Source organism: Streptomyces sp. NPDC058274 (assembly GCF_042881375.1).
In the GTDB taxonomy this organism is placed as follows: Bacteria; Actinomycetota; Actinomycetes; order Streptomycetales; family Streptomycetaceae; genus Streptomyces.
This window is the reverse complement of sequence record NZ_JBHVXW010000018.1, coordinates 1-111,438: the sequence shown is the minus strand read 5'-3', so window position 1 is coordinate 111,438 and position 111,438 is coordinate 1. Positions and strand designations below refer to the sequence as shown.

98 protein-coding genes and 9 pseudogenes (1 of these 107 only partly in view) are annotated in these 111,438 nt (G+C 69.1%); 48 read left to right on the top strand and 59 right to left on the bottom strand.

Translation table 11 applies throughout. The features are described from left to right. Positions 1-917, bottom strand: the 5' portion of a protein-coding gene (locus tag ACFVYF_RS29090; protein ID WP_389460070.1) for a helix-turn-helix domain-containing protein. The gene continues 19 nt to the left of window position 1, outside the view; the window shows 917 of its 936 coding nt (coding positions 1-917); it begins with the start codon at positions 915-917; its stop codon lies off the left edge, out of view. 127 nt (positions 918-1,044) lie between these two features. Between ACFVYF_RS29090 and ACFVYF_RS29085 the strand changes: the two genes are divergently transcribed. Next, a complete protein-coding gene (locus ACFVYF_RS29085; protein WP_389460068.1) occupies positions 1,045-2,088 on the top strand; it encodes a saccharopine dehydrogenase family protein in 1,044 nt (347 codons plus the stop codon). An 870-nt stretch (positions 2,089-2,958) separates the two neighbouring features. After that, positions 2,959-3,495, top strand: a complete 537-nt coding sequence (locus ACFVYF_RS29080; RefSeq protein ID WP_389460066.1) for a GNAT family N-acetyltransferase — start codon at positions 2,959-2,961, stop codon at positions 3,493-3,495. Positions 3,496-3,761: 266 nt separating this feature from the next. On the opposite strand, the gene ACFVYF_RS29075 is transcribed toward ACFVYF_RS29080, so the two are convergent. From ACFVYF_RS29075 to ACFVYF_RS29065, 3 genes are all read right to left on the bottom strand, one after another. Continuing rightward, positions 3,762-4,190, bottom strand: a complete 429-nt coding sequence (locus ACFVYF_RS29075; RefSeq protein ID WP_389460064.1) for a DUF4267 domain-containing protein — start codon at positions 4,188-4,190, stop codon at positions 3,762-3,764. Positions 4,191-4,425: 235 nt separating this feature from the next. Next, the gene (locus ACFVYF_RS29070; RefSeq protein ID WP_389460063.1) at positions 4,426-4,812 is read right to left on the bottom strand and encodes a VOC family protein; all 387 of its coding nucleotides are present in this window, start codon (positions 4,810-4,812) and stop codon (positions 4,426-4,428) included. A gap of 140 nt (positions 4,813-4,952) precedes the next feature. Then, positions 4,953-5,303: an antibiotic biosynthesis monooxygenase family protein gene (locus ACFVYF_RS29065; protein ID WP_389460061.1), complete on the bottom strand. Its 351-nt coding sequence runs from the start codon at positions 5,301-5,303 to the stop codon at positions 4,953-4,955. Positions 5,304-5,583: 280 nt separating this feature from the next. On the opposite strand from ACFVYF_RS29065, the gene ACFVYF_RS29060 reads away from it, so the two are divergent. Both ACFVYF_RS29060 and ACFVYF_RS29055 read left to right on the top strand, forming a co-directional pair. Then, positions 5,584-6,165, top strand: coding sequence for a TetR family transcriptional regulator (locus tag ACFVYF_RS29060; protein ID WP_389460059.1), 582 nt, complete (start codon positions 5,584-5,586; stop codon positions 6,163-6,165). A 734-nt stretch (positions 6,166-6,899) separates the two neighbouring features. Then, positions 6,900-7,637 carry an SAM-dependent methyltransferase gene (locus tag ACFVYF_RS29055; protein ID WP_389460057.1) on the top strand — a complete coding sequence of 246 codons (738 nt, stop codon included), beginning with the start codon at positions 6,900-6,902 and terminating at the stop codon, positions 7,635-7,637. A 93-nt stretch (positions 7,638-7,730) separates the two neighbouring features. Here the strand turns inward: ACFVYF_RS29055 and ACFVYF_RS29050 are convergent, their stop codons facing one another. The 3 genes from ACFVYF_RS29050 to ACFVYF_RS29040 form a co-directional block, all read right to left on the bottom strand. Then, positions 7,731-7,853: a hypothetical protein gene (locus tag ACFVYF_RS29050; RefSeq protein ID WP_389460056.1), complete on the bottom strand. Its 123-nt coding sequence runs from the start codon at positions 7,851-7,853 to the stop codon at positions 7,731-7,733. A gap of 328 nt (positions 7,854-8,181) precedes the next feature. Further along, positions 8,182-8,982, bottom strand: a complete 801-nt coding sequence (locus ACFVYF_RS29045) for a maleylpyruvate isomerase family mycothiol-dependent enzyme (RefSeq protein WP_389460054.1) — start codon at positions 8,980-8,982, stop codon at positions 8,182-8,184. Between the two features lie 130 nt (positions 8,983-9,112). Further along, a complete protein-coding gene (locus ACFVYF_RS29040) occupies positions 9,113-9,619 on the bottom strand; it encodes an NUDIX hydrolase (protein WP_389460052.1) in 507 nt (168 codons plus the stop codon). A 156-nt stretch (positions 9,620-9,775) separates the two neighbouring features. Between ACFVYF_RS29040 and ACFVYF_RS29035 the strand changes: the two genes are divergently transcribed. Continuing rightward, positions 9,776-10,345, top strand: coding sequence for a DinB family protein (locus ACFVYF_RS29035; RefSeq protein ID WP_389460050.1), 570 nt, complete (start codon positions 9,776-9,778; stop codon positions 10,343-10,345). Between the two features lie 147 nt (positions 10,346-10,492). Here ACFVYF_RS29035 and ACFVYF_RS29030 read toward each other — a convergent pair whose 3' ends face one another. From ACFVYF_RS29030 to ACFVYF_RS28995, 8 genes are all read right to left on the bottom strand, one after another. Then, positions 10,493-10,912 carry a response regulator transcription factor gene (locus tag ACFVYF_RS29030; protein WP_389460049.1) on the bottom strand — a complete coding sequence of 140 codons (420 nt, stop codon included), beginning with the start codon at positions 10,910-10,912 and terminating at the stop codon, positions 10,493-10,495. Beyond that, complete coding sequence (locus ACFVYF_RS29025; protein ID WP_389460047.1) at positions 10,906-12,054, bottom strand: PAS domain S-box protein; 1,149 nt, start codon at positions 12,052-12,054, stop codon at positions 10,906-10,908. Before ACFVYF_RS29025 ends, ACFVYF_RS29030 begins: the two co-directional genes overlap by 7 nt. After that, the gene (locus tag ACFVYF_RS29020; protein WP_389460046.1) at positions 12,051-12,707 is read right to left on the bottom strand and encodes a response regulator; all 657 of its coding nucleotides are present in this window, start codon (positions 12,705-12,707) and stop codon (positions 12,051-12,053) included. The genes ACFVYF_RS29025 and ACFVYF_RS29020 overlap by 4 nt, the downstream gene beginning before the upstream one ends. Before the next feature lie 83 nt (positions 12,708-12,790). After that, entirely contained in the window at positions 12,791-13,126 is a 336-nt protein-coding gene (locus ACFVYF_RS29015; protein ID WP_389460044.1) for an STAS domain-containing protein, read from the bottom strand. 220 nt (positions 13,127-13,346) lie between these two features. Next, a complete protein-coding gene (locus ACFVYF_RS29010) occupies positions 13,347-14,297 on the bottom strand; it encodes an anti-sigma factor RsbA family regulatory protein (protein ID WP_389460042.1) in 951 nt (316 codons plus the stop codon). A 544-nt stretch (positions 14,298-14,841) separates the two neighbouring features. Then, positions 14,842-15,639, bottom strand: a complete 798-nt coding sequence (locus ACFVYF_RS29005; RefSeq protein ID WP_389460040.1) for an SAM-dependent methyltransferase — start codon at positions 15,637-15,639, stop codon at positions 14,842-14,844. 156 nt (positions 15,640-15,795) lie between these two features. Further along, positions 15,796-17,247 (bottom strand): sensor histidine kinase, encoded by a 1,452-nt coding sequence (locus tag ACFVYF_RS29000; RefSeq protein WP_389460039.1) that lies wholly within the window; start codon positions 17,245-17,247, stop codon positions 15,796-15,798. Next, on the bottom strand, positions 17,244-17,933 hold the full coding sequence (locus ACFVYF_RS28995; RefSeq protein WP_389460037.1) for a response regulator transcription factor: 690 nt from the start codon (positions 17,931-17,933) through the stop codon (positions 17,244-17,246). The genes ACFVYF_RS29000 and ACFVYF_RS28995 overlap by 4 nt, the downstream gene beginning before the upstream one ends. 151 nt (positions 17,934-18,084) lie before the next feature. Here ACFVYF_RS28995 and ACFVYF_RS28990 point away from each other — a divergent pair, with 151 nt between their 5' ends. The 3 genes and pseudogenes from ACFVYF_RS28990 to ACFVYF_RS28980 form a co-directional block, all read left to right on the top strand. Then, a complete protein-coding gene (locus ACFVYF_RS28990; RefSeq protein ID WP_389460035.1) occupies positions 18,085-19,422 on the top strand; it encodes a ferric reductase-like transmembrane domain-containing protein in 1,338 nt (445 codons plus the stop codon). Positions 19,423-19,441: 19 nt separating this feature from the next. After that, positions 19,442-19,861, top strand: a complete 420-nt coding sequence (locus ACFVYF_RS28985; RefSeq protein WP_389460033.1) for an FMN-binding protein — start codon at positions 19,442-19,444, stop codon at positions 19,859-19,861. Position 19,862: 1 nt separating this feature from the next. Continuing rightward, positions 19,863-20,573, top strand: a pseudogene (locus ACFVYF_RS28980) (FAD:protein FMN transferase); the annotation flags it as partial. 233 nt (positions 20,574-20,806) lie between these two features. Here the strand turns inward: ACFVYF_RS28980 and ACFVYF_RS28975 are convergent. The 4 genes from ACFVYF_RS28975 to ACFVYF_RS28960 form a co-directional block, all read right to left on the bottom strand. Beyond that, positions 20,807-22,258, bottom strand: a complete 1,452-nt coding sequence (locus ACFVYF_RS28975; RefSeq protein ID WP_389460031.1) for an FAD-dependent monooxygenase — start codon at positions 22,256-22,258, stop codon at positions 20,807-20,809. Between the two features lie 198 nt (positions 22,259-22,456). Further along, on the bottom strand, positions 22,457-23,641 hold the full coding sequence (locus tag ACFVYF_RS28970) for an MAB_1171c family putative transporter (RefSeq protein WP_389460029.1): 1,185 nt from the start codon (positions 23,639-23,641) through the stop codon (positions 22,457-22,459). 2 nt (positions 23,642-23,643) lie between these two features. Then, positions 23,644-24,219, bottom strand: a complete 576-nt coding sequence (locus ACFVYF_RS28965; protein ID WP_389460193.1) for a toxin-antitoxin system, toxin component — start codon at positions 24,217-24,219, stop codon at positions 23,644-23,646. Positions 24,220-24,515: 296 nt separating this feature from the next. After that, the gene (locus ACFVYF_RS28960) at positions 24,516-25,925 is read right to left on the bottom strand and encodes an FAD-dependent oxidoreductase (protein WP_389460027.1); all 1,410 of its coding nucleotides are present in this window, start codon (positions 25,923-25,925) and stop codon (positions 24,516-24,518) included. A gap of 1,065 nt (positions 25,926-26,990) precedes the next feature. On the opposite strand from ACFVYF_RS28960, the gene ACFVYF_RS28955 reads away from it, so the two are divergent. The 3 genes from ACFVYF_RS28955 to ACFVYF_RS28945 all read left to right on the top strand — a co-directional run bounded on the left by ACFVYF_RS28955 (position 26,991) and on the right by ACFVYF_RS28945 (position 30,847). After that, positions 26,991-27,899 (top strand): hypothetical protein, encoded by a 909-nt coding sequence (locus ACFVYF_RS28955; protein WP_389460025.1) that lies wholly within the window; start codon positions 26,991-26,993, stop codon positions 27,897-27,899. Positions 27,900-27,968: 69 nt separating this feature from the next. Next, complete coding sequence (locus ACFVYF_RS28950) at positions 27,969-29,474, top strand: amino acid permease (protein WP_389460024.1); 1,506 nt, start codon at positions 27,969-27,971, stop codon at positions 29,472-29,474. Further along, entirely contained in the window at positions 29,474-30,847 is a 1,374-nt protein-coding gene (locus tag ACFVYF_RS28945; protein ID WP_389460022.1) for a glutamine synthetase family protein, read from the top strand. Before ACFVYF_RS28950 ends, ACFVYF_RS28945 begins: the two co-directional genes overlap by 1 nt. Positions 30,848-30,961: 114 nt before the next feature. Here the strand turns inward: ACFVYF_RS28945 and ACFVYF_RS28940 are convergent. The 7 genes and pseudogenes from ACFVYF_RS28940 to ACFVYF_RS28910 form a co-directional block, all read right to left on the bottom strand. Then, positions 30,962-31,271, bottom strand: a pseudogene (locus ACFVYF_RS28940) (hypothetical protein). 76 nt (positions 31,272-31,347) lie between these two features. Next, a complete protein-coding gene (locus ACFVYF_RS28935) occupies positions 31,348-32,163 on the bottom strand; it encodes a hypothetical protein (protein ID WP_389460020.1) in 816 nt (271 codons plus the stop codon). Between the two features lie 11 nt (positions 32,164-32,174). Beyond that, positions 32,175-32,711 carry an RNA polymerase sigma factor gene (locus tag ACFVYF_RS28930; protein ID WP_389460018.1) on the bottom strand — a complete coding sequence of 179 codons (537 nt, stop codon included), beginning with the start codon at positions 32,709-32,711 and terminating at the stop codon, positions 32,175-32,177. Positions 32,712-32,966: 255 nt separating this feature from the next. Next, positions 32,967-33,434 (bottom strand): SMI1/KNR4 family protein, encoded by a 468-nt coding sequence (locus ACFVYF_RS28925; RefSeq protein ID WP_389460016.1) that lies wholly within the window; start codon positions 33,432-33,434, stop codon positions 32,967-32,969. Between the two features lie 137 nt (positions 33,435-33,571). Next, a complete protein-coding gene (locus ACFVYF_RS28920; protein ID WP_383273534.1) occupies positions 33,572-33,829 on the bottom strand; it encodes a hypothetical protein in 258 nt (85 codons plus the stop codon). Then, positions 33,816-34,130 (bottom strand): DUF6400 family protein, encoded by a 315-nt coding sequence (locus ACFVYF_RS28915; protein ID WP_389460014.1) that lies wholly within the window; start codon positions 34,128-34,130, stop codon positions 33,816-33,818. The genes ACFVYF_RS28920 and ACFVYF_RS28915 overlap by 14 nt, the downstream gene beginning before the upstream one ends. 326 nt (positions 34,131-34,456) lie before the next feature. Continuing rightward, positions 34,457-35,395, bottom strand: a complete 939-nt coding sequence (locus ACFVYF_RS28910) for an SDR family oxidoreductase (protein ID WP_389460012.1) — start codon at positions 35,393-35,395, stop codon at positions 34,457-34,459. 136 nt (positions 35,396-35,531) lie between these two features. Between ACFVYF_RS28910 and ACFVYF_RS28905 the strand changes: the two genes are divergently transcribed. Further along, entirely contained in the window at positions 35,532-36,098 is a 567-nt protein-coding gene (locus ACFVYF_RS28905; protein WP_389460011.1) for a TetR family transcriptional regulator, read from the top strand. Between the two features lie 433 nt (positions 36,099-36,531). Here ACFVYF_RS28905 and ACFVYF_RS28900 read toward each other — a convergent pair whose 3' ends face one another. Then, the gene (locus tag ACFVYF_RS28900) at positions 36,532-37,263 is read right to left on the bottom strand and encodes an SDR family oxidoreductase (RefSeq protein WP_389460009.1); all 732 of its coding nucleotides are present in this window, start codon (positions 37,261-37,263) and stop codon (positions 36,532-36,534) included. A 158-nt stretch (positions 37,264-37,421) separates the two neighbouring features. Between ACFVYF_RS28900 and ACFVYF_RS28895 the strand changes: the two genes are divergently transcribed. Together ACFVYF_RS28895 and ACFVYF_RS28890 are read left to right on the top strand one after the other, a co-directional pair. After that, a complete protein-coding gene (locus ACFVYF_RS28895) occupies positions 37,422-37,898 on the top strand; it encodes an RrF2 family transcriptional regulator (protein WP_389460191.1) in 477 nt (158 codons plus the stop codon). A 344-nt stretch (positions 37,899-38,242) separates the two neighbouring features. Beyond that, positions 38,243-39,544, top strand: coding sequence for a hypothetical protein (locus tag ACFVYF_RS28890; RefSeq protein WP_389460008.1), 1,302 nt, complete (start codon positions 38,243-38,245; stop codon positions 39,542-39,544). 44 nt (positions 39,545-39,588) lie between these two features. Here the strand turns inward: ACFVYF_RS28890 and ACFVYF_RS28885 are convergent, their stop codons facing one another. The 10 genes and pseudogenes from ACFVYF_RS28885 to ACFVYF_RS28840 form a co-directional block, all read right to left on the bottom strand. Continuing rightward, positions 39,589-41,382, bottom strand: a complete 1,794-nt coding sequence (locus tag ACFVYF_RS28885; RefSeq protein WP_389460006.1) for a CocE/NonD family hydrolase — start codon at positions 41,380-41,382, stop codon at positions 39,589-39,591. Between the two features lie 32 nt (positions 41,383-41,414). Further along, positions 41,415-42,143 (bottom strand): acetate uptake transporter, encoded by a 729-nt coding sequence (locus ACFVYF_RS28880; protein WP_389460005.1) that lies wholly within the window; start codon positions 42,141-42,143, stop codon positions 41,415-41,417. 656 nt (positions 42,144-42,799) lie between these two features. Then, entirely contained in the window at positions 42,800-43,423 is a 624-nt protein-coding gene (locus ACFVYF_RS28875; RefSeq protein ID WP_389460003.1) for a TetR/AcrR family transcriptional regulator, read from the bottom strand. Between the two features lie 25 nt (positions 43,424-43,448). Continuing rightward, positions 43,449-44,795 carry a phenylacetate--CoA ligase PaaK gene (gene paaK, locus ACFVYF_RS28870; RefSeq protein WP_389460001.1) on the bottom strand — a complete coding sequence of 449 codons (1,347 nt, stop codon included), beginning with the start codon at positions 44,793-44,795 and terminating at the stop codon, positions 43,449-43,451. Between the two features lie 553 nt (positions 44,796-45,348). Further along, on the bottom strand, positions 45,349-46,035 hold the full coding sequence (locus ACFVYF_RS28865; RefSeq protein ID WP_389459999.1) for a TetR/AcrR family transcriptional regulator: 687 nt from the start codon (positions 46,033-46,035) through the stop codon (positions 45,349-45,351). A gap of 305 nt (positions 46,036-46,340) precedes the next feature. After that, positions 46,341-47,162: an SgcJ/EcaC family oxidoreductase gene (locus tag ACFVYF_RS28860; RefSeq protein WP_389459997.1), complete on the bottom strand. Its 822-nt coding sequence runs from the start codon at positions 47,160-47,162 to the stop codon at positions 46,341-46,343. A 5-nt stretch (positions 47,163-47,167) separates the two neighbouring features. Further along, a complete protein-coding gene (locus tag ACFVYF_RS28855; RefSeq protein ID WP_389459995.1) occupies positions 47,168-47,746 on the bottom strand; it encodes a hypothetical protein in 579 nt (192 codons plus the stop codon). 480 nt (positions 47,747-48,226) lie between these two features. Continuing rightward, positions 48,227-48,646 carry a molybdopterin-binding protein gene (locus ACFVYF_RS28850; RefSeq protein WP_389459993.1) on the bottom strand — a complete coding sequence of 140 codons (420 nt, stop codon included), beginning with the start codon at positions 48,644-48,646 and terminating at the stop codon, positions 48,227-48,229. Between the two features lie 206 nt (positions 48,647-48,852). After that, positions 48,853-49,281 (bottom strand): annotated as a pseudogene (gene eno, locus ACFVYF_RS28845) (phosphopyruvate hydratase); the annotation flags it as partial. A gap of 235 nt (positions 49,282-49,516) precedes the next feature. Further along, positions 49,517-50,218: an alpha/beta fold hydrolase gene (locus ACFVYF_RS28840; RefSeq protein ID WP_389459991.1), complete on the bottom strand. Its 702-nt coding sequence runs from the start codon at positions 50,216-50,218 to the stop codon at positions 49,517-49,519. 724 nt (positions 50,219-50,942) lie between these two features. Between ACFVYF_RS28840 and ACFVYF_RS28835 the strand changes: the two genes are divergently transcribed. Together ACFVYF_RS28835 and ACFVYF_RS28830 are read left to right on the top strand one after the other, a co-directional pair. After that, entirely contained in the window at positions 50,943-51,614 is a 672-nt protein-coding gene (locus ACFVYF_RS28835) for a DUF998 domain-containing protein (RefSeq protein WP_389459989.1), read from the top strand. Next, positions 51,611-52,264 (top strand): TetR/AcrR family transcriptional regulator, encoded by a 654-nt coding sequence (locus ACFVYF_RS28830; RefSeq protein WP_389459987.1) that lies wholly within the window; start codon positions 51,611-51,613, stop codon positions 52,262-52,264. The genes ACFVYF_RS28835 and ACFVYF_RS28830 overlap by 4 nt, the downstream gene beginning before the upstream one ends. A gap of 230 nt (positions 52,265-52,494) precedes the next feature. Here ACFVYF_RS28830 and ACFVYF_RS28825 read toward each other — a convergent pair whose 3' ends face one another. After that, positions 52,495-53,454, bottom strand: a complete 960-nt coding sequence (locus tag ACFVYF_RS28825) for an alpha/beta hydrolase family protein (protein WP_389459985.1) — start codon at positions 53,452-53,454, stop codon at positions 52,495-52,497. A 165-nt stretch (positions 53,455-53,619) separates the two neighbouring features. Here ACFVYF_RS28825 and ACFVYF_RS28820 point away from each other — a divergent pair, with 165 nt between their 5' ends. After that, complete coding sequence (locus tag ACFVYF_RS28820) at positions 53,620-54,219, top strand: TetR/AcrR family transcriptional regulator (protein WP_389459983.1); 600 nt, start codon at positions 53,620-53,622, stop codon at positions 54,217-54,219. A gap of 276 nt (positions 54,220-54,495) precedes the next feature. After that, a complete protein-coding gene (locus tag ACFVYF_RS28815; protein ID WP_389459981.1) occupies positions 54,496-55,794 on the top strand; it encodes an ABC transporter substrate-binding protein in 1,299 nt (432 codons plus the stop codon). A gap of 1,481 nt (positions 55,795-57,275) precedes the next feature. Here ACFVYF_RS28815 and ACFVYF_RS28810 read toward each other — a convergent pair. Then, positions 57,276-57,725, bottom strand: a complete 450-nt coding sequence (locus ACFVYF_RS28810) for a spore-associated protein (protein ID WP_389459980.1) — start codon at positions 57,723-57,725, stop codon at positions 57,276-57,278. Positions 57,726-58,170: 445 nt separating this feature from the next. Here ACFVYF_RS28810 and ACFVYF_RS28805 point away from each other — a divergent pair, with 445 nt between their 5' ends. Continuing rightward, a complete protein-coding gene (locus ACFVYF_RS28805) occupies positions 58,171-58,518 on the top strand; it encodes a DUF1330 domain-containing protein (protein WP_389459978.1) in 348 nt (115 codons plus the stop codon). Between the two features lie 139 nt (positions 58,519-58,657). Here the strand turns inward: ACFVYF_RS28805 and ACFVYF_RS28800 are convergent, their stop codons facing one another. Next, positions 58,658-59,833 carry a cytochrome P450 gene (locus ACFVYF_RS28800; RefSeq protein WP_389459976.1) on the bottom strand — a complete coding sequence of 392 codons (1,176 nt, stop codon included), beginning with the start codon at positions 59,831-59,833 and terminating at the stop codon, positions 58,658-58,660. 334 nt (positions 59,834-60,167) lie between these two features. On the opposite strand from ACFVYF_RS28800, the gene ACFVYF_RS28795 reads away from it, so the two are divergent. Next, on the top strand, positions 60,168-61,112 hold the full coding sequence (locus ACFVYF_RS28795) for an SMP-30/gluconolactonase/LRE family protein (protein WP_389459975.1): 945 nt from the start codon (positions 60,168-60,170) through the stop codon (positions 61,110-61,112). Between the two features lie 186 nt (positions 61,113-61,298). Here ACFVYF_RS28795 and ACFVYF_RS28790 read toward each other — a convergent pair whose 3' ends face one another. The 3 genes from ACFVYF_RS28790 to ACFVYF_RS28780 form a co-directional block, all read right to left on the bottom strand. Next, a complete protein-coding gene (locus ACFVYF_RS28790; RefSeq protein ID WP_389459973.1) occupies positions 61,299-62,213 on the bottom strand; it encodes an aminoglycoside phosphotransferase family protein in 915 nt (304 codons plus the stop codon). 751 nt (positions 62,214-62,964) lie between these two features. Next, entirely contained in the window at positions 62,965-64,326 is a 1,362-nt protein-coding gene (locus ACFVYF_RS28785; protein ID WP_389459971.1) for an NAD(P)/FAD-dependent oxidoreductase, read from the bottom strand. Positions 64,327-64,753: 427 nt separating this feature from the next. Continuing rightward, positions 64,754-66,640, bottom strand: a complete 1,887-nt coding sequence (locus ACFVYF_RS28780) for an ATP-binding cassette domain-containing protein (protein WP_389459970.1) — start codon at positions 66,638-66,640, stop codon at positions 64,754-64,756. Positions 66,641-67,098: 458 nt separating this feature from the next. Between ACFVYF_RS28780 and ACFVYF_RS28775 the strand changes: the two genes are divergently transcribed. Both ACFVYF_RS28775 and ACFVYF_RS28770 read left to right on the top strand, forming a co-directional pair. Next, a complete protein-coding gene (locus tag ACFVYF_RS28775) occupies positions 67,099-68,070 on the top strand; it encodes an ATP-binding cassette domain-containing protein (RefSeq protein ID WP_389459968.1) in 972 nt (323 codons plus the stop codon). Beyond that, positions 68,067-68,858 carry an ABC transporter permease gene (locus ACFVYF_RS28770; protein ID WP_389459966.1) on the top strand — a complete coding sequence of 264 codons (792 nt, stop codon included), beginning with the start codon at positions 68,067-68,069 and terminating at the stop codon, positions 68,856-68,858. The genes ACFVYF_RS28775 and ACFVYF_RS28770 overlap by 4 nt, the downstream gene beginning before the upstream one ends. On the opposite strand, the gene ACFVYF_RS28765 is transcribed toward ACFVYF_RS28770, so the two are convergent. Then, positions 68,839-71,973 carry an ATP-binding protein gene (locus ACFVYF_RS28765; RefSeq protein ID WP_389459964.1) on the bottom strand — a complete coding sequence of 1,045 codons (3,135 nt, stop codon included), beginning with the start codon at positions 71,971-71,973 and terminating at the stop codon, positions 68,839-68,841. The two genes, ACFVYF_RS28770 and ACFVYF_RS28765, sit on opposite strands and share 20 nt — an antisense overlap. 167 nt (positions 71,974-72,140) lie before the next feature. On the opposite strand from ACFVYF_RS28765, the gene ACFVYF_RS28760 reads away from it, so the two are divergent. Continuing rightward, positions 72,141-72,668, top strand: coding sequence for a DinB family protein (locus ACFVYF_RS28760; RefSeq protein ID WP_389459962.1), 528 nt, complete (start codon positions 72,141-72,143; stop codon positions 72,666-72,668). Between the two features lie 278 nt (positions 72,669-72,946). On the opposite strand, the gene ACFVYF_RS28755 is transcribed toward ACFVYF_RS28760, so the two are convergent. The 3 genes from ACFVYF_RS28755 to ACFVYF_RS28745 form a co-directional block, all read right to left on the bottom strand. Then, entirely contained in the window at positions 72,947-73,579 is a 633-nt protein-coding gene (locus ACFVYF_RS28755; RefSeq protein WP_389459961.1) for a glyoxalase, read from the bottom strand. 82 nt (positions 73,580-73,661) lie between these two features. After that, the gene (locus tag ACFVYF_RS28750) at positions 73,662-74,138 is read right to left on the bottom strand and encodes a hypothetical protein (RefSeq protein WP_389459959.1); all 477 of its coding nucleotides are present in this window, start codon (positions 74,136-74,138) and stop codon (positions 73,662-73,664) included. A gap of 131 nt (positions 74,139-74,269) precedes the next feature. Then, positions 74,270-75,151 (bottom strand): hypothetical protein, encoded by an 882-nt coding sequence (locus ACFVYF_RS28745; RefSeq protein WP_389459958.1) that lies wholly within the window; start codon positions 75,149-75,151, stop codon positions 74,270-74,272. Between the two features lie 416 nt (positions 75,152-75,567). Between ACFVYF_RS28745 and ACFVYF_RS28740 the strand changes: the two genes are divergently transcribed. Beyond that, positions 75,568-76,299 carry a dienelactone hydrolase family protein gene (locus tag ACFVYF_RS28740; protein WP_389459956.1) on the top strand — a complete coding sequence of 244 codons (732 nt, stop codon included), beginning with the start codon at positions 75,568-75,570 and terminating at the stop codon, positions 76,297-76,299. 161 nt (positions 76,300-76,460) lie between these two features. Here the strand turns inward: ACFVYF_RS28740 and ACFVYF_RS28735 are convergent, their stop codons facing one another. Then, the gene (locus ACFVYF_RS28735) at positions 76,461-77,570 is read right to left on the bottom strand and encodes a serine hydrolase domain-containing protein (protein ID WP_389460189.1); all 1,110 of its coding nucleotides are present in this window, start codon (positions 77,568-77,570) and stop codon (positions 76,461-76,463) included. 517 nt (positions 77,571-78,087) lie between these two features. Between ACFVYF_RS28735 and ACFVYF_RS28730 the strand changes: the two genes are divergently transcribed. Next, positions 78,088-79,971 carry an SMI1/KNR4 family protein gene (locus ACFVYF_RS28730; protein ID WP_389459954.1) on the top strand — a complete coding sequence of 628 codons (1,884 nt, stop codon included), beginning with the start codon at positions 78,088-78,090 and terminating at the stop codon, positions 79,969-79,971. Positions 79,972-80,262: 291 nt separating this feature from the next. Here the strand turns inward: ACFVYF_RS28730 and ACFVYF_RS28725 are convergent, their stop codons facing one another. The 4 genes and pseudogenes from ACFVYF_RS28725 to ACFVYF_RS28710 form a co-directional block, all read right to left on the bottom strand. Beyond that, positions 80,263-81,372 (bottom strand): hypothetical protein, encoded by a 1,110-nt coding sequence (locus ACFVYF_RS28725; RefSeq protein ID WP_389459953.1) that lies wholly within the window; start codon positions 81,370-81,372, stop codon positions 80,263-80,265. Continuing rightward, positions 81,369-81,842 (bottom strand): annotated as a pseudogene (locus ACFVYF_RS28720) (hypothetical protein); the annotation flags it as partial. The gene ACFVYF_RS28725 and the pseudogene ACFVYF_RS28720, both read right to left, overlap by 4 nt. Positions 81,843-82,039: 197 nt before the next feature. Next, positions 82,040-83,386: a jacalin-like lectin gene (locus tag ACFVYF_RS28715; protein ID WP_389459951.1), complete on the bottom strand. Its 1,347-nt coding sequence runs from the start codon at positions 83,384-83,386 to the stop codon at positions 82,040-82,042. 747 nt (positions 83,387-84,133) lie between these two features. Then, positions 84,134-85,108, bottom strand: a complete 975-nt coding sequence (locus tag ACFVYF_RS28710; RefSeq protein ID WP_389459949.1) for a GNAT family N-acetyltransferase — start codon at positions 85,106-85,108, stop codon at positions 84,134-84,136. Between the two features lie 404 nt (positions 85,109-85,512). Here ACFVYF_RS28710 and ACFVYF_RS28705 point away from each other — a divergent pair. The 4 genes and pseudogenes from ACFVYF_RS28705 to ACFVYF_RS28690 all read left to right on the top strand — a co-directional run. Further along, positions 85,513-86,001 (top strand): annotated as a pseudogene (locus ACFVYF_RS28705) (ISNCY family transposase); the annotation flags it as partial. Between the two features lie 82 nt (positions 86,002-86,083). Further along, positions 86,084-86,575: a DUF2975 domain-containing protein gene (locus tag ACFVYF_RS28700; RefSeq protein WP_389459947.1), complete on the top strand. Its 492-nt coding sequence runs from the start codon at positions 86,084-86,086 to the stop codon at positions 86,573-86,575. After that, entirely contained in the window at positions 86,575-86,796 is a 222-nt protein-coding gene (locus tag ACFVYF_RS28695; RefSeq protein ID WP_190212959.1) for a helix-turn-helix transcriptional regulator, read from the top strand. Before ACFVYF_RS28700 ends, ACFVYF_RS28695 begins: the two co-directional genes overlap by 1 nt. Positions 86,797-87,222: 426 nt before the next feature. Then, positions 87,223-88,161 (top strand): bacteriocin fulvocin C-related protein, encoded by a 939-nt coding sequence (locus ACFVYF_RS28690; RefSeq protein ID WP_389459945.1) that lies wholly within the window; start codon positions 87,223-87,225, stop codon positions 88,159-88,161. Positions 88,162-88,171: 10 nt separating this feature from the next. Here the strand turns inward: ACFVYF_RS28690 and ACFVYF_RS28685 are convergent. After that, positions 88,172-88,486, bottom strand: a pseudogene (locus ACFVYF_RS28685) (nitroreductase/quinone reductase family protein); the annotation flags it as partial. 628 nt (positions 88,487-89,114) lie between these two features. On the opposite strand from ACFVYF_RS28685, the gene ACFVYF_RS28680 reads away from it, so the two are divergent. Further along, positions 89,115-89,957: a PhzF family phenazine biosynthesis protein gene (locus ACFVYF_RS28680; protein ID WP_389459943.1), complete on the top strand. Its 843-nt coding sequence runs from the start codon at positions 89,115-89,117 to the stop codon at positions 89,955-89,957. A 94-nt stretch (positions 89,958-90,051) separates the two neighbouring features. Here the strand turns inward: ACFVYF_RS28680 and ACFVYF_RS28675 are convergent, their stop codons facing one another. Next, positions 90,052-90,495 (bottom strand): Lrp/AsnC family transcriptional regulator, encoded by a 444-nt coding sequence (locus tag ACFVYF_RS28675; RefSeq protein WP_389459942.1) that lies wholly within the window; start codon positions 90,493-90,495, stop codon positions 90,052-90,054. Between the two features lie 153 nt (positions 90,496-90,648). Here ACFVYF_RS28675 and ACFVYF_RS28670 point away from each other — a divergent pair, with 153 nt between their 5' ends. The 4 genes and pseudogenes from ACFVYF_RS28670 to ACFVYF_RS28655 all read left to right on the top strand — a co-directional run. Continuing rightward, a complete protein-coding gene (locus ACFVYF_RS28670) occupies positions 90,649-91,833 on the top strand; it encodes a trans-sulfuration enzyme family protein (protein WP_389459940.1) in 1,185 nt (394 codons plus the stop codon). Between the two features lie 334 nt (positions 91,834-92,167). Further along, positions 92,168-93,460, top strand: a complete 1,293-nt coding sequence (locus ACFVYF_RS28665) for an amidohydrolase family protein (protein WP_389459939.1) — start codon at positions 92,168-92,170, stop codon at positions 93,458-93,460. Between the two features lie 155 nt (positions 93,461-93,615). Further along, positions 93,616-94,533, top strand: coding sequence for an MBL fold metallo-hydrolase (locus tag ACFVYF_RS28660; protein ID WP_389459937.1), 918 nt, complete (start codon positions 93,616-93,618; stop codon positions 94,531-94,533). 191 nt (positions 94,534-94,724) lie between these two features. Next, positions 94,725-94,802 (top strand): annotated as a pseudogene (locus ACFVYF_RS28655) (IS5/IS1182 family transposase); the annotation flags it as partial. Positions 94,803-94,942: 140 nt separating this feature from the next. Here the strand turns inward: ACFVYF_RS28655 and ACFVYF_RS28650 are convergent. The 3 genes from ACFVYF_RS28650 to ACFVYF_RS28640 all read right to left on the bottom strand — a co-directional run bounded on the left by ACFVYF_RS28650 (position 94,943) and on the right by ACFVYF_RS28640 (position 97,025). Then, positions 94,943-95,524: a TetR/AcrR family transcriptional regulator gene (locus ACFVYF_RS28650; protein WP_389459935.1), complete on the bottom strand. Its 582-nt coding sequence runs from the start codon at positions 95,522-95,524 to the stop codon at positions 94,943-94,945. Continuing rightward, positions 95,521-96,117, bottom strand: coding sequence for a hypothetical protein (locus ACFVYF_RS28645; RefSeq protein WP_389459933.1), 597 nt, complete (start codon positions 96,115-96,117; stop codon positions 95,521-95,523). The genes ACFVYF_RS28650 and ACFVYF_RS28645 overlap by 4 nt, the downstream gene beginning before the upstream one ends. Before the next feature lie 557 nt (positions 96,118-96,674). Continuing rightward, the gene (locus ACFVYF_RS28640; protein WP_389459931.1) at positions 96,675-97,025 is read right to left on the bottom strand and encodes a DUF4333 domain-containing protein; all 351 of its coding nucleotides are present in this window, start codon (positions 97,023-97,025) and stop codon (positions 96,675-96,677) included. Positions 97,026-97,084: 59 nt separating this feature from the next. Here ACFVYF_RS28640 and ACFVYF_RS28635 point away from each other — a divergent pair. The 7 genes and pseudogenes from ACFVYF_RS28635 to ACFVYF_RS28605 form a co-directional block, all read left to right on the top strand. Beyond that, positions 97,085-97,311, top strand: a pseudogene (locus ACFVYF_RS28635) (IS256 family transposase); the annotation flags it as partial. A gap of 160 nt (positions 97,312-97,471) precedes the next feature. Further along, positions 97,472-98,056 carry a dihydrofolate reductase family protein gene (locus tag ACFVYF_RS28630; protein WP_389460188.1) on the top strand — a complete coding sequence of 195 codons (585 nt, stop codon included), beginning with the start codon at positions 97,472-97,474 and terminating at the stop codon, positions 98,054-98,056. Then, on the top strand, positions 98,053-98,466 hold the full coding sequence (locus ACFVYF_RS28625) for a VOC family protein (protein WP_389459930.1): 414 nt from the start codon (positions 98,053-98,055) through the stop codon (positions 98,464-98,466). The genes ACFVYF_RS28630 and ACFVYF_RS28625 overlap by 4 nt, the downstream gene beginning before the upstream one ends. Before the next feature lie 525 nt (positions 98,467-98,991). Further along, the gene (locus tag ACFVYF_RS28620) at positions 98,992-99,228 is read left to right on the top strand and encodes a DUF6355 family natural product biosynthesis protein (protein WP_389459928.1); all 237 of its coding nucleotides are present in this window, start codon (positions 98,992-98,994) and stop codon (positions 99,226-99,228) included. Between the two features lie 248 nt (positions 99,229-99,476). Further along, positions 99,477-100,004, top strand: a complete 528-nt coding sequence (locus ACFVYF_RS28615) for a hypothetical protein (protein WP_389459927.1) — start codon at positions 99,477-99,479, stop codon at positions 100,002-100,004. Positions 100,005-100,474: 470 nt separating this feature from the next. Then, positions 100,475-101,464 carry an ornithine cyclodeaminase family protein gene (locus tag ACFVYF_RS28610; RefSeq protein WP_389459925.1) on the top strand — a complete coding sequence of 330 codons (990 nt, stop codon included), beginning with the start codon at positions 100,475-100,477 and terminating at the stop codon, positions 101,462-101,464. A gap of 71 nt (positions 101,465-101,535) precedes the next feature. After that, positions 101,536-102,159, top strand: a complete 624-nt coding sequence (locus ACFVYF_RS28605; protein WP_389459924.1) for a hypothetical protein — start codon at positions 101,536-101,538, stop codon at positions 102,157-102,159. 311 nt (positions 102,160-102,470) lie between these two features. On the opposite strand, the gene ACFVYF_RS28600 is transcribed toward ACFVYF_RS28605, so the two are convergent. Next, positions 102,471-103,373 (bottom strand): LysR family transcriptional regulator, encoded by a 903-nt coding sequence (locus tag ACFVYF_RS28600; RefSeq protein ID WP_389459923.1) that lies wholly within the window; start codon positions 103,371-103,373, stop codon positions 102,471-102,473. A 167-nt stretch (positions 103,374-103,540) separates the two neighbouring features. On the opposite strand from ACFVYF_RS28600, the gene ACFVYF_RS28595 reads away from it, so the two are divergent. Next, on the top strand, positions 103,541-103,849 hold the full coding sequence (locus ACFVYF_RS28595) for an EthD family reductase (RefSeq protein ID WP_389459921.1): 309 nt from the start codon (positions 103,541-103,543) through the stop codon (positions 103,847-103,849). Beyond that, positions 103,782-104,828 (top strand): PhzF family phenazine biosynthesis protein, encoded by a 1,047-nt coding sequence (locus ACFVYF_RS28590; protein ID WP_389459919.1) that lies wholly within the window; start codon positions 103,782-103,784, stop codon positions 104,826-104,828. Before ACFVYF_RS28595 ends, ACFVYF_RS28590 begins: the two co-directional genes overlap by 68 nt. 52 nt (positions 104,829-104,880) lie before the next feature. Here the strand turns inward: ACFVYF_RS28590 and ACFVYF_RS28585 are convergent, their stop codons facing one another. After that, entirely contained in the window at positions 104,881-105,303 is a 423-nt protein-coding gene (locus ACFVYF_RS28585) for a MerR family transcriptional regulator (protein WP_383273640.1), read from the bottom strand. 54 nt (positions 105,304-105,357) lie between these two features. Here ACFVYF_RS28585 and ACFVYF_RS28580 point away from each other — a divergent pair, with 54 nt between their 5' ends. From ACFVYF_RS28580 to ACFVYF_RS28560, 5 genes and pseudogenes are all read left to right on the top strand, one after another. After that, entirely contained in the window at positions 105,358-106,329 is a 972-nt protein-coding gene (locus ACFVYF_RS28580) for an SDR family NAD(P)-dependent oxidoreductase (protein ID WP_389459917.1), read from the top strand. Next, positions 106,326-107,357 (top strand): annotated as a pseudogene (locus ACFVYF_RS28575) (IS481 family transposase); the annotation flags it as partial. The gene ACFVYF_RS28580 and the pseudogene ACFVYF_RS28575, both read left to right, overlap by 4 nt. A 732-nt stretch (positions 107,358-108,089) precedes the next feature. Continuing rightward, positions 108,090-108,305 carry a hypothetical protein gene (locus ACFVYF_RS28570; RefSeq protein ID WP_389459916.1) on the top strand — a complete coding sequence of 72 codons (216 nt, stop codon included), beginning with the start codon at positions 108,090-108,092 and terminating at the stop codon, positions 108,303-108,305. Positions 108,306-108,855: 550 nt separating this feature from the next. Next, positions 108,856-109,455 carry a DUF6461 domain-containing protein gene (locus tag ACFVYF_RS28565; protein WP_389459914.1) on the top strand — a complete coding sequence of 200 codons (600 nt, stop codon included), beginning with the start codon at positions 108,856-108,858 and terminating at the stop codon, positions 109,453-109,455. Positions 109,456-109,614: 159 nt separating this feature from the next. After that, positions 109,615-111,180 carry a hypothetical protein gene (locus ACFVYF_RS28560; RefSeq protein WP_389459912.1) on the top strand — a complete coding sequence of 522 codons (1,566 nt, stop codon included), beginning with the start codon at positions 109,615-109,617 and terminating at the stop codon, positions 111,178-111,180. The last annotated feature ends 258 nt before the right edge of the window (positions 111,181-111,438 follow it).

Here is a 111,438-nt window from a genome sequence, read left to right as displayed (position 1 = left end):
CGGTAGGTGTCGGGTGGGACGCCGACACTACGGTGGAAGTGGCGGCGCAGGGTGGTGGCGGTGCCCATGCCGGTGGCCGAGGCGATGGTGTCCACGGTGGCGTCGGTGGTCTCCAGCAGTTCCTGGGCGTGGCGAATGCGCTGGGTGTGGAGCCATTGCAGTGGCGTGGTGCCGGTGAGGTGCTTGAAGTGGCGGCCGAGGTGACGTGAGCTCATGCGGGCCTGGCGGGCCAGGTCCTCCACGGTCAGCGGCTGGTCCAGCCGCTCCAGCGCCCAGGGGAAGAGCTCGCGCAAGGGGTGGTTGCCCGGGGCGGGGAGGGGAGTGGCGATGAACTGGGCCTGGCCGCCGTCGCGGTGGGGTGGGATGACCAGGCGTCGGGCGATCTTGTTGGCGTTGGCCGAGCCGTGGTCGAGGCGGACCAGGTGCAGGCACAGGTCCATGGCGGCGGCTTTGCCCGCGGAGGTGAGGACGTCGCCATTGTCGACGTAGAGGACGTCCGGATCGACTGTGGCCGCCGGGTGGCGCCGGGCCAGTTCCCGCGTGTGGGCCCAGTGTGTGGTGGCGCGCCTCCCGTCGAGCAGTCCTGCCGCGCCCAGGATGAAGGCGCCCGTGCACAGCGAGGCCACGCGGGCACCGGCCGCGTGGGCCGCACGCACCGCCTCGACCAGCTCCGCGGGCGGGTCGCGGTCGGTGTCGGCCCAGCCGGGGACGATCACTGTGTCCGCGTGCGCGAGGTGGTCGAGTCCGTGGTCGGGGTCCAGGCGGAAGCGGCCGACGTGCACCGGCCCGCTCCCGCACAGGGAGAAGCCGTACCAGGGATCCACGAGGTGGGTCAGGTCGGCTCCGAAGACCTCGACGGCCACGGACAGTTCGTAGTGGAGCATGCCGTCGGTGACGGCCAGTGCAACAGCAGGCATGTCCGAAACTGTACGCGGCATGTCGTTTCCGACACTCGTGCGGGGCGCTGCCAGAGGGACAGGATGTGGATGTCAGGCCGCAGCGGATCAACCTCGCAGCGGGCGTTCGAGTACACGGGAGAGTCTCATGGGGTCAGGTCAGCTGGTGGCGGTGTTCGGCGCCTACGGTCACACCGGGCGGTTCGTGGTCGCGGAGCTGGTCGGGCGCGGGTTCGTCCCGGTGCTGTCCGGGCGCAACGCACAGACCTTGGAGGAGATGGCCCACGCACCCGGGCTGGAGGCCCGAGTGGCGTCGGTCGAGGACTCGGCTTCGCTGGACCGGGCGCTGGCGGGCACGGTGGCGGTCATCAACTGCGCCGGCCCCTTCGCATCAACCACCGGCCCCGTCATCGAGGCCGCGCTCCGCGCGAAGATCCCCTACCTGGACGTCGCCGCCGAGCTCGAGGCCAACCTCGACACATTCGCCCACTACCGCGAGCGGGCCCGGGACGCGCAAGCGGTGATCGTCCCGGCCATGGCCTTCTTCGGCGGTCTCGGCGACCTGCTGGCCACCGCGGCGATGGGCGACTGGACCGAAGCCGACGAGGCACACATCGCCTACGCGCTCAGCAACTGGCACCCCACTGCCGGCACCCGGCTCTCAGGCGCGGTCTCCCGCGAGCGACGCGGCGACCACCGCCTGCGCTACCGCGGCGGACAGTGGGAGCGCCGCACCGACGCCGCGCCCACAGTGGAGTGGACCTTCCCGGAACCGACGGGACCCCGGAAGGTGATCGGGGAGTTCACGATGGCGGACTCCGTCACCGTCCCCCAGCACCTCTCCATCCCCGATGTGACCACCTACATGAGCGCCGAGGCGGCCCGAGACGTCGCTGCCCCTCACACGTCGGCCCCGACCGCCGTGGACGAGAGCGGACGTTCGAACCAGACCTTCCTCGTCGACGTCGTCGTCCGCTCCGGCGGAACCGAGCGCCGGGCCACGGCCGGCGGCCAGGACATCTACGCCGTCACCGCGCCTCTTGTCACCGAGGCCCTCGAGCGCATCCTGACCGGCCGCACCAAGACCGTCGGCGTCGTCTCCGCCGGCGAGATCTTCGACGCCGCCGACTTCCTGCACGCGCTCGACGCGCACATCACACTCGAGTTGCACTCGCAGAAGCAGAACGCCTGACCCGAGCCATCCGCCCGGCCGTCGACCGCGTGCCCTCAGCGAGCCGCGGCGACGTGGGCGTCCACGGTCGATTCCCTCACCTGCAGGGGAGCGGCGCGAAGTCCTGAACAAGCGCTGCCCAAACTCGGGTTCTGGCACCGGTCGTGTGGTGTGGCCACGCTCGGTAATCAGCGGATGGCTGGGGCACTCCGGGGCGCTGAGTCAGAACGGCGGGTCTTCGCTGTATCCACCCACTCCCGCCGGCCGAGGTTGTCGTTGATGATGTCCGTGTGACTAACCGCATCAGTGCTCTGATCTCGGCCTTCGGAGTCCTTGCCAGCATGATTCTGCTCGTCGGTGCCGTTCGGGAGTACCGCTCTGGGGCATCAGCTCTCTGGATCGCGGCTGGAGTTGTGATCTTGCTCAGCGCCTTGTGCACCCTTGCCCGGGATGTGCGGCGACGCCGCACAGGGCAGGTGACCTGACCAGCGGACCGGTCGCGGCAGTGCCCTCCTGGCGTTGGCTCGGGTGTGGATTCAATTCATCGAGCTGGGGGCACAGGCGGACGCCGACGACGATCCGAACTGGGCCGTCTCGGCGGACTCCACCACCATGCGCCCGCACGAGCACTTCGACAGGGCCGCAGAAAAGGGGAGCACCTGTGGCAGGACTGGCAGTTCCACGGGGACCGGTCCGGGTCCGCCACCGTATGTCCTTTCGCGCGGTCACCGACAACGGCGCCACCTACCTGGCGACCGCCCCGCTGTCGCCGGCACATGCCCCCAGCCCCCCAGCCTCACGTTTCGCGTGGAGCCGCCAACGTCATGGCAAGTGACAACCAGGGGCTCCACCTTCGGATCACTCTCCAGGGGGTGCGGTAGTTTGCCCGCCATGACTGAGCTCGGACCCGTCGCCTGGCCACCGGCCCCGATCAGGACCGAGAGGCTCGTGCTCCGTGAGCCCGAGGCCCGGGACCGTGCGGCGGTCATCGAGCTGCTGGCCTCGCCAGAGGTGGGCACCTACCTCGGCGGCCCCCGGCCGCGTGACGAGCTCGAGCGCGCGATGCCCGGGGCGCCCAGCCGGCGCGCGGGCCTTTTCATAGTCGATCTCGACGGAGCGATGATCGGCCAGATCACGCTCACCAGAGCAACGGGCCATATTCGTCAGGCTGCCGGGGAGGCCGAGCTCGGCTACCTGTTCCTGCCGCAGGCGTGGGGATACGGGTACGCCGCCGAGGCGTGCGCGGCGGCGCTCGGCTGGTTCGCCGGCACCCTTCCCGGTGAACCAGTGTTACTCGCCACCCAGACCGCCAACGTCCGCTCGATGCGCCTCGCGACGAAGCTGGGGTTCATCGAGGTGGAGCGGTTTGAGGACTACGGCGCAGAACAGTGGTTCGGCGTGTGGTCCTCGGTCACGCAGCCTGGTTGAGAAGCGGTGCCATATCCCGTGATGGGTGGCGCTCCGTCAGGCGGGGGTGTCGTAGAGGGTTCAGGGTCTGTCTCGACGGTCACGGCCAGGGTGGCAGGTTGTGCAGTTGGGCTGGAGAGAAGCGGCTTTCCATGTACTGCTGTGGGCCGGCCCGTGTGCCCAAGTCACCGGAAGAAGATCGCCCGCCTGGCCCTTCCCGGCGCTCGCTGACAGATGAGGGGTGGCCCAGCCATGTGGCCGGGCCACCCCTTCGGGGCACGCAGCTGTCAGGCGGGCTGCGCGGCGGGCGCTGGGGCGACGGCCTTGTGGGCCTTGCTGGTCTCGCGGAGGATCAGCAGGCCAGTCATCGCGATCAGTGCCGAGGTCAGGCCGTGGATGCCCAACGCGGCAGCGATGGTGCCGTGGTGGGCCAAGACGTTGATCATGTCGCCGAACGGGGCGACGGCCTCCATGAGCAGGACCAAGCCCAGGGCGCGGCGGTGGCCCGTCACCAGCACGATGCCGATGACCAGGCCCATCGCGAATTCGCGGGTGCCCTTCATGATGAGGTAGCCGTCGCCGTTGCCGGCGGGCCAGTCGGGCAGGCCAACGCCTTGAGTGGACGTCTCCGGGGCCAGGATGAAGGACAGCCCGAGGTAGAGGGCGAACAGGGCGCATGCGGTGGCCAGGACGGTGTTGACGTTCTTGAGCGACACGGTGCTTCTCCTTCGATGTTCGGACTGGGGGTGGGGCAGGGTTCAGCGGCGGGCGTAGCTGGGGCGGTCGATGACGTGCCAGATGACGCGGACCTGTGCGGGTGGGTCGGGCGAGATCGCCTTACGCGGGGCATCTTTGACCGCGTCGGCCTGCCGGTTCGCTTTCGCCGACGCCGGTTTTGCCGCGATCCCGCCACCACCCGCGAAGCCGTGATCCGCTGGGCCGCCATCGGCCTCACGATCCGGTGTTGCCCGGGGTGAGGATTTCCATGAGATGTCCGTTGGGGTCGTGGAAGTAGGTGCCCCTGCGGCCCATGGCGCTCTTGCTGTGATAGATCTGACCGATTTCTTGGACTGCGGGGTCGCCGTAGTGGGTGATTCCGCCGTGCCGGATGCGGGCGAGGGCGGCGTCGAACTCCTGCTCGCTGACCATGAACGCGTAGTGGTGCGGCTCGAAATCGTCCGCCTGGTCGTAGTCCAGGCTGACCTGGTTCGCCAGCGTGACCGGCGTGAAGTGCGCCAGCGGCGGATCGACACTCAGGCCGAGGATGTCGGCCAGGAACTGTGCCGAGGCTTGCGGGTCACGGGCGGGGACGATGGTGTGATTCAGTTCCACGGTCATAGTGACTCCGTGTCAGGGACGGCGCTACGCGCGGTGGGTTGGTCGGTGGTCTTGGCGGCCCGGCACGGTGAATGGATGCGTGACCGCCCGGGGGAGGGCAGGGCTTCTCCGGCTGCCCTCCCCAGGCCGCAGCTGCTGTGTCATATGTCGATCTGCTCGAAGATGTGCGGGTACGACACGATGTCGTCGGGGAACTCGGCCGCCATGCGTTGGAACTCCGGGCTGCCGAACGCCATGGCGAGCGCCTCGGTCGACTCCCAGACCGCGACGTTCATCAGAAGCTGACTGTCCGCCGTTCCCTTGTGCATCTGCAGGGAGACGAACCCCGGCTGAGCCTTCATGAACTCCGCCTGCCTCCGAAAGAGGGTCAGGAACGCTTCAGTCCTCTCCTTCGGGACGACGAAGGTGTTGGCCAGGGCAATGGGCCCGGTCTCCTCCTTGAACTGGGCGAACATCGGCGTATTCGGGTCGAGGCTCTGCAGCTTGGCCATCTTCGGTACTTCCTCTCGCTGTCGGTTGTCCCACGGCACCGAGGCGGGTTATCGCCGTACTGGGTCCGGCGACGCTCACGACGCTCGCTGCCTGTGGCACGAGGAGATCTGACGGACGCTCAAGGGGCATCGCGGGTGACACCAGGGGGCCCCCAACGACTGCGACCTCGCCAACACTCGTTGGCCAACGTCTGTTGGTCAACGCTTGTTGGTCAACGCGTTGGTAAACGTAGAGCCGCAGACCTGGACTGTCAACACATGTTGGCCTACCTTTGTTGGCATGACCGGTACCACGGAGAACCAGCAGACCGCACGGCGTTCCGACGCCACCCGCGCCACGATCCTCGCCGCGGCCCGCGAACGGTTCGCGGCGGACGGCTACGAGAAGGCGACCATCCGGGCCATCGCGCGTGACGCGAAGATCGACCCGTCGATGGTGATGCGGTACTACGGCAACAAGGCGGGCCTGTTCGCGGCGGCCGTCGCGATCGATCCCGGGTTGCCGGGCCTGTCCCTCGAACCGCGCGAGGACATCGGTCGTACGCTGGTGCGCCACTTCCTCACCCTGTGGGAGGAGAACGGGGAGCTCACCGCGCTGATGCGGGTCGGCGCCACCGACCCGGCCGCCGCCGATCGCATGCAGAGCGTGCTGCGCGAGCAGATGATCCCGCTGGCCCTTCGGCTGGGCCACGAGCCGGAGCAGGCGCAGGCGCGGGCGGCACTGTGCGTCTCGACCGTGCTGGGGCTGGCGCTGACGCGCTACGTGCTGCGGTTCCCGGCGAGCGTGGCGCTCGGCCGTGAGGAGATCGTGGACTGGCTCGGACCCACGCTCCAGCGGTATCTCACCGCACCCACGCCCTGAAGAACGCGTCGAGGCATCCACCGCGCCTCGGTCACGGCGGAGTTGCCCTCAATGGGAAGACCGAAAGGATCGGCCCTGCTTCTGCGGCTTGCGGGACTTGTCGCCGAGCCGCCAGGGAACGCCGAAGTCGACGGCACGCTCCTCCAGGGCCGTGCCCAAGTGTCTGGTGCGGTGAACGACGGGGGGCTTGTCACGCGATACGGCCGAAGCAGAGGCAGGGATGAAGGGAATCACGTTTCCGGCCTGGCACGGAAAGCACTATGTGAACCTGGCTGAACTACTGGTCCGCCTCGGCAGCTTCGGCCGGGACCTGATGTGGCGCGTCGAATTCGACAAGAGCGTCGATCCTCGCTGTGTTGAGATCCAGAGACGGTCTACGGCGCCGGCATGGACACGTTGACGCTGTTGTCGCTCACGACCCCGTTCCTTCAGCTGATCGACGCCGAAGCACATGGGTTCGCCGAAGACAAAGCCGGCGGCTGTCCTGACCGAAGCAGACAGCTCGTTGTGGGACGTCAGGGGCCATCGACGAGCGCGTAATCAGCGAACTCCGTCGCCACTACCCGGGTGCAGTCGACCTCTGAGCGCGCTTCAATTCCGAGCACTTCTGCGCCTTCGTTCGGTGCCGTCGGGAGTAATTGTCAATACCTGTGGATCGGCGATTGCCTGACAGGCGTCCAGTCAGCAGAGGAAATCGAGGTGCGTGCGGTCTCCGGCGCTGTCAAGCTGCGCCGGTGAATCGTGAACAGATCTCCAGGCTCGCCCATGCCAATCACCCGATCAAGTCCCCGCTTGACGACGACTCGGTGCGGCAACTGCTGGATCGCGGCATCCCGCGCGGTGACGAGCGCATACTCGACTTCGGCTGCGGCGGCGGTGAGTGGCTCCTGCGCGCCCTGTCTGCGTACCCGGAACTGCACGCCGAAGGCGTCGACATCGACGAGGGCGCCTTGGGGGATGCCCGTGCGGCTGCGAACAAGCTCGGGGTCGAAGAACGCCTGGACCTCCATCATCTGTCGGCTGCCGACTTCGCCTCCCCGCACTCGTTCGACCTGGTGCTCAGCTTCGGGGCCACACATGCCTTCGGCGGCCTGCTCCCCACCCTCGTTGCGGCCCGCAAGCACCTGGCCCCCGGCGGACGCGTCCTGATCGGTGAAGGGTTCTGGGACCGCGAACCCTCCCAGGAGGCCGTCGACATGCTCGGGGACTTCACCGACCTGGCGACGACCCTGGACCGTGTCACCGCCGATGGCTGGACGCCCGTCCACGGCCACGTCAGCACGCGCCAGGAACTGGACGACTACGAATGGGCCTGCTGGGGCTCGTTGGCCACATGGGCCCTGGACCACCCAGCCGACCCGGACAGCTCGCAGGTACTGGAGACAGCCACGACCCGCCGCGCCGAATGGTTGCGCGTCTACCGAGACACGTGGGGCTTCGTCAGTCTGGTCCTGCGTCGAACATCCGACTGACCCTGGACAAATCCCGGCGCCCGGCCCCTCCGACAGATCGTGCAGTCGCTCCCGGTCCCGGGGCCCATCGGCCTCGTGATTCGCCGTCGGCCCTCACGCGGCCACCACCTCGGGGCGTTCGAGGAGGTGGCCGCGTTCGAAGCGGGCGCCGGCCCGGACCAGGGCGACGACTTTCTCAGCGAGTACGACGACACCGACACGGTCGGGCGGATCCATGCGGAAACAGCCTGGCCGCAGGAGGCCCGGAACACCTCACGGTGCTCGCGGGCACGCACACCGGCTGGATACGCCTGACCACCCAGCACTGCGCGGATGAACCACTCCTCCCGGACCAGGAGTGGGAGACCGTAGTGGACGTGAGCATCTGCAGCACGAGTGGCATCCTGCGGCTGTTCCGGTGGGGCGGTGATGTCGAGGGGAACCTTGCCGGAGATCGCGATCAGGTGGACCCCAGCCGCCGCGGTGTGGGGTCGCCGAGGCCCCTTCTGCAGCCCTTGGCCGGAGGCATGGCCTCGGGGAGGGCGAGCCGACGCGTCGTTACGGCCTAATCCTCGGGCTCCCAGGCGCGGAGCAGGTCGATCAGAGCTGCGTCTCCGTCGACTCGCACGGAGCCCGCCGGGATACGGCCGTGGATGAAGAGGACCAGCTCACTGGCCGTGCCGTGGACGGAGACGCCCGCTGCGTCCGGGCCCTCGTCGGCAGCGGTGGCGGGCAGCAGGCCCGGCGTGGGGAGGCGGGTGGAGCGTGCGCCGGTGCCGTCGACCGTGAGGCGCCAGGAGTGGCCCTCGGTGGCGTGGAAGTCGAAGGCAGTGGGCTTGTGCGGCCAGGGGCTCGTAGTTGCGCAGCAGGTGGACAGAAACTCCTCGACACCGTCGACTGCGGCCTCGTCCGGCAGCGGCTGCGGGGCACCCGCGGTGGCCTGGGCATCGTAGGTGTGGACCGCGATCTCCTGGAGCTGGTGCCGGGCGACGGCACCGCAGGTCTGCGGCGACTGCGACGTACCCCACCAGGTCCAGCAACCGCGATCCGGGCCGGCTTCTCGCAGAGCGTCCAGTAGTTCCTGTGTCGATGCGGCCGACCAGGCCAGCAGGGCCTCGCGTTCCCGAGGTGCAGCCGGGGCGCCTTCCGGTGCGGACTTGGCCACGGCGTCAGGACCTGCGGCGATGGTGGCGGCCCAGGAGCGGCGCCCCTCGCCCAGGTGCTGCGCCAGATCGAACAGCGTCCACTCGGGGCAGGTCGGCACCTGCGTGTCGAGGTGGGGCACGGAGGCGATCGCCGCCCGGAAGGCGCTCGATCGTTCGTCGATCAGCCGCAGCAGATCGGGGAACTCAAGAGTCTTTTGCACTGCGGTTGTCTATCACGGTGCCCCGGCAACCGGACACCGAATTTCGTAGTGGACGCGGCGGACGCGCGGCAGGGGCCACGCACCTTCGGATGACGCCGTTGCGCGGTGTCCGCACTGTGAAAACGGTCAGTCAGTGGTGCCAGGGGAGCCGGACCGGTTGAGCGGGGATGCGCCCGACCACCAGCTCAGCAACCAACTCGCCCAGACCTGACGGATGGACCGTGTCGTTGGTGGCAGCGAGCTCCGCCGGAGTCCACCAGTGGTGGCCCGCATGGTATTTGAGCTCGTCCGCTCCCTGCCCACTGATGTCGACCTGATGGGCCGTGACCCGGCAGTAGAAGAAGTTGTCCTGGAACACGCCCTCCGCCCAGCCGAGGTCGGCGTACCCGGATGACAGGGCGATGCTTGAGCCAAGTGCATCTGCGTCGAGCGACAGACCCGTTTCCTCGCGCAGTTCCCGGGCCGCCGCCTCGGCCAGCGTCTCGCCCTCCTCCACGCCCCCGCCCGGCGTGCACCAGCCGTGGCCTCTCCCGGGGTCCTCGGGGTCGATGTGGAACTTGAGCAACAGCACTCGGTCCGCCTCGTCGACCAGCACCACACGGGCGGACCGACGGCTGTAATTCTCTTGATCGGACATCCCGTCAGGCTAGCGGCGAGCCGGGAGCGTTCGGTACGACAGCCGGCCCGGAGGTGGCCGAGACCGTCACCGACGTGGTCGGGCCGGACCTGAATCCGCTGGAAACGCGACCTTCAATCGCGGCGCACTGGCGGGCCCAAGTCCTCACGCACGAACATGAACCGCATGAGTGACCAACCCGAACGATGGACCCGGGCAACCGTCTACCCCGACATGTGGGCCGACCCGGACGACGACCCTCGCGAGAGCGAAGGTGTGAGTCCGGACGGCGAGCTCGCGACGCTGCTCGACTACCTCACCAACTACCGCTTCACTCTGCGGATGAAGTGCGAGGGCCTGGATGCGGAGCAACTGGCCCGTCGGTCGGTTCCGCCCTCGACGATGTCGCTGCTCGGTCTCCTTCGCCACCTCGTCGAGGTGGAACGGGACTGGCGCAACTGGATCAGCGACGGCGAGCCGGCGCCGAAGGTGTACGGCGAGAGGGGCGCGGACTTCGATGGAGCTGTCGCCGAGCAGGCCGTGGTCGACGCCGCGTACTCCGACCTGGAGCGGGAGCAGGCCGCGACCGACGCCGCGCTGGCCGAACACCCGGATCTGGGCGTGCGACTTGGGAAGGACGGGATCGCGGTTCGGGAGCTGATGGTGCACCGGATCGAGGAGTACGCCCGCCACTGCGGGCACGCCGACCTGTTGCGCGAGTGCATCGACGGGAGGGTGGGCCAGTAGCGGAAGCCGGCGGTTACGTCTGCGGTCGGCGGGCGCATGCAGGGTCCGGTCCCAAGGCACCCGCCGTCGGGGCGTGTGAAGCGGGCACCAGGCGACAGCCGCACGCCGCAAGCACCGCCGCACGGCCATACGTCCGCACGGCCCCGGTCACGAGACCGTCGCCCCCGCTCCTCCCACTCGGCGCAGAGCCGCGAGGAGTTCCCGGTTGGGGGCACCTTTGAGTACGTACTCGGAAGCGCCGGCGCGCTGCATCTCCTCGATGGAGGTCTTGTCGTCGTATGCGGAGAACGCCACGATGCCGCTGTCCGGCGAGCACCGTGCGATCTCCCTGGCGAGGGTGTGGCCGCCGCCGGGGAAGCGGACGTCCAGCACGACCAGGTCCGGCTGATGACGGCGGACGAGGCGAATCGCCTGCTCGGCATTCACTGCGGTACCGACGACCTCCAGGTCGTGTTGCGCCTGCACGACATCACGCAAGGCGTCCAGGAGCATCGCATTGTCATCGCACAGAATCACGCCCAGCGGCGTGTCAGTGCTGTCGACGCCCGACGCCGGCGGGGTCACCACAGACCGTCCGGCGAGGGCGAGGGCGAGGGCGAGGTCGACGGGGAAGGCGAGGGCGAAGGAGATGAAGGCACCGCTTCCGGGTTCGGCACCCAGAACTCGACCGTCGTCCCCTTCCCGGGTTCGCTGCGCATGGACCACCAGCCTGCCGCTGTCTCGGCTCGCTCCCGCATCTCGATGACTCCGAAGTGATCGTGCAGGCCGTCCTTGGTCATCGGCTTGCCGGTGCCGTCGTCGACGACCTGCGTCAGGATGCCCCGGTCCACCGAGTGGACACGGAGGGCGACGGTGCTCCCGCGCGCGTGCTTGTGGACGTTCAGCAGCGCCTCTTGGACGATCCGGAAGATCGTGGTGGACGTCTCGGGCGTCGGCTCACGGTCCAGGTGGTGTTCGAACGAGTACGTCATCCCCCAGGGGCCCACCACATCCTCCAGATGGTTGGCGAGCGCATCGACCAGTCCGTGCCGGTCGATGCCCGGCGGATGAAGGCGGAACGTGAGGTTGCGGAGCCGGCCGATCGCCTCGCGCACAGTGGCGTCGAGGCTCTCCAGTTCCGCCGAGCACGATTCCGGCACTCGTTCCGCCAGCAGCTGGAGCCGCATTCCGACGGCGACCATGGCCTGGATGGAGTCGTCGTGGACATCCCACGCGATGCGGCGCCGTTCCGTTTCCTGTGCCTGGACCAGATGGTCGAAGAGCCGCCGTCGCTCGCTGAGCGCGTGCTGTGCGGCCCGTCGTTCGGACATGTCGCGGGTGACCTTGCCGAAACCGCGCAGCCGGCCCTCGTCGTCCCACAGGGCTGTGATGACGACGTTGGCCCAGAACCGGGAGCCGTCCTTGCGGATTCGCCAGCCCTCGTCCTCGAGTCTGCCGTCGGCCACGGCGGTTTCCAGCTCCCACTGCGGCTTGCCGGCCACCTTGTCCTCGGTGGGGTAGAAAACCGAGAAGTGCCGTCCGATGATCTCCGCGGCGCTGTATCCCTTGATCCGCTCCGCTCCCGCGTTCCAGCTGATCACGTTGCCCTGCGGATCGAGCATGAAGATGCCGTAGTCCAGCACACCCTGGACGAGGAGGGTGAAGGCCGCCTCGTCCAGGGGGGCCGTCTCGATCCGGGCGGGTTCCTCGGCCTCCGGATACTCGGTCACTTGATGAGTCCTTCGCGTCGGGCGATGGTCACGGCCTCCAGCTGGGATCGGGCCCCCATCTTCTCCAGAACCCGCTGGACATGGTTGCGGCCGGTGTTGAGGGCGACCCCGAGCCGGTCGCTGATTTCCGTGGTGGTCAAACCCTCGCCCAGCAGATCGAGAGTCTCCCGCTCCCGTGGTGTCAGCTTGGCACCGGGAACCTGCGTCCTGCCGGTCAGCTGGTCCAGTACGCCGCCCAGCAGACTCCGGCTGACCACCACCTCGCCCGCGGCCACCCGCCGTACGGCGTCCTCCAGCTCGTCCAGACCGCTGGCCTTGAGGATCAGGCCGGCTCCACCGGCCTCCGCCACGCGTGCTGCCACCGAGGCGCTGCCCTCACCGGCCAGGATGAGTACGCGCGCGTCCGGCGCGAGCGCCTCCACGGCGGCGATGGCAGAGATCCCGTCGCCGTCGGGCAGCCGCCGGTCCATCAGGACAACATCCGGTTTGTACCGTCCGGCGTCGGACAGTGCCGTGGCAACGGTGGCCGAGCGTCCCACGATCTCCAGCCCGGGTGATCGCTCCAGGGCCAGACAGATCGCTTCGGCCACCATGTCGTGGTCCTCGACCACCAGGACTCGGACCGGTCGACTGTGCGTGGTCGATGAAGGCATCGAAGCATCCTTGCTGGTGGCGGGCTGCACGATCATGCCAGAAGGGCTGCCCGGAGCGGAGGGCCCGCAAGGGCTGTTGTTCCTCATTCGCGGCGCGCCGGCACCGTGTCCGTCCCCACGTGTCCCTCGGTCAGGATGTCTGTGGCCCCGATGAGGTCGATCAACCGGGCCAACTGCGGTCCGATGCCTTCGACGACGAGCTCGACGCCCGCGTGAAGGACGGACATCCGTGCGGCGAGCAGGGCATTGAGGCCGGCGCAGTCGCAGAAGCCGACGCCGGTGAGGTCGAGGCACAGGCTCTTCGGCCGGTCCGCCAGGCAGCCGGCCATCGCCTTCTGCACGTAAGGGGCAGTGTCCACGTCGAGTTCCCCGGCGAGCGTCACCCGGGCGACGCCCGAGTGCACAACGGCGTGAGACACGAACGGTCGAACGGTCACGGTGCCGCGCACCTCCCCGCGAACACGTGCTCCGCACTGCAGCACACCTTCATTCCGCGAGCCTCCTGGGGACGGGCACCCTCTTGCGCACATCCCTGGAGATAGTGCGAGGGCACCAGGATTCGTCTAGTGAATCTGCACTAGACGTGGAAGTCAATCCTCACCAGTCGACGCGCCGACGGGGCCGCATGGATTTCGGCCGTCAGTCAGTTGCCACGTGCAGTCGCAGGGTCAGCCCCTCCTCGGCCGCACGGATTTCCACCAGGTCGCACAGCTGGTGCATCATCCACAGACCTCGGCCTCCGTTGGCCGACGCGGGATGCGGGCGAGACCGTCCGGCCAGCGGGTTCACGAGTTTTCCGCTGTCCCGGATCTCGGCGACGACGCCACGGTCATCCGAGGTCCACAGCCGCAGCGTGCCCCGGCCCCCGCCGTGCGCGATGGAGTTCGCGATCGCCTCGCCGACCGCGAGCACGAGGTCTCCTCGGCGGGCGGCGCTCAGCGGAGTGTCCCGTGCCCAGCTGTCCGTGAACTGCCGAGCGTTCGCGGTCTGGCCCGCTGAGAACACGAGGGCAGGCGTCGCCGCGGTGGGCTCGGGCAGCGGCAGGTCGCAGTCGGCGTACACGGAGAGCGGATCGGTGTAGGCACCGCTCACGGAGACCTCACCGTCGACGACCAGTCGGGCGTGTGTACGCCTGGCCTGCGTCAACACGGCGGAGGGCAGCGCATCGGCATCGTACGGACACAGCAGCGTCACCGACGAGTCGGCGAACGCGGTGTTCGTGAGCGCCTCGTGGCGGGTGGCTTCCACGATCTCGGCCGCTGAACGGCCGGCCCACATCGACTCCTGGACCACACGAATCGCGCGGCCCGCATGCCGTTCGGCGAAACTCAGCAGTGCGGCGAGAATGCGGCCCGGGTTACGGCCCAACTCCCTCATGTCCGCCCAGGAATCGTGCGGGAGGTCCCGTCCCAGGGTCTGCCGCAGGACGTCGAGGCGGGCACCCGGCACGGCGACGAACACCGGCTCGTCGTCCTTGAGCGCGGCGTGGACGAAACCGACGACCCCTGACACGTACTGGGCCGAGTTCCGGTAGAGGAAGGCGGAGTGGGCGAACTCCGCGGACCGCGTCGCAGCGCTGCTCCCGGTCATGCAGCGACCTGCGACACGCGGTGCTCCTAGGGACGTCAGGGGTCCAGAACCGACAAAATCATAACTCCGTCCTGTCTCGGCGCTTCCGGAGCTCGTCCGAGGCTCTGCCCGCCTCCGCCGGGGTTGCCCGCAACTCCTCCCTCCCCTTGCCCGTTTGGGCTCGCCCGGCCGGCGCCTCACCACGTCAGACCGCCCCAGGGTCCTGATACACCGCGTCGGGCGCGAGGTACGCGCCGCCGCGGGCCGCGGCGGCGGACCCAGCGCGGCATGCCGCACCTCGTACCCGCCGGCATTCGGTGCCATCACGCGTTCGCTCGCTCAGGACCTCCCGCACCGAGGCCGGCTCCTCGTCGACGCGACGGCGGACGACGCTTGAGATTGCCCACGGGGCTCGGACGGAGGATCGAGAAGGGAGGGGGCCGGAGCCGGAGCCAGTCGTTCACCGCGTCTCGCGGGCACGCAGGGATCGGTCCTTCACTGCGTCTCGCGGGCATGCAGGAACGGGTGCTTCACCGAACCTGAGGGCTACGCCGGAATCGGTGCTTCACCGAACCTTGCGGGCCACGCCTCCGTAGAAACCGATCTCGCCGGACCTCTCCGGCGGCGGGGTGTCCGGGCGCCAGAACGGGACCTGGGCCAGGCCGGGATCGACCAGTTCGAAGCCGTCGAAGAACCGCTCGACCGCGGCGCGGGAGCGCAGGTTGAGCGTGGCGGTGGCGTTGGTGTAGACGGCCTCGGCGGCACTGCGGTCGGCGAAGTCGTCCGTGGCGTGCGAGAGCACGAGGAAGCTGCCGGCCGGCAGGGCATCGCGCAGCGTGGCGACGACCTGTTCGGGCTTCTCCGCGTCGGTGAGGAAGTGGAGGACGGCGACCAGGAGCAGGGCCACGGGCTCGCCGAAGTCGATGACGCGGCGGACGTCGGGGTGATCCACGATGGCGCGTGGGTCGCGCACGTCACCCAGCACGATGCTGGTCGTGCCGGAGCGGCTGAGCAGCGCGTCGGCGTGCGTCTTCACGATCGGATCGTTGTCGACGTACGCGACGCGCACGTCGGGAGCCACTTCGTGCGCGGTCTCGTGCACGTTCGGGGAGGTCGGCAAGCCGGTGCCGATGTCGAGGATCTGGCGGACCCCGCCGCGGACGACGAAACGGACGGCGCGCTGCAGGAAGGCGCGGTTGGCCCGCACGCCGATCCGCACCTCGGGTGCCGCGGCGGCGAGTGCGTCGCCCGCCTGCTGGTCCACCTGGTAGTTGTCCTTGCCGCCCAGCAGGTAGTCGTAGATCCGCGCGGGGTGCGGCCTGCTCGTGTCTATCTCCTCGGCGCGGAAGCCGCCCTCGCTCACCCTGCACTCCTCTCGATGACCACCGGGGCCCCACTGCCCGCGACCGGCCGACGACAGCTTCCCATATCAACTGTTGTACTCATGTGGGCAGTTGCCGGAGCCGGCCGCCCCGCTGTCAGCCGGGGCACGCGCAGGGACGGGACATCGCGCTGTAGGTCAGATCGGACCGTAGGCCGCTTCCCGGCCGAAGGGCAGTGAGACGGTGAAGACCGTGGCGCCCGCTTCTCCGCTCAGCTCGATCGTGCCGCCGTGCGCGCGGGCCAGTGACCGGGCGACCGCGAGGCCTAGGCCGCTGCCGCCGCGATCGCGGCTGCGGGCCTTGTCGACGCGGTAGAAGCGGTCGAAGACCCGCTCCCGGTCGGCGGCCGGAATGCCCGGACCCGCGTCGGTGACCCGTATCAGCGCGCGGTCGTCGGCGACGGACACGGCCACCGACACGTCCGTGCCGGACGGGGTGTGGACGGCCGCGTTGGTCAGCAGGTTGTCTAGCACCTGCCGGACGCGCTGCGGGTCCAGCCGCAGTTCCAGTGTGTCCGGGCCGTCCGCGACCGTCAGCGGATGGTCGCGGTGGCTCACCCGGAACGCGTCGGCGGCCTCCTGGACCAGCTCGACCAGGTCCGCGTCCGCCGGCCGCAACGGCGTGTCCACCTCGGCCGCGTCCAGCCGGGCCAGCAACAGCAGGTCGTCGAGCAGGAAGCCCATCCGCGCGGCCTCGGCACGCAGCCGGGTGAGGTGCTTGTCCCGCTCCCCGGGGGCATTGGCGGCCGCGTACTGGAAGAGGTCCGCGTAGCCCCGTACCGACATCAACGGCGTACGCAGCTCGTGCGAGGCGTCCGCGACGAAGCGGCGCAGTCGCTGCTCGGCCTTCGCGCGGACGGCGAGGGAGTCGTCGATGTGCTCCAGCATGGTGTTGAACGCCGTGCGCAGTTCCGCCACTTCCGGGCCGCCGTCCCGGCCGTCGGCGCGCAGGGGCAGCCGGGCCGCGGACTCGGTCAGGTCGTGGGAGGCGATGCCGTGGGCGGTGAGTGCCATGTCGCTCAGCGGTTTCAGACCGCGCCGCAGCATCTTCCGGCCGAACACCACCAGCGCGAGCACCGCGAGAACGAAGGCGACGACCTGCACCGTGATCAGCTGCCGCATGATGGCGTCGATGTTCCCCATGGGAGCGGCGCTGACCAGGACGACACCCGGTTCGACCTCGCACGCCCGCAACTTGTACGTGCCTTTGCCGTCGATCGTCACGGTGCGCGTGATCTCGGTGGTCGAAGCCGCCATGGTCCGGGCGAGCGCGGTGAGCGCCTGGGTGTCGGCGGGTACTTCGGCGGGCGTGCGCAGGGCGGCCGAGCCGTCCGATACGTCGTACACCGCCGTGTACCAGCCGTAGTATGGCTGCCGCGTCACCGTGCCGTGCGCCTCCGCGTCCTTGGACTGCACGACCTGGACGAGCTTGAGCTGGTCGACCAGCTGGGTGTCCAGGTACCCGCGCATGTACATCGTCAGCGCCGCGCCGACGATGGCGAACACAGCCAGCGACAGCGCGCCGAGACCGAGGGCGAGCCGGGTGCCCAGGCGCAGCCGGCGGTATGTCTCCCGGAACCGGCGGATCATTCCGCGGCCTGCCGGACCACGTATCCGAAGCCCCGTACCGTGTGGATCAGGGGTGCGCCGGACTCGTCGAGCTTGCGGCGCAGCCGGCTGACGGCGAGTTCGACGACGTTGGAGCGGCCGCCGAAGCCGTACTCCCACACGTGGTCGAGGATCTGCGCCTTGGTCAGCACGGTGGGGGACTTGCGCATCAGGTAGCGCAGCACCTCGTACTCGGTCGGGGTGAGCGTCAGGAGCCGCTCGCCGCGGCGCACCTCATGGGTGTCCTCGTCCATCGTCAGGTCCGCCACCCGCAGCACGGAGCGCTGGAAGCCGGGCCCGGCGCTGCGCCGCAGCACGGTCCGCAGGCGGGCCATCAGCTCCTCGACCGCGAACGGTTTGACCAGGTAGTCGTCGCCGCCCCGGGTCAGCCCCGCCACCCGGTCGGCGACGGTGTCACGCGCGGTGAGGAACACCACGGGCACCATCGTTCCCGAGCGGCGCAGCCGGTCCAGGACACCGAAGCCGTCCACGTCGGGCAGCATCAGGTCGAGCACCACGATGTCCGGGTGGAACTCTGCGGCCAGCCGCAGCGCCTCCTCACCGGAGTTCGCGGCGGCGGCCTCCCAGCCCTCGTAGCGGGCGACGGTCGCGACGAGGTCGGCGATGGGCGGATCGTCGTCCACGACGAGGAGGCGTACTTTTTCCACCTGCTCATAGTGCTTCACGCGCCTGTCGAAGCCAGCCCCGGCTACCGGCCGCGACCTCATCGATAAGCACTTGAAAGATAAACGACAGCAATTCGACAGCTCCCGCCAGCGAAGCTCGGGTACCCAGGACCCGATCAAGGAGCTGCCGTCCGTGACGACCCTCCAATCGCCCCCCACGCCCCCCACGGCGATACGGCCCAGGGTGGTGGCCCGCACCGGGCTGTACGCCGTACCGGCCGTGAACGCGGCCGTGGTGGCCTTCTTCTTCGTCGAGGCCGGATTCGCGTCGAACACCCTCATCGTGATCGGCCGCCTCGCCGGCCTGTACGGAGCCCTCCTGATGGCCTTCCAGCTCCTGCTGGTGGCCCGGCTGCCGTGGCTGGACCGCCGCATCGGCATGGACCGGCTGACTTCCTGGCACCGCTGGACCGGCTTCGGTATCCTGTGGACGCTGCTCACCCACGCCGTCTTCATCACCTTCGGCTACGCCGAAGCCTCCTCGCTGGACCCGCTCAACCAGCTGGTGGACCTCGCCGAGACCGTCGAGGGCGTGCTCCGTGCGATCGCCGCGCTCGCCGTCATCATCGTCGTGGGCGCCGTCTCGGGCCGCTCCGCACGGCGCCGACTCGCCTACGAGACCTGGCACTTCATCCACCTCTACACCTACGTCGCCGTGGTGCTGGCGTTCACCCACCAGGTCGCGGCCGGTACGACCTTCACCTCGTCGGCCGCCGCCAAGACGTACTGGTACGCCGTATGGGGACTCGCGCTCGGCGCGGTGCTCGCCGGCCGGCTGGTGCTGCCGCTGTGGCGGAACTGGCGCCACCAGCTCCGTGTCACGGCCGTCGTCCCCGAGTCCGACGACGTCGTCTCGGTCTACATGACCGGGCGCGACCTCGACCGCCTGCCCGCGCGGGCCGGCCAGTTCTTCCTGTGGCGGTTCCTGACCCGGGACCGCTGGTGGCAGGCCAACCCGTTCTCGCTGTCGGCCGCGCCCGACGGCCGCACGCTGCGCCTCACCGCCAAGACGGCCGGCGACGGCACCGCGGCCCTGCGGCACGTCCAGGTCGGCACACGCGTCTTCGCCGAGGGCCCCTACGGCGCCTTCACCGCGATGCACCGCACCCGGCCCGAGGCCCTGCTCATCGCCGGCGGCGTGGGCGTCACGCCCATTCGCGCCCTGCTGGAGGAGCTGGACGGCCATGCGGTCGTCCTGTACCGGGTGGCCGCCGACCGGGATGCCGTCCTCTACGAGGAACTGCGCGACCTCGCCCACGCCAAGGGCGCCGAGCTGCATTTGGTCACCGGCCCGGTCAGCCCCGACAAGCTGGCACCGGGCGAGCTCGCCCGCCTCGTGCCGGACGTCGCCGACCGGGACGTCTTCCTGTGCGGGCCGCCGCCCATGATGAACGCGGTGCTGCGCAGCCTGCGCGAGCTGGACGTGCCCAAGCAGCAGATCCACTTCGAGCGCTTCAGCCTGGCCGGATGACGGAGACGAGGAAATCCCCGTGAAACGAGCACTGCCCATCCTGGTCCTGAGCGTCGCGGGTCTGATTCCGCTGTGGCGCTACGCACCGTCGAGCGACACGGCGTCCACAGCCCAGGTGGCCCCAAGTCCCACTCCGTCCTCGTCCTCCTCTTCGTCGTCCTCGTCGTCGGGAACCTCCGAGCAGGTCGTCGCCGGATCGACCGTGAAGACCGAAAAGGGCCCGGTACAGGTCGAGTTGACCTTCCAGGGTGACAAGATCAGCTCCGTCCGGATGCTTCAGCAGCCGAACCATCCGCAGACGACGGCCGCCGTGCCGAAGCTGGTCGCGGAGACGCTGGAGGCGCAGAGCGCGGACATCGACACGGTGTCCGGCGCGACGGTCACCAGCGACGGCTACAAGGAGTCCCTGCAGGCCGCCTTGGATGCGAAGGGCACCTGAAGTGCGGCGCGTTGAACACGTCATGGGGTTCCCGGTCTCCCTGCGCATCGATGACGAAGGGGACTTCGACGCGGCCGCCGGCTCCGTCTTCGCCTGGCTGCGTGAAGTCGACGCGCGATTCAGCCCCTTCAAGCCCGACAGTGAGGTGTCGCGGCTGGACCGAGGTGAGGTGGACGAGCTGAGCCCGGACCTCGCCGAGATCCTCGGCCTGTGCGAGCACTACCGGACGGCGACCGGCGGCGCCTTCGACGTACGGCTGCCGGGCCGGGGCCTCGACCCCTGCGCGGTGGTGAAGGGCTGGTCGGTGCAGCGGGCCGCGCAGCTGCTGACGGCGGCCGGGGTGCGGAGGTTCTGCCTGAACGCCGGCGGTGACGTGGTTGCCGGCGGCGGCCCCTGGCGCGTGGGCGTACGGCACCCCGAGCGCGTCGATCGGCTGTGCGCCGTACTGGACCTCACCGACGGCGCGGTCGCGACCTCCGCCCGCTACGAGCGCGGCGACCACATCATCGACGGCCGCACGGGCCGTCCGGCGACCGGACTGCTGAGCCTCACGGTCGTGGCACCGACGCTCACCGAAGCCGACTCCATCGCGACGGCGGCCTTCGCGATGGGCCCAGCGGGCGTCGAGTGGGCCGCCGGCCTGAAGGACCGCGAGGTCTTGGCGGTGGGCGCCGATCGAGGGGTGCTGCGTACGGCGGGGTTCCCTGTGGCGGGGGAGAGACCGGCGGCTCGACGGGGGAGGGGCGGCGTGAAGACCGCCCTGGACGCGTGCGGTACGGCTCCTCCCGCACCCGATCGACGGTGTGACGATGACGATGCCCCTGCCGGCACAGCCCAGTCGGCCATGCTCACCAGCGCATGGCGCGGTGACCGCGAAAGGGGCAGGCGCCGGCCCAGCCCGTCCGTTGACGGACGGGCCGCTGTGGTGAGGGCCGATTCCCGAGGTCACCAGGGGCTTTGGCTGTTGCGCTGGTCGGTCCCGGCTGTCGGAGGATCGACGAGTGCCTTTTCCTGTCGAGACAGCGGAGGACCGCTCAAAGGCGGGAGATGGGGGCCCATCGCGGCTGCCAGCAGCAGGCGCGGCCCCACCAGGTTCGTGAGGGGCGCTTGAAGTGAGGAGACGTCGGTGAACTCCTTTGTAGCCGTGAAGCTCCCCGTCGTTGTCCTGAGCAGACGATCGACGTACTTCGCCAGGATCCGGTCCGCGGCGTTCGGCGACCCTCCCTTCACGCCCGGGTAGAAGATGTCCTGCCCAACCGCCATGCTCCAGGCCACGTTGACGTGACGCGACACCGCCCGCTGGACTCGCCGGGCCAACTCGGGCTTGGTGAGGCCGTCGGCCGATGCCATGTCCCGCAGAGTGAGAGCCCCTTGCGCGGCGATCGACATGCCGTGTCCGTAGACGGGATTGAACGCCGCTACGGCGTCTCCGAGCACGACGAATCGTTCGGGCCACTGTCGGATCTTTTCGAAGTACCGGCGCCGGTTCCGCGTACTGCGGCTGAGAGAAACATCGCTGAGCGGGTCCAGGTGCGATATGAGCTCGCCGACGATGGGGTGGCGGAGCCCGCGGGTGAAGCGCTCGAAGTCCTGCGGCCGGTCGGTGGGTTCACCACCCTTCGTTCCGGCCGCAGTGACCAGCCACCTGTTGCCCTCGATCGGCATGACGGCGGCGCTCTGTCCGGGCCCCGCGGCCCGCGGGTCGGCCTGGATGTTGATGACGGGAAATTCCTCTGCGCCTTCCGGTGCCTGGAATACGCGGCTCGCATACACCAGACCTGAGTCGACCGTGCGCTGCGCACAGGTTCCGACGCCGAGTTCTTCCAAGTACTCCGGGGTCCGGGAGCCGCGGCCGCTCGCGTCGATGACGAAGTCCGTTTCGAGGGTCCACTCGCCGCCTTCGGCGTTCCGAACGCGTACGCCTGCTACCCGTTGCGCAGTTCCCGTCAGGCCTTCAGCGCGCGCTTGCACGACTTTTACGCCTGGCAGGGCGAGCACTTGCTGTCGGACGACGGAGTCCAGCAGGTCTCGGCTGCAGGCGATGAGGAAATGAGTTTCGCGACCCCATCGCCGGAACCAACCCTGGGGGCTCAGGCCGACCATGCCGTTCGGGATGGGGATACGTCGGGCGCCGGCCAGCAGCCAGCGATCGGTGAGTCCCGGCACGAGGGACTCGGCAGCCAGTGCTCCGCCGCTCCACATGAAGTGCACGTGACTCGCCTGCGGCAAACCCTTGCGTGGCGTCGGGCCGTCGGGAAGGTCGTCGGCCTCCACGACCCAGATCTCGTCGACCATGCCATGGAGGGCGGCGGCGGCCAGCATCCCCGCCAGGCTGCCGCCGATGATGACTGCTCGACGCCCCTCCGTGGGCGAAGGAACTCTCGTCCGGTCGGGCATGTGCCTGCTTTCTTCTGGGCCGCCTGCCGGCGGACGGACTGGCAGCAGAGATTTCGGCTGTGCGGCGACAATGGGCTCAGGTATCCATGATCACTCATGACGCGCGTGAGGCGGAGTCACTGCCCGATATCGCTCCCGGCAGCACGGAAGCAGCGCAGCCCGGAATGCCGGGAGCGACCGCCGACCGGTCCATATGCGTCACTCACCGAGACGCTCCCGGCCGATGGCTGCAAGGCGTTGGCCCGCGCCCGCGGGGGAGTGGCGGAGGGCCTTGGAAAGGGCGATGAGGCTGCGCGAGTCGACGCCGGTGAATTCCTGCAGGACGGGGGCGGAGGCGATAACGCGGTGTTCAGGGTCTGCCCGGACGGAATCGAGAGCGGCCAGGATCATGGCGGCGTCGGCTGTCGCATCCGCTTCGTGGGTGGCTGCGCCCGCCGCGACGGCTTGCGTGTGGGCCGAGGACCTGACGTCCATGTCGAAGTACGGGTTGAGGGTGAGCAGAGCGTCGTGGATGTCGCGTTCACGCTGGAGAAGCCGCATACCCGGTGAGGTCCACCAGGGCACGTCTGTCGCACGGCCGGCTTTCGTCAGTTCCTTGACGGAGTGCCACAGCGAACCCAGTTGACGGTGGCGGCGCCAGTCTTCAAAGGGCCCGCTCACGTGTTGAACGATCAGGGGCAGTCCGAAGCCGATGGCGATGAGCGGGGCAGCGGCCGCGGCAACCGGCCGGGCGATATCGGTACTGAGTGTGTCCCAGTCGAGACCGGCCCATCTGGCGCCGACGGCAGCGAACTTGCAGACGTCGTATCCCACGGTCAGGAGGTAGCCGGAGACCATGAGGAACAGGCCGGCTCGCATCTCGCCGCTGACTTCACGGGACCACCGCCAGCACAGAGCGGTCGTGACAATGGCCGAAACAGTGTGCCCAGACAGGTAGAGGACAATCATTTCGCGCATGTACGGCGTATTGGCGAAATAGGTGTCGAGATCCCTCAGCCGTTCAACGGTGGGACCGGCCATGAAGAACAGCGCGAACAAGGCCACGCAGATAGAGCCGTAGACGGCGATGCACAACCTGGTGGCCCTGCGCGTCCGCGCGGGCGGGCCGCCTCGCCAGATGATGGTCAGGACGAGGCATGCGCCGCTGAATGTCGTGAGGATGGAGTAGACGAGGGGGCCGCTGAAGTTGGGGATGCCGGTGAGGTCGTTGACCCGGGCGATGACGGGAATGGACGCGAAGAAGAAGACGCCGCATGCCGAAGCGAGGAGGACTGCCACAGACCACAGGAGTGGGTCGCGCGGGTTCCTGATCAGGCCAGGCAGTCTCATGAGGCAGGCCAGGCCGCCGAGAGCCGCAGGTATGAAGAAGCTGAGGTCCGACACGTTCAGCCTCGTGTGCCCCGGTGTCCGAGCGACGCTTCGATGCGGCCGGCTGCTGTCCGAAGGTCTGGAGTCCGCGTCTGTGCGCCGGGAAGGAGGTGCCGCACGGCGTGTGCGAGAGCGAGGCCGTACCGCTCGACCTCCTGTTCCTGCTGGGAAAGCCGGGCGGCCTCCGATTCACTTCCCCTGGTCAGCAGCGGACTGTGCCTGCCTGCCACCGCGAGGACGGACTCCACTACGTGCTCCAAATCGGCGTCGTGCCGCAGCAGTCGGGCCGCGGTCGGCGTTCCGGCCAGCTCCGTGTGACAGTGTCCCAGCTCCAGGTGGCGCAGTTCGTGGCCAGTGATGATCACCCGGTGGTCAGGCGCTGTGTTCTTTTCGACGACGACGAGGTCCCTGTTCCCGAGATCCAGGGCAAGGCCGCTTGCGGTGCCCGGCGGAAACGAGGAGGTGCGGAACTCGATGTCCCTGCCGCGTCGGGCACTCATGGCCGTGCACAGGGCGGCGCACAGCTCGTCGGGCGGGACGGGAGCGGTCAAGTGTCCGGTCCCGCGCACCAGTTGGTCGAGCGAATGACGCATCTTCCGCTGTCCGAACACCGTTCTCCCTGTCAACACGCGACGGGCTGCCTCCGCCGCACCAGTACTCCTCGCTGTGCTGCCCTGTGCACTCTCCGAACATAGTGCGGATGCTCGCCAGGGCTGGCTGGTATAGGACACACGGACGAAATTCCTGTGAGTGGAAAGCGGTGGAAGCGGTCTCCCGACGCCGGTCGTGCGGGGAGGATGCCGCTTGCGTGCGGGGAAGTCCGGCTGCACCAGGATGCCGCTTGCGTGCCGGAAAGTCCGGCTGCAGGGGCGCCGGCCGGGCCGGGCACTCAGGAGGCGGCGGCCTTGCGCTCCGCGTCGCTCAGCGGCGGGCCGTCGAGATACGCCGCCTTGGGGCCGAAGAGCATCGGGATGAGCATGTCGGGGGAGAACAGGCGGGTCGCGGGCTTTTCCAGACTCATGACGTCGAGCAGAGCGCCGAGAGCCCGAGGGTTGCGGGCGCCGGTGGCGACGGCACGGTCGACATACCGGGACAGGGCCTTCTCGACGACGGTGGGCGGTTTCGCTGCCGCGCCGGGGTAGAGGGCGTCCTGGCCGACTGCCAGGCTCCAGGAGCCGCTGACGGGCCGGGCCGCGGCGCGTTGGATCCGTCGGCCGACGCCAGGTGCGCCGACGCTGCTGGAATGCAGTACGTCGCGGAGTGCAATGGCGCTCTGCGCCGAGACAGTGAGGCCGTGTCCGTAGACGGGGTTGTAGCCGGCGATGGCGTCCCCAAGAACCGCGAAGGCCTCGGGAAAGCGCTCCATCTTCTCGTAGTATCGCCGCACGTTCGCGGTGCTTCGCGTGGTGGTGACTCCGCTCAGTGGGCGTGCGTCCTTGATCAGCTCCCCGATGACGGGGTCGCTCAAGCCGAGAGCGAAGGGCACGAAGTCGTCCGGCTCCTTTGTGGGTTCTCCGCCACGGGTACCGGACAGGGTGACGATCCACTTGTTGTCTTCCACGGGCAGGATGATGCCGCCCTGCCCCGCCGCACGGCTCGGGTCGGCCTGGATGCTGACGAGAGGGAAGTCGTTCTCCACGGTCGAGCCGGGGGCCTCGTAGAGCCTGGTGGCGTAGGTGACGCCGGCGTCGACTCTTCGTTCGGCGACCTCCGGCAGGCCGAGGCCCTTGAGCCAGTGCGGGGCGCGGGAGGCGCGGCCGGATGCGTCGACAACCAGGTCGGCGGTGAGCGTGGCCGATCTCTCGGCGGAGCGGACGCGCACACCGGTGACCCGGCTGGTGTCACCGGTCAGGCCCTCGACGGCATGGGCCTGGCGCAGAGTGATGTGCGGAAGGCGCAGGACCTGGTCGCGGAGCGCGGCGTCGAACAGGTCCCGCGAACACACCAGGTTGTAATGACGCGAGTTCCCCCATCGTCGGAACCAGACGCCGGAGGGCGCTTTGGAGACCATGCCGCTCATGATGGGCACGAGACGTGCTCCACGGTTGACCAGCTCGTCGACGAACCCCGGAAGCAGGTCGTTGAACGCCAGTACCCCTCCGCTCCACACGACGTGCGCGTGCCGGGACTGGGGCACTCCCTTACGAGGCCCGGAGCCCTCGGGCAGTGTGTCTCTCTCCACGATCGTCACGTCGGCGTACTGGGCCAGCACGGTCGCGGCGCAGAGGCCGGTAACGCTGCCACCTATGACGACCGCGGAGGGTCGCCGGGTGGAGGATGCGCCCTTGTCGTCAGACATGTGTCTCCATGCTTTCTGTGCTCACCCGTTGGCGTGACGGTGTCGACGAGGCGCGGGTGGATGAGGGCGCGGTCGTGGGACACGTCGGCCGTCGAAGGCGTTGAGGATTTCTGGCCGCTTCCATCCCTGCTCGTCGATGAGCACCTTGATGCGCGCGGGCCTCTCGGGGAGGGGAGTGGGCGGCTCCACTGAAGCGCTCCCGACGTGTGGTGCGACAGGTGGCTCTGTTCACGGCACTCTATGCGCCGCACGCGCGGCGGGTAACGATCGTTCTCGGACTCGGAACGATCGTTACCCGCCATGGAGAGCAGCGGTCCATGCCGGGCCTGCGTCCCTCAAGGGGCAGGGGATTGCTCAACTCGAGAGCAAGTCCCCAGCGGCGGCGCACGATTGTCATGCGCGGAATCGCACAGGAGCCCTAACGTGAGTCTCGTTCCAACTATGCTTGGTCATAACGGAGTTACCGTAAGTGATCATTCCTGCAAGGTGATCCGCACAGAGAGTCATACGTGCAGACCGGCCAGGTTTCAGGAACGCGTTGCAGAGGGCGGGCAGGCGTCGTCGGCCCCTCTGCGGCGGCCCGAGGGGGGAGGCATCGTGACACGCCGCGCACACCGGAGCGCGCACTCTGCTGTTCGCGCCCGGAAGCGGGCCGCTGCGGCTCTCGTGCCCGGCCCTGGGATCGGTGAGCCGGCACGCGAGGACACAAGGGCCATCTCGCTCGGCCTGAGCGTCACGCCGCCGAAGGTGTCGGCGTGACCCGGATCCCTGGGGCGGGTCCATGGCGCCCGCGACCGATACGCAGAGGTCTTCGCCCACCGAGCGGTTGACCCCGTCGTCCACAACCGTCGGTCACATCACGTCGGCCCGGAAGTCATCCACCCCCCACCGTTTTGAGGCGCCCCATGTCCCGCTCAGGAATCCACAACAGACGTGCCCCAGGCGCTGCGGCCTGCCTGCTCTCGCCATCACCGGGGCATACCGATGGCGAGAAGTGACATATCGCTGGTCGTTCACATAGCGGGGCGGGACGAAGGTCTCCGCTATGCCGTTGAAGACCTCCGCATGGACCGATGGCGTACCGCGCAGCAGCTTCTGCGCGACTCCTACGGCGACTGGTCGCTGCGTTCGTTCCGCAGCCAGGTCATGGGTGCGGTGGCAGCGCAGAGTGGGGCAGTCAACGCCTGGTGCTCCGAAACACCAGACGATCCGGACGCGTTGATGATGCAGGCGAGGGTCCTGACGGAGCGCGCGGTCGCTGCCGGGCGCCGCGGACTGTTCGGCGCGGACCTCATCGACGCGATCCGTGTCGCGCGGGTGGCGTGCCAGGCCGCCGCGCAACGGTGGCCCGCGGACCCCGTGCCGTGGGTGTGTCTGCTGACTCTTGCGCGGCTCGACATCGACCAGCACGCCCCGCACGACTCGTCCCACTGGGCCGCTGCCCCGGAACCGATGCTGCCTCCTGGACCGTGGCCCCTGCTGGACAGCGCGACCAAGCGGCACCCCCGCAATCGCGAGGCGCACATCCGTATGCTGCAGGTTCTGGAGGCCCGCGGCCGCGGAGGCATCGACTTCGCGCGGGCCGTCGCGGCCGCCGCCCCACCGGGGTCGCCGCTGCTGCTCCTGCCGCTCTACGCGTACGTCGAGTCGTACCGGCTCCAGCTCAGGAACCAGTCCGGCGGCGTGATCGCGTTCTGGAGCACCGCGGACAAGGCCCACTACGTCGAGACCGCCCTCTACGGCTGGTTCGCGCACCATCCAGATCCCTCCGAGACGTGCTCACCACTCGACCTCAACTACCTGGCCTACGTGCTGACCGTGACGGGCGTGGGGAAGGCCGCGGACGTGTTCGAGGCAATCGGCCCCTACGCCACTCCGGCGCCCTGGTCGCTCGTCAACCACGACCGCAACCACTGGCAGGACGACTTCCATGTGGCGCGCCGTCGCGCTCTGGGCAAGAGGAGCCGGAGATGAGCGAACGAGCGCCCCCGCCGGACGTGTTCCTTCCGCCCTCGCTCATCCACCTCGATCCAAGGACTTACGTTGTATAGCCAGACCGCTCCGCCTCTCGACGATGACGCTGCGCTGAGAGCGCACGGCTACAAGCCCGAACTCGCCCGCCGCATGGGCGGGTTCGGCAACTTCGCGATCAGCTTCAGTGTCATCTGCATTCTCGCCGGCGGGATGACGCTGTTCGGCTACGGCCTGAACGCGGGCGGCCCCGCCGTGATGATGTGGGGCTGGGTCGGCATCGGCTTCATGACCCTGATGCTCGGCATGTGCCTCGCGGAGGTCACCAGCGCCTATCCCACCTCCGGCGGCCTCTACTACATGGCCGACCGCCTCGGTGGCCCCCGCTGGGGGTGGGCGACCGGCTGGCTCAACCTGCTCGGGTTGCTCGGTGCCATCGCCGGCATCGACTACGGAGCCGCGCTGTTCGTCGGCGCCTTCGCCAACCTCCAGTGGGGCTTCGTGCCGACGCCCCAGAACACCATGCTGATCTTCGCGGGCATCCTGCTGCTGCACGGCACGCTCAACGCCCTTGGCGTCCGCCTGGCCAACATCCTGAACAGCATCTCCGTGTGGTGGCAGCTCTTCGGCGTCCTGCTGATCGTCGGTTCCCTCACACTCGCCCCGACCGAGCACCAGAGCGTCGGCTTCGTCTTCGGGCACTTCAACAACGGGACCGGCTTCTCCAACCCCGTGTACGTGTGCGCGCTCGGCTGCCTGCTCGCCGCGTACACCTTCTGCGGTTACGACGCCTCCTCGCACCTGTCCGAGGAGACCACCCAGGCGCAGACCGCGGCGCCCCGCGGCATCGTCCGCGCCATCGCCTGGTCGTGGGCCGCCGGCTTCGTCCTCCTGGCCGGTCTCCTCTTCGCCCTCCAGAACTACGCGGATACACAGGGGAGCAGCACTGGTGTCCCGCCCGCGCAGATCTTCATCGACGTCCTGGGCGTCGGCATGGCCAAGCTGCTCCTGCTCGTGGTGATCGTGGCGCAGCTGTTCTGCGGCAACGCCGAGACGGCCGCCGCCTCCCGCATGGTCTACGCCTTCTCGCGTGACGGGGCGCTGCCGTTCTCGTCCACCTGGCGGCGGGTCAGCCGCCGGACCCGTACCCCCGTACCGGCCGTCTGGCTGTCCGTGGGTGCCGCCCTGGTCCTCGCGCTGCCCAGCCTGTACTCGCCCACCGCGTACGCCGCCGTCACCGCCATCAACGTCATCGGGATCACGCCCGCCTACGCCATCCCCGTCTACCTGCGGCTGCGGGCCGGCAAGAACTTCCGGCCGGGGCCGTGGCACCTGGGCCGATGGAGCCGCCCGCTGGGCATCATCTCCGTCAGCTACGTGGCCGTCCTGACCCTGGTGTTCTGCCTGCCGCAAGCCTCGCCGATCACCGCCGATTCCTTCAACTACGCCGGAGTCGCCCTGGTGGTCGTCCTCGTCCTCGCGTGGGCCATGTGGATCACGAAGGGGCGGCGCACGTACCGCATCCCTCCGCTTGGAACCGCGGCCGAGAACGAGGTCCTGGCCGAGGGCGTGATCTGATGCCCCGTACGGTCACCGACCAGCCCGCTGCGGAACGGGAGCTCCCCGCCGGGCTCATCTCCCTCGACGAGCTCCGCAACGCGGTGAAGCGCGAGCAGATCGCCATCGTGATGCCTGCCGTCCCGGACATGATGGGCCGCCTGCAGGGCAAGCGCATCGCCGCCCGCCACTTCCTCGACCGCGTCGACTCCGGTTCCGCGGCGTCGGAGGCCTGCGCCTACATCCTCGCCACCGATGTGGACATGGCGCCGTTGGACCGGTTCGAACTCACGGGATGGAAGGACGGCTTCCAGGACATCGGCGTCGTCGCCGACCTCGACACCATCCGTGTCCTTCCCTACCTGCCCGGTACCGCTCTCGTGCACTGTGACGCCGTATACCGCGACAACGTTGCCGTCGAGGTCGCACCGCGGCGCATGCTCCAACGGCAGCTCGCACGTCTCGGAGAGCTCGGCCTGGAGATACGGGTCGGCCTGGAGAGCGAGTTCGTGCTGTGCCGCGGCGAGGAACCCGTCTCGAGCCACAACCTGGACTACTCGCTCAACCACCCGCCCGCGATGGCGGACTTCTTCCGCGACCTGGAGGAGGCCCTCGACCGCAGCGGGACCCCCGCCGAGGCCGTCAAGACGGAAGGGGCCGCGGGCCAGATCGAGGTGACGTTCCCGTACGGCCCCGCCCTGCCCGCCTGTGACTCGTACACCGTGTACAAGCACGCCACGAAACACCTGGCCGAGCGGCGCAGCATGGTCGCGACGTTCATGGCCGCGCCCTTCACCGGGGTCGGCAGCGGTCTGCACCTGCACCTGTCGCTGTGGCGGGACGGTGAGCCGGTCTTCGCGACGCGAGCCGGCGAAGCGCCGCCGGAGACGATGCTGCACGCCATCGGCGGCCTGATCGCCGGCTTGCCGCACCTCGCCCCGCTGTACGCGCCCCACGTCAACTCCTACCGGCGGTACGCCACTTCGCACGCGTTCGCTCCGCAGCGCATGAACTGGGGGCATGACAACCGCGGATGCGCGGTACGCGTCACGGGCCACGGCGAAGGCACCCACCTCGAGGTACGGCTGCCCGGTGCCGACGCCAACCCGTACCTGGTCGTCACCGCCGCGTGCGCTGCCATCGTCCACGGTCTCACCCACCAGCTCACACCGACCGAGCCCACCGTCGGTGACCCCTACGCCGACCGCGAGGCCCCGCCCGTCCACCGAGACCTGACCGAAGCTCTCGCCCATTTCGAGAGGAACGACTTCGCGGAAAACGCCCTCGGCGCCGACCTGGTACGCCACTACGCCCACGCGGCCCACGCCGAGGTCGACTTCCACCGCCGCGAGGTCACGGATGTGGACCGGCGGCGGGGGTTCGATCGTGCCTAGATGATCAATTCCAAGGGATGCTGCGGAGGGTGTGCGCTGGGCGGCGGCCGAAGCCACCGCGAGACAGTCGGGCGGCGAGCTGCCGGCCCTGGTTGTCGAGGTGGCAGCGGGCGGTCAGGCATCAGGGTCGACTTCGGGGTGCGTGAACCGCACGGGCTTGCCCAGCGACCGGGCGTAGACGATTTCGGCTCGGGTGCTGTCCCCGATGTAGTCGCCGACGACGAGCACCTCATCAGCGAGCCGGATCTTCGCCCGGTGCAGATCGTCGAGCCGAACCTTCAGCGCCTCGGCCTCGACAGGATCGGACCAGAGTTCGTGCGGCGACTTCATGTCACAGCCCGGCTTGACGACAATCCTTCCGGCTCAACAGCTGCTTCGCGTCGGCGAGCTTCTCCTCGGGGGTGAACAGCTGCGGGTATGACACTGGTTCCTCCTGGTGGTGTGGTCCAAGGGATGCCTGCGGAGACGAGAACGACGGTGTCTCTGCAGCGAGGTTCCAGTCAATTCTTCAGTGAGTCCGTGCTGACGGTCCGGGTGGTGCCGTCGCTGAAGGTGATGGTGACGGTGCTGGGCTCCGGGCCTTGGGTGCCGTTGCTGGGCCACCAGGCGGTCCACCGGCCGTACGGCAGGGAGCGGATGGGCCGCACCGTGGCGTGAGCGGTGCGCCCGTGGTCGTGCACGGTGATTGCTGCCACGTCGGATCCCATGGACCCGACGGCGTAGCTGAACCGGGCCGAGCCGCTACCGAGGGCGCCACGCGCCTCCAGCGTGATGCCGTCCGCCGCTACGCCGGCCTTCGCCACCGGATCGATGGGAATCGTGACGCCGGAGCCGTCCGAACCGGCGAGGCAGTACAAGGCCTGTTCGTGCCGAGTGATAATCATGGAGGCGATGGTTCCCCGGCTGTCCGCATTACTGAGCGTGCCGGGACCCCCTTCCCCGGAGGCTTCCTTCGTCGCCCTGACACACCACACCAAAGGGGAATGCTGCGTGTTGCCGGCGTCGGTCAACGCGCCGGGAGTGCCCTCCCAGGTGGCCACCTGTGCCGATGAAAGCGGTCCGGAGCGGTCCGACCTGGGCGGATCGGCCGTCACGGCCACCAGAACGGCGCCCGCGGCGAGTATGCCGACCACCGTGAACGCCGCGCGTCGCGCGAGCGGGCGGCGGAATGTGGCGCGGACCGAACGACTGGGCCGCTCCGTGTCGCTCAGCACAGTCCGCAGCAGCTGCTCCTCGCGGTCCAGTTCGGCGGCGGAGCGCTCGGTGCGCGGTGCGGCGTCGAGTGTGGCAAGACGGGAGAGGAGGTCGTTGTTCATGAGGGCTCCTGTCAGTGCGTCAGGGAGAGAGCGGACAGTGCGGGGGCAGTGAGGCTGAGACGGCCGGCCAGGCGTCGTCTGGCGCGCGTCAGACGCATGGCGTAGGCGGCGCGGGTACAGCCGAGGACCGTTGCCGCGTCACGGGCGTCGAGCTCCTCCCAGACATGGAGCGCGAGGACTTCCTGGTCGGCCGGGGCGAGCGAACGCCAGGCGGCGACCAGGTCGATCCGGCTGTCCACTTGGGCCGTGGCATCGACCGTCGGGTCGTCAATGTCGGCCGTTGCGGCTGCCTGCTGGATGCGCACCACGAGGGCGGACTGCCTTCGCATGCCGCGGTTCGCGTTCAGCATGACGTTGCGGGCCGCACCGAACAGCCACGGCCGCGGGTTCTCGGGAAGCTCGCGCCGACGGCGCCACGCAGCGAGAAACGTCTCTCCCACGACGTCATCGACGTTCATCGGGTGCGCACGACGACGTACGAATCGCAGCACGTCCTCGTAGTGAGCCCGGTACACGTCCGTGAACTGGGCCTCGGTATCGATGGGCATGGTTTCCTTCCGTAGCGCCTGCCCCTACATGTCCACCACGGGTACGCGCGCAACAGGCCCAAGGCCGGGGAATTTCCCGCCGCTTGTGATGCTCGGCGGGGCCAAGCCTGCCGTCTGTCGGGTCATTCGGCGGCGGAGCACGGCGGCCGCTGAATATACGGGTTAGGGGTATGCGACTGCCGTGGTGGCCAGGGAGGTTACGCGGGGAGCAGCGATGGCCTGACGATGCGTGTGCAGGCGCGCGGCCGGGCTCTCCTAGAGCGCGGGTTCACTGTCCAGGATGCCCTCGACAGTCAGAGTGCCTTCCATCGCGGCGTGCATCCATTGGGCCAAGTTGATGCCCTGGGGCCAGAGATGGCCTTCATGCGTGCACCACATGGGGCCGACGGGATCCCGGACGTCAATCAGGGACCAGATGGTGCAGCCCCAGTCATACACCGGCACCAGGCCGGCAGGGATCTGTCCGGAAGGATCCGGGCCGCCTTGATGGATGTCCGACAGGTCGTTCCAGTCGCCCTGGGATGCACCTCCGCGAACGCCAAGAATGCCCTCGGCCGGGCCGAAGCCGCCGTTCGCCACTTCCAAGTAGAGGCGTCGCAACAAGGGTGGGAGAGGGAAGCCGATGCTCTCCTCTGCCTCCGTAACTGCCTCCTGCGTCGCCGGTACGGGGAGGCCGCCCGCATCAGCGCAAGCACGGACAGCGTCGACGATCGCTTCATCCATCACTCGGGCAGCTTCGCAGACCGCACTGGGCAGCTCGCTGGGGGGTGATCAGTACGCAAGCCGGTCAGTCTTGGTGTCGTGACGACCGGCCTGGCGGTCTGGAGGACGGGCCGGCTTCGGGCGTTTGCCGGTGGAGGCTAGAGCCGGCGCAGTCCGCTGGTGATGCGGTTCCATCGGGAGCGAGTGGCGCCGAAGCCGGTCTCGTGAGTCCACACGTGCCGGCACGAGGGGCACTGCAGATGGAGCAGGCTGCCGGTGTGGGAGAGCAGGTAGCGCCAATGGTCGGAGCACGACCGGCGCTGCGCGCATGGCGTGCAGTCCTGGCTGTCGGCGCAGCTCGGACAGGCCACCCAGGCACGGCGTCCGATTTCGGCCTGCGGATCAAGAGGCAGCACGGCCGCTCCCTCGCTCGGGGAGCACGCCCGCCGCGACCAGTTCCTCGTACAGCCGCTGCTGCTCGTCGTCGAGCCCGGAATACAGCAGGTCGTACGCCGCTTCCTCGCCACGCAGCACTGCGATCGGATCCCAGTCCGGCCCGAGGGCTTCCAGGACGTGGGCTCGTCGTCTCACCTCGTGATCGGTGAGGTCGACGGCGAAGCCGACCGGCGCGGAGTTGGCCTCATGGCCGGTGCCAGTCGGACCCTGGGAGGGCGACCCGTCCGGGCCGGGGGAGGGGCTGGAGTGGTTCGGGGACATGAGACCGAACTTAGGGAACCCTTTCTTCTTGGGGCAAGAGGAGGTGGGTGAAGTCACAGCAGGTCACACGATTTCGGGGTGGCGGCGTCGGTGCAGCGGCGGGAGGTGGGTCATTCTGGCCGTCGGGGCCGAAGGATCGTGATCTTTAGTCGTGAAACGGTGGACGACGCCGAAGTCATTGCCGGAGAAGCTGGTGCCGGTGGTGGAGCCAACCGCCGCTGGTCAAGGCGGAACTCGTGTACCAAGTCGGCATGCCGGCGGTGCAGGGCGCACAGTAGGCCGGACGTGACGGCGAGACCCGGCCCAGTGCCCGACCGGCGGGCAGGTCAGGCGGACGAGGTGGCGAAGTAGTGGCCCTTGTCGAGGTCGTCGATGAGGCCGGGGTGAGTCGGCTGCCACTCCAGCAGGTCGCGGGTGTACGCGCTGGAGGCGGCGCTGTCGATGCCGAGGAAGCCGGCCAGCCAGGCGAAGTGCGCGGCCGCGTCGTCGGGGTGGACCGAGGCCACGGGGAGGCCGAGGTGGCGTCCGATCACGTCCGCGACAGCCCGGATCGGCACACCCTCGTCCGCGATCGCGTGCAGCGTGGAGCCTGCCGGAGCGCTCTCCAGCGCGAGTCGGAAGAGATGCGCGGCATCGGACCGGTGCACGGCGGGCCAGCGGTTGGCGCCGTCTCCGATGTAGCCGGAGACGCCCTTCTCGCGGGCGATGGCGACCAGGGTGGCCATGAAGCCGTGGTCTCCGTCGCCGTGCACGGTCGGCGGAAGCCGGACCACCGACGAGCGCACGCCGCGGTCCGCGAGGGCGGCCGTCGCGTGCGCGTTGGCCAGCCGTTTGACCGGGCCGCTCGACGCGAGTGAGGCGGCGACGGAGGCGGACGCCTGTCCGTCCTGCTCGGTCGCGATCTGCCCCGGTGCCAGCCCGAGGGTCCCGGAGGCGATGAGGAACGGACGGTCGGAGCCGGCGAGCGCCTCGCCGAACGTGTCGATGGCACGCCGGTCCGCGGCGGCGGCGGCGTCGAAGCCGCCGCTGAACGCGATGTCGTGCTTGAAAGCGAGGTGGATCACGCCGTCGGATTCGACGGCCGCTGTGCGCAGGGTGTCGAGGTCGTCGAGCGTGCCGCGGCGGACCTCGGCGCCCGCCTCGGTGAGGGCGGCCGCCGCGGCGTCCGAGCGGGCGAGCCCGACGACCTGGTGGCCGGCGCCGATGAGCTCCGGAACGACGGCTGAACCGATCCAGCCGGAAGCGCCGGTGATGAACACACGCATGAGGAGGACCTCCGGGTACGTCGATCGACCTGGCCCCGCGCAGTGGGCGGCACACATGACGATCGAACCGATGTCAGTAACTGTCATCAACCGTAGCACCTGATGTCAGTCGCTGTCATCGCGTAGGATCGGGGCCATGGGTCGATGGGAACCGAACGCGCGCGGGCGCCTCGAACAGGCGGCGCTGGACCTCTTCAGCGAGCGCGGGTTCGAACAGACCACCGCCGCACAGATCGCCGAACGCGCAGGGCTCACGGAACGCACGTTCTTCCGTCACTACGCCGACAAGCGCGAGGTGCTGTTCGGGAACGCCCACGCGCTGGAGGAGGCCTTCGTGGAGACCCTTTCCGGCACCCCGGGCACGGCCGCGCCGCTCGACGCGATGGCCTCGACCCTGGAGACCATCGCCGCCTACTTCCTGGAGCGCCACGAGTTCGCCCGGCAGCGCCAGGCCGTCATCATGGCGAGCGCGGAGCTGCGCGAGCGCGAGCTGATCAAACTGGCGTCACTGTCCTCGGCCCTCGCTGCCACGCTGCGCCTGCGCGGCGTCAGGGAACCGGCCGCGAGCCTCACCGCGGAGGCGGCCATCGCCGTATTCAAGGTCGGGTTCGAGCGCTGGGTCAGCGAGAGTGGGGAGCGCACCCTCGCCGACTTCCTGCGGGAGTCCGTCGACGAGCTCAGGGCGGTGGCTGCCGGCGAGTGAGGGCGGGCGAGCGGGGGCGGTCGCCCCTCGCGGCTGGTTGATCAACCACCCTCCACCCAGGGGTGGTTGTCACGCCCCGCCATCCGGCGGGGCCGCTCCACGTCGAGGGGTGGCTCAGGCGGTCGGGCGGCGCGACGCGGGCCGACTGCCGCCGGGGCGGCGGTGAGCGTGGCCGAGTTGCGGGGCCGCTCCACGTCGAGGGGTGGCTCAGGCGGTCGGGCGGCGCGATGCGGGCCGACTGCCGCCGGGGGCGGCGGTGAGCGTGGCCGCGTTCGATCGTCCAGCGGCGGGAGGCGATCTGCCCGGCCCGCGCGAATACTGCGACGACATCGCCCTCAGGGCCCAGCAACGACACCGTCCTCAAGGCCCCGGCGATGGCGTCGTCCTCAAGGCCCAGGCGACAACCTCGCCCTCAAGGCCCCGACTCGGGCGCCTACTTCAGCCAGTCGGTGTAGTGGGTGGGGGCGATGCGGGCGTCGCTCTTGGGGGTGAGGACGTCGCCGTGGACGGCGGCGAACATACCGGCGGTGTCATCGGTGGTCACCGGCCGCGTGTCGCCCTTGAAGGAGAGGGTGATTCGGCCCAGTTCGTCGAGCGGGTAGGCGTCGGGACCCGCGACGTCGAGGGTGCCGTCGAGCGGAGCCCCGGCTGCGACGTCGGCGACGGCCGCGGCCACGTCGGCCGCGGCGATCGGCTGGAGCCGAGTACGGGGCAGGCGGACCGTGTTGTCGTCGGCGGTCCAGGAGAGGACGGCCTCGATGAACTCCATGAACTGCGTGGCGCGGACGATGGAATAGGGGACGGGGCCGCCCTTGAGAAGGTCTTCCTGGAGGGTCTTGGCCCGGTAGTAGTCGAGCTCCGGTACCTGGTCCACGCCGACGATGGACAGGATGACGAAGTGCCCGACTCCCGCCCGCTGGGCGGCGGACAGCAGGTTGTCCATCGAGGTCTGGAAGAACGCGGGGGACGCCTCGTCGAAAGTCGGCGAGTTGGTCAGGTTGACGACCACATCGGTGTTGGCGAGAGCTGTGTCCAGTCCCTGACCGGTGAGAACGTCGATCCCGGTGGACAGCGCGTGCGGCGTCGCGTCGTGCCCGGACGCGTTCAGGTTCTCCACGACCTTTGAGCCGATGAGTCCAGTGCCGCCGATGACTGCGAACTTCATGGCATGTCCTGCCCTTCTTGAATGATCTGTGCCCGCTGTAGGCGCCCTGCGTGATTTGGATGCACGCAGATCTAACTCGGATACTTCTTGTCCGAGATAATACTCGGACATCGCATGTCCGAGTCAAGGGGGGAGTGGATTAGAGTGGAGAAGTGAAGATGTCAGGAGGGGTCGAGTGGGCGCTGCACTGCTGTGTCGTGCTGACAGCGGTGGACGAGCCGGTGCCGGCCGCGCGGCTGGCAGAGCTGCACGACGTCTCGCCCAGCTATCTCGCCAAGCAGCTCCAGGCCCTCTCGCGCGGCGGACTCGTACGGTCGGTCCAGGGCAAGGCGGGAGGCTACGTCCTCACCCGCTCCGCCGATCTGATCACGGTGCTGGACGTCGTAGAGGCCGTCGACGGGCCCGGCCCGGCCTTCGTCTGCACCGAGATCCGCCAGCGGGGGCCCATGGCCACCCCGCCGGAGTCCTGCACCGCGCCCTGCGCCATCACCCGCGCCATGGCCGGCGCCGAGAGGGCGTGGCGCGACGCCCTGCGAGCAACATCAGTGGCCGACCTGGCCCGCGGCGTCAAATCCGACTACGGCCCCGGCGCGCTGGCCGGCATCAGCACATGGCTGAGCGCGACCGAAGCATAGGGCCCCCTCATCGCATGTGACGGCGGCCTCTGCTCCGAGCGGTCGAGCGGTGAGCCTCAAGGAGCGTTGTGAGGCGGCGGCGCTGGGGCTGGGACAGGTCCCGTACGGCAGGCGGTGGGCGAGGCGGCCGCGGTAGGAGTCGCCGTCGGCGGCGATCCCGGTGATTCATCCGGCGTTGGAAGTCGACGACGCCGAGCAGGAGAAGACCGTTCGTCAGGACCCCGTACTTGCCCTGGCCCGGCGCACGTCCGGCGGCGGAGGACAAAGAAGTGCGGGCACTGTCAGTGCCGCTCTCTAGGCTGCTCGCATGTCTTGTTCCTGGCAGCGTTGGGGGTAGGGAAAGAGTGCGTACGCCGGTCGAGGGCGAGGTTCATGTTCACTACGGCCAGATCTACGTCGAGAGCGATCCGGACAGCTTCGGCCCCGGTCTCGCAGAGGCGTTCGCCGGGCAGCGCGCCGGGCTGTGCGGGGCGGCGACACCCGGCGCGCTGTGGCTGACCACCGGGCTGCACACGGGCAACGTCGGCTTCACCATCGAAGTGCACGATCGGGCCCCTTCGCTGGACGTCGTGTGGGAGGACGTCGTGGAGGTGTCCTTCCGTCCCGTGTCGGCCGTCAGCTCGCTCGTGGAATGGGCGGGAGAGGATTCCTGGGAGCTGGGTCTGGAGAGGACTGACTACCGGGTGCGCTACTGCGCCAGAGGCATGGACGCGGCGCGCGCGGAAGACACCCGACTGAGCGGTGAGCCTCAACTGGACTGCTACCTGCTGCAGTTCTGGCCCGCACCGCCGGCGCCGGACCGCGTCCTGAGGCAGACCTCGGCCGTCGCCGCCTACCGGCACGACTACGCCCGCCGGCAGCCACCGCCCCCCACACCGGCCGAACGCGCGGAATCAGAACGTCTCGCCCGCCAAGTAGAGGAAAAGGCAGCACGGGAGCGCCGGCTCGCCCATGAACGATGGGACTGGGGCGGGCAGTTGCCCAGCGAATCCCTGCGCAACGTCGGTGGCGACGTACGCGGACTGCTCCGCTTCGACCCAGCCCTTGTCCATGCCCTCGATGCCGCCGGGCCCGCCACTCAGCGTGCGGCAGCCCTGCTGGCGGCGCGCCACGCATGCGGGGCGGCCGGTCTGGCAGAGCTCGACTGGGTCGCCGCCGGTCTCACCGCTGTGGCCGAGGGGCGTCCCCTGCCACCGCCCCTCGACGACCCGGACCGCGTGTGGCAGACACTGCAATCCGACCCGCGCGTTCCCGACAGGACCGTCGGGGAGGCTGTCCCGCCCCCTCGGCCTCCCTCCCGGCCGTCCACCGGCGACGGCGCGCAGACGTCGATGCCCATGCCCGCACAGGTGCCACCGATCGTGGGTCCCGCGGCTCTCGTGGCCACTGCGACGCAGTCGCCGAGCGTGCCGGCACCACAGCCCGACGGAGCGACGCCCCACACCTTGGCGATCACCGTCGGCGCACCGGATCGACCTCTACGGATGTCCCAGCCGCACATGGCCCTTCCCGCACTGCTCGGCGCCGCCCAGGCCGACCCGCTCCGGGCGGCCCTCGACGCCGTATACGCGGCCGTGGTCACCTATGGCGAGGACTACCGGGCGCTTCTGCGGGAGGTCTGGTCCGTGTGCGAGGGGCATCCGTAGAGGTCGAGGTCCCCACTGCCTGCGCGTGCCGCCCCGCCGGGTGTTCAGGAGGACGGGCCCCAGTCGTCGCGGCTGGGCATGGCGGAACTGGGCGCCGTCAGTGGCAGATTGACGAACGACGCTGCCTGCGGGGAGCGTTCGATGGTGTAGATGCCGCCGGCCAGGTTCGACCGTTGCTGCGGGGTGGGGGCGACGGGGAAGTGGAAGTCGGCCGGCGGCTGGCTGTTGACGGTGAGCTGGATCCGGTACCCGGCTGGAATCCTGGTGAGGTTCGACAGGAGAGAGATGTCGTACCGGGTGGTCTGGCCGGGTGTCACGGGGTGCTGTGACGCCTGGGTGTAGGGGTGACTGGGTTTGAGCAAGGCATTGTTCGCGCCGTACCAGCTCTCCTGGGTGTCCACGGCGCGTTGACTGCCCAGGAGGATTCCGTCGGCTTGCTTGGTCACCGTCCCGTCCGGGGCAACGATGTTCAGCGTGGCCGTCAGCTCGGCCTCCGTGGTCGTCGACTTGGCGTAGAGGGTGACGTCGGCCGGCCCGTCGAGCAGGGCCGCGTCGGCGAGCGGGGCGGTGGTGTAGGTCAGGGTGTTGGCTGCGGTCGCCGCACTCCAGGAGAGAGGGTCACCTCCCTGGCCCGCCGGTTTGGCGGAGGTGAGGGAGCCACTGCCGAGGTAGTAGGTCCGGGCGTCCGAGGACAGCGGCCACGCGGCGCTGTCGACCCAGGTGTTCGCGCCGTTCTCGAACAGGTGCAGGGGCGCCTTCGTAGCGGCCATGCCAGTGGGCGCGTTCTTGAGCCAGGTGTCGAACCACTCCAGGCGGATGGCCTGCAGCACTGCTTCGTCGACATGTTCTCCGTGCGTCCAGGGCCCGACGATCGCCTGGTAACGGCCGGTGACGGGTTCACCGGCAGCGATCGGAGCGGTCAACGGCCGGTGGAAGTAGGCGTTCTGCGCAGCCAGGTAGGCGCCGAGGTTCCCGCCGGGATAGAGATCCTTCCAACCGGCCTCGGTCAGCGCGGGAATGCCGTTGTTCACGATCCCCGGCATGAGCTTCTGGACGTTCAGGGACTGCCAGTACGCGTCGTTGTACGAGCGTGAACCACCCGTAGCCTGCTGGGCGATGGTCACGGACTGCGGGTCGGTGGCAGGGTCGTCCTCGGGGCCACGCGGCTCCGCCTGGGCGATGCCCGCCACGAAGTTGGTGGGAATTCCGCCATTGGCGGTGAGGTCGTTGTAGAAGTCCGAGTCGGTGCAGAAGGGCGCGATCGCTTTGAGCGCGGAGTTCTTGCCCACGGCCGCCGCGGTGAACCACTGGTTCACCCCGAGATAGGAACAACCCTCAAGTCCCACCTTGCCGTTGGACCCGGAGAGGGTGCGTGCTGCCCAGTCGACGAGGTTGGCTCCGTCCTTGCCCTGCCGGTCGCCGAACCAGTCGACCTGGCCACCGGATTCACCGGTGCCGCGGACCGCGGAGGCCACGTAGATGTAGCCGCGCTGCACGAAGTACGTGCCGTTGTCGGCTGGGTCGGAACGGGCTGTGCCGTAGGGACTCTGGGTCACGAGCACCGGGAACGTGCCTGAAGCGCGCTCGCCGGTGGTCGGGTCGGTCGGATAGACGACTTCGACGGCGATCTTCACGCCGTCATCCATGACGACGGTGGTGTGGACCGGCTCGCTCGGTGCGTAGGAGGCTGCGGGCGGCTGCCAGGTGGTGGCTCCTGCGGGGAGGGCCGTGCTGGTGGTCTGTCCTGCCGCCACGAGCAGGAGCACGGCGGAAGCACTGCTCAGTACGGAGGCCCGGTGGGGCCGTCCGACCCGGGCTCGGGCCTTGGGCTTCTTCATGCGGGTTCCTTGAGGTTGGTGACGGTTTCCCGTCACGCGGCGTGAGGAACAGGACCGGTCTGCTGGGCGCGGTTCAGAGCGAAGAGCGGGAACACCGTGCGCCCGCGTACCTCGTTGGTCAGCTCCGCCATGACCAGATAGAAGGCGACGGCGGCCAGCACGATCTCGACGTAGCCCGCGGTGTGCAGCACCGGCTCGCTCGGAACACCCGCGCTCGTGGCGCCCAGGTAGGCGATCACCAGCAGCACGATCGTCAGTGTCAGCAAGGCGAACGCCGTCACGGTCACCGCGTTCGTGCCCAGACTGGCGACGGCGAAGACCACCGTGACGATGAGCCAGGCGACGAGGAACAGCCCCAGTGACTGCATCACCGCATGTCCACCCGCAGCCGCCGCGGCCTCCGCTGACGCTCCGTTGGCCTTTGCCGCGGCGGCCGCAGCTCCTGCGATGTGAGGTGCTGCCCAGAACTCGATGACGGTGTAGCCGAGCCAGAACGCCCCGTAGGCCGTCAGGAAGGCGGCCGCGAACGTCGCGCCGGCGGCCAGGGCGAAGAATCCCGCGACGAGTTGGACGATGCCGCCGTAGAAGAAGGTGCCGGCCAGCACGATCGTGCCGTCGGCCGCGTCGATGATGCCGGCGGTGTGCAGGCCCAGGATGAGCGAGCACCAGGCGAACCCAGCTGCTCCTACCGCTGTTGCGTGACCGATAGGGGACGTGGTGCCAGTCGCGGCCGGCAGTTTTTGGGCGTGGGAAAGCGTCACTTCAGTCACAGTGATCACCCTTCAGAAAGGTCGACAGCGGGTGCATCCGGCCTCTGTAGTCAACCGAATGGTCGGTAGTTTGTGGAGGGCGGTTGGGGCTGTCAAGGGATCGAACCGAAGTGGAAAACGGGTTGATACCGCCTCGACTCGGGCCGTCGCCAGCCGAGTGACGGAGCGGGGAGCGGCCTCTGCGGCGGCCCCCTTGATGGGGATCCAAGGGCATCGCCCCTGGTGGGGGAGGGTCCCGTCGCCCCTTGTCCGAGTGGCGCAGCGGGCGATGGCCGGCAGCCCGGGAGACCGGTGTCGAAGGGCTTCACAGGCGACAGAAACTGGAGATATATTCTCCATAACGAGCAGACGGTGGTGTCCTCGGGAGCCGCCGCCGACAGTCACCCACCGCGGACACCACTCACCGTCCGGGAAGTCTCCGCGCCGGGATCCGGTGATGACTTCGGTGTCTGCCGTTCGTGCGCTCGGTCGGGCCTGGATTCTTCACTCGGTCCCGTCGGACGGCTGCCCTGCTTGCCGGCCGGCTACTGGGCAGCCCCAACCGACGGTGCGCGCGAGGGCGCGTCACCGTGCATCCGGCGCTTGTGTCCCGGCCACATCGAGGCAGCACGTCTCGGGGCGCACCCACGCTGGGGGTGGTGGTCCGGTCAGCGCGGCGAGCGGTCACGCAACCCGTCGAACACCACCGCCGTCAACGCGTCCGCCAGCGCGGCAGCCGGGAGCCCTCCCTCGGGGCGGTACCACTCGATGAGCGAGTTGACCGTGCCGAACAGCAGGCGACTGGCCAGGTGGGGATCGATGTCGCTGCGCACGCCTCCCTCGGCTGCGGCCCGGGCCACGAGTTCGGCCACCCGGTGGTCCAGCTCGCGGCGGCGCTCCAACGCCCGCTGTTCGACTGCGCTGTTGCCGCGCACGCGCAGGAGAAGGGTGACAAACGGCAGCTCGGCCACCAGGACCTCCACGCTCCGGTGCACGATGTGCTCGAGGCGGGCGGTGGCGGTGAGCGCGGGAGAGCGGTCCTCGTCGTCGAGGGCGGCGAACAGGGCGTCCAGCGCACGGCCCACCGCGAGATCGAGCAGCTCGTCCTTGCCCGAGACATGGTGATAGATGCTGGACTTGCTCAGCCCCAGGCGCTTGGCCAGCTCTTCCATGCTGGTGCCGTCGTAACCGCGCTCATTGAAAACGGTGACAGCGACCTGTAGTACGGAGTCACGGTCATAGGCAGGGCGGCTGCGAGGCCCAGTGGAGCGCTGCACGGATGTTCTACTCATGCCTCCATTCTGACAAGGTCTGCATTCACAGGCAGCGAAGATCCCTTACCCGCTGAATCTTGCCCACGGAGCGCTCCAGGGTTTCCGGGTCGACGATCATCACGTCGACGGTCACACCCACGCCGTCCTTGACCCCTTGCGCGATGGACCGGGCGGCGCTCTCCCGCCGCACCCCGCCCGTGCCAGGACGTGCCTCGACGCGGACGGTCATGTGGTCCATCCGGCCACGCCTGGCCAGCTCGATCTGGAAGTGCGGAGCGACGTCCGGGGTCCGCAGCACGATCTCCTCGATCTGGCTGGGGAAGATGTTCACCCCACGCAGAATGATCATGTCGTCGCAGCGGCCGGTGATTTTCTGGATGCGGCGGAAGGCGGGCCGTGCGGTACCGGGCAGCAGCCGTGTGAGGTCGCGGGTGCGGTAGCGGATGATCGGCAGGGCTTCCTTGGTCAGGGAGGTGAAGACCAGCTCACCGTCCTCTCCCGGGGCCATCACGGTGTCCGTGAACGGGTCGACCACCTCGGGGTAGAAGTGGTCCTCCCACACATGCAGTCCGTCCTTGGTCTCGACACATTCCTGCGCCACGCCCGGGCCGATCACTTCGGACAGGCCATAGATGTCGACCGCGTGCAGGTCCATGCGCTCCTCGAGCTCCCGGCGCATCGCCTCCGTCCACGGCTCCGCTCCGAAGATCCCCACTTTCAGGGACGTGGAGCGCGGATCGATGCCCTGCTTCTCGAACTCGTCGAGGAGGGTGAGCATGTACGACGGAGTGACCATGATGATCTCGGGCCTGAAGTCCTGGATGATCTGGACCTGCCGTGCCGTCATGCCGCCCGACGCCGGAATGACCGTGCAACCCGCCCGCTCGGCACCGTAGTGCGCACCGAGTCCGCCGGTGAACAGGCCGTAGCCGTAGGAGATGTGCACCTTGTGCCCGGGCCGGCCGCCGGCGGCCCGTATCGACCGGGCAACCACGTCGGCCCACATCGACAGGTCGTTCTCGGTGTACCCCACCACGGTGGGCCGGCCGGTGGTGCCGCTCGAGGCATGGATGCGCCGCACGTCCGCCATCGGGACCGCGAACATCCCGAACGGATATGTCTCGCGCAGATCCGCCTTGGTGGTGAACGGGAACCGGGCCAGGTCCTCGAGCGAACGGCAGTCGTCGGGCCGTACACCGGCCTCGTCGAACTTCCGCCGGTAGAGCCCCACTTGGGCATACGCACGCTGGAGCGTGGTCCGCAGGCGGTCCAGCTGGAGTTCCTTGAGCCGCTCGGAGTCGAGGCGCTCACCGTCGTCCAGCAAATCCTGCGGGAGCGGCTGCCCCCTGCGGGAACCCATGGCCGCCCCGGCCGTCGGCTCGCTGCTCATGGCGACTCCTTCGTCGTTGGGCTGCTGCGGCTGAGCCCGCGATGCGGCACCCTTGGTGACTCTTCCGGGCTCATGGCTGTTGAACGCGCGGACCAAGGAGCGGTCGGCGCGCGTGATCTATCCGTGGGGCTGTCCGATGTCCGATGTCCGTTGACCTTTGTGGGGCACAGTCATCTGGAGCGCGTCGGCGCTGCAACGTCGTTTCGCGCAGCTGGACCCGAGCCCCTGAGGCGCCTGGACGGCGGTGACCATCAACTCCACCGTCACGCCGAAGTCCCGCGTCAGCCGTCACCGCCCGTGAACTGACCGAACATTCGGTTAGCGTGCGGCCAAGTAACCCAGCATCACTACTGCCTGTCAAGAGGGATAGCTGCGAAGCCTTCCGCCTGCCGGTTCTGCGGCCCAACGCGCCCCATCAGTGTCAGGCAGCCCGACGTCCTTCCGTGGCGCCCACGAGTGACCGCGCTGAAGCCGACGAACCGGATGGCATGACAACTGCTCACCATCTGCGTGCCCGCGCGTGAGAGGTAGTTGGGGAGCGCCGGTGGCCTGGCTAGTCCGTCCCGGGCTCGGGCCTGACGAGTCCCATCAGCTGCTCGACGCTCTCGTTGCTCAGGCTCGGTGTCGTCAGCGGGGGATTGTCGGGGCGTTCGCGCAGGCCGTTGAGAAGGACCTCGATGTAGCGCCGCCAGATCTCCGGGCGCGTCCCCCGGGTGAACTGCGCCGCGCTGCTGAGCATGTGCTGGATCACCGGGATGTCGGAAGCGGTGACCTCCGGCCGCAGCTGGCCGCTTTCCTGCGCTCGCCGGACCAGCGCCTCGAGGAAGGGGAGCATTCCGGCGCGTGTCGTCTCGATGGGACCCGAGCTGTGACTGCCGAGCATGACCGCCTCGTGCAGTCCCCGGTTCTCGGCCAGGTCGGCGGACATCTCCATGAGGAAGTCGACGAGCCCCTGCCACGGATCGGGGTGGGTGAGAGCTCGTTCCGCGGATTCCATGCGCCCCTCCGCGTCCTGCTCGAAGACGGCGCGGATCAGGGCTTCCTTGGTGGGGAAGCGGCGATAGAGGGTGCCGACGCCGACCCCGGCGTGCCGGGCCACATCATCAAGAGTGACGTTCAGCCCTCGCTCGCCGAAGACCTCACGTGCCGCACGCAGTACACGCTCCCGGTTGAGAGCGGCATCGCGCCTCAACGGGCGTCCACCCTCCGCCGCGCTCTCCGCCCGGGAACTCTCAGTCATGACCGTATGGTAACCCTGTTGATCATGCCCGGTAGCTGCTGAGCCACCACGCCTCGTGGCCTCCCTGGCGGCTGCGCCGCGAGACCGGTCCTGCTCGGTGTGCACACGGGCGGCGGTTCGGCGGGTGGGCCGACCGGGTCGGCCTCGTCCTGGCGGTCCTGGTCCCGGAGTGCGCAGGCCGGCCTGTCGCGAGAGCTGTGCGTTACGTGCTCGACGTGCTCGACGTGCTCGCCAGAAAATGTCAGAGGCCCGGGGTGTCCCGCGCCCGTGCCCGGACGGTGAACTGGGCACGGGCGCGGGCGGGGTCAGCTACTGGCCGAGGCAGGCGGGGGTTTGGGGCCGCCGAAACCGTGTTCCGAGAGGTCGAACCAGTTGCCCTCGGGGTCCATGGCCCGGTACTCCGCGAAGGGGCGGTTGGTGAAGCGCTCGGCCGGCTTCGGAGTGCCCGCCGCGACCAGCGACTCCGCTGTGGCCGCCGTATCGGCGATGTGGAAGCCGAAGTGATTCATGCCCACCGGGGTGTCGCCGTCGAGCTGATGCTTGATCAGGGCGAGGGAGAGGTAGCCGTCGGAGAGGAAGCAACTGCCGTCCGGGTCACGGTGGAAGAGTTCCATCGAGAAGACCGAGGTGTAGAAGGCGGCCAGTTTCTCGGGGTCCCGGGCGACTATCGCCAGGTGGCGCAGGGCGGGGCGGGCCGGTTCGGGCGTAGTGGGCTCCGGCACTTCTGCGGTCTCCTTCGGGATGGACGGGATCATGTTGTGGAACGCGGTGATCTGCCAGTCCCTGCTGCCGGTCCGTTCCACCACGGCCAGAGCATGCGTCGTCGCCAGCGCCGTGCCGTCGGGGGTCCGGATCGTCGACGTAGCCTCGACCGTCGCGAGGTCAGGACGCAGCTGACGTACGGCAACGACCTCGGCATCCAGGCGAGTTGACGCATACAGGGTGCGGAACAAGCGGTCGTGGCCCGCCTCGATGCCCGCGCGGCCCGGCGGTTTGTCCCCTCGTACGGTCGTGAAGTCGCAGTCGGGAGAGAAGTTCGAGGCGAAGAGCGCGGCGTCCCCCGCCGCCCAGGCGCGGGACATCGTCGCCCACAGGGCGCGGAAGGGAGCGTCATCGGTCGTCGTCATGCCGGTCACACCCCCGCCGTCGTTCTGGTGCGGACGCGCAGGGGGAGTTCGGTGCAGGGACTTCCGGGGGACGCCGCCCGGGGCGGGGCCCATGCCGCCAGTGAGTGGTAGAAGGCGTCGGCCCTGCGCTCCAGGTAGCAGATGATGTTGATCGGCCAGGTCGTGTTGCCGAACATGTGGTGGTCCATGGGGGTCGGGCGCTCACTGAGCACGAAGTCGCGTTCTTGTGGCGGGCCTATGCGGTGCCAGTCGGGGTGCATATGGATGGAACCCAGCAGGTCCAGGCCCAGGGCGTCGGCCTCCCTCGAGGCCTTGAGGAGGTCGCGCGAGTCGATCCACCAGGCCCGGTGCTCGTTCTCGTAGGCCGGTCCGAAACGGGGCACGATCGTCTCGCTGAACTCGAGGCGGGCCGCCGGATCCGTGGTGCGGGCGTTACGGCCGAAGGCAACGCGCTCGACGTGCAGCGTGCCGCGGTCGGCGCTGCCCATGAGGAGCGCGAAGCAGGGGAGGGGGGCCTCAGGGGTGATGAGCTGATACTCACCGACCGCCGCGGTGAGGAACGCGTCGAGTGCCTGATGGTCCATCAGAACCGTTGGGGGAGTGCAACAGTGCTCGTCCGATAAGTTCGGAAAGTCGGCTGAGGTCGACATGTTGACCTGGCTCCAATGCTCGTGGGGGGTACGAGAGGGGAGCGTAGGGCAAATACTTGAAGTCTTCAGTACCTTGTTCGGAACGTGGGGATATCCCTATCCGTGAAGCGCCTCTGGCCTGGCGATTTCGCCCGGGAGGCTGCCTTCTTGAACGGATTGGCCGGATCCGTACGCTCTGCTGTTCCGGGCGCGCACGTGCTGTTGAGCCGGCTCTTGCGCGCGGCGAAGCGGAAACGGCTCTGGCCATCTGCGCCGAGATCCTCGCCGCGCTCGACCGACGCCCGGCCGTGACGCTCCGCGAAGGCGCCGGGCCGATCAACTCGTGACGGACGCCGTGACAGGGAGAAGTGAGAAGTGCAGCCCCGTGGCGTGGGACTGCACTCGTACCGTGCGGATCAAGTCCGCATCGTCGGGTCAGACGGCCGCGAGGGAGACCTCGGTCGACTTGATCAGGGCGACGACGGAGGAACCGGTGGTCAGGCCGAGGTCGGTGACGGCGTCCTTCGTGATCACGGAGGTCAGTTCGCCGCCCGGGACGGTGACCTTGACGGAGGCCATGGCGCCGCCGGTGGCGATGTCGCTGACGGTGCCGGGGAGCTGGTTGCGGATCGACAGGCCCTTGACCGCTGCGGTGGCGAGGGAGACCTCGGTGGACTTGACCAGGGCGCGCACGGCCGAACGGTCGGCGAGGCCGAGTTCCTTGACGGCGTCCAGCGTGATGGCCGCGGTGATGTCCTGACCGCCGTCGAGCCGGACCTTGACGGTCGCCATGACCTCGCCCGGCGTGACGGAGGTGACGGTGCCGGGGATCTGATTGCGGATGCTCAAGCTCATGACGTACGGCCTCACAGAGAAAGTTGCGGATTGTCAGGCTTTGGGCCTGCTGTGAACCCCACCGTAGTCCGACAGGCCGCGGCCTTTCCGAGACCTGCCGCATCCGCGAGCCGAAGGGCGGAAGGCCCGCAGATGCGGGCCACCCGAAGGTCACGAGACGTTCGGGACCGGTGTGCTCGGCCTCGGTCTGCCCGACGCCCGTCGGCCTACCGGCGCAGACCGAGGGCGTCCCGGCCCGCGTATCGGGCCTGGGCGCCCAGTTCCTGCTCGATGCGGATGAGCTGGTTGTACTTGGCGGTCCGGTCGGAGCGGGACATCGACCCGGTCTTGATCTGACCGCAGCCGGTGGCCACGGCGAGGTCGGCGATCGTGGTGTCCTCGGTCTCGCCGGAGCGGTGCGACATCACCACCGTGTAGCCCGCCCGGTGGGCGGTGCCGACGGTGGCCAGGGTCTCGGTGAGGGTGCCGATCTGGTTGACCTTCACCAGGACGGAGTTGGCCACGCCGTTGCTGATGCCCTCGCGCAGCAGCGTCTCGTTGGTGCAGAACACGTCGTCGCCGGTGAGCTGGCAGCGGTCCCCGAGCCGGGCCATGAGCAGCCGCCAGCCGTCGAGGTCGTCCTCGGCCATGGGGTCCAACGAACGCCTTGAAGAGCTGTCTCGTGGATCATTCCGCTTTCCTTGTCGAGCCCCTGTGGCCCCGCGCGAGGCACGGGATCCACAGGGGGACGGCGATGATCCGGATATCGCCGGCACAGTCATGGACGGGCCACGGATGGCTACTTCGCCGAGTCGCCGCGCGTGCCGGCGCCGACCGGGAAGGAGGGCGCGGCCGCGGTGGGCAGGGCTCACGCCGGCTTGCGGAGATTCCTCACGCAGTCGCTCCCGAGGCGGCCTTCTTGACGAGTGCCGCGACCTCACCGGGCTTGGAGGCGTAGACCGCGTGACTGCCGCCGGTCTCGGTCACCGTCGCGCCGGCCCGCTCAGCCATGGCGCGCTGGGCCGGGGGCGGGATCATGCGGTCGTCGGTGGTCACCAGGTAGAAGCTCGGCTTGGTACGCCAGGCCGGATTGACGATCGCCTCGCCCACGGCGTCCAGGCCCCAGGGCACTTGGGAGTCGGCCAGGAACTGGGCCTCGTCGGCGGGCAGATCCCCGGCGAACGCCGCGGCGAACTTCTCCCGGTCGAGGAAGAGGAAACCTTCGTTGGGCGGCAGGATCGGCGGAACGGCAGCTCCGGGCGGCGGGTCGGCGATCAGGGTGTTGACGGACTCGCCCTTGTCGGGCGCGAACGCCGCGACGTACACAAGGGCCGTCACGTTCTCGTGATTGCCCGCTTCGGAGATCACCGCGCCGCCGTAGGAGTGCCCGACCAGGACGGTCGGGCCGTCCTGAGCGTCGAGTACCAGCTTGGTCGCGGCGACATCGCCGGCGAGGGAGAGCGTCGGGTTCTGGACCACGCTCACGGCGTAGCCGTCCGCGCGCAGCAGTTCGTACACCCCCCTCCAGCCCGATCCGTCGACGAATCCGCCGTGGACGAGAACGACATTCCTTGCTTCCGGGGTCGCGCTCACGAGGGACCAACTCCTTCATGGGACGGGCTGTCGCTCGTCCGAGGTCGCGGAAGTGGTGTGGAAGGCACGGCCTGTTGAGGCGAGGCCGTCGCCGGGGCCTGGGCCTGGGCCTGGGCAAGGAGCCGCGCCTGGGCACGTGCGAGACGCACCTTGGTGAAAATGGCGGGACCCACGAGGCCGGCCATGCCCGTGCAGGCCGGGGCGTCCCCCGCGCCGCAGATGGCCAGACTGACGCCGATGAAGGTGAAGCCCGCGCCCCACGCCGAGGTGATGTGGTTATTGACCCGGAGGAACCCGGAGGAACCCGGAGGAAATTCGGCATGCCCCCAGTACTCGCGGGCGTCTGGCGCTTGGTTGTGCCCAGGGTGAAGGGGGCGACGCATTGCCAGTGTCCCCCAGGCGGTGGCGGCCAGCCAGCCGAAGGAGACGACATCGGTGTGGTCCGCCAGGGCAAGGTCCGGCCTGGCCACGGCCACGGCACCGGCCGGCGGCGACCGCGGAGGGGGCAGGACCTCCGGCTGGACCCGGGCCGCCCCGACGCGGCGGCGACAGGACGAAGGGTTTCTCCCGCCGACAGCCGACTGCCGACAGCCGACAGCCGACAGCCGACGGTCGCTGGACGATGCGACGTAGGTGACCAGGACAGCTAAGCGGATAGATGCATCCACTTGCTGTTAGGGTGGTTCCCGTCGGCGTTGCCCATCACGCCACGGGAGGAGTTCGAATGTCGCGCAGGGTTTGGCTCCCGCTGGGCGCGGTGGTCCTGGTGGTGAACGCGGTGCAGTGGGTGGTCGCCGAAGCCGTCACCGCGGCGGCCTGGACCGATCCGCCCTACAGCTACGCCGCGAACTACATCAGCGACCTCGGCGTACCCGACTGCGGTACGCAGTTCCAGGGCCGCGACATCTGCTCGCCGGCACATTCGCTGATGAACGCGTCGTTCATGGTCGAAGGGATCTTGTTCGCGACCGCGGTCGTGCTGCTGGCGCGCCTGGTCGAGGGCCGCGCGCGGCGCGTCATCATCGCCCTCGCCATCGCGCATGGCGTGGGGATGGTGCTGGTCGGGCTGTTCCACGGCTCCCCGGACGGCCCGAGCGCCGGTCTGGTCATCCACGTCGCGGGGGCGGGAGTCGGCATCCTGTGCGCGAACACCATCGCGATCATCGCGGGGTCCCTGCGGAGCCTCGGGCAGCCGCCGGCGTACCGCGTCTTCAGCATCACGGTCGGCGCCCTGGGCCTGTTGAGCGAGGGCTTCGTGAGTGTGTCGGCGAGCACGGCAGGGGTGTTCGAGCGCGGCGGTGTGTACTCCTGGCTGCTGTGGAGCGTCGTGACGGGCACCGTTCTCCTGGTGCGGAACCGGCGCCGCGCCGCGATGGTGGAGAGTGTGTCGGTGTGACCCGGGACATCGAACGCCCACTGCGAGCGGACGCGGCACGAAACCGCCGGCTGATCATGCGGACGGCTGACCGCATGTTCGCGCAGGGGGGTGTCTCCGTCACCCTCAACGAGATCGCGCGCGAGGCAGGCGTCGGAGTCGGCACGGTGTACCGGCGCTTCCCGGACCTCCAGTCGCTGATCGACGCCCTGTTCACCGAGCGGTTCACCGTGTTCCTGCAGCTGGCGGCGGCAGCGGCCGAGCAGCACTCGGACCCTGGTCAGGCGCTTCGCCAGTACCTGCTCGAGGCGGCGCAATGGAGAGCCCGGGACCGGGCACTGGACGTCATCCTCGCCAACGCGAGCATGGACACGCGGCCGATCGCCCAGATGCGGGACGACCTGGGCGGCCTCGTGGACGGCCTGGTGGAACGAGCGGTGGCAGCAGGCGCCGCCCGCGAGGACTTCGCCAGCGCCGACGTGTACGCCTTCCTGCACATGGTCGGCGCCATCGCCGACCGGACCCACGACATCGCGCCCGACGCCTGGCGCCGCTACGCCGAAGTCCTGCTGATGGGCTTCGGCCTGGAGCAGTCCCCGCCGGCACACACCTCCGCCATGTCCGACGGCCAGGTCCGCCGGACATGGCCCAGGCCCGAGGCCTTTCGATAGCAGCGGGACGATTACGGGGAGGCCCCGCGCGAGGTGGCGTCGGCGCTGACTGCCTGCACGGAGAACAAGGTCAGGTCCGCTGGGGAACTGGCGCCTTTTCGGGCCTGCTTGGGTCAGCTAGCGTGTGAACTGCTGCCTCGTCGGGCCTGCTTGGGTCAGTTCGCGTGTGAACTGCTGCCTCGTCGGGCCGCCTTGGGTCAGCTAGCGTGTGAACTGCTGCCTCGTCGGGCCTACTTGGACTCGACCCGCCCGAGTGGGCCGGGACTCGCCGACAGCGCGTCGAGCGCCGTCTGCCAAGCGGAATCGCCGGGATGGAGCGCGCTGCGGAGATAGGCCCAGGTGAGCCGCTGGACGGCGGCCACCCGCTCGGGGTTCTCGTCCGTGGTCTCGGCGACGTCGTATCCGGAGATCCCGCCCAGTCCGTGTTCTGCGTCGAACAGGGTGAGCAGGGACTTGGGGCCGGGGGAGAGGAGATAGGGATCGGTGTGCCACTCCGGTCCCTGGACCGTCAGGTGGGTGGAGGCGTCCTTTTCGCCGGCGACCACGAGCGTGGGTGTCGTCATCCCGGAGAAGTCCGTGGTCGAGAAGAAGGAGTAGTTCTCGGCTGTGAACTCGCTGAGGGCGTCGCCCCCTCTGCCAGGCGCGGCAAGCAGCACACCTGCCTTGATCCGGTGCTCGGCCAGGTCCACTTCCGTGCCGTCGAGCGGATCGGTGAGCCGGGCGCCCAGCAGCAGGCTCGCGGTGTGCCCGCCCATCGAGTGCCCGGCAACGGCGACCTTGCTCCGGTCCAGGCGCCCGGCGAGCTGCGGGACGGCGGCCTCGATCACGTCGAACTGGTCGAGGATGCGCGTCATGTCCTCGGCCCGCGATCGCCAGTACAGAGGCGCCTCGGGATCGCCGGGATCCAGGCTCAGCGTCCTCGAGCTCAGATGGGTGGGCTGGATCACGACAAAGCCGTGCGCCGCCCAGAAGTTGACGAGTGGGGCGTAACCGTTCAGTGAGGAGGGGTGGTTCGAGAGGCCCTGGCCGTGCGAGAGGAGGATGACCGGCAGGTCGCTTCCGGTCACGGGCGCGGAGACCCGCACCTCCAGGTCCACGGCTCGGCCGGGAGCCGGCAGCACCACCGGACTGACCGAAAGGACAGCGGTGGGCGGGCTGACGGCGTCGGCTGTGCAAGTGGGTTCACTCATGAGGTGTATTCCCTTCCATGGCCTCGGCCGCCGGCCTCGATCGGCCGGCGGCGGGTCAGGCGCTCAGGGGCGTCCCGCTTCGGCTAGACTCAAAGCGGAGCGTCGTTCCGTTTAATATACGGAGCACTGTTCCGCTTTGTCAACGATCATCGGAGGGAGGGCACGTTGCCCAGTACAGGCCGGTCCGGCGGGGAGGTGCCGGCCCGCAGCAAGCGGGCCGACGCGCTGCGCAACCAGCAGACGCTGCTCGACGCTGCCGCCGCGGTGTTCGTCTCCTCCGGCGTCGACGCGCCGATCCGTGAGATCGCGGCCAGAGCCGGCGTCGGGATGGGGACGATCTACCGCCACTTCCCGAACCGTGCCGATCTCGTCGTCGCCGTCTACCGCCACCAGGTCGACGCCTGCGCCGAGGCCGGCCCGACCCTGCTGGCAAGCGCCGACTCGCCGCTCGCGGCACTCCGTCAGTGGGTCGACCTCTTCGTCGATTTCCTGGTCACGAAGCACGGACTCGCCAACGCGATGCAGTCGGACAGCAGCGGATTCGACGCGCTGCACACCTACTTCCTCGACCGCTTGGTGCCCGTCTGCGCGCACTTGCTCGACGCCGCGGTCGACACCGGTGAAATCAGGCCCGGTACGCACGCCTACGAACTGATGCGAGGAATCGGCAACCTCTGCATCGGACGTGACAGCGACTCCCGCTATGACCCCCGCCGACTGGTCGAACTGCTCCTCAAGGGGCTACAGCAACCGCAGCCACTCTGAAGCCGACGCTGCGCCCATATGCGGGGAGGGGCTGTCCTGGGGAATTCCTGTGCGTACGCACTTCAACGGCTGGGGTTCCTTTGTGTTCGCCCAGAACTCCGTCATCAGGCTTGATCTCCTTCGCGGTACCCGCGTAGACCAGTGGTCAGTTGTGGGCGTTACGGTCCCCCGCTCACTGGCGATGACGCGACGGAGAGGGTGGTCATGATTCGGCTGCTGGATGTGCGCGGGAGCGGGTCTTTCTCGGTCGGGAGCCCGGCGGTTTCGCGCCGCAGCGTGCTGCGGCAAGCGGCCTCGCTGGCTCTCCTCGGCTCCGCGCTGACCGCCGTCGGGAGCACGACTGCGGCCGCCGCCACCACGAAGGCCGGTCCATCGCTGGACTTCGAAGGAGTCACGCTCAAGGTTCTCTGCAACAGCCCGCACGTATCCATGTACAACAACTTCCTGGCCCCGGCCTGGCAGCAGTCGACCGGTGGCACGCTGCGCGCGACGGCCGTCGACTACACCCGGCTGGCGGACACGATCATCCAGGACGTGCGGAGCGGCACGGGCGAGTTCGACTGTTTCGACTATTACTACTACCTGTTGGGGACGATCGCGGATGCCGGAGCGCTGGTCGACCTGACCAGTTGGATCGCCGGACAGCCGGACCTGAACACCGGTGACTTCCTGCCGAGCGTCTACGACCCGTACACCGTCCACCGGAACCGACGTTACGGACTGCCGTACGACGGCGACCAGCACCTGATCTTCTACAACCAGGAACTTCTCGTCAGGTACGGGCTGAAGCCGCCGAGGACCTGGGACGCCTACGACGCGGCCGCCAAAAAGATCACCGAGGGCGGTGGTGGCGCGTACTACGGAGCCGCTGTGACGGGCCAGCCGGACCCCATGGTGCTGGGCCCCGCGTTCATCAACCGGCTCGTCGGTTACGGCGGCGATCTCGTCGACCGCAGCGGCCGGCCGACCCTCACCACGCACGCCGCACTCGCCGCCGCCCAGCACTTGATCGACATCGCGCCGTACGCGCTGCCCACACCCACCGAGACCGGGCTGGGCGCCGCCACCGACGCCTTCATGGCGGGTCGGGCAGCGCTGGTGGAGACCTGGACGGGTGTGGCGCAGCGGGCCGCCGACCCCGCGCTGTCGAAGGTCGTCGGCAAGTGGGGTGTGACGGCGCTGCCGCTCGGCGGGGGCAACACGCGCCGCCGCACCCCGCTCAACGGGGGCTACGGCGTCGGCGTCTCCGCCGCCTCCAAGAACCGGGACGCGGCGCTGGAGTTCCTCAAGTGGCTGACCAGTGCCGACGAGATGCTGCGGGAGACCACCCAGAAGAACAGCGCCATCGACCCCAACCGCACGAGCGTCCTGCACTCCACCGCGTACGCCGCGAACACGCCGTCCGCGGTCGACCTGATCCGGGCCGGCCTCGACGGTACGCCGATGGTCTGGCCCAACGGCCCTGCCGGTCCCGGCAACCTGCAGCGACTCGTCGACCAACTCGCCCTGGCCATCGAGGGCAAGCAGAGCGCCGCCACGGCACTGCGGAACGCGCAGGCGGCCTGGACGGCGTAGGCCTCCGGCCCGGAGGCCACCCCGGGTTCGCTTGGCGCCGACCACAAAGACGAGGTGCACGCGGTTCACCGGCGCTGACAAGGTGCGCAGGTGAACCGCGAACAGTTCTCCAGGATCGCCCATGCGTACTCGAGACAGCCGCCATCCGACGCTCCGAGTGGCTGCGGGTGTACCGGGAGACCTGGGGGTTCGTCTCCCTGGTCCCGCGTCGCAGCGGTGTGGGGCCGGGCAACACCGGCCCCACACCCCGTCGACGGCGCGGATCCACGATCAGATCCGGCCACTCCGGGAGCCGCCCAGGGCCGACGCAGGGCGACGACCGCTGACTTGACGGGTTCGATGGCCGGATCCCCACGGGGCGTTGGAGTGGCGTGGTCTGTTTCAGCCCTCGGACGCCCATGGCGGTCAGCGCGAGGACCGTCAGGGTGACCGCGGTTGCCTGCGCGAGAGTGCCGCCCAGTACGGGCGTTGAGATGCTGAGGCCCTGCCAGAACAGCAAGCCGCTCAGGCGGTTGGCCAGGATGACCAGACCGAGCGCGGCGAGGCCGATCGCCCTGCCCCTGGCCTCGCTCTTCTCGGCGTCGCGGTTGCGCATGACGAGCCATCCGACACCCAGGACGAGGAAGCCCGTCGCGGGTCCCCAGGCGGCATCGGCCGCGGCAGGCGCCAGCGTGATGGAGGCACCGATGAGAGTGCAGCAGGCCATGTGGACGAGGCCGGGGGAGCCCACGGGGAAGCGGGCCGGCGGGGCATCGCGGTGGAAGGCCGCGTAGACCGCGACGACCGTCAGCCAGGCGAAGAGCATGGTCGTGATGGTGTAGGCCGGTTCGGCCGGGACCCTCCCCTCGGAGAGTTGAATGAGGAGCGTGCTCACGGTCGGCAGCGCGGCCAGGACCACGGACATACGGGCCAGACGACGGTGGCCGCCGACGAGGGCGAAGTAGCCGACGGTCCACAAGAGCGGAAGGGTCCACTCGGTGATGGTCCGGACGGCGATGAGCGGACCGTGTCCGGACCAGTCCATCAGGGACATCGCCTGATGAGGCGTACTGGTCGTCCCGAGCCAGGTTGCGCCGAGCACTCGGTCAGTGAGGGTGGATGCCGCCTGGAGCAGCAGCGCGCAGAGAGCGAAGAAGCGGGCGGAGGAGCCGAGGAGTGCGTACGGCCGGGGCGCCTTGCCGGTGGCGAGACGGCTGCGTATATGCACGCGGACCGTACGGGCGTGTCGCCGAGCTTGGAAGGGGAGGGCGCCGCCTTCTGTCGGTGTGCAGCCCCTCGGGGATTGCGCCCACTGGACGGGCCGTGGCCGGACATGCGCGCTCGCCCCGGTGGGAACTGCGCGAGTTCCACCAGGGCGAGCGGTATCACCAGGAGTCCGCACGGCCTGCGGCGCGGGCTCCGTCCCGATCACCGGCAGCCGACACTTCGGACGGGCGCGCTGCGGTGCGGGGCCATGCCGAACGTGGCGGCCGTGGGCCGGGTCAGCGGGTGTAGGTGACCCGGCTCTCCTTCAGGGCGCCGCAGTTGGAGCCGGAGATCTGCACGTACACGTTGCCGATGCTGCCGCCCCAGTCGACGCAGTGACCCTTGCCGTAGACGTACGTCGGCCCCGCGAACGACGTGTACGTCCCGTAGTCCTCGTCGCCCTGGTCGGTGTCGGCGACGTAGATCCATGCGGACATGTCCACGGCGGTGCCCGGGGTGTTCCGGATGGTCGTGACGCAGTTCTTGCCGTTCGAGGCGTTGTAGGTCAGGTAGACCGTGCCCCGCGAACCGATGGGGGCCGAGTTCACGGTCTTGTAGCTGCTTCCACAGACCTTCTGCGGCGTGGTGTTGGGTGCGGCGGAGGCGGTCCCCGCCAGGGCGGTCGTGGCCCCCAGCGACAGGGCCGCTACTGCGGTGGCGCCCAGGACGGAACGGGTGAATCGCATATTTCCCCCTTGTGAGTGTTGGAGTCGGTTGCTCCTGCCCTGTGTGACCTGCGACTCACAGGAATGGTTGTGCTTTGTCGGCAAGTTCAGGCCCAGGGGCGTACGCGGAACATGTCCGCACCGTCGCGTCGTCCCCGCGTCCGTCCTTGAACCGGCCCACGTTCACGCAGCGTGCTCCGGTGGACCGGCAGTGGCGAACTGACGCCGTCGTCCCGGGGAGAGCGCATGACCGCGGCGCCACAGCGGCGTGGGGGGCAAGCGGTTCGGTCACGCCACGCCCAACACCTTGCGCGCAAGCTGTTCGAAGCGCCCCGGCGGGCGCGCGCAGTGGGCCACTTGACGGACCGTAAGGTTCCGGCGGCTTACCTGCCAGGTAATCGACCCCCGCGCGGGCCGCATGCCACGATCGGCGGCGTACGGAACCCCGACAGACCGGAAGGACGCCATGCCTGCCTACGCCATAGCTCACCTGCGCGACGCCGCCCCGCACCCGGAGATCGCCGAGTACATGGAGCGCATCCCTGCCACCTTCGCGCCCCACGGCGGCCGCTTCCTCGTGCACGTCACGCAGCACGAGGTGAAGGAGGGCAGCTGGCCCGGGCACGTCGTGGTGATCGGCTTCCCCGGGATCGCCGAGGCGCGGGCGTGGTGGGACTCACCCGCGTACAAAGAGATCGCACCCCTGCGCTCCCGGCACATCGAGGGCGACACCATCCTGGTCGAAGGCGTCCCAGAGGGCTACGACCCCGCCGCGACCGCCAAGGCGGTGCGGGAGGCCATCTCCACCGACTAGCCCTCGGGTTCGGCCGGGCTCAGCCGCGCTCGGCCACCGACGGCTCGCGGTCGCACACTCGCCTGCGGCCTTCACGTCCGCGGTGGACCGGGGCGGTTTCCGGGGCCGATTCCACGTGACCGCCAGGAATCCGCTCGAGCTAGAACACCACGGGCAGCGACTCGAGTCCTCGCATCAGGCGCGTATGCCGCCACTGGAGATCCTCGGCCGGTACGGCGAGCCGGAGCCGGCCGCAGCGGGTGAGGAGGGTGTCGAGAGCGATCCCGGCTTCCGCCCGGGCGAGGGGCGCGCCGAGGCATCGGTGGATGCCGTGGCCGAAGGCGAGGTGGTCCTTGGCCGCGCGGTCGAGGTCGAGTTGGCCGGGGTCGGGGAAGTGCGCCGGGTCGCGATTGGCGGCGCCGGGGGCGATGAGCACGGGGACGCCGGGCGGGATGTCGGTGCCACCGAGGGTGAGCGCCTCCGTGGTGTAGCGGAAGGTCGCGATGCCGACCGGGGAGTCGAAGCGCAGCAACTCGTCGAGGGCGGTGTCCATCAGTTGGGGATCTGCGCGCAACTGAGCGAGGAAATCCGGGTGTTGGAGCAGGGCGAGGGTCGCATTGCCGATGAAGTTCGTGGTGGTCTCGTGGCCGGCGACGAGCAGCAGGACGGCGAGCGAGACGAGTTCGGACTCGTCGAGTTCGTCCCGGCCGTCGCGGGCGGCGATCAGATCCGTCAGCAGACTGTGGTCCGGGACCCGACGCTTCGTCTCGACGAGGCCGGCCATGAACTCGGCGAGATCGTGCGAGGCGGCGTCGATCCGCGCCGGCTGCCCGGCCGCGAACAGGTCGTTCGACCATTGGCGCACGGCAGGCCGGTCGGCTTCCGGTACCCCGAGCATGTGGCAGATCACGGTGACGGGCAGGGGAACGGCGAGGTCCTCGACGAGATCGGCACGGCCCTCAGGCAGGAACGCGTCCACCAGCTCGGTGGTGACCCGTTGGATGTAGGGGCGAAGCCGGTCGACGGTGCCTCGCGTGAACGCCTGGGTCACCAGACGGCGGAGCCGGGCGTGTTGGGGCGGGTCGGTGGCCAGCATGGTCTGGGCGACGGCCGGGTGCAGGTTGCGCTGAGTGGGCTTGTCGGCGAAGAAGCGCGCGGTGTTCTTCGACAGGCGCGGATCGGCGAAGGCCGCGCGAGCCTCGGCGTAGCCGGTGATCAGATAGCTGTACGCACCGTTGCCGGTGGGGACCTTCTGTACGGGCGCGGAACTTCGCAGCTGGGCGTACGCCGGATAGGGATTGCGGTGGAACTCCGGTCCCTGGAGCGGGTTGCTCATACTCGTCCTCGTGCCGTTGGATGCGTCGCCTGGGGACACACGCTACGTCCCTGCGAAGGAGATCTCCTCGCCTACGCCGACCTCCTCGCCGGGTCGAGCGAACCGGTCGCGGAAGCCGAGCAGTTCAGCTCCGGCGGCTGTGAAGGCGTCAAATGCTGCTGTCTGTATGTGAGTTGACGCTTCGTCAAGCGGTGAGTGAGGTCGCGTGGCACCCTGGGCCGGTGGCCGGTGGGGCACGTTGCGAAGGTAAAGCAAGTCTCAGGTGTCTCACAGGGTTCGCTGATTCGCTGTGCTCACCATGTCTCACCCCCCACCTTTCTCGGAGGTCCGACCCATGGTCCGGAACCACTCCACGCCGTCCCGGCGCACCTTCCTCGGCGGTGCCGCCCTCGCCACGCTGACCGTGGCGGCCGGCGCCGGCTCGGCGAACGCCGCGTCCTCCAAGGCGACTTCGGCATGGCCGACCGAAATCCCGCTCCCGAACGGCTTCCTCTGCGAGGGGATCACCATCGGCAGAGAGCCGTACGCGTTCATGGGCTCGCGTGCCAACGGCGCCGTCTACCGGGCCGACCTGCGTACGGGCACGGGTTCGGTGATCTACGCGGGCGAGACCGGCACCGTGACCAACGGGCTGAAGCTGGACCACGACGGCCTGCTCTACCTGGCCGGAGCCGCGGGCGGGACCGCGAGAGTCGTCGACTCCCGGACGGGCAGCCTCGTCACCACGTACCAGTTGACCGCCCCGGACCAGTTCATCAACGACGTCGTGCTGCTCGGCGACCGGGCCTGGTTCACCGACTCCCGGGCTGCGGTGCTCTACGGCGTACCGCGCGGTGGCACAGGCGAGGTGCGCGTCCTGCCGCTCAGCGGCGACTGGGTGCAGACACCGAATGCGCTGAACGCCAACGGATTGGTCGGCACTCCCGACGGGCGGGACCTGATCGTCGTCAGCTCCGGCAAGCTCTACCGCGTGGCCCTGGCGACCGGTGTGGCAACCGGGATCGTGCTGGATGGCGCGGCCGACGTCTCCACCGGCGACGGTCTCGTCCGCATCGGCCGCACGCTGTACGTCGTACAGAACCGGCTGAACAAGGTCAGCGTGTTCACGCTCGACTCCGCGGTGACCACCGCCACCCTGAGCCGCACGATCACCGACCCGCGCTTCGACGTCCCCACCACCGGCGCGGTCTTCGGCAACCGCCTGTATCTCGTCAACGCCCGCTTCACCAGCCCCCAGACGCCCGACACGACGTTCAGCGCCAACGCCGTCACCCTCTGACGACCGCAGCGGTCGCCGTACGGGTGCGCTGGTCGACGTACGCATGAAGAGGCGGCATCCCCCCGCACGGGATGCCGCCACTTCATCGCGGGCCGTCCCGATCACCGCACCCCACGCCATGGCGCTCTCTCATCAGAGCCGAACCCGAGCCGGTCGGACCTGCTCGGCCCGTACGCTCCCGCTCGCTCAGTGGGCCGTCGCGATGAGGCGTCGCAGCGCGGCCTGGGCGGGTGGACCCCACGTGGCCTTGCCGCCGGGGCGGCCGTGGACGCCGGCGTCTCCGATGTGGATGCCGCCGAGGGCGCGCCACACCGCCCAGCCGCGAGCGCGACGCAGGGTCGCGGCGTCCGGGGTCGGCCGGTAGGTCGCGTGGAAGAGGTCCGCGGCGCCGTCCGGTAGCAGGATCCAGGCGGCGGCGAGGTCGCAGGCCGGGTCGCCGGCGAAGAGGTCGCCGAAGTCGATCACGCCGCAGAAGGTGCCGTTCGCGGTCAGGATGTTGGCTGGGTGCAGGTCGCCATGGAGCCAGAGTCTCGGGCCTGCCCATTCGGGTGCGGCGGCGGCGTCTTCCCAGACCGCGCGGACGGCGTCCGGATCGCGAATCAGTCCCCGTTCGGTGGCCGAGGAGAGCCCTTGGGCGAAGGGTTCAGCGGTGTCGGCCAGCGGGCCACCGCGGTCTCGGCCTGCGGGCGCCCCGTCGGGGGCGGGGCGGTGAAGGGCGGTCAGGAAGGCGGCCAAGGTGACGGCCGCCTCCGCGGCGCGCGTAGCGGGGGCGCGGTCGGCAGGCTCGCCCGGTACCCAGGTGGTGACGAGCCAGGGGCGCGGAAACCGCTCGGAGGGCTCACCGAGGCGCTGCGGAACGGGCACTTGAAGGGGAAGGCGCGGGGCGAGGGCGGGCAGCCAGGCGTGTTCCTTGCGCAGCAGCGCGTCCGCGGACTGCGTCGCCCAGGGCAACCGGACGGCGAGGTCGTCGCCGAGCCGCCACAGCTGGTTGTCCCAGCCACGCGCACCGAGCCGCAGCGGGCGGTCGGCCAGGTCGGGGTGCTGGTCGCGCAACAGATCCCGGATCAACTCGGCGGTGATCTCGATCTCGGTGTCGGGCATGCGACGCAACGATAGCGGCCGTGCCTGGAAGGGGTGCACGACGATCTCTCCCACGTGATCCCTGCGGGCGAGAGCACCCTCGCACCGCGCTCGCGGTCGAGCCGCATCAACGCGACGCCGACACCGCGGGACGCTCCCGAGCACCTTGACGGATCTTCCAGGCCGATCAGATCAGCTCCGTAAGTCCCCCCAAAAATGTGGACTTGCCAGTCCATTTTTCGCGTCGCACAGTGGCACCTGCGCCCGCGTGCCGGGAGTCGGGCGCCCGACCCGACGGAACAGTGATCCGAGCGGACACTCTTCCCCTGGACTTCGTAGCGCTCGATCACCACGTCCCGCCACTGCCGAGGCTTCCCACGAGTCGAGGCGGCCGAGGTACGGCTGCTGGCCCTCCAGGACCTGGTCCATTCGGGTGGGTCGGTGGCAGGGTCCGCGCACGCTTCTTCGTGGCAGTCGCGTGCGAGTGCTGCGGCGCGCTGGAACCAGTCGGCGATCTCGGCCGTTTCGCCGGGGGTCTGGCGCGTGAAGAGTCCGGCGACGCGCCGCAGCCGGCGTGTGCGGGGCACGCAAGCTGCTTCGGGTGCCGACTGACCGGCCGGCGCGGTGTCCCGCGGCCGACGAGCGCTTCCTCCCAGTCAGCCGTCCCGGCCCCGGAAGCGCCGTCTTCCGGCTGACGTGTCGTGCTGACGGATACCTCTCGCTTCCTGGCGGAGCCGCGCCCGGGGAGGTGGGGCCGGGGTCCGGCCTGGTGTCACTGGCTCTGGACGTGCTCCTGGATCTGCTCGGGGGTCAGGTAGGCGTTGGTGTACTCGAAGTCGCGGAGGGTGGCCGGTGTGCGGGTGAGGAAGCCGGTGCGGACGAAGTCGTCGCCGGCCACCGCGTTGAGGGCCCAGTTCGTGGCGACGCGGACCTTGGCGACGTTGGTGCGCAGTGCCGACCAGTGGTAGCCGCGCGCGGCGATCAGGGCGGGCAGGCCGCGCAGTTCGATACCGAGCGGCTTGGATACGGCGTCCAGGCCACCGAGGTCGACGACGAGCCCGAGGTCCTTGTGAACGTAGGGAGTCATCTGCTGTCCGCGCAGCGAGGCGATGACGTTGTCGGCGACGTGCTTGCCCTGGCGCATCGCGTGCTGGGCGGTGGGCGGGCAGACGGCGCCTTCCGTGTCCTTGGCCTCGTCGGGTACGGCGGCGGCGTCACCGAGGGCGAAGACGCCGTCGTGGCCGGGCAGGGACATCTCCGAGGTGACGGCCAGCCGACCCTTGACCGTCTCGGCGCCCAGCGTGCCGATGAGGGGGCTCGCCGCGACGCCGGCGGTCCAGATCAGTGTGTGGGTCGGGATCACCCGGCCGTCGGTGAAAGTGACCTCCTCGGCGCCAGCCTTCGCGATGGACACACCCAGCGAGACGTCGATGCCCCGCTTGCGCATGACCTCCAGAGCGCTGCGACCGAGCTTGTCGCCCAGCTCGGGCATCAGCTTCGGCGCGATGTCGATCAGATGCCACTTGATCAGCTTCGGGTCGAGCCGGGGGTAGCGCTTGACGGCGTTGTGCGTCAGGCGTTGCAGGCACGCGGCGGTTTCGGTACCGGCGTAACCGCCGCCCACCACCACGAACTGAAGCCGTGCCGCCCGCTCCGCCTCATCCTCACTGGCGTCGGCGATGTCGAGCTGCGAGATGACGTGGTCACGGATGTACGCGGCCTCCGCGAGCGTCTTCATGCCCCGGGCATGGTCGGCGAGGCCCGGGATGTCGAAGGTGCGGGTGATGCTGCCCGGTGCCAGCACAATGGAGTCGTAGCGTTCGTTGACGATCTCGCCGGAGATCTTGCGGACCACGCAGACCTTGGCCTTCAGGTCCACTCCGATGGCGCCGCCCGGGATGATGCGGGTGCGGTACTTGCGGCTGCGGCGCAGCGACACCGCGACCGACTGCGGGGTCAGGACGCCGGAGGCGACCTGTGGCAGCAGCGGCAGGTAGAGCTGGTAGGAGAAGGGCGTCACCAGCGCAAGATCGGCCTCGTCGGGCCTGAGTTTGCGCTCCAGGCGTCGTACGCACTCCACTCCCGCGAAGCCCGCTCCCACCACCAAGATCCTCGGTCGTGCCACGATGTCCATCCCTTCACAGGCTGCAGACTTTTCTGGCCCCCAGGTTCCCTCTGCCCCAGGGCCCGCGTCTCGCACATCTTTGATCCCACCGCGCGCCGGGCCGACGCGCCACCGGGCACGTGCCGGTGCCGTCGGCGGTGGTGGAGGGTGGCCGCGGGATCAGGATCTGTCGCGGGGCCGCCGACGCCTGTAGGGGCGCAGGCGGACGTCGTCTCCGGCTCGTACGACAGCGGGGTGGTGGGCCGCGACCGCGTGCGTTTCCCGCGACGGCCCCGCTACCTCGTTCGGAGGTATCGGGACCGTCGTGCGCCGCAGGCCGGCGGGTGGGATCAGGCGCCGTGACCGGCCGGGGGAGGGGGCTGACCTGGAGAAAGCCGCCGGCCCCGACCAGTCCGGCGATCACGGTCACCCGGGGAACACGGCCCTGCCCTCCTCCTCAGCGGTCCTTGGCCAGGGCGAGCAGCTCAGCGAAGAGCCCGCCGCCGTAGGCAAGCTCCTCGTACCGGCCCTGTTCGATGATGCGGCCGTCACGCATGACGAGGATCCGGTCTGCGAGACGGGTGTTCTCGAGCTGGTGCGTCACGACGATCGTCATGCGCTCGGCGGCGATGCGCTTGATCTCAAGAAAGATCTGGTGCTCGCCTCGCGGGTCCATCTGCGAGGTCGGCTCGTCCAGGATCAGCAGTGGGGTCTGCCGGTACAGGGCCCTGCCGCACACGAGTCGCTGCCACTGGCCTCCCGACAGTTCGGCGCCGCCGAAGAGTTCTTTGGCGAGCAGGGTGTCGAGCTGCCTGGGCAATTTCTCGATCGCCTTCCGCATGCCGACAGCGTCGACGGCTTCCCATACGGGCCCGTCGTCGAAGGTCTTGGGCTGCCCGAGGGTGATGTTCTCGCGGGCCCGCAGCGGCCAGCAGGCGAAGTTCTGCGGGACGAGGGCGGTACGGGACCACACGGACTCGGGGCGAGTGGCGGCCAGGTCGGTGCCGTCCCACAGGACACGGCCCTTGTCGGCGAGCAGGATGCCGGTGATGAGCTTGGCGAGGGTGGACTTGCCCGAGCCGTTCTCGCCCACGACGGCCAGGATCTCGCCCCGGCGCAGGGTGAGGGAGACCCCGTCGACGGCGGGCTCCTCCTTGCCGGGGTAGCGGTACGAGACCTCGTCGAGACGGATCTCCGCCACCTGCTCCGAGATGGTCTGCTCTCCGCGCTTGGGGGCGCGTTCGGCGGCCATGTCGAGGAAGGAACGCATATCGGCGAGGTACAGCGACGTGTGGAACATCGCGGCGCCGTGGATGACGAACTGCGAGAGCGCGGCCAGGGTGGTCTGGACGGCGACCACCGCGGTGGCCGCGACCGGCAGGGCGACGCGGCCGGTGGTGGCGAGCCACGCGAGCGTCGCCCAGGTACCGAGCAGGAACACCCCGCCCAGGGCGCTGGTCGCCAGGGCGATGCGCAGCATGCGGGGTGCGGCGGTGAGGGTGCGTTCGTCGATGCGATCGGACAGGGCCCGGTACCAGTAGACGAGGTAGCCGGTCATGCCGTTGGCACGGACCTCGTCGCCGTAACGGGAGTACGTCGCCCACCAGCGCATCATGGACCGCACGTTGCGGTCGCCGACGTTGGCGTAGTGGGTCTCGTAGTCGACGCGCGCGGACAGCACGGCCCCCAAGCCGGCCGGGAGGACGGCGAGCAGCAGCAGTGGGAGCATCATCCAGTGCAGCGCCGTGATGACACCGCTCGCGGCGATCATGCGCACGAGGGCGGCCATGAACCGCTGGGCGTCCTGCACCATCATCCGGGTGCGCGTCACGCCGACTTCGGCGGCCTCCTGCCGGTCGGAGAAGCCGTCCTCCCCGTACGCGGAGGCTTCGACGCGGCACACCGCGGACACCAGGGCGACGTCCGCCTCGGTCATCAGCAGCGGGGTGATGCGCCCGTCTGCGTAGGAGGACAGGGCGCTGCTGATCCGGCCGGCCGCCGCGGCCGCCGTGACGGTGACGAGAGCGGGCAGCGCGGCGTGCAGGCGTTCGGAGACCGGCCCGTATCCGAGGACGTGCGTCATGGCCTTCGCGGTGAAGGCGAGGACGGTGGCGGCTGCGGCTCCGGTAAGGAGCTGGCAGGCGAGCAGCAGCACGGCGGCGGGCCGGTCCACGGCCCAGGCCATCCGCGCGGTGTGCCCCAGGACTGCTGGAAGCCGGCCGCACATCGTCGAAAAGCCGGCCTCTGCCAGCGGATTCTTTCCGTGCTTCCCCGCGAAGCTGATGGTGGCCGGAGGTGGAGGGGGCGGTGTGGAATCTTCGGTCGAGGTGTCGGTCGCGGTCACCTGCATGCCTCCTCGGGAGTCGGCGCCGCACCTGGTTGGTCCGGCGGCGCCAGGCTCAACGAGACGGTGAGTGAATCGAACGCGCTCGATTCCGGACGAAGAGCCGGGGCGGAATCTCAAGGCGTCGGCCATGTGGTCGCCGTGCCGGGCGGCCTCCGCAGTGATGCGAGTTGGCCGAAACGCCGAGGCCTGTGACACAAGTGACGGATGAGGTGGCGGTTCGACGCGCTTCCAAGCGGCGGGCCCTTCTGCTTCCTCGCTCGGTTGAGATCCGGCTTCGCGGAGGGATGCGCGACGCTCATGTCGATGTGATCGTTCTCGCCGGTGGTGAGGGGTACGAAATGTGGTGCCCGGCGCCGGAACTGCGCACCGCCCCGACCAGGTCGCACCGCCTGGTTCCAGAGCGCTGAAACCATCGTGAAACCGGGCTGAATGCGCGCTCCCGCACGCTCTGCGGCATGACGACAACGACATCGCACTCACTCGCCATCGCGGCCAGGGGGTTGCGCAAGTCCTACGGTGACAAGACGGTCCTCGACGGCATCGACCTGGCGGTGCCGGCAGGAACGGTCTTCTCGCTGCTCGGTCCGAACGGCGCGGGCAAGACCACTGCCGTAAAGATCCTCTCGACCCTCATTTCCGCCGACGCCGGCGAACTGCACGTCGGTGGCCACGACTTGGCCGTCGATCCGCAGGCGGTGCGGGCCGCGATCGGCGTCACGGGGCAGTTCTCCGCCGTCGACGGGCTGATCACCGGCGAGGAGAACATGCTTCTGATGGCGGACCTGCACCACCTCTCCCGCAGTGAGGGCCGGCGCACCGCCGCCGAACTCCTGGAGCGCTTCGACCTGGTGGAGGCGGCGAAGAAGCCCGCCTCCACCTACTCCGGGGGCATGAAGCGCCGGCTCGACATCGCGATGACGCTGGTCGGCGACCCGCGGATCATCTTCCTCGACGAGCCGACCACCGGCCTCGACCCGCGCAGCCGCCACAACATGTGGGGGATCATCCGCGAGTTGGTCTCCGGCGGCGTCACGGTCTTCCTCACCACCCAGTACCTGGAGGAGGCAGACGAACTCGCCGACCGCATCGCGGTGTTGAGCGACGGGAGGATCGCCGCCGAGGGGAGCGCCGAAGAGCTGAAGCGGCTGGTCCCCGGTGGGCATGTGCGGCTGCGGTTCACCGACCCGGCCGCGTACCGGTCGGCGGCTGTCGCCCTGCGCGAGGTCACGGCGGACGACGAGTCGTTGTCCTTGCAGATTCCCAGCGACGGCAGCCAGCGCGAACTGCGCGCCATCCTCGACTGGCTGGACTCCGCCGATATCGAGGCGGACGAACTGACCGTGCACACCCCCGACCTCGACGACGTCTTCTTCGCCCTGACCGGCTCGACCAACGTCCCCAACCAGCCCAAGGAGACTGTCCGATGAGTGCCCTCTCCCTCGCCGTACGCGACTCGAACACGATGCTGCGCCGCAACCTCCTGCACGCGCGGCGCTACCCGTCCATGACCCTCAACCTGCTGCTCACACCCATCATGATGCTGCTGCTCTTCGTCTACATCTTCGGAGACGTGATGAGCGCGGGCATCGGTGGCGGCAGCGCCGACCGCTCCGACTACATCGCCTACATCGTCCCGGGCCTCCTGATGATGACCATCGGCAGTACCGTGATCGGGGCCGCGGTGTCCGTCTCCATGGACATGACCGAGGGCCTCATCGCCCGCTTCCGGACGATGGCGGTCTACCGCGGGTCGCTGCTCATCGGACACGTCGTCGGCAGCGTGCTGCAGGTCCTCGCCAGCCTGGTCCTCGTCGGTGCCGTCGGCGTTGCCATCGGCTTCCGCTCCGCGGACGCCACGGCCCTGGAATGGCTGGCCGCGTTCGGACTGCTCGCACTGTTCGCCCTCGCGCTCACCTGGATCGCGGTCGGGATGGGCATGGCCGGCCCCAACCCCGAGGCCGCCAGCAACATGGCCATGCCGCTGATCCTCCTGCCGCTCATCTCCAGCGCCTTCATCCCGGCCGACACGATGCCGGGATGGTTCCAGCCGATCGCCGAGTACCAGCCCTTCACCCCGGCCATCGAGACCCTGCGCGGCCTGCTGCTCGGCACCGAGATCGGCAACAACGGCTGGATCGCCCTCGCCTGGTGCATCGGCCTGACCGCGCTCGGCTACTACTGGTCGACCTCGCAGTTCAACCGCGACCCGAAGTAGCCGCCATGACAACGCGGGCCGCCTCCCGCAACTCGTCCCGCTCCAGGGCGGCGTACTCCGACACGGCGTCGGCGTACGCCGCCCTGTCGGCGTCCTCGGCCGCCTTGCGGGCGCGGTCCGCCGACATCGTCGGCTGATAGTCGCGCAGCACCCGCAGCCGTTCGGCCAGCGCGATCATCCGTACGGCACCGGCGTCGCCGGACGCGAGCCCCGCCATGCCAAGGGCGTGCAACACCGTCCCGAACACCGGGAGTTCCATGGGCAGGGACGGACCGGAGAGCAGGGTCCGCAGCCCCTGCCGCAGCTGGTCGACCTGCTGCGCGACCAGCTCGAGACGGTCGGCGTGCGCGTGTGCCGTCACCGCCGCGGACCGGAGCTCCAGCACCCACCGGTCGAGGAAGGGGTCGCCGCTGTGCGTCGAGCCGGCCTCGGGCATCCGCTCCACGGCGCCGCGCCACAAGCCGAGCCCCACCTCCGTCAGTCCGCGGGCCAGAGCGATTTCGGCGCGGCCGCCGAGGTCAGTGCCGTCTGCGTCGTCCTTCTGCCCGGTGCTGACGTCCTCCGCCTGCCGCAGCCAGTACTCGGCCTCGTCGGGGTCGCCGCGCTGCAGGCAGGCCAGGACGAGACCCCAGCGGACGCCGATGGAGTCGTGCTCGTCGCCGAGCCGCGCCAGCGCCCCGAGCGCCGCCTTGAGGTGCCCGTACGCGGCCTCGCCCCGCTCCGTCTGCAAGCACAGCTCGCTCAGCCGGGCGTGGCCCATGACCTGCAGGAACGGATTGTCGACCGGCGCCAGTACGGCGATGATCCGCCGAGCCGAGGCGAGCGCGCGGTCGATGTCGTGCTCGTACTCCCAGACGTAGGTGGCGACGCACTCGGCGACGCCGGCGAGCAGCGGCTGCTCGCTGTCGCAGAGCCCCCGCAGCACTTCGTAGTCGGGAGGCACCATCTCGGGGATCGCGCTCAGCACTACCGCGACGGCGCGCAGCAGCGTGTCCGGCGGGGCCGGTGGCAGCCGCCGCAGGGTGACGAGCTGGCGAACGACGTGCGGGCCGTAGCCCATGAACAGGGTCGTCGTGCACAACACCGCGGCGGCGCGGGCGACTTCGACGTATTCGGGCTCGGGGTAGTAGTGCGACAGCGGGGGGCCGGTGTCCGCGGCGAGTGCGGTGAGGCGGGGGTAGTGGGAGCCGGTCGACCACAGGGCGGCGAGGACGGCGGTGAGGGCGGCGATGGTGGGACCGTCCGTACGGGCCAGGGCGTGCCGCAGGGCCAGCACGAGGTTGTCCTGCTCGGCCCTGATCCGCTCCCAGGCGGTCCGCGGTTCCGAGCCGAAGAACCAGTCGTGGTGCGCGACCCCGAAGTCCCGTGCCCAGAGGAGGAACCGGCCGACGGCCTCCTCGTCCTCACCCGCTTCCGCGCGCCGGGCCGCGGTGAACTCCCGGACGGTCTCCAGCATCCTGAACCGCACGCCGGCCGGGGTGTCGGCGACGGTGATCAGCGACTGATCGGCCAACTGCTCCAGCACAAGCAGCGCATCCTCGCCCAGCACCTGCTCCGCCGCCTCGCCGGAGAAGCCGCCGGGGAACACGGACAGCGTGCGCAGCGCGGCCCTGGCGTCCTCGGCGAGCAGGTTCCAGCTCCAGTCCACGACCGCGTGCAGCGTGCGGTGGCGCTCCGGCGCGTCCCGCGCCCCGCCGCGCAGCAGCGCGAACCGGTCGCCGAGGCGGCGGGCGATCTCCGGCACCGAAAGGACCCGCACCCGCGCCGCGGCCAACTCCACGGCAAGCGGCAGCCCGTCGAGATGGCGGCACAGTTCGGCCACCGCGTCCGCCGGCAACTCCACGCCGGGCCGGGCGGCCCGGGCCCGTTGCGTGAACAGCTCGACCGAGGTGTCGAGACCGAGCTCCGGCAGCGCGTACACCGCCTCCGACGTGAGGCCCAGCGGAGCCCGGCTGGTGGCGAGCACCCGCAGGTCCTTCGAGGACGAGACCAGGGCCTGTACGAGGCCAGCGGCGCCCCGGATGACCTGTTCGCAGTTGTCCAGCACCAGCAGCGCGGGCCCGGAGCCGAGCACGCCGAGGATGCCGGGCACCGGGTCCGCCGGGGCGTGGCCGCTCCTGGCGCCGGGCCGCCCTTCGCCCGCGCCGAGCATGGAAGCCACCTCCGCGGCCACGTCCTCGTCCGCCGTGACGCCGGCGAGCGGCACGAAATACACGACGCGCTGTTCGGCCCGGCGGCTCACGGCGTGCGCGAGCCGGGTCTTGCCGAGACCGCCGGGACCGACGACGGTGACCGCGCGGGAGGCGGGCAGCAGCCGCTCCACCGCCGCGATGTCCTCGTCCCGTCCGAGCAGCGGATTCGGTTCATGCGGCACGCCATGCCTGACCACAGGCGCGTCACCGCGCAGCAGTTCCTGCTGTACGGCCGCGAGCCCGGCGCCAGGATCCGTGCCGAGAGTCTCGCGCAGCTCACGGCGGTACGCCTCGTACCGCGTCAGCGCTGCAGACGGGCCCGCCGTCGCCGCCTCGCCGCGCAGCAGCTCGGCGAGCACCTCCTCGTCGCGCGGATGCTCAGCGGCGGCCACCGCCAGCGGCCCGGCCGCCTCCGTGTGCCGCCCGAGCCGGGCGAGCGCGAGCGCCCGCGCGCGTACGAGTGCAGCGCGGACGGGGGCGCGCTCAGCTGCCAACGCGGCTACGGGGTCGCCGGTGACGCCGGTCTCGTCAGACGTGCCCTCCCACAGCGCGAGTCCAGCCTCGGCCGCGGCCAGCGACCCCGCGTGGTCCCCGGCCCGGGCCCGGTCCGCGCTCGCGGCAGCGTGCAGCAGCAGAGCGGAGCTGTCGACCTGATCCTCGGCGAGGTTGAGCCGGTATCCGGTCGGCGTGCTCGCGAGGACATCGGCCCCCAGCTGCGCCCGTGCCCGGGACACCAGGACCTGCACCGCCTTTCCCGGCCGCTCCGGCAACTCCTCCGGCCACAGCCCGGCCACCAGCCGCTCGACGCTGCACCCCGTGCGCAAGTCGCCCGCGAGCAGCGCGAGAAGACCGCGGAGCCGGGGCGCGGTGACCTCCTGCCCGCGATAGGCGACACGCGGGAGCAGGGTCAGGTCGGTGGTCATCCGTGCAGATTAGCCAAGTGCTGGTCCCGGTGGTCGGCGGAATCATCGTCGCTGCCAGCAGCGCGGCATGGGCTCTGGCGTGGGACGCTTTTACGTTCGTCGCCGGCGAAGGCACGCGGAGATCATCTCCCTGTCCCAGGCTGGGCTGCTTGTGTCAGGGTGCAGTCATGACTACGACGCCGGATGGACGCCCCATCCCGCCCCCGCATGCCGATGAGCGCGCGATGCTGGAAGCCTGGCTCGACTTTCACCGTGCCACTCTCGCCCTCAAGTGCTCGGACCTCGAAGACGATCAATTGCGTCTGGCGTCGGCGGCGCCCTCGTCGATGACGCTGCTGGGTCTCGTCCAGCATGTGGCGGAGGTTGAACGCAACTGGTTCCAGCGTGTGTTCGCAGGCCAGGATGTGCCCCCGGTCTTCGGGGAGGGCAATGCCGACGGTTTTGCCCTTCAGCCCGACCGAGGGCTCGACGAGGTGCTGGCGGTCTGGCAGGCGGAAATCACTCGAGGCCGTCAGCTCACCGCCGACGCATCACTGGAGGATTCTGGGCACCTGTCTGAACAGGAAGCCGGCCAGGCAGGCAGTGAAGGGGTTTCACTGCGCTGGATCATGGTCCACATGATCGAGGAATACGCGCGTCACAATGGGCATGCCGATGTGCTTCGAGAGAGCATTGACGGGGTCACAGGGGCGTGAGACGTGTCGACGCGGATGGGCGCCTGCGCGAACAGCCCGTCTCCCGGGCACCATTCCCGTCTCCCGGCGCCCGCTCGTGTGCTGGGCCAGGTCGAGACCGCGCGACGGTACGCCGCAAGTCGTGACCGCGGTTGCTGCTCCAGTACCCGCAGGGTCTCGGTGGCCGATGCGACGTCGCCGGCCTGGTTGCGGATCCGGTCCGCAGACCGCCGCCGTACGGCGGCGATGCGGGGCACCCGGCCGACGTATCCCATGGGCCGAGTGCGGCCGACAAGGGTTCAGTTCGCGAGGGTTTGCTCGACCTGGCCACGGTCCCAAGCGAATCCGTCCGGGTCGGTGAAGGGCCCGGCGTCGCTGCCGATCGCGAGCCGATGCGAGCCGGCGCCCTCCGGCGGTACGCCGGCGACCTTGGCCAGGCCGCGCTGCCCGTACAGGGACAGCTTGACGGGGCTCGACGAGGCGTCGAACTCCACGTACTTGCTGCCGAAGCTCTTCGCCACCGTGAGACCACGGTCGACATAGAACCGCTTGCTCGCGGCCATGTCCGAGACGCCCAGCAGCAGAACGATCTCGTCGATCTGTCGGCTGTCCGGGCCGGAGTCCTTCTTCGAGGAGGTGGCGATCTGCCAGATGGTTCCGTCCGGGGCCTGTACGACGCCGCCGTAGCCCCACAACGACTTCTTGGCGGGCTTCAGCGTGGTAGCACCGGCGTCGAGGGCGGAGCCGAAGAGACCATTGACGATCGACGGCTGGGACACCACGAGCGAGACCGTGAACCCGCGGAAGCCGGAGGTCGGTGCCGCTGAGGCCCGCAGGCGCACCTGTTTGCCCAGGCCGAAGGCGTCCGAGTAGAACTGCTCGGCGGCCGCCGGGTCGGCCACTTCAAGGGTGATGCAGTCGATGGAAGTCATGCCCTTCACGCTAGGCGACCTGCGGCGGCCGGCGCTTCTTGAATCCTGACCGGTGTTGTCGGCCGGTCCTCCGGTCCCGCGCTCAATCCTCCGTCGAGGCCAGGGGCGCCTGCCGGGCAAGGAACTCCTCGAACGCCGCCTTCTGCTTCGGATCCATGAAGCCTTGGCGGACCTCGCGGGCCTTCTCCTGGAGCCAGTGCGCCTCGTCGGGGTCCAGCAGTTCGGCGACCACCACGCCTTGGCGAACCACCGCCGTACGTCCTCCCGCGCGACGACGACAGAGGGTGAACGCGCCGAATTCCGCTGGGTGGGCCAGCCCCTGCTCCTCCGCCACGGCCCGGTTCTCCCCAGCGTCACTCGTCGGGTAGGCGGCGGGGGCCCAGTGCTCCCAGAGCGCCAGCGTTGCCGCGGGCACCAGCACCCTGCGTTCCGCCTCTGCGCGCCCCTCCCACATGAACGTGACAGTGACGGGCTCGCCGACCGCCTCGGCCGGCCCGAGCACCCTCTCCACCTCGTCGTTGATCGGGTAACCCACCACTACATCGATCTGAATGCCCATGGTTCCGGAGGCTACTGGCCGCCTCCGACATGCCGGCCCCGGAACCCACGTACGCCTTGGACGCTCGTTCGCACAGCGAGGCGAAGCCGGCGGACCTGCGCCGCGACGACTCCGCCCCGCCGCTGCCGGGATCAGCTCTTGGTGAACTTGTAGGTCATGCTGTCGGTCAGGACGCACGAGCCGGGGGATACGACGATCACGCGCAGAGTTCCGGTACGCCGGTCGTAGTCGATGCCCTCCGCCTCGAAGGTGCCCGTGCAACCGCTGCGCAGCGGGAGTTGACGCAGCGCCGTGACGTGGCCGGTCACGTTGGAGGTGCCGTTCGGCTCGGCCGACAGGTCGATCTGGAGCAGCGGCTTGGTGATGCCGAAGAGCGTGCCCGCCGGGTCGTCGGAGGAGCACAGCAGCTGCGTCGCGGTGACGAAGTCGCAGCCCTGTACGTCGCGTACGGCATGGTCGAGGGTGATGGTGGACGCCTGCGGAAGGTTCACGGAGGGGGAGGTGCTCGGGTTCACGCCGGGCGTCGGGAACACCAGGAATCTGTTCATGGTGCCGTACTCGCCGTTCACCATCCATGAGCCGCTCGGTGAGATGGTGACCCAGGAGTTGTTCAGTGCCTCTCCGGAGTTCAGCGTGTGGACGTACTCCGACCACGCGCCGCCCGGCGCCTGCACGCGGAACATCTTGGCGGTGCCGCCGTCGGCCTGGTACGGCTCGATGTAGTAGCCGTTGTAGGAGGCGTCCGGGTCGCCGACGTGGTTCCAGCCCCGGGAGTAGACGTCTATGGGGATCGTGCCGACGCCCGTGTAGCGGTTCGGGTTTCCGGCCGGTACCTCGACCGAGGTCAGGCCCTGGCTCTCGCTCAGCGGGTCCGCTCGGTCCGAGCCCACCTCGGTCCAGGTGTCGGCGGCAACGGCGGACGCGGTGGCGGAGACGCACAGGACGGCGGCCGTGGCGAGGGTGACGAGACCGGCCAATGCTGTGTGACAACGTTGTCTGGCGAGCATGCGCATGAGTGCTACTCCTAGGTGGGGGGCGCTTGTTCGGCGCACAGTCTGGCCTGCCACGAGGACCAAGTACAGCCGGATGTATGGACGCAGGCCGTCAACTCGCCATCCAGAACACGACAGTTGCCAGTACCGGTCGCCGTCCGGCAGGCGAAGACACCGCCTGCCCCTGTGTCCGGGGCGCCGCACCGAGTTCCGTACGCGCACGGGTGGAGTGGCTCCGTGGCATCCGGCCACGGAGCCACCGAAAAAACCCGTTGGCGGGTCACGGCGGCCGCTGCTACCTTTCCGGAGGCCGTGCGAGAGAACGAGGAGGTGGTACCCGTGAACGCAGTATCGACATGGGTGCTCCCCTCCGGGGTCACGGTCGGGCGATAGGTCGTCCGGGAGCGCCGCTCTGAGCCCTCCCGAAAGGCACGACCGTGCACTTCACTTCCGAACAACGCCTCGACGACGGCGTCCTCGAGCGCGAATTCACCCTCGGCGAGATCCCCGGCATCCTGTGGACGCCCGGATCCGCATCCGCACCGGCGCCGCTGATCCTTCTCGGCCACCCCGGCGGACTGCACAAGATGTACCCCCGACTGGCGGCCCGGGCCCGGCAAACCGCGGCGGAGGGCTTCGCCGCGGCCACCATCGAGCTCCCCGGAAGCGGTGACCGGCCCCGTTCCGCCGCCGCCGAGCAGGCCCGCGCCGACCTGCGCCGGGCATTGGAGGCCGGCGAGCCGGTCGACGACGAGATCGTGGACCGGCTCGTCCTCCCACTGGTCGAAAAGGCGGTTCCGGAGTGGCGGACCACCCTGGACGCCCTCCTTTCGCTGCCCGAGATCGGCGGCCCGGTCGGGTACTCGGGGGGAGTGATCGCCATCGGGACCCGGCTGGCGGTGGTCGAGCCGCGTATCTCGGCCGCCGTTCTGTTCGCCGGGAGTTTCGTCCCTCGCGCCCTGTTCGAGGAGGCCCGGCAGGTCACCATTCCGCTGCACGTCCTGCTGCAGTGGGACGACGAAGGAAACGACCGGCAGGCGGCCCTGGACCTGTTCGACGCCTTCGGCTCCAAGGAGAAGACGCTGCACGCGAATATGGGCGGGCACACCGGCGTCCCGCAGTTCGCGGGGGACGCCGCGGCCCAGTTCTTCACCCGGCATCTGAGCTAGCCGCCGACCACCCCCGCCGTCAGGCCGGCAGCAGACGGTAGGCGCTGTCGGCCAGGATGCCGCTCATCGAGGACGGGCCCCGGCCCTCCTCGATGACGGCGTCCGGCAGATGCAACCGCCGTCTGTGCCCGCCTGGCCCGGCAGTTCCGACCGCGTCCTGCCTACTGCTTGCGCAACAGCGCGCAGACGAGGTTCTCCTCCACGGTCCGCAGCCGCTCGAGCAGTTCCGGCTTGTTGGTCTTGTTGATCTGGGTGGTGAGGGAGACGGTCAGCGACCGTTTGCCGTCCGGGGTGGCTGCGATCAGCTGCGTGTAACCGGGGAAGTTGCCCGTGTGGCCGTACACCACGCCGCAGCGGGTGGTGTACCGGAAGATGGCCAGCCCGGCCTTGTTCTTGCCGGGACCGGCGGGTTCGGATGCGCCGTTCACCCAGGCTAGTTGCTGTTGGCGTGTCCGGTCGGAGATCAGCTTTCCGCCGGCGTAGCCGCGGATGAAGGCCGTCATGTCCTTCGGCGTCGAGATGATCCCGCCCGATGCCCATACGCCCGACGCACTCAGTACCTCGCTGATGTCCTCGGGCGGGTTCGGCGGGGTGACGTCGTAGCCGTGCATGTACGGCTCGGGCATCCGGTATCCCTGCGGCAGGCTGGTGCTGCGCAGATCCAACGGGCGGTACACGAGCTGGGCGAGCAGGTCTTCGTAGCGGCTGCCTGTCACGGCTTCCGCCATCAGTGCCACGGCGATGTTGTCGGAGTTGGAGTAGGCGTACCGGGACCCCGGACGGAACAGCAACGGCTCGTCGGCCACGAAGTCCAGCAGTCGGCGGGAGTCGAAGTGGCGGCGCGGGTTCTCGGTCACCAGGGCCAGGAACTCCGGGTCCGCGGAGAAGTCCGGCAGCCCGCTGGTGTGGTTCAGGAGCTGCCGCAGCGTGACCCGATGCCATGCACGCGGCAGCTGGGGAAGCACCTTGCCGATGGTGTCGTTCAGACGCAGCTTCCCGCGGTCGACGAGCTGGAGGGAGACCGCGCCGCTGTACGCCTTGGCCGTACTGGCGATGCGCATGTGGTCGGTGATCTCGATCGGACGGCCGGTGCCGGTCTCGGCGACACCGGCCCGGTAGACCTCGGTGCGGGACCCGCGTTTGAGCACGGCGATCGCTCCGGGCGGTCCGCCGGGCGCGGTGGTCAGTTCCTGCAGCTGCCGCCGCAGTGCGCGGTTGTCGTCGGCGGGGACATCGGCGGCTTGGGCCGGGGCATGCACCAGCCCGCCCATGCAGGCAGCGGCCAGCAGAGCGACAAGGGGCAGGCGGACCTGCGGAGAGCTGGGAACTCGCACGGAAGGACTCCTGAACGTGAGCGCGGTGGGAGGCTCAGCTTCACCCGTCGGTCAGGAACCCGCGCGCGGCTCTGCTCCAACCAGCCGAGAGCGGTACGCGGGCGACGCCGAGGCCCGCGCGGAGCTTCGCGTCCCCGAAGCCGCACCCGCGACTTCACTGCCCCTGCCGCCCCGACCACCCACGTAAGCCGCGGACTCGGTGCCCCGGCACCGTCCCTGTGCAGTAGCGGCGCCGAGAACGGCGCCTGACGTGCATCTGGGCTCCTCGGCATGGCCGGCACCAAACTGGTTCGGCCGCCACCGACAGCATCCGCAGCATGCAGCCGTCCACCGTCAGTGCCGGGATCTGCGACCCAGGCCGCTGGTCAAGTCTGATGGCTGCAGATGGCACCCGGCCGCAGCCGTTCGGAACAGGGCCGGAACCGTTGTCAGTGCCGGATGACACCATCCCGCCATGAGTGATGAGTCTTTCGACTGGCACGAGTTCCTGGGACGGTGGCAGGAGGAGTGGGTTCCGCGTGCGGACGAGGACGGCGCGCAAGCCCTCGTCCGCCCGGGCAGGCCGGGGGCGGACGAGGCCGCGATCGCCGCGGCCGAGGAGCGGCTGAGCCGTCGGCTGCCGCCCTCGTACCGGGAATTCCTGGCCGTGAGCGACGGGTGGCACGTGGACCAGACGGCCGGCGTCTACCAACTCGGCGGCGCCGCGGAAATCGGCTGGTTCCAGGATCCGTTCGACATGACCCCGCTGTACGAGGAGAACCTGGGCGACAACCCGCGCGAGGAGGACATCCTGCTGGCCGGGATGTGGCAACGGGCGTTACAGCTGGAGACGGACTCCGACATGTCGAACGCGCTGCTCGATCCGGGCGACAGTGACCAGGACGGCGAGTGGGCGCTCTACCTCTACAAGGGCTGGGGCGGCGAACTGCCTGAGCGTTACCCGTCGTTTCGCGCGTACATGGAGGCCATGTACCGCAGCTTCCACTCCGACCGGGTGGAGCGGCCCGACTTCGTCAATGCGACGACGCGCGCCCAGGATGCCCAGGTGGAGGACGCCCGCCTGCTGGCCCTGCGCGGACGGTACGGCGAGGCCTTGCCCCTGCTCGAGGAAGCGCTGTCCTTCGGACGGCCACGGAGCGCCGTCCTCCTCAACCAGCTCCGGCATCTGCTGGCTCCCGGCAGCTCCCGGGATTACGGCAACCTGGTGGCCGACCCGGACTACCTGCCCGAGCTTCTGCCGGTGCACGCCATCGCGCCGGCACGCGGCGAATGGCGGCTGGGCGGGGATGACCACTGGATCGGGATGATGACCGCGCGCGGGGCCGCCCGGGAGACCCTCGAAGCCGTACTGAACACGATGCGGGACGGCACCTACCACTACACGCCTCCCGGTCCGTGGGGCCGGGCCGTCGCCGAGGCCCGGGAATCTGCCCGCTGGGGGGAGACCGACGCCGCGTGGCGGGTGCTGCGGGACGCTCTCCCGCTGTGGGAGGCTCCGGGGCCCTTGCTGATCGCCCCGATCGGCCTGCTCGCCGATCCGGTCCTGGGTCCGTTGATCACCCCGGAGCGCGGGCGGGAAATCCTCGCGACACCACGGGCAGGGGAGCGGGGTCCCGTTCCCGAGCCGGCGCCCGACCTCGACCCGCCGGGACTCGCCTGGTTGGCGGAGCCTGCGGCGAGCCGACGGCCGTTCGAGGGATACCGCTGTGTCTGGGTGGAGGGGACCGATCCCGACCGACTGCCCGCCCTGATCGGGGAGGAAGGCGCCGGCCTGAGCTCGCCCACGGATCAGCGCAGAGCGTTCTTGAGGACACCCCGGCCTCGCGAGCGGGAGGGCGTGGAACTCTGGGAGGACCGGGCCCTGGTCGCCGTCGGGCGTACCACCGAAGGGTGGGTCTTCGCCTTCGACGGCTACCCCCACTACCTGAACAAGCTGTTCCTGTCTCCCGCTCCGGCCGCCTCCTCGTCCGGCCGCGCGGTCGTGGTGTGGCGCGAGCCGAGGCGTTCGCCTCCGGGTGACCACCCGGCCGCATTCCACCTGTCGGTGGCCGAACAGAACGAGGAGCTCTACGCGTTCACCGTGCGGGGTACGGAGATCCAGCGCTCCGGCGCGATACCCGAGGCGCTGGACCCCGCACGGCTGTTCCACCCACAGGACACCGAACTGGACAACGAGCTGCGTGTGCTGGAGGCCCTGCACACCGAGCTCGGGCTCTCGCTCCCGCGCTTCGCGCTGACCCAAGGCGGGCTCCGCACCTTCACCACCCGGTCCTGGACCCGGGAGCCACGCGAGGGCGAGGGATTCGCCTACATCACCTTCGTGCGGCACCGGCCCTGAACGGGTGCGGGCCCGCACCTCATTGGAAGGCGGGCCCGATCATAGAGCCGGTTTCGCCGCCACACGACAGGGCGAGAGGCGAGATCCACTGTCCGGGGGCCCGCCTCCCTATGCTGCGGCCCTCGAAGGGCAGGACCGATTGTCTTCGATTGGCTCGTCGAGATCTTCAGGTGTCGGGCCCCGAGCGCCTGCGCGGACGTCTCTTCCGTGGGCCTGTCCGCTGCGGAGGCGCGACGCCGGTGAGATGGCGACCAAGTTGCCTTACCTCGGACGGAGCCTCCGTCCGTCATCTCAGCCGAACCGCAGGATGCGCGGGGCGAAGGTGCCCTCGGGACCGTCGGCGCGGCCGACCGACCACACGGCCGTCGTGCCCGGCACCGGCGCCAGCCGCAGCACCGAGGAATCGCCCTCCCCGGACACCGCCGGTTCGCTGTACTCGGCGAACGACTGCCCGTTCCAGGAAAGGAAATCCGGCCCGGGGACAAGCGGCGGAGTGCTGCCCGGCGGGCCCCACCTCTGCGAGCGGGCCACCGAGACCCAGGCCAGCTCGCCGGACGTGGTGGGCACCAGTGAGCTGACCGAGCCGAAGTCGGTGGGCACGTTCACCCGCCCCCACTCCTGCCCGTCCCAGCGGACCAGCAGCGGCGGAATCGGCCGGCCCGGTGGGCCGCCGACGAACCCGGCCGTGCCGCCCGCCCACACCTCCGTCGGCGAGATGGCCAGCACACTGCTCACGGCCGACCGCGGAAACCCGTCCACGACTGTCTGTTGCCATGCCTGCCCGTTCCAGTGCGACACGGCCGCACCGGAGTCGGTGGCGCCCGCGGCCCAGACGTCGTTCGCCGCCAGGATGTGCAGGCCGTACACGGCACCCGGCGGCACCGGCACGTCCCGCCAGCCGGCCTCGTCCCAGCGCAGCAGTACCTGCGTGCCGGCGCGCGAACCGATCAGCCAGGTCTCACCGCCGCCGGCGACGACTTTCGTCAGCACGACACCGCTCGGCGGTCGGCTCTCGCGCCAGCTGATGCCGTCGTAGCGGAGCAGGTGGGCGCCGCCCGCGGAGTCGCGGCCGACCGACCAGACCGCGGTCGGTGACGTCGCGGCGATGGACAGCAGCTCTCCCTGCCAGCCGATGCCGGGCAGACTCTGGCGCTGCCACGCGGTTCCGTCCCAGCGCAGCACCAGCGGGAAGCCCGGCGCCTCGCGACCGACGGCGTCGGCACCCACCGCCCACGCCCGGTCCGGCCCGAACGCCACGGCCTCATTCAGCCCGACCTGTGGGCGTACCTGTGCCGGGACCGGAACGTGCAGCCAGGACCGGGTTTCGGCCGCGGCCGAGCCCATGATCGTCATGATGGTCATGGCGACAACGAGGACCGCGATGAGAAGTCGGCGTGTCATGGTCGGCCTCCCAGCCGTTCGCTCATCAGGTTGGGTTTCGAGCCGTAGATCTCGGCGGTCCCGAAGGACAGCAGTGAGGACCCGGCCTTCGCCAGCGCACGCGGTTTGACGTCGATCGCATTCGTGCGCTCCGGGCCGTAGGCAAAGGTGGTGCGGGAGCCGTCCACCCGCGCGTACTTCGACTGGAACGCGCGGTCACTGCGTACCGGCAGCCACAGCGCGCCGTCCGGGCCGCGCACCATGGCCTCGGTGGAGGTGTCGCCCAGCGGTGGGTAGGTGGTGCGCCAGGCGGGACCCTTGCGGGTCATGAGGTAGGTGCGGGCCACTCCGTCGGTGTACTGGCTGCCGCCGATCGTGACCCGGCCGGACGGTTCGAGCACGACCGTATGCACATTGCCGTTCGGCGGCAGCGGCACCTGCGCGTCCTGCCACTTCCTGCCGTTCCAGCGCAGGATGGCCGTCCCGTACGAGACCTCCCACTGCGCGAAGGCCGCAGAGCGTATGGCGCTCAACTACCCGTGAACAGACGGCATTCGGCCGATCGCGGCTTCTTCCGGAGACTCGGGTGGTGGGGGATACCTGGCTCCGCTGTTGAACTGACGGGCTCAGCTGTTGAACTGACGTGCTCAGCTGTTGAACTGACGGGCTCAAAGGTTGAAGAACAAGCTCAGAGTTTCGTGTAGGTGAAGCCGAGTTTGTCGATCTCGTTGCCGGAGCGTCCGTGGAAGCCGGCGATCTGCCAGCCGGAGGGGGCGGTGCGGGTCACGCAGTCGGAGGTGGTGGATCCGCCGGCCAGGGTGTTGCCCAGGTTGGTGGTGAACTTGGCGTAGAAGATCCGGGTGTGGCCGTCGTTCGTGCCCTGGCACAGCTGGGCGGACGTGACGTACTCCGTGCTGCCCAGGGACAGGGACGACGCCGTGCCGCCGGTTCCGCCGTGGGCGAGGACCGTCCCGTTGCCGAGTGTCAGGCCGACGGCGTCGATGCGGGAGCCACTGCGCAGTGAGAGGCCGGTAGGGCGTGCGCCTGCCGGTATGGCATCGATGTCGGTGTAGTGGTCGCCGTGGGGTCCGCCGAACTGATCGCTGAGCTGGAAGTCCGGATTGCGCGACCAGGTGAAGCCGACCGTGATCGGGTCGTGGTCGGAGAGCATGAGTCCGTCATCTGTGAGGAATTTGGCGTGCTCGTTGTTGTACGACGTCGCGTTGAGCGTCACCAGCTTGCTGCTGCGGTAGAGGACCTTGTCCACGACCTCACAGGTGTTGGGCACGGTGGTCCCTGTCTCGTCGCACACCAGCGCCTCGCTGCCCTTGGCGGGCGGAGTACCGCCGCGGATGAGCTCGACCCAGGCGTCGGTAAGCCCGTTGGCAGCACCGAACTCGGCGATCGTGTCGCCGGAACGGGTGTAGCGGGTGTTGGTGTCACCCATGACGACGACCGCGTTGCCCGCGGAGTGGGACTGAATGAACGAGGTCAGCTGGCTGAGGTTGTCCGCGCGGGACGCCTCGTCGCCGTCGTTGGTACCGGCGTTGGTGTGCAGGTTGTAGAAGTCGACAAAGACGCCTTCCGCCAGCCGTTCGCGCATGAAGGCGAAGCCCTTGGGCGTCAGGCAGTCGCCCGAGTCGTACTGGCAGGAGTTCCAGTGCACACGCTCGAAGTCGTCGGTGTCGTAGGGGAGTTTGGACAGGGTGTTGAGTCCGCTGCCGACGGCGGCACCACCACTGGTGGGGGTGCGGTAGGCGTGCGCGATGTCGCCGGCGTAGAGGTGGGCGTGGTAGTTGAAGTCCTCCTCGACGTTGACGATGTCGTAGGGCGCGATGCGCCGGCCAATGGCCCTCGTGCTGGACTCGCGGGGTGTGGACGCGCTGGAGAGGATCTCCGGCAGGCCCGCCACGTTGTAGGTCAGGGTGCTGAAGGACCCGGAGGCCGCATCCGCGGCGGCAGCCGGGAACGCGCTCACGACGAACCCGCCGCAGGTGATGGCCACGGCTGCGAGGCACGCGAGGGCACGGCGCATAGACGGAACTCCTGTGAAGTGGGGTAGGGCAGCGAGAACTTACCGCCGGTAACCCACTTCTGACCCTGGCCTGAGCCAGGGAGATCGAAACTTGACCGCGTGGTCCAGGCCAGGGGTTGGGTGCCGCGCCCATGGGACCATGATCTCGATACGGAAGATTCCTCGGCGGCGTGCCGATCGGTGGGCCCCCGTTCGACGCTTGGATAAAGACGCAATCCGCAAAGCGGAATCTGGACAGGCTTCGGCTCTGTGATCAACAAGTGCTGTCCATTCATTGAGCAGCGGTTCGGGTTGCCGACTGCTGACCTTCAAAGCGTGGTGTCGTAGAGGCCGACCTCTCGTGCATGAGGTGTGCGCAAGGGGCGGGCTGACTGACCGACGAACGGCGTGCTTTCCGCGAGCAGTTGCGGTTGGAGGCGGCCGAGCGGTTCCGGCAGGGCGACGAGAACACGGTCATCGCTCACGACCTGCGGGTCAGCGTCCGGTCGGTACGCGTTGGCGCAAGGCTTGGTCGCAGGACGGCCCGTCCGACGCGGCCTCCGCCAACTCCAGTACCGCCACGACGTCCTCGACGGCTGCATCACCGGCACCGGCCTCCGACGCCAGTCACCACGACGACATCACGCATTCAAGGTCAGGTAGGAATGGTGACGGGCGGTCAGCGGCAGGTCGTTCAGTGTGGAGTCCTGGTGTCAGTCACCTCCTGACGGCATCGGGTCCTCCCCGAAGCCGAGTATGGCGGTGGACTCAGCGCCAGTCGTCGATCACGTAGGCGTCTGGGTGGCTGTAGCCAGGTTCGTTGGGCTTGTGCATGGTCACGCCTTGTAGCCAGGTACGGAAACCGCGGTCGACCATCCGCCGGTAGGCATCCTGGCGGGCCAGGCTCATTCCGGCGTCCAGTTGCCCCAGTCCCTTCTCGGTGGCCAGGTGCTCGCACGCATTCAGCAGTCGTTCGAACCGGTCCGCGGCGTCCGGGCCAGGGCGTACGGCGCCGAATTTGACGAAGCACACGTCCTCACCGGCCTCCGACCCCGCTCCGCAGTGGCAGACAGCCAGACCGTCGAGGTCGGAGTCGGCGCCCTCGAGGAGGATGGTGTCACCGAGCCCCTGCGCCTGTGTGGCCATGATCTCGCGCTCCAAGCTCAGGCCCTCGTACACGCCCCCCGTCAGTGCGCGACTGAGGCCCAGTGCGTCGGGCCGCTCAGCGGCGGTCAGCTCGCCGTACAGCATTCGGCCGGGGACTGCGGCACTGACGGCGACCTGTTTCTTCATGATGGCTGTAAGGAATCGGGGCCAGAAACCGTACCGGCGGTAGAGCTCGAGGTGCTTGGGACTGTGCGAGAAGGTGAACAGGCCGAGGTGGCGGTTCTCCCAGGTGTCGAAGCAGGCCATGACCGGTTCCATGAGGCGCCTGCCGATGCCCTGGTCCCACAGATCCGGACGTACGGTCAGCGGGCCGAAGAACCCGACGCTGCCCCAGTTGCCGGCGAAGTTCGATCCGACGACCTCGCCCCCGACGGTGGCTGCGAAGGCCGCGTGTGGATCTGCCGCCCAGCGGGTGCGGACATAGTCGGCGGTCCCGAAGAACGTCTCCGGCTCAGGGGCCCCGAGGAAGGTCCCGAAGGCGACCCTGAAGATCTCGTCGGCCCGCTCCAGGTCCGGCTCAACCAACGGGCGGACCGACACCGAGGCGGCGACACGCGTTCGCTTCGCTGCGGGCATGATCGCTCTCCTTTCCGCCCCCAGTTCCATCGCACCACGGGCGTGCGCCGCAGGCGAGGCGACAGGTCCGGCGGTACCTCAAGGATCGAGCGGCAGCGTTCCCCGACGACCGGGGCAACGGGACGGTCCTCGCCCACGGCGGAACCGGCGGCACGGCGTCGTCCCTGTGCCACGGCTGGGGAGCAAGCTCCGGACTCAGCGCGCCCCGGTCGCTGATGGCACCCTCGGCATTGTGATCACCCTTCTGCATCAGTGGAGTTGGGACGTATGATCACCAGCAAGGCGGGGTCGTAGCACAGAGGTAGTGCGCCGCGACATCATCTCGGAGGACGTCGGTTCGAATCCGACCGCCCCGCCCCTCTCACTGGGTGACGCCCCGCGAACCCAAAACCGCGGTTGGTGAGCGGTGCCGCAAGCTGCGCTTCGACACCACCGTGATCGAAGCCGACATCGACCACCCCACGGACGCCGACCTGCTGGAACACGGGGTGCGCACGCTGGGCCGGCTGGTGCGCCGGATCAAGGCGGCGCCGTCCGTCGCACCCGGTTCTGGGACCTCACCCGGTCAGCAGGCCGCCGCCTGAAGCAGATCTCCCGCACACTGCGGAGACGCGCCGGCCAGGCGCTGGGCGAAATCGACCGGCTCACCGGCGAGGTCGCTGCCATCGCCGCGGTGACGCTGCGGGACGTGGCCGCGGTGGAGCGCAACGCGCGGCGCGCACTGCGCGCCGCCCTCGGGACGGCCGGCACACCTGGTCGGTGAGCTGGGCGGGCCGGTGGCGGGAACCCGGCGCCTGCTGGAACAGACCGCGTGTTCTGGGAGACCGTCGCATGACCCGCGCCCCCGACCACCGGCTCGCCCTGGATACCCGCGACGGCCCCGTCCGCCTACCGTCGCCCACCTCCCGCCCCGGGTCTTGCTCAACCTATCGACATTCGATAGGTTCCAATCGTAAGTCGATAAAAGGATGGGTCATGGGAAAGCTGACAGTGCGTGCGCTGCGCGCCGTGCTCGCGGTGGTGCTCGTCGGCACCGTGTTGGTGCAGGCATTGATGGTGTGGGCGCTGGTCAGTGGGAGCGACCCGGAGGACGGGTCCGTACCACTGACCCCGTTGCGCGGGGTCACGATCCTGGGGATGGTGTCGGTCCAGGTCGCCCTGGTCTGCGTATGGCGGCTGGTGACGATGGTGCGACGCGGCACCGTGTTCTCCGACGCTGCCTTCCGGTACGTGGACGGCGTGATCGGCGCGATCGTGGCGGTTGCGCTCGTGTGGTTCGCGGTCACGGCCATCAACGCGCCGGGCCAGCGGGAGGACCCGGGCGTCACCGTCATCATGGGCGGGATCGGTTTGGCCATCCTGGGGGTCGCTCTCATCGTGCTCGTGCTGCGGATGCTGCTCGCTCAGGCTGTCGCACGCGACGTCGAAGCGGCGCAGATGCAGGCCGAGTTGGACGAGGTGATCTGATGCCGATCACCGTCGACATCGACGTGATGCTGGCCCGGCGGAAGATGTCCGTGGGCGAGCTCGCGGAACGCGTAGGGATCACGCCCGCCAACCTGGCAGTTCTCAAGAACGGCCGCGCCAAGGCGGTGCGCTTCGCGACGCTCGCCGCGCTCTGTGAGGTGCTCAAGTGCCAGCCGGGCGACCTGCTGCGCTGGGAGGCCGAGGACGCCGCGGGCGGGTGAACGCCTGTCCTACCAGCGCGGAAGAGTGAGGGCCGCTGCTGGGCGGGAAGCCAGCGCTTCACCGCAGCCGCTTGACACCCGCATGACGGTCTGTCAGTTCGACCAGTTCTGGGAACGTGACAGGCGCGGGCTTCCGAGATCATGGAGTTCTCGACGCCCGTGATCCGAGTGGAAGCTGTGCCTGCCGACGCATCCGGACGAAAGACCCTGGGCGGCACGGTCACCATCCGAGCGATGAAGCCGTCCGTCGCAGCGCAAGCGCCACCGCCGCTTCTGCCAACTATTCGACCACCATTGAAAGCATTGCTCCGCGTCGGCTCGGAACCGGAAACTGACGACCTCGCACGACACGCCTGAGGTGGGCGTGAGGATCAGGCGGGCACTACGCGACGGGTTTTCACGTCAGATGAACGTGGGGAGAAGCTTGTGACCGAGTGGATATTGGCATTCGACGCCGACTGTCGATTCTGCGAAGAAGTGGTGGACCGGGTTCGAGGGTCCGTCGACGGCAAGTTGACCACTGCGGGCCTCACGGAACACCGTATTCGCCGTCTGCGCGTGCGCGCCCTGGGGGAAGGGGCCGAGTGGGCCCCGACCCTGTTGGCGGTCAACGGGGACCAGGTGCGGGCCTGGACCGGAACCGCGCTGTCCCTGCGCCTGGCGCGGCTGTTGGGGCCGTCGGACTCGCTGCGGGTGGTGCGTGCGCTGCGCGACGTCGATGTGCTGCGGTCCCCGAGCCGTCGAGGAATCCTCAAGGCCGTGCCGGGACTGGCCCTGGGAACGTTTCTGGTCACCGGCGGCCTGGCAGCCTCACCCGCGCAGGCCGTGGCCCGCACCAAGGGCAGCAAGGCGTCGCGCTGGGTGGCGGCCAACCGAGACCGGCTGCCCTCCGGCTACGCCGAGTTCGTCTCCCAACCCGCGGACTATCGGCGCGCCATTTACGGCGCGCTGTCCGCTTCGGCTCGCAGTGATCTGTGGTTGGCGCACTTCGCGAACTACCGCAAGACACACCCCAGTCTGTCGGCCGAGCAGTCCGCTGCCCTGGACGGCGCGACGCGGCTGGCACCGCAGATCATCACGGGGCGCCAACCGGAAGCAGCCGCCGAGGGGCTGCAGACGGCAGCTGTGGCGGCGTTCGGCGAGAGCGAGGCGCGGGCGATTCTCATGACGCTGGGCCCTGCCGACACGCAAAGCGCGGCGCCACGGAGCGATCAGGGCACCCAGGTCATGGACTGCAACTCCCAGTGCGCGGGGAGCGGAAGCTGCGACATGGTGTGCTACGCCTCACCGTGGTGGTGCAACTGGACCGACTACGGCTGCGGTCCCCTGTGGCTGGGACCGTGCAGCGGGGTTTGCGCCCCCTGAAGCCACGCCTGCTCGCAGTTCGCGCCTTCCTGTGGGCTGCCACCCCGACGCTCGCGGCCGCCTGGAGGTTCTTGAACCACGCCGGATCGTCGTCGGCACCCCCTTTGGAGGCGACGACGACGAAGTCCTCGCCTGCGGTGCCGTAGATCAGGCACATGCGGCGCGGAATCCCGGTCCTGCGTCCGGTCGTGGCGAGCACGAGCATGCAGACGCCGTTCGATTCGTGTCCCTCGGTGCCACCCGAGGCCAGATAGGTACGGGTCTGCTCAGCGACCCAGTCCCCTTGCGAGTCGGTGGCGTGGTCAAGGTCATCGGCGACAGCCATGACGGTCGGTCCTTTCTGGAAACGGGAATCGGGTACGTAACGGGCTGACTGGCGATCAAATGCAGTTGCCTCCTCGACCAGCCCAATGGTTGTCGCGCCGGGGCCGCGGAGGAAGCAGTACCGGTAGATGTCCCCGTACTGCCCCATCTCGCCCACGAGTTGGGCGCCGTGGGCGAGGTGCCGGTCGAGGACGTTGTCGAGGCATCGACGACGAGGGTGAGGCGGGCGATGTCCGGCGTGATCCACCCGGTAGATCATCGTTCCTCCCCTGTCACGCGGTCCGTCGTGGCCTCTCGTGCCCCTGGGACGGAGCTGGCGCAGTGTTCTCGACACAACAACGTCTGCGACGGCAGTCACAGCCCCTGCCGGGTGCGACGCGACCCAGGGAGCGGACCATCGGTAGGTGCTCGTCGATCAGGCCGGCCGTCATCAGCAGCCGGGTCCCGCAGAGCGTTGCAGGACTCAGCTCAAGGGTTGGGGCCCGATCTTCCTCAGCCCCGGTCGATCAATCCACTTTGTGGTGGCTGGCCCTGTCCCGGCCGTGCGGGTACCCGTTGGATGGACGTGCTTCCGCCGACGGGTGGGACGCGCAGGATCCGCTGCAGCTGCCTGAAAGGCCCTGATGCCCATGCCGCGCACACGCTCGTTCGTGCAGGTCGACGTGTTTTCCCCGACCCCCTATTCCGGCAACCCGGTCGCGGTCGTCCTGGACGGGACGGACCTGACCGATGAGGAGATGCAGCGCCTGGCGCGTTGGACGAACCTGTCCGAGACCACGTTCGTGCTGCCCCCCACCGTCCCGGAGGCGGACTACCGGCTGCGGATCTTCACTCCGCAGGGAGAGTTGCCGTTTGCCGGGCACCCCACCCTCGGTTCCGCGCGCGCCTGGCTGGACGGTGGCGGCACACCGCAGCGTGCCGACCGCATCGTGCAGGAGTGTGCCGCCGGCCTGGTCAGCGTGCGCCGTGGCGAGGGCACTCTGTCCTTTGCCGCTCCGCCTCGTGTGCGTGAGGGCGCGCTGGACGACGACGATCTGGATCGGATCGTGGCCGCATTCGGCATCACGCGTGACCGAGTCGTTGCCCACCAGTGGGTCGACAACGGTCCCGGCTGGGCGGTGGTCCAACTGTCCACAGCCGAGGAGGTCCTGGCCCTCGAACCCGATCTCTCCCTCATCCCGGACGCGATGGTCGGGGCGATCGGGGCCCACCCTCACGGGCACCGGCACCACTTCGAGTTGCGCACCTTCGCCCCCGGCGTCGGTGTGCCCGAGGACCCCGCGTGCGGCAGCATGAACGCCGCCGTCGGCCAGTGGCTCACCTCCACCGGCGCCGCACCCTCCTCCTACCGGGTCTCCCAGGGCACGAGGCTGGACCGGGCCGCAAGCATCGAGATCACCGCCGACACGGACGGCACCGTCTGGGTCAGCGGCGCCGCCACCGTCTGCATCCGCGGCACCATCACGCTCTGACCGCCCCGGCGCCCGCGCTCCCGCAGTGGTTGCCTGAGCGCGGGCAGCTGCGCGGCGCCGCACGCGCCGGACCACCGGGGTCGGGACGGGCCCGTCATGTGGTGTCGGCGGAGAGCGTCTTCATGGTGACGTAGCTGGTCACCGTGGCCACGCCGGGCAGGGTGGCCAACTGGTTGGCGTGGAAGTCCTCGTAGGCGGGCAGGTCGGTCACCTCGACCTGGAGCAGATAGTCGAAGTTGCCGGTGATGTGGTGGCAGGCGACCACCTCGGCCAGCCGGGTGACCCCATGCTCGAACGCGACCACGTCCGGGCGGGTGTGCCGGATCAGCCGGACACCCGCGAACACCCGCAGGCTGCGGCCGACCGCGGCGGGATCGATCAGCGCCCGGTAACCGCGGATGACCCCGGCCTCCTCCAGCTGACGCACGCGCCGCAGGCATGGCGACGGCGACAGCCCGACCCGGGCGGCGAGCTCGCTGTTGCTGATGCGACCGTGCTGCTCGAGCACGGCCAGAATCGACCGGTCCACCTCGTCCATAGTGGCAGATTATTGCTCAGTAGGGTTGTCTACCACAATCGTACGCCTGGTCTGGGCGCAATTTGTTGCCAAAGTTGCCGAGATCCGGTCACGCCGGAGCGTCGGTCGGCCACGCTTGAGGGAGTCACGCCGACGGTCCACGGAAGGGCAGCCATGCCGGGCAACAGCACCATCACCGTTCACGCCGATCGCGACGCCCGTCCCAGCCGTGCCGTGGCGCCGCCCATCTACCAGACGGCGGCGTTCTCGGCAGAGGACGCGGAGACGTTCGCGCAGGTCGCCGTCGACCCGCGGGGCAAGGACTTCTACACGCGCTTCGGCAACCCGAACCACGCACAGGTCGCCGCCGTCGTCGCCGAGCTGGAGCGCACCGAGGCGGCCATGGTCACCGCTTCCGGGATGGCCGCGCTCACCACGGCCGTGCTGGCCCTGGTGTCAGCCGGTGACCACGTCATCGGGCAGAAGTCCACGTACGGGGGCACAGCGTCGGTGCTGCTGAACCTGCTGCCGCGCCTCGGCGTGTCGACCACCCTGGTCGACCAGACGGACCCGGAGTCGTTCGCGAAGGCGCTGACCCCGCAGACCCGCCTGATCCTCGTCGAGTCTCCCAGCAATCCGCTGCTGCAGATCACCAATCTGCGCACCGTCGCGGACCTGGCCCGCGCGCACAACGTGCTGACCATGGCGGACAACACCTTCGCCACGCCACTGAACCAGCGACCGGCGGACTTCGGCATCGATCTGGTCTGGCACAGCGCGACCAAGTACCTCAACGGCCATTCCGATGTCTCCGCCGGAGTGCTGGCCGGGCCGGCGGAGATCCTGGACCGCATCTGGGACGTCGGCCTGCTCACCGGTGCGACACTCGGCCCGATCGACGCGTGGCTGCTGCTGCGCGGCATGCGCACCCTGCCGCTGCGGGTGCCGCGGCACAACGCCAACGGCCTGGCAGTCGCGGAGGCGCTGAACGAGCATCCGGCGGTGGTGAAGGTGCACTACCCGGGTCTGGCGACTCACCCTCAACACAAGCTGGCCGTCGACCAGATGAGTGGTTTCGGCGGGGTGCTCGGCATCGAGTTCGCCGGTGGTTTCGAGATGGCCGACGCCTTCCTCGGCCGGCTGCGCTACCCCCGCCGGTCAGCCAGCCTCGGCGGTGTGGAATCGCTCGCCGTCCATCCGGCGTCCATGTGGCGCGGGATGCTCAGCGAGGAACAGATAGCGGAATCCGTTCCGCTGGGCCTGATCCGGCTGGCCGCGGGCACGGAGGACACGGCCGACCTGGTCGCCGACGCGCTCGCCGCGGCCGACGCGGTGCACGCCGAATCCGCGACCACCTGAGCGACCGTTCTTGCGCCGGCCTGTTCGTCGACCCGCTCACCTCGGTCACCACAAGCGGTCCGTACGTGGCGGTCGCGAGCATCTCGACACCCCGGGCGCCTGCCACCTCACGTGCGGGGGTCGTACTGGTTGGCCTGTCGCCGGAGATGAACGCCACCCTCTACGGCGCCTCCCTGCACCGGCGGCTCTGCGGTGGCGCCCTCCCTCGTCGGCCACCTGCAGCAGAAAGGCCCTGAGTGCCCGCGGCTGAACTGCGCGGCCACGAGCAGAGTTGCGGCGGCCGCCACCACATGATCTTGAGCATTCCGAAAGCGTCTGTGAAGGAGTTCGTCCGATGAAGATCCTGCTCACTGGCGGCACCGTGGTCAGCATGGACCCGGTTGTCGGCGATCTCGACCGCGGTGACGTGCTGATCGAGGACGGTGTGATCGTCGAGGTGGCCGAGCGCATTGACGCCCCGGACACCGAAGTGATCGATGCGACCGACCGGATCGTCATGCCCGGCTTCGTCGACAACCACCGCCACACCTGGCAGACCGCGTTCCGAGGCGTCGGCGCGGACTGGACTTTCCCCGAGTGGGCGGTGGCCATGCACGGCACGGTCAAGCCCCATTACCGGCCCGAGGACGTCTATGCGGGCACCCTGCTCGGCCGCCTGGAGGCCCTGCACTCCGGCGTGACCACGATGCTGGACTGGTACCACGTCGCGCGGGGCCACGAGCACGAGGACGCCGCTGTCGCCGCGCTGCGGGACGCGCCGGGAAGGTCGATCTTCTGCCTGGGCGCCGGATGGGGCACCCCCGACCCCGTCGACGCCGGGATCCGCCGCGTCCGCTCCGCCCTGGCCGGGGATGGCCTGGTCACCATGGCGCTGGGGCTGCGCGGACCCGAGGACACCAGCATGGACACCGTCGCCCGGGAGCTGAAGCTGGCGGCCGAACTCGGCCTGCGCACCAGCCTGCACATCGTCTCCGACGGGACGCAGCGCCCAGTCGCCGATCTGCGCGAGCACGGTCTGCTGCGGGACACCACCACGTTCGTACACGGCAACGGAATCAGCGACGAAGAGCTGCGGATGCTCGCCGACGCGGGCAGTTCGCTGTCGATCAGCCCGGACGTCGAGCTGAAGATGGGGTTCGGATCGCCGATGACCGGCCGGGCGCTGGCCGCCGGCCTGCGCCCGACGCTGTCCATCGACGACGTCCCGTCGGCCGGCGGCGACATGTTCTCCACGATGCGTACCGCCTTCGCCGTACAGCGCGGCCTGGACGGCGGCCTGCGCTCCCGGGACCTGCTGGAGTTCGCCACCGTCGATGCCGCGCATTCGTGTGGGCTGGCCGACCGAACGGGCAGCATCACGCCCGGCAAGGACGCCGACATCATCCTTCTGCGCGCCGGCGACCTGACCGTGTTCCCGGTCACCGACCCCGTCGCCACCATCGTCAGCGCCGGCCATCCCGGCCTGGTGGACACCGTCCTCGTCGCCGGCCGGGTGGTCAAGCGCGACGGCGTGCTGGTCGACGTGGACCTGGCGGCACTGAGGGCCCGCCTGGTCGAATCACGCAACCGGATCGCGGCGGCCGCCGGCGTTCCTCTCGACGGCACATGGCGCCCACGGCCGGAGTAGAAGTACTTGGCTCTGCACGTCAGAAAGGTGGGTCGAGAGGTTCGACCCGAGCGTCGGCCGGGTGGCGGACCGGTCGCAGTCGCCGTGCTGTTCACCGTCGACGCGGACGCCGACTTCTTCGGGCCTGGCGATCTCAACGGACCGGCCTTGGCGCGGTGCCATACGACAGCGCGCTGTGCGTCGGATTGCTCACCGCGTTCCGCTCCCAGCCCTTCCAACTCGCCGAGCGAGCCCGCACGTTCGGCCTCACCTCTAGGAGACACATGCTGGTCGGTGACATCGGCATCCACCCTCTCACCGACGGGGTCTTCCGGGCCTCGCCCGGCTACTTCGGCGACCATGTCCGCCCCGACGGCCATGAGGACCTCTTCACCCGCCACGGCATGGCCTGGCTGCCCATCGGCTGCTTCCTGGTGCGGACCAGGGACCGCACGATCCTCGTCGACGCAGGAATGGGACCCGACATCGACGATGCCGGCCCCCGCCGTTTCCTCATCGGCGGCCAACTGCCGCTGGGCCTGCGCGCCATCGGCGTCGGCCTCTCCCAGATCACCGACGTCGTGTGCACCCACCTGCACTCCGACCACTGCGGCTGGCTCTTCGACCTCGATGCCGCCCCGATGTTCCCCAACGCCACGATCTGGTTCGGCGCGGGGGACTGGCACCACTTCGTGGAAGGGCCGCCGGAGGGGATGCAAGACCACATCCGGCATGGCCTCCGCGGTGTCGCCGAACGCGGAGAGGGGCTACGGCTCGTCGACCGGGACACCACGATGGCCCCGGGCGTCACACTGACCATGACACCGGGACACACTCCCGGACACCTGTGCGTCATCACCTCCTCCGGGCAACAGCGCGCGATGCTGCTCGGCGACGCGATCGTCTGCCCGGTCCAGCTCGACGAGCCCACCTGGCATTCCATGGGTGACGTCGACCCCGAACTCGCGCAACGGGTCCGCGATCGGCTGTTCCGCGAACTGGAGGACGGCAGGACCCTCGGCGCCGGTGCGCACTTCCCGGAACTCCAATTCGGACGGGTCCTCGCTGGGCAAGGGCGACGGTGGCTCGGCTGAGCGGCATCCCCTCGACCACGGCATGCACCTGCTGGCCGGGTCCGTAAGCAACGGGTGGACGAGGCAAGGAGTTGCAACGTGACCGAGTCCGCGCCGACCGGGCCCATGGCCCGCGCCCGAACCGCTCCTACCTGCGGGGACGCAAGATTCAGTGCACCATCCCGGGGAAGGCCGACCAGGTCCGTACACGCATGGTGCCCTTCAGGGGGCTGAACCCGCGCCAGTTCGGCAAGTTGGTGACCGCTGTGCGGCGTGAAGGTGCAGACGCTTACATACATCGAGTTGCGGCCCGAGCATGTACGGTCGACTGCCAACCTGTTTGGCTGCAGATCTTTTTGAGGGTGTCTGGCACGAGCGTGACCTGCGGCGTCGCATCAGTGACGTTCCCAATGACCTTTCGTTGGCGACGTTAGGCGGCGGCGATCAGCGTTTCGGCGGCGGCCCGTGTGGCGGCGATCAGCGTGCTGCGCCGACTGCTGCTGCTGACCACGACACCGGCGCCGTGGTACAGCATGTCCAGCTGGACGGCGAGCAGTTCGGGATCCCGCACGTCTGCCCGGGTAGCCAGTTCTGTGAACAGCTCATGGACCGCGGCACGGTAGGCGTCGGTGGCCCGCTGGACCTGCACGCCCGCCGCGGGCTCGGCGCTGGCCCGTGCGAACGCGCAGCCACGATACGCACGGCGCCGCAGCCAGCGAGCCTGCGTGTCGAACACCGCGAGGATGCCATCACGAGGATCCGAGAGCCGCCCGGCGGCGGTGCGCAGTTCGGCCAAATTCCGCTCGTGCCGGGCGCCCAGGTACGCGGCGACCAGCTCTTCCTTGCTGCCGAACAGGCGGTACAGCGATGCCTTGGCCACCCCGGCGTGCTCGATCACGCGGTCGATGCCGACGGTGTGCACACCCTCGCTGTAGAAAAGCTCGTCGGCGGAGGCAAGCAGGCGTTCGCGGGGGGAGCGCGCCGCCGCTTTGCTGGTGATGTGAGTGGTCACGAGTTCGTCCCTTCGTTGTCGCCGGTCAGGCGGAGGACGCCGGCCGCCGTCGCGGCGAGCAGCGCGAGGACGACGGTGTAGCCGAGCGTCGTCGCCGTAAGGTTTCCGGTGCTCTGCAGCACGATGCCCGCCACGATGGCCGGTCCGCCGAACCCGAGGTAGGAAGCGGCGTAGAGCAGCGACAACGTGCCCGCGCGCTCGGACTCGTCGACGGCGGGCAGCACCAGGTCCATAGCACCGCGGAAGCCGAAGCCGAATCCGGCGCCCGCCACCACGGCACCCGCCAGCAGGAGCCACATCTGGCCCACCAGCAGCGAATACGCGGTGATCATGACCGCTATCAGCAGGCCCGCGATGCCGTACGTCAGCGATCTACGCCCGGCCAGCCCGGCGGTGGAGAACGCGACCACCGGGGCCACCGCCCCGACGATCGCGATGGGCAGGGCGCCGAGTATGGGGGATGACGACCCGGTGAGCAGGGCGGCGAGGTGCGGGCCGAACGCCCCGAACAGGCCCGATACGGCCCATACGGAGAACAGCACGGGCACGGCGGCGCCCAGCAGCCCCAGGACTCGCCGCGGTGCGCGCCCCACCTGGTCGCGCGTCCGTTGCAGTCATGCGAGGGAGGGGCGGCGACACGGCCCTGATCATCGTTGATTGGAACCTCGAGGCGACGTTGCCGGACGGCACCCGGATCTCGCCGACCGGAACGACGACGGCCGTCGCCCGCCGGTCGGCCGACGGGTCGTGGCGGTTCATCGTCCTCAACTGTCAAGGGACAGCCGGCTCTCCCGGGTGGCGGACAACAGAGCCCACCGCAGGTGGACGGTAGAAGTCCCGCAGGCCGGTTATGCCGCGTTAACCTCCTCGCGCTCGACGAGCGCCCTCCTCCTGACCGCCGCGTCCTCATCGCCCTCACCGTCCTACGAGGAACCAGCCCCGTCTGCGGGGCCGGAGTGCGAGTGACGGTCCGAGGTTGTCGATAATGCGGAACTGACGTGGGCTCAGCCCGCAGAACGGGGCTAGCCAGGACGGCTCCGACGCCCTGATCACATCTACCACCTGAAGATCATGTGGTCCACTACTGTCGCCGGCAGGGGCAGGGACGGCCCCGATGTCACGGCTGCGATCCCGCTCGCTCTGCCGTTCCTCAGCCCAGTGACAGGTCGCCCTGATCGTCCTTGATCTTCACCTTGACCCAGGCATGGCCGCTGCTGTTGCCGTCGCCGATGCCGTCGACGTTGCACTCGAACTCCCGGCCCGCCTCGACGGGGATAGACGCGGGGCAGCTGACATCGTCGATGGTCGGGGGCTGGGCGAAGTCGGCGGATTTGACGTTGTTGAGCACCGCCCGCGCCAGCGCGTCCTGATCCAGCACGCGCTGCGGCTGCACGGCGGGACTCCCAGCCAGCAGCATGATGATGAAAGTGAGCGCACAACAGGCGGTCACGGCCAGGGAGAGCGCGATGACGGTACGGGCGACGCTGCGTTGATCAGTCACGCGGACAGTCCTATCCGGCTGTCCGCGCTCATACAACCCCCTGTGGTGACGTGAAGTACACGACGAATCCCATCGAATCAATTTTCGCGACGGTACGGCGGGGGACCAAGGTCATTAAGAGTGCTGGCAGTGCGGTCGCCGCGCTTGCCATGGTCTTCAAGATCGTCGAGTCCGCCTGGACGTGCCGGCGGGCCGTGAACGCGCCCCAACTGGTCGCCTTGTGCGGGCCGGAGCGTGCTTCGAACGCGGTCGGCTCGTCGAACACTCCGAGGCTCACCCAGCCTGAACCGCCTCAACTGATCGACTGCTCTTGATTTACTCCTCGCCAGAGCGATGAGTTTGCGTGCTGCCTGAAGTCTTCCGCTTTGACATCCCATCCGTGCGGACGCGGGGATCGGAGCATCTCTACGCGATGGAGGAGTGATAGAGGAGCGATGGAGGCCAGAATGAGCAATCCGATTCGGTTGTACATGTCGATGTCGCTCGACGGCTACGTCGCCGGTCCGGACGACCGACCGGGACAGGAGCTCGGGCGTTCCGGTGGACGTCTTTTCAACTGGCTTGATGACCGGGAATCAGACGGTCCCAGCGGACAGGTTTATCGCGAGGCGTTGGCGACTGGTGCGGTGATCTCCGGCCGTCGGACTTTCGAACTCGCCGGGCGTTGGCAGGGCGACCATCACGACGGTGTGCCGATCTTCGTCCTCACCCACCATGTGGACGACGGTGACGTGCCACCCGGCCACGCGCGATTTGTCACTGACGTCGAGGACTGCGCCCGTCAGGCTCGTGCGGCCGCCGGGGACCGGCCGGTCATGGTCCATGGGGCGGGCGCGGCCCAATCACTCCTCCGAGCAGGGCACATCGACGAGATGGAGATCCACTTGGTTCAGGTCCTCCTCGGGGACGGCCGACGGCTGTTCGACCACCTCGGTGGTGATCACATCGAACTCGACCTCGTCCGACGGCTCGAGGACCGAGACGTCACACACCTCCGCTACCGGGTACGTCGACCCGAGGAAACCGTATGAAGACACTCTTCGTCAGCTACCGCGTCTCCGACCTGGACCGCTCGCTCGCCTTCTACACCGCCTTGGGCTACGTCGAGCTGGGCAGGGTCGACGGCGGCGACGGGAGTCACCTCGTGATCCTCAAGTTCCCTGGTGAACCGGCTGCTTCGCTTGAACTGGTCCACCGTCCCCTCGGCGGACGCGTCGACGTGGGCAGCGGTTTCGACCACCTCGCGATCCAGGTGGACACACTGGCCGTCACCCTGGAGCGGCTGACCGACGCCGGCCTGGAGCCGGGACCTGTCCAGTACCCGGGCGGCCCCCGCGGCCCGAAGACGTCGTGGCTCACCGACCCGGATGGCTACCGGATCGAGTTGGTGGAGTGGCCGCCTGGACACCCCGACGGCCTCACCGCCGCGGACTTCTCTTGAGCGGTCCCGTGAGCGGAGTCAAGAAGCTTCGCTTCGTAACGGTCGCGGCGCAGCGTGAGGCGTCATCCCCATCCCATCCCATCCCATCCCATCCCCAGGATTTGACGCTCATATGCGGTAAGCCAGCAACCACCATCGCGAAGGGGATGACCGGCGCCGGCGCCTGCCGCCGCGTCGGGGGTCGACGGCGGAATCGGCTGGCTCCGGCCAGGTGGCACAGCAAGCAGCAGCGGCGACCTAGGATGTCAACCACCCACTCTGGGCTGCCTGTAGTGCAGGGGAGCCGGGGTGAGTTGTGAGATGGGGGACTGGGCGGGACCCAGGACTGCGACGGGGGATGATCTGCTCATGCGCGTCCGACGAGAGGTCCGTTGGGTCTTGTGGGGACTGTGGCTTGCGTGTCTGGTGTTCTCCATTTGGTTCTTCGCGACGGTGATCACGCTCTTCCTGCAAGCCGAGTCCTGGTGACGCAGCGGCGCGCTGAACTCCGCACGGAAGTCCAGAACCTGCCGGCAGTTCCCGCACATGTCGACAGATGAGGCAGTCCGCTGCCGGGGGCCAGGGGTGCCGGATGGGCCGACTTGTGGAGGGGACTGTGAGCAACGGGGCGACAACCACTGCACCACTGACGGTTCCGTCATCGAGATCAAGATCGACCGGATCAATGAGTGGGACACCAAGCACTGTGTCCGCCCCGGCATCACTCAACTCGGTACCACGTCGCAGATCCGCAACGCTTGGTACACCGGCAAGCTCTGCTGAGTGCTTGGTCTCACTCCTGACCTGGCGAACTCCTGCCACATCGGGTATGTCCGGGCGTTCACCATGTCGAGGCTCCCAGGTTGCGACCCCGTGTGACTGTTCGGTGGTGAGTCGGAGACAGTTGATGAGGCTGGTGGCGATGGTGATGAAGGCGAGGATTCACCGCCGCAGGCACTCGTCGCTATCACCCGCATCTGCCATGCCCCGGGATACACTGCTCCGCTCCACCCTGACTGGAGGTCATCTGAGTGTTTCCCGCACGGGTACTTGCCGGCGCTCCGTTGGCTCTGGTGATTCTCGCCGTGTCCGGCTGCTCTTCCCACTGGGGCTGCACCGACACGACTGCGGAGCGGAGTGAGGCCGGTGTCAGGGTGCAGGTCGAGGACACGTCCCGGCGGCCTCTCGGCGTCACCGCCGAGGTCGTTGACTGGCGCCTTGAGCCCCACCCGCAGGTGCCCTCCGAAGGTGACCAGGTCCACTTCCACTACCGCTTCGACGGCGCCGACGAGGCATCCGGCCCCGCAGTGGACGCCTGCGCGGTCGATAAGGAACGCGTGGCGATGGGGTGCCAGACGGTCTATTCGTCCCAGGCGTTCGGGCCGGACGGTGACCTCACGGGCGACGCCTGGCTCGCCGTCGAGCACCCTGAGCAGGCTGCCGGAGTGCTATTGATCCCCAATGACCAGTCCTCCGACGGACGAACCTGCGAGCAGGACATCAAGGACGGTGGCGGCCCGCATCCTCCGGAACCAGCCAGCATGGGGGACCAACTGTAAGCCGGCATACAGTTGGTGAGCCTGCGGTGGCATATGAGGGTCGCGGCCGACCGTACGCAGATAGATCGCCGCGGCGACGGTGCGGGGGGTTGATGTTCCCAGTGACCTGTAGCCAGCCGAGATCGTGTTCGCCGACGCGTTCCGCCAGGCGGGCATCGTGGAGGCAGGGCGCGCAGGGTCGTTGAGGATCATTGAAAATCCCCACCCCTGCTTCGTCATGGGGCGATCCGCTCAGCTTCGTTCCCCACGCCGGTGCCGCCTCCCTTCCGTACGCCAAGGTTCGGAGCCATCCGATGGCGGGCTGCCTTCAAGATTTGGCCGATCTGTCGATGCACGTGCGAACTTGCTCGGGTGCTGAAGGGATGAACATGCCCCAGGGATGGCGTGTCGCAGCCGGGGGCGAAGCGGGTGCGGGCAATGCTTCGGCCAAACGGCCGTTGGCCAGTGAAACTTCCACGAGGGTGCGGCGGATGCTTGTTCTCGGACGCTCACAGGTAGAAGCCCTACTCGACTTGGACGCGCTGATCGACGCCTTGAGCTTGGCCATGGCCGACCTCAGCGCGAACCGCGCCTCAGCGCCTGACCGCGTCGCCGCGCTGGTGCCCGAACGTGACGGGTTCCTGGCGGCCATGCCCGGCTACGTGCCGTCGTCCAGTGCCCTCATGAGCAAGTTGGTTTCCCTCTTCCCGCGCAACGCGGGGACGCGCCTGCCAACCCACCAGGCGGTCATCGTCATGTTTGATCCGGCGACCGGCGAGCCAACCGCGCTGCTGGACGGTACGGCCATCACCGCGGCGCGGACCGGTGCCTGCTCTGCGCTGTCGGCGCGACTACTGGCGCGCGAGGACGCGACGGTGCTGGCGGTCCTGGGCACGGGGGTACAGGCTCGGTCTCACGCCCGTGCAATGTGCCGGGTGCGTCCGATCCGGCAGATTCGGGTCGCCGGCCGGGATCTGGCCAAGGCGGCCGCGCTGGCCGATGACCTGTCGTCCGTGGTGGATGCCGAGGTTCGGGTCGCGTCCACTTACGCCGAGGCGCTCGACGGGGCGGACATCGCCGCCGCGACGACCCATTCCCCCGAGCCCGTGATCCGTCGTCCTTGGCTGGCACCCGGGGTGCACATCACGTCCGTGGGTTACAACCCGGCTGGACGCGAGGTAGACGACGCCACGGTCGCGGAGGCGCTGGTGTGCGTGGAATCACGGCAGGCCGCGCTGGCCCCATTTCCCTCAGGTAGCAACGACTTGCTGGTGCCGATCCGCGACGGCGTCATCACGGCGGATCACGTGCACGCCGAGCTGGGCGAACTCATCCTCGGCAGCAAACCAGGGCGCACCTCGCCGAACCAGATCACCCTGTACAAGGGAGTCGGCGTGGCTGTACAGGACGCCGCGGCCGCGGGCCTGGTCGTCACCATGGCCTACGAGCAGTCGGTCGGTGAGCGGATCACGCTGCGGTGACAGCGGTGTCCGGCCCAACGAGCGCGGCTGCGGTGCATTGTTGAGCTAGTGCCGCATCAGGCAACATTTTCATGATGTTCGTCGCCACGGTCCGCTGTGCGCTGTTCGACCAGCGTCTGGTGCGCGCCGGCTATCCCCCTTCGTGCCTCGCGCTCGCGAAATGCGCCGCGCTCTTTCTGGTTGCGGCCGTGATTGCCGCCTATACCACCGCGTGGATGCGCCTGTTCTGGCGTCCCGAGCAGCCCTTGGTGCTTGCCGCGGGAATGTTCACAGGCGCTCTGGTCTACGGCGGCATCGGCATCGTGCTGGCGGCTGTGGTGCGCAGCGAGCTGGCCGGCATGTTCCTCGCCATCATGATCAGCTCCATCGATCTGGTGCTGCAGAACCCGCTGGTCAACCCGGGGGCGGACAGTGCGGTGGTGCGCTTCCTGCCGGCCTACGGGGCGGTGCAGACGTCGGTGGCCGCGAGTGGCTTGCAGGTGGCTCCGGCCAACTGCCTGTTGCTGGGCGCGGGTTGGGCGGTCGGCGTGGCGGCACTGGGCATGGCCGCCTTCGCCGCCCGCACTCGCACCCACCACCCGCGCACGGTCCAGGCAACGCCGACAGGCGCTGAGCAGGCAGCACCGGTGCCGTGCCCGATCTGGCCGACCTGCGCGAGCACGTGGCCGCACACCTTCCGGGCCTGCCCTGCCTGACGCATGTCTTGAGCGTTGACGGACCGGCGGCACGGTGGGTGCCGGCCGTCCCGGACCTGGCCCGCCACGTCTGTGCCCAGAAGGTGGGCAGCGAGCCAGCAGCTCTTGAGGGAGCAGTACGGCTCCTGCTGCGAGAGCCATGGCCCCGAGGGGGCCCCGGCCCGCACAATCCGGCGACCGTGGTGCGCGAGGCCGACGCGGTGGCCCGGTTCGCGCCGACCGAACATGAGCTCGCCGTCACCACGGCCGCCCGGCTCAAGGGACTTGGGCCTCGCCACCGCAGACGTCCGTCTCGCTTGACCTCTTGCGCGTCACTCCGGCAGCCAGTGCAGCTCGTGCGCCAGGGTTTTGGCGACGGCACGGATGCGGCGGTGCAGTGGCGACTGCTCGCGTGGGAGGACCAGATGGAGCGTCAGGCTGGGCGCGCCCCGCAGCGGTCGCCAGGTGAGACCGGCCGGTGATGCCGTGACGGCGGCTTCTCCGGCCGGGGCGAGGGTGACCCCGTCGCGCAGGTCGCGCTGAGACATGTCGAAAGAGACTGCGGGCGTGTGGAATCGGGGGTGTGGTCGGGTGTCTCGGAACAGTGCGGACAGCTGGTCGTGGATCACGGGGTTGGCCGCACGGTCCGGGAGTCGCAGCGGATACGCGGCCGCGTCGGCGATCTCGATCTCCGGGTGTTCGGCCAGCGGATGGTGCTGCGCCAGCTGGACCCCGGTGCGCACACGCCGCAGCAGGAACCGGCGCACGCCACGGCCCGGCTGTTCACCGCGGGTGATCCCCGCATCGATGCGGCCGTCGGCGACGGCGGGGGAGATCTCCGGTGTCGCCATCGGGACCGCGCGGACCTCGAGTCCGGGACTGCTGCGAATCAGCCTGTCCACCAGGGCCGGTGCCGTCTCGGCCCCGGCACTGAGGCTGTATCCGATGCGCAGCGTGCCCAGTTCACCGGCCGCCGCGCTTCGGGCGGTGTCCCATGCCCGGTCCAGCGCCGCCAGCGCGGGCGGCGCGGACTCCGCCAAGGCCGCACCGGCCGTGGTCAGTACGACGCTACGCGTGTTGCGGACCAGCAGGGCCGTACCGAGTTCCGTTTCCAATCGGCGAACCCGGGTGCTGAGTGCGGGCTGTGCGATTCCGATTCGGGCGGCCGCGCGGGTGAAGTTCAACTCCTGTGCCAGCACCAGGAAGTACCGCAGGCTGACCGTATCCGGTGCCATGTGCCCTCCGTGGCGATTGATAACGATCCGTTCTGAGTCTATCCCGTACCGGTCTTTCCCTCGACCCCACGTCGAGCCCTAACCTGCGCATATGGCGATTCAACTGACCGCGGTCCTGGTCATCGCACTCAGGCAGCCCGCCGACCCTGATCTGGACGGAGTTCGTCATGCATAAGTTGGTGGTCCTGTATTCCGAGCCCGCCGATCCTGACCACTTCCGCGACTACTACGTGACCAACCACCTTCCACTGGTCATGAATTGGCCCGGCCTGCTTGCGTGGCGTTACAGCTTCGAGGTGGCGGCGACCAAGGGAGAAGCGCCGTTCGCGGTCTTCGAAGGCGACTTCGCCGACGCCGCCGCCATGGCCGCGGCGCGGGCGTCGCCGCAAGGCCGGCGAGTGGCCGCCGATGTTGCCAACTACGCCACCGGCGGTGCGGTCATCATCCACTATCCGGTGCAGGACGGCACCGGCTGAGGCAGGCCGGTACGTTCCGGGACGCCTTCGGTCGGCCGTTGCGGCCAGGTCCGGCTATCGGCGGACGCCGTTCGCGGTTGCCGGTTCGTTGAGCGTCAGAGGTGGGCCGATGTCCTGGCCGGATGTCACGGTGGTTGATGCGTGCGTGCGGCGCGACGGCCGGGGTGGCAGTCCCACGGCCGTCACTGACGACGACCGGGCGGCGACGGATGCGGACCGGCGTGCGGTCGCTGCTGCGGCCGGCACCTCGCACGCGGCGTTCCTCGGCCCGGGGCGTACGCCGGGCGGTGGCTGGCCGGTCCGGTTCTTCACCGCTTCCGTCGAACTGTCCGGCTGTGGCCATGGCACCGTGGCCGCGCAGGCCGTCCGGTTGGCCCGTACCGCGCTGGGCGAGCTGAATGATCGCCAACACACCGGCGGGCGTACGTTCGGCACCGTTGCGATCCGCCGCCCGGCCGGTATCGAGGTGTGGTTCGACCAGGGCTTCGTTGCGCTGCGTCACCCGGCACCGGACGAGCGGGCCGCGATCGTTGCCGCGCTGGGGCTCACTGCGGACGACCCGCATCCGAGTGACGCGCCACGGATCGCCGCGCCCGGCGCACCCCGCATGCTGGTGCCGGTCCACGACCGGTCGGCGCTGCTCCGGGTTCACCCACACCCCGGCAGGCTGGCAGTGGCGTGTCAGCGGTACGGGCTCCTCGGCTGTTTCGTGTACGTACCGCCGGTGGGCGACCGACCGGGTGCGGCGCGGATGTTCGCGCCGGCGATCGGTGTCGACGAGGACGTCGCCAACGCCAACAGCACCGGCTGCCTGGCCGCCCACCTGCTCGACACGACAGGGGCGCAGACGGTAGCGATCGAGGTGGAGCAGGGTGACAGCCTCGGTCGACCGGCCAGCGTGCTCGCTTCGGCCCGACGCGGGCCGGCGGGTATCACGACCCGGGTCGGCGGGTTAGCGGTGGTCCGGGACGGACACTGAGGCGACGACTACATGTTGCGGGGCAGAAGGTTGCTGACGCTGCCGTGAGGTTTCAGGTCGTCGGGTCCCAGAGTCCTTCGGCCTTGCCGCGGGCTAGGTGGTCGGCGTAGACGCCGACCTTCCAGGTGATGACGGACCGGCACTCCTCCAGTGCCTGGATCTGTGCGTCGACGCGCCGCCGGTGGGCTTCGAGAAGCTGCAGGCGTTCCGCCTCGTTTCCCGGACCGTGCCGCACCAGCTCGGCGAACTGCTTGAGGTCGGCCAGAGGCATTCCGGATTCCCGTAGCTTGACGCAGATCAGCAGCCAGTCGACGTCGAGTGCGCTGTACCGTCGCCGGCCTCCGGAGGTTCGCTGGACCGGTCCGACGAGCAGTCCCTCGCGCTCGTAGAAGCGCAGCGCGTGGACGCTGAGTCCGGTCTGCTCGGCCACGTCGCCGATGCTCAGTGGTGTTGCAGGAGTCTCGGTGCTAGCCATGCGTCGCAGTCTAGGACTTGATCTAGACCTCGCTCTAGATCGTAGCTTCGAGGCATGACCAGCATTGATCAGCAGCCGCTCGGCTCGCCCTTCTTCCCCACCAGCACTGCCCAGGACGTCACCGCGGGCCTCGATCTGTCCGGCACGAACGCCGTGGTGACCGGGGGCTACTCCGGGCTCGGCCTGGAAACCACTCGTACCCTCGCGGCCGCCGGTGCCCGCGTCATCGTTCCGGCGCGCCGGCCTGACATCGCGCGGGCCGCACTCGCGCATGTGAAGGGCTGCGAGGTCGTCCCCATGGACCTGACCGACCTCGCCAGCGTACGGGCCGCCGCCGCACACATCCGCGACTCCCTGGCCAGGCTCGACCTGCTCATGGCCGTCGCCGGAGTCATGGCCACTCCCGAACGGCGCGTGGGACCCGGCTGGGAGGGCCAGCTCACCGCCAACCACTTCGGGCACTTCGCCCTCGCCTGCGAGCTCTACCCGCTCCTGGCCGCCGCCGACGGTGCACGCGTCGTGGTCAACAGCTCCGCCGGCCACACCCTGACCGACATCCGCTGGCACGACCCGCACTTCCGCACCGGCTACGACAAGTGGCTGGCCTACGGCCAGGCCAAGACCGCCAACGCCCTCTTCGCCGTACACCTCGACACGCTCGGGCGCGGCGACGGCGTCCGGGCCTTCTCACTTCATCCAGGCAAGATCATCACCGGGCTGCAGCGGGAAATGGCACTCCAAGAACAGGTCGACCGCGGGTGGGTGGACGAGCACGGCAACGTGATCGCCACCGACTTCAAGACCCCCTCCCAGGGCGCCGCCACCGGCCTGTGGGCCGCCACCTCCCCTCTCCTCGCCGACTGCGGCGGCCTCTACCTGGAGGACTGTGACATCGCCGGCAGCTCCGCCCCCGATGCGTCCATGGACGACGGCGGCGTCCGCGCCTACGCCGTCGACCCCGATGCAGCCGCACGGCTGTGGGACCTGTCCATCGCCGCGACCGGCACCGCCCCGATCACCCGATGACGTCGCCGCACCGCAACGCACCAACGCACCAACGCACCAACGCGCCACTGACCATCGAACGCCGGCGTCGCCTCGTCGAACGCTGCAGCGCCCGCCCGATCGCGCACGTCGCCGCCGAGATGGGCATCTCTCGGGCGTGCGCCTCGAAGTGGGTCAACCGGTGGCGCCGTCATGGTGACCTCGGTCTGCTCGACCGTCCGTCGACCCCACACCACATCTCGCTTGCGACCCCGGCATGGGGCATCGAGAAGATCGAATCCTGGCGACGCCAGAAGAAGTGGTCCGCGCAGCGGATCACCCACGAGCTGGCCGAGCTTGGCTTCACGGTCAACCGCCGCACCGTCACACGGCATCTGACCGGCTGGGACTCGGACGCCGCCGGTTCCTCGATCCGTGCGGAGCCAGCAGCCGGATGCCAGTCAAGATCACTGCCCGCTGGGCCGGCCACATGGTGCACCTGGACGTGAAGAAGTGCGGACGGATTCCCCACGGTGGCGGCTGGCGTATCCACGGTCGCGACTCCAAACAGGCCAAGGCAGCAGGCCGCGCAAAGTCAGCGGGCGCGAAGCGTGGCTACATATACCTCCACTCCGCCATCGACGGCTTCTCCCGGCTCCGCCTACACCGAGCCGCTCGCTGACGAGAAGGGCGCCACGCCAGCCGCTTTTCTGGCCCGGGCGAAGGTCTGGTTCGCCGCCCACGGCATCGACCACCTCCAGCGCGTCGTCACCGACAACGGCGCCTGCTACCGCTCGCGCGACTTCGCCCGCATCATCGGCAACCGAACCCGGCACCAGAAGGCCAAGCCCTACACGCCCCGCCACAACGGGAAGGTGGAACGCCACCAACGGATCATGGCCGAAGAGATCCTCTACGCCCGTGAGTTCACCAGCGAAGAAGACCGCGCCGCCACCCTCAGCAACTGAAACACTCACTACAACTACCACCGCCCGCACAGCGGAACGGGCAGCCTGCCGCCCGCAGCACGCCTCAAGAACGGCGTTACCAACGTTCGGCCCTTCTACAACTGGACCGTCCTTTTCTGCGATCCGTGCAGGGGGGTTGGGGTTGTCCGTTGCGGTCAGGCGTTGGCGCCCGGTGGCGGGTGTCAGCGGGGCGCGGTGTCGTGGGCGCGGCTGAGTGTTCATCGGGAGACGCGTGGCTTGGCGACGACGGCGGTTCGGGTTTGTCCGGCGCCGGGCAGGATGCGGGCGTCGGTGGTCTGTTCGGAGGTCGGGGCGCGAGGACGGCCGCGCCGACGCGGCCTCGGGTGGCGTCGAGGCCTTCGCGGGTGGCCTTGGACGATCTGTTGACGTTGGAACTTGGCGATGGTGGCGAACACGGAACCGAACCGCCCCGGCCCGTAAGCGTCGACATCACCCCAGTCGGACACGCCCGCCTCGGCTACGCACGCGCCTCGACGGCCCGGCAGTCCCTGGACGCGCAGCTGGACTCGCTCGCCGGGGCCGGAGTCACCCGGGTCTCCTCGGAGAAGACCTCCACCCGCGCCACCATGCGCCACGAGCGCCTTTGCTTGCTGCTGCAGCGAGGCCACAACGTCGCTGCCCTTCGCCACCGCCCGTCACCAGCACTGGATGGTCACCTGTCCGACTCGACTTCGTCCCCGCCGGCGCGTTGGGAGGCTTTCGGCCTCAGAGAAGCTCTTTGCCGTCAACCACCGGCAACCGGGCTACCGCACCGCGTAGTTCGAGCTACACAGGAAAGCAGGGATGTTCATTCCTGACGGGAGGACTGGCCGGGTGTTACTGACGATCAACGTGGCGGTTCTGCTAGCGGTCATCATCGTCGTGCGCCTGATGCGGCGCACAGAGGCCCGAAGCCGGTCGGACGAGAAGATGACCGTGGTCATCGTGCTGATATTCGGTGTGCTGATTGCCCCGACGGCCTTCGGTCAGGGAATCCTGAACGTCGTGGGCCAACTCGCGGAGGGCCTCGCGCAGTCGGGGAGCCCATGAGATCCATCTGGCGAAATCCAGTACGGGGCAGGACGCGCTTCCACCCTCACTGCACGCAAACGCCCAGCCCGCTTGGTAACAACCCCTGCGCGCTATCACGCCGTTGGCTGTAGCTGAAAACACACCGTGCCGCGCAGATGCGCAAGGGACGCGCCCGGACCGAACCACACGCCCCTTGTTCAGACATGGTCGTGCACGCAACGGTGCCGAGGACAAAAGCAACGGCGTCCGTTGCCTCCCCCTTTTCGACGTCGGCGCAGTCGATGGTCACTCCGGCCCAACGGTTCGACATGTTGTCAGCTCTCCTTTGCCATGGCGTGGGTGGTTGTCGGTCCCCGGCGGAACCGATCCTCGGATGGACAAGTTCACCGCGCGGCGCGACGCCGTCGGATTCCGCACCTCGGTGATCCACCAGCACACCCACAACCAGATGCATCCGGGACTCTCGGCACGTCGTTGCCCTCGATGTGGCGAGGCGGTTGTCGCGGATCTCCGTCGACCGGGAGCAGGCACGTGCAAGGTTGGGATCGATGGACAAGGAGGCGTGGTCTTGGCGGAGTTGCTCGATCTGACAGACGTGCTGGGTGAGGGCGGATGCGTGACGCTGGTCCGGCGGGGGCTCATCGAGGTGATGTCCGCAATGGGCGTGGAAGGGGTGCGGGAGGTGCGGTGGGTTGAGGTTGCGGACCGCTTGGGAGAGCTGCCACGAGCGGAGTTGAGGGATCTTCCCGTAATGATGCTGGCCAGGTCGCTGCCCTCTGGCTGGACGGTGGTGGTGGAGGTGGACGGCTGGACGGGGTGGGTGGGTGCCCAGCGGGACGTACTGGAGAGGCTGTCCGAGGGAGGTGGGGCGGCAGCTTCGCTGTGGCGCAGTCCCAACAACGAAGAGGTGCTTTACGCCGAGGACGGGGAAATCCTGGGCGGGTTCGACCCGACGACAGGACACCGTTGGGGGGCACATCAGGACAAGTTCGGCCCTGTTGCCGAGGCCCTGGGGTTCTCCCTGTCTGGTGTCGAGGATCAGGGCGAGGACCTGCTGCCTTTGAGTGTGGGACAGCGCTGTGCGTGCGCCTTGGAGGCCCTGACAGGCGTGCGGTTGACGCGGGCGATGTTCGATGACCCCTGGCAGGGCGGCTTGCGGCGGGTGTGAGGGAGTGGGCCGAAGGACCGCCTTGACGCCTCCGTCGCCTTCCGGTGCCTGGCTAGTCTGCCGGAGTTGATGTGTATTGACGTGCACCTGGCGGTGCATAGACGGGGAGGCAGAAGCGTGAAACCACTTCGCAGACGATTAGGCCGCACGGCGACAGCGTTGGCCACAGGCACACTGCTCGCCGTACTGCCCCTCGCGGGCCCGACCGCCGCCGCGGACGGCCCATCAAGTCCCGCAACTCCGACCGCCACCGCCGACTTCGGCAAAGAACGCGACATCAAGGTCTATCTGAACGGCGAGAAGCTCGACGCCCTTCGCGCCGAAGGTCGCAAACAGGAGGCGGCAGCACGCGCCGCCGGCCGCACCGGACCGCAATCGGCACGCGATGTCACCGCCGGGCAGGCTCCTCGCCGGTCGTCGGCTGCGGATGCCGAACCCCCGTCCTCCCGGGTCGAGTCGGTGGAGGACTACTTCGGCGCCGCTGAATCGAGGGCCCGCCAATCGGCCGCGGAGCACGGCGCCGAAAACCAGGGCGCTCAGAATGTGCTCGCTCTCGAACCGCCTCCGGCTATCGGGGAAACGCCCGACCAGTCCGCGGTGGACAAGTGCTTCGCTGACGGCGCGGCCGACAACGAGTTCGGACACGTCTACAACCGCTTCACCTACTGCAAGCGGTTCCCCACGAAAGCGGACTACTACGAAATCCGTCCGAACCGCCCGCCGAAGAAGGTGGGAACGACCTCCTTCACCTACGAGATGTTCGCTCTCGGCGACTCCCAGGACCGTAGGATCAGGCTCTTCGCCCGCGTCCAGGAAGACTCTGTCGACTACGACTGGGGCTGGTGGGACAACATCTGGCTGGCTCCCAACATCCGACTGGGTCTGATCGGGCAGTGCGGTGAAGCGTTCGAGATCTGCAGCGGCACCCGTGGGGCGGCAACCATGCCCTACGCGGTCTGGGACAACAGCACCAACTGGTTCTACTGGGACGTCTACAACCGCGAGGCTCCCGGAGTCGGCCGCGACAAGATCTCCTTCAACCAGTTCTTCCTCGAGTGGAACAGTCCCGACCCGCCGTACACCACCATCCAGACCGGTCGCAGCGCAGGACGGTTGATGCGGTGCGACTCCGGCGACTACTTCACCAAATTCCCGAACACGACCTATCCCAAGGCGTGCATCTTCGCCGAGGTGACCCCCCGCCTGACCTACGACTCCGCCATTGCGGACGTGGACGAGGTCGCCAACCACATACGGATCGCTCAGGACACGCCCAATGCGACCTGGCCCAAACTCGTCCCTGAAGGCCAACCGCAGCCCAGGGACAAGAAGATCCCGGGCAAGTACCTTCCGAGCGACCCCAATGCGGCCGGTCTGCACCGGATCACCGAGAAGCACGAACCCGGCTGGTACAAGTGGAACCGGGACCATGTGCGGGGCGCGTGCTACAAGGAGGGCCCCGAGAAGGACCTGTACCTGGACACCGGACTGCCCAACCCGCCCATCTCCGGCCTCGAGCAATGCGACGAATACCCGTTCGCCTCGACGTTGGAAGGCGCCGCCCACCCCGACTGGGACTTCTCGGTCAAGGCAGTCACCATCGACGACAACCGGATCGCGGGAAGTCAGCTGCAGGACTACTACGTCTACGACCGTGTCTTGTCCTGGGACCCGACACTGCCCGAGCAGATCAAGAACGACCGCTTCTTCGTAGAAATCAAGTAGCCCTCCCGCGCCAGATGGCGCACAGGGCATGCACGAGGTCGAGGGACCCGCGACAGCTGGATGGTCGCGGGTCCCTCTGGGCGTAGGGCGGCCCGCACGGCAGGCCGTGTGAGGGGGAGTGGCGATTGTCGCAGAACGGGAGCAGCGGGCCGCGGGGGCACAACAACCCCCCGCCCCAGGTCTAACCCAGCGACCCGCCCCGTGATGCCCCCACCCCGGCCCCGACGGGAAGAAACCTCCCACAAAAAACAAACCAAA

What these genes read in the sequence shown, in the direction of transcription:
- ACFVYF_RS29085 (WP_389460068.1), top strand. Translation starts at nt 1,045, where the DNA reads ATGGGGTCAGGTCAGCTGGTGGCGGTGTTCGGCGCCTACGGTCACACC.
- ACFVYF_RS29080 (WP_389460066.1), top strand. Translation starts at nt 2,959, where the DNA reads ATGACTGAGCTCGGACCCGTCGCCTGGCCACCGGCCCCGATCAGGACC.
- ACFVYF_RS29070 (WP_389460063.1), bottom strand. Translation starts at nt 4,812, where the DNA reads ATGACCGTGGAACTGAATCACACCATCGTCCCCGCCCGTGACCCGCAA.
- ACFVYF_RS29065 (WP_389460061.1), bottom strand. Translation starts at nt 5,303, where the DNA reads ATGGCCAAGCTGCAGAGCCTCGACCCGAATACGCCGATGTTCGCCCAG.
- ACFVYF_RS29060 (WP_389460059.1), top strand. Translation starts at nt 5,584, where the DNA reads ATGACCGGTACCACGGAGAACCAGCAGACCGCACGGCGTTCCGACGCC.
- ACFVYF_RS29050 (WP_389460056.1), bottom strand. Translation starts at nt 7,853, where the DNA reads ATGGATCCGCCCGACCGTGTCGGTGTCGTCGTACTCGCTGAGAAAGTC.
- ACFVYF_RS29040 (WP_389460052.1), bottom strand. Translation starts at nt 9,619, where the DNA reads ATGTCCGATCAAGAGAATTACAGCCGTCGGTCCGCCCGTGTGGTGCTG.
- ACFVYF_RS29035 (WP_389460050.1), top strand. Translation starts at nt 9,776, where the DNA reads ATGAACCGCATGAGTGACCAACCCGAACGATGGACCCGGGCAACCGTC.
- ACFVYF_RS29020 (WP_389460046.1), bottom strand. Translation starts at nt 12,707, where the DNA reads ATGCCTTCATCGACCACGCACAGTCGACCGGTCCGAGTCCTGGTGGTC.
- ACFVYF_RS29010 (WP_389460042.1), bottom strand. Translation starts at nt 14,297, where the DNA reads ATGACCGGGAGCAGCGCTGCGACGCGGTCCGCGGAGTTCGCCCACTCC.
- ACFVYF_RS29000 (WP_389460039.1), bottom strand. Translation starts at nt 17,247, where the DNA reads ATGATCCGCCGGTTCCGGGAGACATACCGCCGGCTGCGCCTGGGCACC.
- ACFVYF_RS28975 (WP_389460031.1), bottom strand. Translation starts at nt 22,258, where the DNA reads ATGCCCGACCGGACGAGAGTTCCTTCGCCCACGGAGGGGCGTCGAGCA.
- ACFVYF_RS28965 (WP_389460193.1), bottom strand. Translation starts at nt 24,219, where the DNA reads ATGCGTCATTCGCTCGACCAACTGGTGCGCGGGACCGGACACTTGACC.
- ACFVYF_RS28960 (WP_389460027.1), bottom strand. Translation starts at nt 25,925, where the DNA reads ATGTCTGACGACAAGGGCGCATCCTCCACCCGGCGACCCTCCGCGGTC.
- ACFVYF_RS28955 (WP_389460025.1), top strand. Translation starts at nt 26,991, where the DNA reads ATGGACCGATGGCGTACCGCGCAGCAGCTTCTGCGCGACTCCTACGGC.
- ACFVYF_RS28945 (WP_389460022.1), top strand. Translation starts at nt 29,474, where the DNA reads ATGCCCCGTACGGTCACCGACCAGCCCGCTGCGGAACGGGAGCTCCCC.
- ACFVYF_RS28935 (WP_389460020.1), bottom strand. Translation starts at nt 32,163, where the DNA reads ATGAACAACGACCTCCTCTCCCGTCTTGCCACACTCGACGCCGCACCG.
- ACFVYF_RS28930 (WP_389460018.1), bottom strand. Translation starts at nt 32,711, where the DNA reads ATGCCCATCGATACCGAGGCCCAGTTCACGGACGTGTACCGGGCTCAC.
- ACFVYF_RS28925 (WP_389460016.1), bottom strand. Translation starts at nt 33,434, where the DNA reads ATGGATGAAGCGATCGTCGACGCTGTCCGTGCTTGCGCTGATGCGGGC.
- ACFVYF_RS28915 (WP_389460014.1), bottom strand. Translation starts at nt 34,130, where the DNA reads ATGTCCCCGAACCACTCCAGCCCCTCCCCCGGCCCGGACGGGTCGCCC.
- ACFVYF_RS28910 (WP_389460012.1), bottom strand. Translation starts at nt 35,395, where the DNA reads ATGCGTGTGTTCATCACCGGCGCTTCCGGCTGGATCGGTTCAGCCGTC.
- ACFVYF_RS28905 (WP_389460011.1), top strand. Translation starts at nt 35,532, where the DNA reads ATGGGTCGATGGGAACCGAACGCGCGCGGGCGCCTCGAACAGGCGGCG.
- ACFVYF_RS28900 (WP_389460009.1), bottom strand. Translation starts at nt 37,263, where the DNA reads ATGAAGTTCGCAGTCATCGGCGGCACTGGACTCATCGGCTCAAAGGTC.
- ACFVYF_RS28895 (WP_389460191.1), top strand. Translation starts at nt 37,422, where the DNA reads ATGTCAGGAGGGGTCGAGTGGGCGCTGCACTGCTGTGTCGTGCTGACA.
- ACFVYF_RS28885 (WP_389460006.1), bottom strand. Translation starts at nt 41,382, where the DNA reads ATGAAGAAGCCCAAGGCCCGAGCCCGGGTCGGACGGCCCCACCGGGCC.
- ACFVYF_RS28875 (WP_389460003.1), bottom strand. Translation starts at nt 43,423, where the DNA reads ATGAGTAGAACATCCGTGCAGCGCTCCACTGGGCCTCGCAGCCGCCCT.
- paaK (WP_389460001.1), bottom strand. Translation starts at nt 44,795, where the DNA reads ATGAGCAGCGAGCCGACGGCCGGGGCGGCCATGGGTTCCCGCAGGGGG.
- ACFVYF_RS28865 (WP_389459999.1), bottom strand. Translation starts at nt 46,035, where the DNA reads ATGACTGAGAGTTCCCGGGCGGAGAGCGCGGCGGAGGGTGGACGCCCG.
- ACFVYF_RS28860 (WP_389459997.1), bottom strand. Translation starts at nt 47,162, where the DNA reads ATGACGACGACCGATGACGCTCCCTTCCGCGCCCTGTGGGCGACGATG.
- ACFVYF_RS28855 (WP_389459995.1), bottom strand. Translation starts at nt 47,746, where the DNA reads ATGGACCATCAGGCACTCGACGCGTTCCTCACCGCGGCGGTCGGTGAG.
- ACFVYF_RS28850 (WP_389459993.1), bottom strand. Translation starts at nt 48,646, where the DNA reads ATGAGCTTGAGCATCCGCAATCAGATCCCCGGCACCGTCACCTCCGTC.
- ACFVYF_RS28835 (WP_389459989.1), top strand. Translation starts at nt 50,943, where the DNA reads ATGTCGCGCAGGGTTTGGCTCCCGCTGGGCGCGGTGGTCCTGGTGGTG.
- ACFVYF_RS28825 (WP_389459985.1), bottom strand. Translation starts at nt 53,454, where the DNA reads ATGAGTGAACCCACTTGCACAGCCGACGCCGTCAGCCCGCCCACCGCT.
- ACFVYF_RS28810 (WP_389459980.1), bottom strand. Translation starts at nt 57,725, where the DNA reads ATGCGATTCACCCGTTCCGTCCTGGGCGCCACCGCAGTAGCGGCCCTG.
- ACFVYF_RS28805 (WP_389459978.1), top strand. Translation starts at nt 58,171, where the DNA reads ATGCCTGCCTACGCCATAGCTCACCTGCGCGACGCCGCCCCGCACCCG.
- ACFVYF_RS28800 (WP_389459976.1), bottom strand. Translation starts at nt 59,833, where the DNA reads ATGAGCAACCCGCTCCAGGGACCGGAGTTCCACCGCAATCCCTATCCG.
- ACFVYF_RS28795 (WP_389459975.1), top strand. Translation starts at nt 60,168, where the DNA reads ATGGTCCGGAACCACTCCACGCCGTCCCGGCGCACCTTCCTCGGCGGT.
- ACFVYF_RS28790 (WP_389459973.1), bottom strand. Translation starts at nt 62,213, where the DNA reads ATGCCCGACACCGAGATCGAGATCACCGCCGAGTTGATCCGGGATCTG.
- ACFVYF_RS28785 (WP_389459971.1), bottom strand. Translation starts at nt 64,326, where the DNA reads ATGGACATCGTGGCACGACCGAGGATCTTGGTGGTGGGAGCGGGCTTC.
- ACFVYF_RS28775 (WP_389459968.1), top strand. Translation starts at nt 67,099, where the DNA reads ATGACGACAACGACATCGCACTCACTCGCCATCGCGGCCAGGGGGTTG.
- ACFVYF_RS28770 (WP_389459966.1), top strand. Translation starts at nt 68,067, where the DNA reads ATGAGTGCCCTCTCCCTCGCCGTACGCGACTCGAACACGATGCTGCGC.
- ACFVYF_RS28765 (WP_389459964.1), bottom strand. Translation starts at nt 71,973, where the DNA reads ATGACCACCGACCTGACCCTGCTCCCGCGTGTCGCCTATCGCGGGCAG.
- ACFVYF_RS28760 (WP_389459962.1), top strand. Translation starts at nt 72,141, where the DNA reads ATGACTACGACGCCGGATGGACGCCCCATCCCGCCCCCGCATGCCGAT.
- ACFVYF_RS28755 (WP_389459961.1), bottom strand. Translation starts at nt 73,579, where the DNA reads ATGACTTCCATCGACTGCATCACCCTTGAAGTGGCCGACCCGGCGGCC.
- ACFVYF_RS28750 (WP_389459959.1), bottom strand. Translation starts at nt 74,138, where the DNA reads ATGGGCATTCAGATCGATGTAGTGGTGGGTTACCCGATCAACGACGAG.
- ACFVYF_RS28745 (WP_389459958.1), bottom strand. Translation starts at nt 75,151, where the DNA reads ATGCGCATGCTCGCCAGACAACGTTGTCACACAGCATTGGCCGGTCTC.
- ACFVYF_RS28735 (WP_389460189.1), bottom strand. Translation starts at nt 77,570, where the DNA reads ATGGGCGGGCTGGTGCATGCCCCGGCCCAAGCCGCCGATGTCCCCGCC.
- ACFVYF_RS28730 (WP_389459954.1), top strand. Translation starts at nt 78,088, where the DNA reads ATGAGTGATGAGTCTTTCGACTGGCACGAGTTCCTGGGACGGTGGCAG.
- ACFVYF_RS28725 (WP_389459953.1), bottom strand. Translation starts at nt 81,372, where the DNA reads ATGACACGCCGACTTCTCATCGCGGTCCTCGTTGTCGCCATGACCATC.
- ACFVYF_RS28715 (WP_389459951.1), bottom strand. Translation starts at nt 83,386, where the DNA reads ATGCGCCGTGCCCTCGCGTGCCTCGCAGCCGTGGCCATCACCTGCGGC.
- ACFVYF_RS28710 (WP_389459949.1), bottom strand. Translation starts at nt 85,108, where the DNA reads ATGCCCGCAGCGAAGCGAACGCGTGTCGCCGCCTCGGTGTCGGTCCGC.
- ACFVYF_RS28700 (WP_389459947.1), top strand. Translation starts at nt 86,084, where the DNA reads ATGGGAAAGCTGACAGTGCGTGCGCTGCGCGCCGTGCTCGCGGTGGTG.
- ACFVYF_RS28695 (WP_190212959.1), top strand. Translation starts at nt 86,575, where the DNA reads ATGCCGATCACCGTCGACATCGACGTGATGCTGGCCCGGCGGAAGATG.
- ACFVYF_RS28680 (WP_389459943.1), top strand. Translation starts at nt 89,115, where the DNA reads ATGCCGCGCACACGCTCGTTCGTGCAGGTCGACGTGTTTTCCCCGACC.
- ACFVYF_RS28675 (WP_389459942.1), bottom strand. Translation starts at nt 90,495, where the DNA reads ATGGACGAGGTGGACCGGTCGATTCTGGCCGTGCTCGAGCAGCACGGT.
- ACFVYF_RS28670 (WP_389459940.1), top strand. Translation starts at nt 90,649, where the DNA reads ATGCCGGGCAACAGCACCATCACCGTTCACGCCGATCGCGACGCCCGT.
- ACFVYF_RS28665 (WP_389459939.1), top strand. Translation starts at nt 92,168, where the DNA reads ATGAAGATCCTGCTCACTGGCGGCACCGTGGTCAGCATGGACCCGGTT.
- ACFVYF_RS28630 (WP_389460188.1), top strand. Translation starts at nt 97,472, where the DNA reads ATGAGCAATCCGATTCGGTTGTACATGTCGATGTCGCTCGACGGCTAC.
- ACFVYF_RS28625 (WP_389459930.1), top strand. Translation starts at nt 98,053, where the DNA reads ATGAAGACACTCTTCGTCAGCTACCGCGTCTCCGACCTGGACCGCTCG.
- ACFVYF_RS28620 (WP_389459928.1), top strand. Translation starts at nt 98,992, where the DNA reads ATGTCGACAGATGAGGCAGTCCGCTGCCGGGGGCCAGGGGTGCCGGAT.
- ACFVYF_RS28610 (WP_389459925.1), top strand. Translation starts at nt 100,475, where the DNA reads ATGCTTGTTCTCGGACGCTCACAGGTAGAAGCCCTACTCGACTTGGAC.
- ACFVYF_RS28605 (WP_389459924.1), top strand. Translation starts at nt 101,536, where the DNA reads ATGATGTTCGTCGCCACGGTCCGCTGTGCGCTGTTCGACCAGCGTCTG.
- ACFVYF_RS28600 (WP_389459923.1), bottom strand. Translation starts at nt 103,373, where the DNA reads ATGGCACCGGATACGGTCAGCCTGCGGTACTTCCTGGTGCTGGCACAG.
- ACFVYF_RS28595 (WP_389459921.1), top strand. Translation starts at nt 103,541, where the DNA reads ATGCATAAGTTGGTGGTCCTGTATTCCGAGCCCGCCGATCCTGACCAC.
- ACFVYF_RS28590 (WP_389459919.1), top strand. Translation starts at nt 103,782, where the DNA reads ATGTTGCCAACTACGCCACCGGCGGTGCGGTCATCATCCACTATCCGG.
- ACFVYF_RS28585 (WP_383273640.1), bottom strand. Translation starts at nt 105,303, where the DNA reads ATGGCTAGCACCGAGACTCCTGCAACACCACTGAGCATCGGCGACGTG.
- ACFVYF_RS28580 (WP_389459917.1), top strand. Translation starts at nt 105,358, where the DNA reads ATGACCAGCATTGATCAGCAGCCGCTCGGCTCGCCCTTCTTCCCCACC.